Raw genomic sequence first — 109343 nt, 5'->3', positions numbered from 1 at the left:
TGAAGCGCTCGGCGTTCTTCAGCGTCTGGCGGCGCTGGAAGTCCATGGGGACCTTGTCCAGCTGGCCCGTGGTGACCTCGATGTAGAAGCCATGCACCTTGTTGTACTGCACGCGCAGATTGGCAATGCCGGTGCGGGCGCGCTCGCGGGCCTCGAGGTCCAGCAGGTAGGCATCGCAGTTCTGGCTGATGCCCCGGAGTTCGTCCAGCTCCTCGTCGAAGCCGGGGGCGATGACGCCACCGTCGCGGACCAGCACCGCCGGCTCCTCGGCGATGGCGCGGCACAGCAGTTCAGCGAGGTGGGGCGAAGCCAGGAGGCCTTCGCCCAGGGACTGCAGCAGCGCGCTGCCGGCAGCGGGCACCTGCGAGCGCAGCGCCGGCAGGTTCAGCAGCGTGGCGCGCAGGCCCGCCAGCTCGCGCGGGCGCACCTGGCGCAGGGCCACGCGGGCAGCAATGCGCTCCACGTCGGACACCTGGCGCAGGGCCTCGCGCAGGCCCTCGAAGCCCTGGGACAGGAAGGTGGCGATGGCCTCGTGCCGCGCCAGCGCCTCCGCACGCTCGCGCCTTGGATGCAGCAGCCACTGGCGCAGCGCGCGGCTGCCCATGCCGGTGCGGCAGCTGTCCAGCAGCGAGAGCAGAGTGGGGCTGGTTTCACCGCGAAGGGTCTGGGTCAGCTCCAGGTTGCGCTGGGTGGCCGGCGGCAGGTCCAGCAGCTCGGAGGCGCGCTGCACCTGCAGGCTCTTGACGTGAGCCAGGGCCCGGCCCTGGGTGTGCTCGGCATAGCTCAGCAGCGCGGCCGCGGCGGCTTGGGCGGCCGTCAGCTCCTGCGCGTTCAAGCCCTGCAGGCTGGCTACGCCGAGCTGCTCGCAGAGCTTGCGCAGGCCCAGGGCGGTGTCGAACTGCCAGCTGGGGCGGTTGGTGATGGGCAGGCGCGCGGCCAGCACGCCGGCGGGCTGGCGCTCGCGGTCCACCAGCACCTCGGCCGGCGAGAGGCGGGCCAGCCACGAGGGCAGCTCCTCCGCGCTGCACTCCGCCAGGCCCAACTGGCCCTGGGTGAGCGAGAGCCAGGCCAGGCCCAGCGTGGGCCTGGCGCGCGCACCGGTGCTGGCCACGGCGAGCAGGATGCTGTCCTGCTTGTCGGCCAGCAGTTCGGTGTCTGTGACGGTGCCGGGCGTCACCACGCGGACGACCTTGCGCTCCACCGGCCCCTTGGTCGCTCCCACCTCGCCGACCTGCTCGGCGATGGCGACCGCCTCGCCCAGCTTGATCAGCTTGGACAGGTAGGACTCCAGCGCATGCACCGGCACGCCTGCCATCACCACGGGCTCGCCGCCGCTCTGGCCGCGCACGGTCAGGGTGATGTCCAGCAGCGCGTTGGCCTTGCGGGCGTCGTCGTAGAAGACCTCGTAGAAGTCGCCCATGCGGTAGAAGACCAGGGTGTCCGGGAACTCGGCCTTGATGCGCAGGTACTGCTGCATCATTGGGGTATGGCGGGAAATGTCTGCTTCCGTAGTGCCTTGTTTTTCCTGGCTATTTTCGGTGTAGGTCATTGATTCTCTTGACATTTCTGGCCCGGATTGCCGCCCTTAGTTCGCTGCAAAAGTTGCCCGCACGGTGCCTGCACGCCATCGGCACTTGGTGGGATGGCGTAGCTTCTGGCGTAACATTCGCCCGGATTTCAACCAGGCGTAGGTTCTACCGGAGGGGAGGCGGATGGCGACCTTTGACGCGCGGGCGGCCAAGCAGTTGGCAGCCGGGCAACATCTTACGGTGAATGACGCTCCAGGCCTGCGCCTGGAGGCAACGGGCAGCACCCGGACCTGGGCATACCGGTACAAGAGTCCGATCAACGGCCTGATGAAGCAGCTAAAGCTGGGAGCATGGCCCGAGATGGGCCTGGCCCAGGCTTTCGCCGCCTGGGGCGATGCCAAAGCGGTGCGGGACGCTGGCCGCTGCCCGGCCTCGGAGAAGCGCCTGGCGCGCGCCACGGAGAAGGCCCCCGAAAAGGCAGAGCAGGTCCTGACGGTGAAGCGGCTCCTGTATGCCTACATCGACCGCAAGCTGGAGGGCAACATCACCCGGAAGCACCTGGTGGAGGCGCGCAGCGTTGCCGAGAACCAGCTGGGGGATCTTGCTGACGTGCCCGCGGCCGGCGTCACGCGGGCCCAGGCCTACGACCTCATCGACGCCAAGCGTAGCTTCCCGGTGGCCGCGGCAAACCTACGCCGGCTGCTGGGGGCGGCCTGGGAGTGGGGCCATGACTCGGGCCGGCTTTCCGAGGAAGTGCCCAACTGGTGGCGCCTCATCTTGCGCGGGCAACTGAAGTCAAAGGGCAAGGTCTACACGCAGGGACTGGATGGCGATCATGAACACCAGGGCCGGGCAGAGAAGGTGGTGCTGACCCTCGATCAGGTCGGGGTGCTGCTGCGCTTCCTGCCGAACATGTCGAGACTGGTCGAGGAGTTGCTGACGCTCTACCTGTGGACGGGCACCCGGGGCGTGGAGATCTGCATGATGGAGGCCAAGGAGCTGACCGAAGAACCTGACGGCCTCTGGTGGACCATCCCCGCGGCCAAGCAGAAGATGCGCCGGCATGAGCTCGCGATGGACCTGCGCGTACCCTTGCTCGGCCGGGCCGCTGAGATCATCCGGCGTCGCCGTGGCGCCGCCGGTGAGGGCGGATGGATCTGGCCAGCGGTAAACAAGTCGGCCAAGGTGCCACACGTGCAGCAGAAAGTGATCGGCGTGGCGGTCTGGCATCACCGGCCGAACAACACCAGCAGGCCGGAGCATCGCCGGGCGAGGTTTCCGCATGACTTCCCAGCCTTCGGGCCTCACGACTTGCGCCGGACGGTGCGGACGCACCTGTCGGCCATGGGGTGCCCCGAGAACGTTGCGGAGGCGGTCCTGGGGCACATCCAGTCTGGCGTGGCCGGCGTCTACGACAGGTACGGTTATGACAAGGAGCGGCGGCACTGGTTGGGCGAGATCGCCGCGAGGTGGGAGGCCTCAGCTGCCGCGGCCAGGCCCTAAGCCTCTGCCTTGGCCTTGCGCTTGCTGGCGCCAGTGTTTGGCGGCGGTGGCAGGTCCGATTCGGGCAGGGCCTCAGCTGCGCGCTCCAGGTCCTTTCGGAGCCAGCCAACCCGATTCGCGGAGAGCTTCCTAGGCCTGGGATACAGGCCCTGCCGGACGCCCTCCTCGAAGGTGGAGAGCGCCAGGCTCATCGCCTCAGCGGCCTGCTCCCGGTTGAGGATGATGTTGGCAAAGCTCATCGGCCTTTCTCCTTCTTTGGGCGGTAGTCATCGGGCGGCTGCATTTGCCCCACATGCAGTGATGTAGAGTGGGTCGCCATGCCCTCGCCGCAATCCTCCTCCATCGCATCCAGGGAGCGGGGGCGGGCCGTATCTTTGGAACTCGAGTCCTGGGCAATCATGGAGTCCCGATTCACTGCAAAGGACTCATCATGACCCACCCCGCCAAGATTGCCTTCGCCGCCGTCCAGCTGCGTCGCAAGCGCCTCGTCGACGTCTGCAGGGCCAACCCCATGCGCATGGACTTCGCCAGGCTCAGCAGGCAAGTCGCCGGCCTGCGCCGAAGGATTGATGTGCTCATGCATCTCGGTTCTCCAGCTTCTTGAACTCGACCACCCAGACCCAGGGGTTCGCGGCCCAGGACTCCGTGCCGTTGATCTGCTCCCAGAGCTTCCGAAACGCCCCGGCCGCGCTGTCTGCAGCGCAGCCGCCCAGACCGGGCACATGGAAGGTGCCGCCCTCACCTGGGTCGTAAACCACGCCCTCAGCCATCGCATCAGCCTCGCTGATGTCATGCAGCAGCTCCGCACGGACGCCCTGCACCTCCAGCGAGATCCTGCTGGCCCGTCTCAGCATGAACATGCCGGGACGCAACTTTCCCCAGGGCTCGCTCAGAGCCTCCCGTGTTGCCGTTCCGATGCGCTGGTAGCCGTCCGCCTCGTAGCGGACGTTGACTGCCCTTGGGAGGTCGCGCGGCGCCACCTGATCGTAGGCAGCAGGCACTCGCCACGCTTCGGTGACCCAGAGGCAATCGCCGCGGCGGCCGTAGGGCGTCCGCAGTTCGTCCACGTCGAAGCTGCTGCCGCGGTGCTTGCCCGCCGCCACTTCGATTTGGCCTGCGAAGTCCTTGCCCCAGGTCAGGCACTTCGGGAGGTTGATCCCGCGCCTGGTTTGAAGCTTGGTCCGGTTGAGGATGGCCAGGACCATGGCGCGGTTGCAGGGGAGGCGATTCCAGATGGGCTGAAGGTGCCCACCGATTGCGAGCGAGTCGCCGCCTGCCGAGCTGCTCACGTTGCTGTCGAATTGCATGGTTGAAGGCGGCCGGTCGCCCGGCCGCTGGGTTATCAGTTTGCGATGGGCTTGCTCAGCACGGTGATACGGCCGTGGGCCTCCTCGGGCCGTGGCAACGCGCTTGGTGTCCAGCGCTTTCCGCCGTCCTCGGTGCTCTCCCACTTGCCATGCTCGACGAGCGTCTTCCAGTAGAAGTCGGCCTCGCGATGGCAATGCAGGGACGGGGCCTGGGCGGTCAGCCAACGGCGGAGGATCTCGGCGCCGACGTGGGCGGTCATCAGGCCCGCGGTTTTGTCGCCCGTGGGGGCGGGGTTGGCCTGGCACAGGTGCCAGAGCTGCGCGAGGTGCTCGTCGGTGTAGTTCTGCAGGCGTTCCGTCTCGAACTTGATGGTGACGCTGTACTCGCTCATGCCGCCTCCAGCGTCGGGCGCGGCTCGGACCAGATCTCGACCTGGCCGCCCAGGGGCAGCAGGCGGTAGCGCAGCAGCGAGGGGTTGTCGGCCACGCGCTGGGCGCCGGTGACCATGTGCGGGTGGCCGTTGTAGCGCACGCGCTGGCCGATCTTGCTGTGCCAGACCATGTCCGGGAGCGGCGCCGCCGGCGCCGTGAAGGGCGACAGCAGGGCTCGCATCAGGCCCAGCACCGCGCGGCTGCGAGCACGCCGGCCCGGGCGTGGCAGGGGGCTGGCATTGGAAACGAACTGGCAGGCGGCCAGGGTGCGGGGCGTGGTCAGGTTCGATGCCTTCATGGGGGGCTCCTCAGTGGCTGGTGGTGGTCACGGCCTGGCCGTGGACGATGCAGTTGCGCGGCGTCTTGCCGGCGTTCACCTGGCGGATGAACTCGCGCACCTTGTGCTTGGCGCGGTCCAGTTCACGGCGGCTGCAGTGCTCAAGCTGGACGCGGAAGACGAAGCGCATGTCATTGATGCGCTGCAGCTGGTCGGCGTTGGCCGCCCAGACGCCGGTGGCTTGATGGCTGGCGATCAGCTCGGCGATGGCGGCATGGCCCTCGTCGACCATGTGGCGCAGGTTGCCGGCGATCTGCAGCTCGGTCAGCATCTCGCTGACGTTGGCCGCGTCCGCCAGGTGGCGCCACTGTTGGATGCTGAAGTCGCCCAATGTGAGCGCTGCGAGGGCTTTCTCGCTGGGGACCAGCTCGAGCTGGCGCTCGTGCTCCGACAGCTTGCCGGCGCCGTGGGCGGCCTGCGCGAGGGTGGGAATGCTGCTGAGGATCTGCAGGTGGTTCATGGTGCACTTTCAGTTGGCGGCCTCGGCCATCACCTGCTGCACCGCCTCGATGGGCAGGCACAGGCTGGCTGCGGCCAGGATGTGGATCTCGTCCGGCTCGAAGCCGTAGTTCGCCTTGGTGATGCGCTCGACCTCGCGGCGCACTGCTTCCTTGGTGACGATCGTCATTGCGTGCCCTTCCATTCGAGGCGGATGCGGGCCGGGCCAGGCGTGCCCGTCGCGTGGATCACGAAGGCGCGCTTGCCGTCGGGCGACGCGCCCAGGCCCAGCGCCCGGCACTCGTCCTGCATGACGGCCGTGGCGGCGCCCACGTCGGCGGCTTCGATGAGGCAGACCAGCAGTACGCCGGTCTTCGGCATGTAGTGGGCCTCGGTGCGGATGCCGGTGGCGTTCAGCGCCGACATCAGGCGCTCCGCGATGGCGATGGCGGGCTCGGCGTTGATCACGTCGCGCAGGCGGTTCAGGAAGGTTTCGGCCGTCGACTTCAGGGCATCTGCAAACAAGCTACTCATGGCGGTTCTCCCGTGGTTGATTGGTGGTGGTCGAAGCGAGCAGGGCAGGCGGGCCCTGGCCGTAGGGCCGCCGTGTCATGGGCGGGCCGCGCGGTGGCGCGGGTCTTGAAACACCCAGCACTTGAGGGTCTTGGGCTTCACCCCCTCATGCCGGCTGCGCTGTTCGTTGAAGCGCTCGTGGATGGCGCTGTTGACGGTCTTCACGTCGATGAAGCGGCGCTCGCGGCTGGTCTTCAGTACCCGCTTCAGGTCGGTCATCGACGGGATCTGCTGACGACGCTCGGCGGCCAGCTGCACGTAGTGGTTGAGGTTCACCGCGATCACGTCGGCGGTGCGGCTGTGGTTCAGCATGGCCTCGCCGGTGCCGTCTTCGTTGGTGCCGTCCAGGTAATCGAACGACTCCCAGAATTGCTCGACCAGCGGGTGCTCGCGGGCCAGTGCCTTCTCGCGGGCGAGGGCCAGCTGCACCAGCATGTCTTTCGCCTCGTCGACCTGTGCCGTGGTGACCGGCGCCGCGGCCTTGAGGGCGTCCACGCAGCACATCAGCTGGGCGTGGTTCTTCTGCACCCGCAGGTTCTGGACGCCTGCCGTCGCCAGGCGCTTCTCGTACTCGCGCTGCATCGCCTCGAGCTGCTGCAGCACCGGGGCCTTGGTGGTGGCCTTCACGAGGAAGCCGCTCATCTCGGCGGCCGTCGTGCGGGCCAGCGCAATGCCCGCTTCGCGGCCGGCATCGCTCTGGCGGCTCTTGTCGAAGTAGACGTGCACCAGGCGCTCCATGATGGCCGCCGAAGCGCTCACAGGCGCGTTCTGAGCGATCACCAGGGCCGCGCGGAACTGCGGCTCATAGGTGTCCAGGCCGCCGGACTTCACGCCGGTGGTGCGGAGGTTGCCGCCGTTGTAGAGGCTCTTCAGGCTGTCCCAGTGGAAGGCCTGTTTGGGCCGGCCCTGGGCGTTGTCGCCATCGTCGGAGCGGTCGGACTCGATCAGCACCACGGGCAGGTTCGACACCTGGGCCATGCTCCGCAGGAAGCCCACCATCGAGCCCTTCTGCGGATCGAAGCCTTCGTAGCCCTCGCGGCCCAGCAGCTTCCACAGCGTCTCGATCAACGTGGTCTTGCCAGAGCCGGGCTCGCCGACGATCTCGACGAAGGGCCAGCTCTCGAAGCGGTCGCGGATCTGCTCTGCGTACAGCGTTCCCAGCCAATAGGCCAGGACCACGATGCCCCGCGGCCCGTAGCAGGTGTAGAGCTTGTCGAGCCAGTCGGTGCGGTGCGCCTTCAGGTCCGGATTGATGGCCAGCTTGACCGACTTGCTCAGGCTCTTGATGGCCAGCTTGCCGATGTCGAAGTAGTCCTCGTCGTTCTGCTCGATCACCTTCTCGCCGGCGATCGCCACGTCGGTGAAGATGTAGGCCTTGTGCTCGGCGCTGTAGCCGATGAAGTCCACGGTCTTCACAGTCTTGATGCCGGTGGTCCACTGGCTCAGCAGGCGGTCCAGTTGGCCCGACGTGCCCTCCCAGATGGCGCCGGCGCCCAGGTGCAGCAGCCGCTTCTTGAACTCGGCCGGGGCGCACAGCTGGCCAGCGCTGAAGGTGCCCTTGACGCTGGGCCCGTCGTGGGGGAAGTCCACGCGGAAGTAGTACCAGGCCTCGTCGGTGACCTCGTTCTTCAGGTAGTACAGGGGCTCGGGCTGGCAGTTGCAGATGCTGCGGACGCAGTTGGCTTCCTTGAGGGCCATCTCGCGCAGCTCGTCGCGGCCCAGGTCCGGGTGCTTCTCCTCGATCGCCTTGATCGACTTGTCGAAGGCGTCCAGGTCCAGCTTGAACCAGTACAGCTTCTGCTCGAAGGTGAAGCTGAACTGGACCGCGCCGGTGCGCGAATAGATCAGGTTGGCCTTGACCTGGGCCGTCTGGGCGATCAGCAGGGCGCCGTGGTACAGGTACTCCTCGATGTTTTGCTCATCGAGCCTGTCGGCCTGCAGCAGGTCATTCCAGTCGCGCTTCTTGCCGCGGTAGGTGGGGATCTGCGCGGCCGTGGCCGTCCAGCCCTCTTCGCGGCAGCGCGTGACGTACTTGCGGGTGAAGCTGCGGCCGGCCTTGTCTCCGTCAAAGCCCCAGACCAGTTCGGGGCGACGGCCGCCGTTGAGCTCGATGGCCTTGGCCAGCGCCTCGAGCGCATCGCCCGGGTAGTTGTTGGTGCTCATGGCGGCCACGGCCGCCTCGCCCTTGTGCACCAGCGCGATGGCGTCGAAGATGCCCTCGACGATCCAGATGCGCCTGATATCCGGGTTCGCCAGGTTCACGCTGGGCGGGCACCACCACATGCCGCCATAGCTGCCGCGGAAATTGGCCTTTTGCTTGCCGAAGCGATAGGCCTTGTCGATGAAGCGCTCCCACCAGACGCCCTGGCCGAGCTGGAAGCGGACCGTGGCCGTGCCGATGTTCTTCTCGCGGTCGAAGAAGGACTCCTGCGTGTACCAGCCCTTCAGCGTGGCGATCTCGAAGCCGCGAGCGTCGCGCATGTAGGCATCGGCCGAGGCGTTGGGGTTCTCCGGTGCCGGCGGATAGCGATCGGACCAGGACTCGAACAGGTCGCTGTACAAGTCCTTGATGTGCTCCTCGTGGCCGCAGTGGTTGATGCGGTTGCAGCGCAGCACCCAGGGGTGCTCCTTGCTCGTGTACAGCTCCTTCTTGTGGCAGGACGGGCATTCGCCCTGCTGGAGCCAGTCCTTGTTCTCTTTGAACTTGAAGTCCCGGTCCAGGCGCTCCAGGATCTTCTCGCGCAGCTTGGGTTCCATCTTTCAGCTTTTCACAGGCAAAGCGGGGCCCGCACGCCCGCTTAACGGGCGTGTGGGTGTGGCGTGTGGTATGGGGGCGGTGCGCGCCTAGTTGGGCGCTGAGACAGCCTCTTGGCTAGGCTGCTGGGCCTTGCGCGGGCTCATTGGGATGTAGACCGCGGGGTTCGGCGTCTGGCTCGGCACGATCGTCCGGGTCACCTCGAGCACGGCCGAGAAGGTGTGGCCGCATTCGACGTTCTGGCATTGGAAGTACAGCTCTCGGCAGGTGGGCGTCATCTGGCGGCTGGTGCGGATGGTGGCGCTGGAATCGCAGTGAGCGCAGCGGATGGTGTTGCAGCGCATCAGGCCTTCACCTCCGGTCGGCAGAAGACCGCGAAGGTCAGCTGGTTCACGCGGGTCACCTTGGTGCAGATGGCTTCGCGGATCTCCTCGAGGCGGGCACGCTCGCGGGCATCGACCTCGCCGTCGGCAGTGACGTCGCGCCATTCGCGTGCCAGGCGGCCGACCTCTTCGACCAGGTCCATGTAGACCGCCTGGATCTCCTCGTCGCCCGGGATCTCGAATTCGGGCACCTCGATGAAGACGCCGCCCGACTCTGCTGCGATGGCCTCGGCGAACAGCTGGGTGCCGCTGTTGGCCTGCATCTGCAGAGCCAGGTGCACATCCACGGACTGGCCCTTGCGCTCATAGACACGGTTCTCGAGCGCGTCTTTGCTCAGGCCCAGGCTGGCGGCCATCGTGGTCCAGCCGCCCGCCATGGAGCGGCACATGGCCTGATAGGAATTCCGGATTCTGTCCACTGATCGATCCCGCTGTTCGGTGGTAGTCAAGATGAGGGCTTAGGCCGATGCTGTGGCTTGGCTTTCTGGCGCATCCCAGGTCTGAAGACCATGCAGGAAGACCAGGCGAGCCATGCTGCTCTTGGAGCGCGACTCGGAAGAGGCCAGGCGCTCAAGGGCGGCGTGCTCCTCGGCGCTCATCCGCAGCGGGACCGGGGGCTTGGTGCGGTCCCAGATGCCGTTGGGGGTCCGAGAGGGAATGTCAGAGCGGCTCATGGCTGGGTTAGATTCCACTGTGAAACACGACATGACACGGATGGTAAGCAAATGGTGTCCACATGGCAATAGAAAAGCGCAACATCTTGCTAGAAATCGGCCAGCGCCTGCTCGCCGAGCGGAAGCGGCTCGAGATGACGCAGGAGCGCATGGCGGTCCTGGCAGGGGTGTCGAAGCGCTCGCTGACTGGGTACGAGGCGGGGGAGCGCCCGATGGACGTCACGACGATTACCGGGCTGCAAGAGGCCGGCGTCGACGTGATGTACCTGCTCACGGGGGAAGTCGACGCTGGGAAGTTGAGCCCAGTGGAGATGGATCTGGTCGTGAACTTCCGCACGCTCGATGACCGAGGGCGCGCAGGGGTGCTCGGTATGATCCGCGGTTACAACTTGGCACAGCCGCCCTCTGACGAGGGACGGGTGCTTATCAAGGGCGATGTTGGCCAGACCATCACAGGCGGCCAGGTCGACCAGAGTCAGGCCTCTTTCAGCGTTGGAGGGGGCCGCCGCAGAAGATAGTGCTGCCCGACACCGCCCGGATGGAGGCGCGCCACCCGGCGCGCCTTTGTCATTGGGATTCAAGGTGCGATGAGAGAAGACAAAGCAGCGCCATCGATTGAGGCGACGAACGTTGGGCAACTGGTGGCGGGCGGGACGGTCCGTTCGATCGACCGCTCGATCAAGATCACGAACATCTGGTCGGAAAAGCCCACGCCGATGCTGACCGCCTTGCAGCGTAAGGCCGTGGCCGACAAGGTCGGTCAGACGTGCGAGGCAACGGGCCTGTCGAGGCTTGACGTCTACAAAGTGGTGCTGGCCGAGTGCGGCTTCGAGCGCATGGACGATGTGCCGCGGCAGCAGTTCGGCGAGGTGATGGGCTTGCTCGATGGCCTCACGCGGCAGGCTGCGGGCGAGGACGCGCCGGCCCCGGCGCCGAGTCGCTGGCCGCCCTTTGCAAATCGATGGACCGTGAGCCTGGTCTTCTCGGGGGCTGCCATAGTCACTTCGCTCGGCACCGCGTCGCGGCCGGTGGCCGCCGACCAGCCGGCCACATGCTCACTCGGAGGGCGGCAGTACTCGGTGGGGAGCGTCGTCGTCATGGCCGATCGCTTCGTGCGCGAATGCGTTGAGGTCACCGAGGAGGGGCATTGGCGAGAGGTCCCATCCACCCCTTGACGTTATTCGTCGACCGCCTCGGCGGGACGCTCGCTGCCCTCGTCGATACCGACCGGTTCGGCGTTGCCGTCCTTCGGCAACCGCAGCTCCATCTCGAGCTGGGAGGTGTAGCCGTTGTCGTCGAGCTGGTGCGTCACCTTGCTGATGAGCCATGAGGCACCATCGATGCCTGGCTTCCAGCCCGTGAGCGTGGCCGGCTGCTCGGTGGTCAGCTCGCCCTGGCCCTGGGCCAGGTTGATGTGGAAGGTCGCTGCGCTACGCTGGATGCGCGCCAGCTCGGATTTGGCGGCGCGCACGGCGTTGGCCTTGGTCGCGTACTGGTGGCGCAGCACCTTGGTGCTCTGCGAGTCCGGCTTCGCACCCTTGCCCAGTTCTCGGTAGCCGTTCTTCCCCAGCTCGACCAGCACCTCGCCCTTCTTCGCGCCTTTGGAGTCCTGCCAAGTGGCGACGACGGCCTTGTAGCTCCATCCATCGGCCACGCAGAAGCGGTGCCGGTCACCGTCCGCGCGTTCGATGTGGGCCACCGGCAGCGGGGAGCCTGAGGCACTGAGGCTCGCGCCCAGCGGCAGGAACAGCAGCGCGCCGTTCTTCACCGTGGCCAGCGCGTCGAACTGCCGCCCCAGCCGGGTGAGGAAGGACAGGTCCGATTCGCTGGTCTGGTCCATGTGCGGCACCGGCTTTTTGGCCAGGCTGGCCGCGACCAGGGGCTTCAGCTCGTTCTCCCGGGCGAGCTTCGTGATGATGGCGCCGACCGTCGTCCTGTGCCAGGAGCGCTCGTGCCGGATGGTCAGGCTCTTGCGTAGGTCCGCGCTGCGGGCGCGGATGCTCAGCAGATCGGGCGGGCCGCTGTGCTCGACCTCGTCCACGATGAAGCGGCCCTTGTCGACCAGGCCCTCGTCCTCCCAGCCGAGAAAGACCTGAATCTCGACGCCACGCCGCGGCAGCTCGAGGCCACCGTCCGTGTCATCGAGGACCAGGTCCAGCTGATCGACCTCGCCCATGCGGTTGTCGGTCAGCGTCAGCGATTGCAGGCGGCTGTCCAGCGTTGGGGTCAGGTCGCGGCCATTCAGCGTGATGCGGTAGCTGGGCCGGCGGTGAGCGGGTTGGGTCATGCGGCCTTCCCTGTGCGCCTGGCGGTGGCGCGGTCATCATCCACGCGCTTGAGCACGAGCTGGAACTCGATCCTGCGGGCCTCGCCCTGGCTCATGAACTGAGAGCGGGTGCGCGCCAGCCGCTCGATGATGAACTGCCCGAGGAGGTCCCCGGTACCGCCCTCGACCAGGGGTTCCGGGCTACCGCGGGCCGCCATGTCTTCGAGCGTCTTCAGCGCCGAGTCGCCCCCCGTCAGCTCAGGAACCAATACGCCAGACAGGGTGATCGTCTCCTCGTCCGGGCCGAGGAACTGGTGCGCCGGCCGCGACAGCACCCGAGCAGCGCCAGGGTGGCGCCAGGCCTGCTCGTGCTGCAACTGCTGGTAGGGCGCGGTGTTGAGCGCGAAAACGAACTGGCCGAAGGCCATGAGGGCGTCGTTCATCGCTCAGTCCCAGTCCCGCGTGCGCGACCGGCCGGCCACCTGGCGCTGGCGCTGCAGCTCTTCGAACTTCTGCATGACCAGGCGCGCCAGCGCGGCCTCGTCCATGCCTGGGGCCGAGTGGACGTGGATCTCGATGCGATTGGCGCCACCAGGTGCGCTCGGCGCCACGGCCGCGGCGCTGCCGAGCTGGCCCTGCATAGGCGCGGCAGCCGCTGGTGGCCGGGTATCGACCTGGGTGCGAACGTCCACCATGTCCGGCACCGCGGCCTGGGCGCTGATGGCCACGCCGGCGCCGGCCGCTGCCAGCCCCTTGGCGATGCCCTTCATCGCGTCCAGCGGGCCGTCTGCCTTGTCGTTGAGCCCGATCTGCAGGCCCTGCATCGTGAAGCCGCCCAGCTCGGCGAACACGCGCGATGGCGAGTGGATGCCCAGCTTCTCCTTGAACCAGCCGACGACGCTGTCGCCGATGCCGGCGACGGCCGCCTGCAGGCCCGAGAAGCGGCTCGTGATGCCCCCGATCAGCCCGTCGATGATTTGCCCGCCCATGGCCATGAAGCGCTGCGGCAGGCCCGCCACGAAGCCGACGATAGTGTCCCAGTGCTGGATGATCAGCCCCGGCAGGGTCCAGTTCAGGAACAGGTTGCTCAGCGCATCGCGACCGGCGGTCACCACGCCGGTGATCCAGGACCAGGCGGCGCTGACGCCGCGCGTGATGCCACCCCACAGCGTGGAGAAGAAGCCAGAGACCGGCCCCCAGTAGCTGTAGATCAGGTAGGCCGAGACTGCGATGCCGGTGATGATCAGCCCGATCGGGTTGAGCAGCAGGGCCCGGCCGACGGCTGAGCCGATCCAGCCGATGAACTTGATCGCGTTCCCCAGCATGCCCAGCACGGTGACGCCCTTGATGCCCAGCGCCGTCATGCCGAACTGCAGGGCGGCGAAGGGCCCCATGACCGTGGCCGCGGCCAGCGCCAGGCCGCCCAGGATGACCAGCAGCATGCCGAAGATGCCGACCGTCTTGAGCATCACGCCGGCCAGCACCGGGTGCTCCTTGGCGAAGCCCTGCAGCGCCTCGGCGCCGGCCCCCAGCCAGTTGACCAGGCCCTTCAGCTCCGGCGCGACCGCGGCGCCGAAGGCCGCCAGCGCGTTGGTGAACGTGCCGCTTGCCGCATCCCAGAGGTTCTTCAGCGTGCCGAGTTGCTCGTTCACGCGCTTCTGCAGGTCCGCCTGGGCCTGCATCTTCGCCTGGACCTCGCGGTAGCCGTCCAGCCCCTTCTCGATCATCGTGGTCAGCACCTGCAGGGTCTCGGCGTCGTCGCCAAAGCCTTCCTTCAGCGCCTTCAACCGCTTCTCCGTGTTGACGCTCTTCAGCTTCGCGAGCTGCGCGAAGAGCTGCTCGAGGCCGCCAAACTCGCCCTTGCCGTCGGAGTAGTTCAGCTTGATGCCGGTACCGGCCAGGGCCGCATTGGCCTTCTTGACCTTGTCCACGGCCATGGCCTGCTGGAACACCTTGCGATAGGCGTTGCCGGCTGCCTCGCCGGCCATCCCGGCCTGGTCGGCCATGACCAGCAGCGGAGCCAGTTCCTTGGCCGCCGCGGCGCCTTCCTTGCGCAGGATCGACAGGGCCGGCGAGAGCTTGGAAAAGCCCTGCAGCATGTTCCCCTGGTCGACGCCGAGGTAGAAGCTCTTCTGGATCGTGTCCATCAGGGCCGTCATGTCCTTGTCGGCGGTGCGCGTGGCGTCCTGCAGTTTGCTGGCGAACTCGGCGGCTTCGGTCGGAGCCATCTTGAGCTGGACGGCCAGCAGCGCCGCGGCTTCGCCCAAGCCGCCGAGGATGACCTTCGAGCTCATGCCCTGCCGGATCAGCATGGTCATCATGTTCTGGAAGTCCGCGGTGGTGCCAGGCAGGCGGTTGCCAAGCTGCACGGCCAGGTCGTTGATGAGCTCGAAGTCCTTGGAGACGCTGCCGTTGCTCTGCATCATGGCAATGCGCAGCTGGGTGGCGGCGTCTTCGGCTTGGGCGTAAGCCGCGACAGGCGCAGCTGCAGCAGCGGTGGTGACCGTGCCCGCGGCCGTCATGCCGGCGCCATAGCCCGCGAGCTTGTCACGGGTGCCCAGCATGCGATCGCGCGTCGAGCGTGCGGCCTGCATCTGGCGCGCCTGCTCCTTGGCGGCGGCCAAGGCCGAGGACTGTTGCGTGACGGCCCGCGTCGTCGCTTCGACCTCCTGCTTCAGCGTGCGCTGGTGGCTGGCCAGCTGCTTCGTGTCGATGCCGGCGCCGGCCAGGGACGAGCGCAGGGCCTGCTGCTTGGCCTGCAGCTCACCGTGCCGGGTCTTGAGGTCGCGCGCTGCCCTGGAGGCCTCGTCCAGCGTTCGCGCCATGGCCTTGGTCGGGTTCTCGGTGCGGGCCATCTCCTCCTTGAGCTGACGCACCCGCGCCTGCGCCTGCTTCAGCGTGTTGCCGGCAATCGCAGCGTCTCGCGAGATGGCGCGGAAGGCATCGATCTGGCCCTGCTGGGCGTTCAGCTCCTTGAGCCGCTGTCGGCTCTCCTTTAGGGCCTGGGAGAGTGCACGGGATTCATTGGAGACGCCGCGCATCGGGCGCGTGGCGTTGTCGATCGCCTTCAAGAGGACTTGCAGGCGCAGGTTCTGGCTCAGGCTCATGTGTCGCTGTCGTCGGATTCACAGCGGACCCGGGCGCGCTCGCGCCACTGGGCCAGCTCGGTCAGGGTCATGGCGTGCATGTCCTCGAGCCGCAGGTGCAGCACGCTGGCAATGTCCGCCATGGCGTCTTCCACGATGTTGGGAAGCTTCAGGCGCTGGGGGGCGTCTCGGAGTTCGGCCCAGCGGAGCTGTCCGTCGTCGTCTCGCCAATCTCCGTCTTCGCCCGGGCCAGATCGGCTTTCTTCAGCAAAAAACCGGCGACCTCCTGCCCCAGGGCGTTGAGGTCGGCCGGGTCCATCTGGCGCACGTCCTGCTGGGTGATCTGGGGCATCGCGATGCGCGGCAGCACGATCGTCAGCGCGCTCACGTCCATCTGCATCAGGTCGATCAGCGTGGTGCCGCGCAGCGTGCCAGCGTCGGGGCGGCGCAGCGTGACGGCAGTAATGACTTGATCGCCACGCTTGATCGGCGTCTCGAGGGGAATGGGCTTGGTGGTTTGCATGGTGAACTCGGTAGATGAGCGGCCGGCTCCGGCCGGCCGCGAGGGGATGGGAGCTGGGGCGCTTACTTCTGGATGGCCTTGCGGTGCTCAGCCAGGCGGTCGGTACCGTCGACCTTGAAGATGAAGTTCACCAGGTCGATCTCGATCATGTCCTTGCCGTTGATCGTCAGCTTGTAGTAGCTGAGGCGCGACTTCACCTTGAACTCGGTCTTGTCGCCGGCCTTGGCCTTGCCCGGGTCCATCTCGGCATGGCGGCCACGGACGGCGATCTCGACGGCGTCGACCTCGCCGGTGTCGTCGCGCTGGTAGCTGCCGGCGAAGCGCAGCAACACGCCGTCGATCTTGGTGATGCCGAACTCCTTGAAGATCTCGAAGACCAGGCCGCCGTAGGTGTGCTCGATCTCGAGGTTCTCCAGCTGGCCGGTGTCGATGCCGACGGCGCCAGGCATGCCGGCGCCGGCGTAGTCGTCGAGCTTGACGGCGACCTTCGGCAGTGCGATCTCCTCGCAGTCACCGAAGTAGCTCACGCCCTGGTGGAAAACGTTGAAGTGCTTGAGGCGGCGGGGAAGTCCCATGTCTCTCCTTTCGTGGGGGATGCCCCGCCGGCGAGCGCCGCGCGGGGTTCAGAGGTCGATCAGCCGTTCATGCGGCCGGCGAAGTCGGCGAGGTAGCGGTCGGTGATGCGCTGGCGGAAGTTCAGGTTCTCCAGCGGCGGCACGGGCGTGTAGTCGTAGTCGAGGAACAGCTTCCCTTCCTTCAGCGTGGCGGTGCTGTTCACTTCTTCGTTGAGCCAGGCGTCGCCGTCGATCAGGTAGCCCTCGGCCTTCAGGCTGCGCAGCTTTGCCCGCAGGCCCTCGAGGATGTCCTTGGCCAGGCCCGGGCTCAGCGGCTTGTCCACGGCCCACAGATGGGCCTCGGCGACGGTGTCCGCCAGCACCTGGGCGGTGCGGGTGTAGCTCTCGAAGGCGAACAGCGGATCCTCGGTGCAGGTGCGCGAGCCCCAGAAGCGGAAGCCGTCGCGGCGGATCAGCGTGGTGACCTCGTTGGCGTTGAGCAGACCGGCGTCGGTGGCCGGGTCCTGCAGGTTCCAGTGCACGTCATGGCTCAGGCCTTCCACGCCGTTGACCGTCATGTTCGACAGCGTCTTGTGCCAGCCGATCTCCTCGTCGATCTTGGCACGCAGGCCCAGGGCCCGGGCGATCGCGTAGGCGTCGCGGCTGGCGTTGGCCGTCGTGTCCCACGCCGTGAAGCCGGGCCAGATCACCATCAGCTCGCGCTGGCCGAAGTTGGCGCGGTAGGCGATGGCCTCTTCCTTGGTCTGCGAGGGGCCACCCGACACGTAGCCGAAGGCGCGCAGCTTCTGTGCAATGCCGGCCAGCTCCGTGGCGACCGACAGCTCGTCCAGGCCGGGGGCGCCCAGGATGCGCGGGCGCACGCCGAGCGCGGTCTCGGCATTCAGCAGCGCCTTCATGCCGGTGTACTTGCCGCCCGGCGTGGCCGAGCCGATCACGTTGGACTTCGTCTCAGCCTCGGTGGCGCCCTTCTTGGCACGCACGACGACGACGAGGGGCGAGGCCTGGTCGGCGATCGCGTCGAGCGAGCGGGCCAGCGTGCCGTTTTCGCCCGCCTTGCCCAGGGCCGTGGCCATGTCGGTCACCAGGACGGGCTTGTCCTCGGGGAAGAAGGCCGCGTCGGCGTCATCGGCGACGGCGACCATGCCGATGACGGCCGTGCTGATCGTGCGGATCGGCCGGACGCCGGTGTTGATCTCATGGACGCGTACGCCATGGTGGTAGTCAGTTGCCATTTGCTCTGGTGCTCCGGAGTGGATGAGGTGCCCGGTCGGATCGGGGCGGATGCAAGCGGCAGGATGCCGGTGGGGGGGCCATGGCGCACCGCTGCGCCGTTGTGGCCGCCAGGGCCACAACAAGGGCGTGCCGCCCGGGCTAGAAGAGCCCGCCCAGCAGGGCCGGCTCCCAGTTCGTGATCACCAGCTCGCCAGAAGCCGGCCGCTCGGACTGGTCCCGTGCGTTGCCGACCGAGTAGCGGATGTCGAGCCCTTCCATCCAGAAACCGTCGAAGCAGCGCCGGATATCCGGGTGGTCGTTGATGCTGACCATGACCTTGCCCTTGCAGCTGCGCATGAAGGCTGCCAGCTGCTCGTACTGCTCGAAGCCGAAGTCAACGCCATAGCCTTCGGTGTCCCAGTAGGGCGGGTCGGCATAGAAGAAGGTGTGGGCGCGGTCGTAGCGCTGCATGACATCGAGCCACGGCAGGTTCTCGACGTAGGTGCCGGCCAGGCGCAGATGGGCCGCGCTGAGCTGCTCCTCGATGCGGCACAGGTTGATCGCCGGGCCTGTCGTGGCCGTGCCGAAGGTCTGGCCAGCCACGCGGCCGCCAAAGGCATGCTGCTGCAGGTAGTAGAAGCGCGCGGCGCGCTGAATGTCGGTCAGCGTCTCCGGCCTGGCCATCTGCTGCCACTTGAACACCTCGCGGCTGCTGATGGCCCACTTGAACTGCCGCACGAACTCTTCGAGGTGGTGCTGGACCACGCGGTACAGGTTGACCAGGTCGCCGTTGATGTCGTTGAGCACTTCGGTGCGCGCAGGCATGGGCCGCAGGAAGTAGAGAGCCGCGCCGCCGCAGAAGACCTCGACGTAGCACTCGTGCTGGGGAAACAGGGGGATGAGACGGTCGGCCAGACGGCGCTTTCCGCCCAGCCAGGGAATGATGGGATTCGCGTTGAACATTGGGGGGGCTATGGCGCCACGCCGGCGCCGGTTCATAGGGAAACTGCTCAGCGCAACTCGCCAGGCAGCTGGCTGCGCTGCTGCTCGGATTGGTAGGCACCCTCGCAGTGGTTGCTGTCGCCGAGCAACGCAAACAGCCAGTCGATGGCGCAGCGCGCCACGCGCCACTGCCACTTCTCACGCTGGCGCCAGCTGCGTGCGCTGATGGTCTCGTCGGCCCAGCCGAAGAAGAGCAGGGCGTTGGCGAGCTGGTCCAGCGCGATGAGCACCTGCAGCAGCCAGAAGACGATGCGAGCCTTCATCACGCCTCCACTGCGAAGACCGTCACGCCGGCGAACTGCATTCGGATGCCGTTGGGCAGCGCGGAGTTCACATCGGCCTCGGTGGTCGACCAGACGCCCGACTCGCGCAGTGGCACGCGGATGGTGACGATGCCGTCGGCCATATCGGCCAGCACGACGCGCTCGCGGCCGTCGCGGGACCGGACCGGCATGCGGAAGCGGTCGGTGAGCGGCAGCACCTGGCCGTCCGGACCGCGCAGCTCTGCGATGAAAGTCAGCTCGGTGCCGGCCGGGCACGTCACCTCCGCCATGCCATGGACGACGGTGTGCACCTGGTGCTCGGCGTCGGCCGTGATCTGCGTGATGGCCAGCTCGGGGCGGAAGGTCTGGGCGGGCGCCACGTAGGCTGGCGGCGCCACATTGGTGAGGCGCCAGCCGGCGAGCGTGAGGACAGCGTACTGGCCCGCCGGGATCTTCGCGGGCGGCTGGCGGGCCGTCCAGCCCGAGGGCACGACGGAGTCATCAGGCTGCTGTCGAGTGCGGCCGGTCCAGTAGCCGCAGGCTCCCAGCTCGAAGAGATTGGTCATGGAGAAGGTCCTCAGCGCAGGCGAGCCATCAGGCCCGGGAGATAGGGGAGGTGGGCATAGGTGGCGTAGTCGTTGGCCGGGGCATAGGTGCGCACCCGCAGCTTGCTGGGCGGGCCAGCCACCAGGTCCACGGACTTGATCTGGCCCGTCGCCGGGTCATGCCAGTTGCAGGTCCCCGAGGGGTAGGGCAGGAACCTGGCGTTGTCCGGCGAGTCCGAGAGGCCGCCCACGAAGTTGTCGGCCGCTCGCGTGGTCCGTACCGCGAAGGAGCCGCTCACACCGACCACGTGCATGAAGTGCCGGTCATTGGACGGCGTCTTGTCGATGACCACGGCCTCGGACCAGGCGCGATCCGTCACCCCGTGCAGAGTCCCCACCTTGCCGCGTCCCGCATTCATGCCGCCAATCACGCTGGACACGCCCGTGTTGCAGTCGTAGCGCTGGCCCGTGGTCGCGTTGGCCAGCGTGTTGGTCAGCAAGCGCCAGCCCGTGTTGTCGTGGCCGGTATGGACCTGCAGGGGCACGCCAGCCCAGTTGGCCGGCATCTTCATGACTGCGGCGGCGCTGAAGACCCAGTAGTAGCTGCCGTCGCCGCCCTTGGTCAGGAACTGGCGCATGCCATAGATGGAGCCGATGGGGGTGAGCGCCAGCGAAGACGCACCGCCCCCGCTGAAGGCCGCCCCGTTGAAGTTGATCTTGCTGAGCCCCCAGGCGCCGCTGCCGAATATGGCGTAGTGGACCTCGCTCACACCGGCTCCGACCACGCGCCCACCGAGCACCCTGCAGCGCTGGGCCGAGGCACCATCGGAGGGGATAGCCAGCGAGCTGACCGTGTTGTTCGTCGGGTTCAGCGCGTACAGGACTGCGGAGGCAGGGGAGGCCTGGTTGTTCTGGATGCCGACGTAGTAGTAGCCCGACCCGCCTGCCACCATCTCGGCGTCGGCGGACACTGAGTCCAGGGTCAGGTAGCCGGATGCCACCCCGAGCAGTTCCTTGGGTGCACTCCAGGTCTGGCCGGAGTCGTTGGAGAAGGTCACTGCGACGGAATAGCGATTCGCTGCGGTGGTGCTCATCAGCACCAGCAGGACTCGTCCGGCACCGAACCATTCCAGCGACTCGGCGCGCCACTGATTGGCCGCGGAGGGCAGCGCCGGCAGGTCGATGGCCTGCCAGGTCGCACCAGCGTCCGCCGAACGCCACAGCCGATAGGACGTGATGTCCGTGACGCCCGTTGCGAAGCTGAGACCGGCTGCGATGAAGGTGCTGCCGAAGGCCAGGTACTTCATCTGTGAGACGCTCTGCACGCCCGCGCGCATGGTCAGGTCCGTGGTCGCCTCGATCGGCGCGCTGTTGAAGAAGCGGACGTCGCCCACGATCTTGGCTGCGTCCGGATAGACCTCGCGCGACACCAGCGAGCCATCGAGCTGGCACCAGCCGGGGGGCAGGATGGACGGATCGACCTGCAGCGCGGGCATCAGCGCGCCGGCCGGGGGCCGGGCCTCGCGGGCCGCGGCATGGGTAAGGGGATCGAAGCCACTCATGTCAGATCTCGGTTGCATTCATGCCGGTCACTCGGCCGCCGGCGTAGCTGTAGGTCTCGGTGCGGGTGACTCCCGCGAAGGTGCTCACGACGGTGGCCACGGTCCCGTCGCTGTTGTAGGTGAGCGTGGTCTGCCGAGGGAGGCCCGCCACGGTCTCGTCGACGCGCTGGGGGCGCCCCTGGGCGTCGTAGGTGATGCCGATGAGGGATGCCCGGGCCGTGCTGCGCGCCACGCCGGCCAGGCCGTTCGTCAGCGTGGTGTTGACGGCGCCCAGCTCGGCACGGCTCGCCTTGTCGGCCACCACGGCGGCCAGCTCGTCGCGGCCCGCCTTGGTGGCCAGCAGGGCCACGGCGTCGCTGGCGTTGGACTTGATCGCGTTGACCAGCTCCTGCCACTGGTCCAGGTCCACATCGTTGGATTGCAGCAGCGTGTCCAGCGCAGCGACCTTGCTGTCGATGGCGCTCAGCGCGTCGCGCAGGCGCAGAGCGTCGATGCCCAGGTCGTTGGACGGATGGGGCAGCGGCAGACTGAGGTGAGGCGTGATGTCGTCGAAGATCAGGTCAGCCATGGATCACCTCACAGCACGATCAGGCGCAGGTTGCGCACGCGCGGCCGAGCTGCCGTGTTGCCGCTCAGATGCAGGCGCAGGCGGACGGCCGCAGCGCTGATGTTGGCCAGCTCGTGCTGCATCTCCATCCAGCCGTCGCCGATGGGCGTCGCCTTCACGTTGACCGCGTTGGACCACGAGGCCGGCAGCGAGGCATCGGCGGCCGCGCTGGCCACGTCGGCGACGACGGCCGAGCCGCCGGGCAGCAGGGCGTCGAAGATGATGCGGACGCGCGAGTTGTTGCCCGCGTTGACCGCACGGCTGATGTAGTCGCCCACGTTGCTGACGGTGGCAGCGACCAGCTGCAGGCCCGGGTGCAGGACGGGCGTCACACGCTCGGCGCCGACCAGGCGGGCGGTGATGCCGACCTGGCCCGTGATGGGCGCGGCCAGGCGCAGGGGTTGGCCATCGGCCACGGTGACGTGCGAGCCATCCGGCAGGGCCAGGGTGTAGTCGACGCGTGCGGCGGCCGTGGGCGCCTCGATCAGCGACAGCAGCAGCAGGTCGGTGGCGCCTTCCACCTCGCACTGGCCCAGGTCGACCAGGCGCTGCAGGCTGGTGCACCGTGCCGCGTGCAGGCGGAAGGTCAGGTCCTTGTCCTGGTGCGGCGTCCAGGTGCTGGCGTTGGCCGAGCTGAGCAGCACGCCCACGTTGAAGCCCTGCTGCGTGTAGAAGGCCTGGGCCGTGGCGTCGAACTTACCCAGCTCGGCCAGGGCCAGGGCCGTGGTGGCGTCATCGCACAGCACCACCAGGGCGTACTCGGTGCCGGCTTCCAGCGAGACAGGGCGCGAGAACGTCACGCGGGTGGACGCTCCTGCCAGCTGAATGCCGGCGGGATCGAGCTGGGTTTCGCCCAGCACCGTGCGCGTGGGCACGCCCAGCTGCACCTCGCGGATCTGCACCAGCACCCGGCTGGTGCCCTTGGCGGTGAACCACAGGTCGACGGCCGCCAGCTGCATGAAGTCCGCCGGCGTGAAGGTCTGAGCGAGCGGGTCGATGGGACGGCTGGCCACCGTGGTGACGATCTGGCGCGTCTCGATGCGCAGCAGGCCGCTGCCCGTGAAGGTGGCCTCGCCGCGGGTACCGCCCTGGCCCTCGATGCTGAAGCGCTTGGCGCCGGCGCGGATGCCCGCCGGGATGGTGAACTGGCCCGCCACCAGGCCCTGGCCGTTCGCCACCAGCGGCGGCCCGCTCACGTCGATGCCGTCGAAGGTGAGCGCCGAGACGTTCTCGCCGGCGCCGAAGCCGCGGGCCTCGAAGTGCACCACGATCTGGCGCAGGTTCTCGACGGCACGCTGGCTGACGCTCACCAGCTGGTCGGTGCTGGTCGATGCGCCCGCGCTGACCAGCTGCGTGATGGGCGACAGCCAGTTCGTCTGCACGTTCGTCCACTGGTCCACAGCCGGCTTCAGCAGGACGCTGGCGGGCAGTAGGTCGAAGGCCCGGTAGGGGTTCACCGGCATGTTGCCGGTGCGCAGCGCCTGGCCCAGCGAGGCCTGCAGCGCCAGCGGCAGGGTGGCCGGGGCCGCAAGGGCAGCGGTTGGAGTCAGCACGTCGGCCGAGACGATGGGCAGGGTGAGCTCGCCGTCGACGATAGCGGCCGTCTGGGCCAGGCCCTGGTCACGCATGCTGTCGCCGGTGAAGGGGTCGACGAAGAGGCCCTTCTTCGTGCCTGCCTCGCGCAGGCCTGCGTCGGACTCCAGACGCTGCTGCGCCATCAGCTCGGTCAGCAGGTCGATGCGCGACGTGATGGCGGCCAGCTCATTCATCGGCACCACGCGCACGCCGTTGTTGGTGACGCTGCGCGCGCTGGTCCAGGTCTGTGCGACGCTGGCGATGGGCAGCAGGCCGGCCGGCACGGCAGGCGCGGTGGGCCGCCAGGCGGACGCGACGCCACGCAGCCAGATGATGCCGCCCTCGGCGTCCAGACACAGCCGGTCGACGCGCGGCAGCATCTGGTGATAGCTGACCAGGATCAGCGAGCCCGGCACGGCGCCGGTGACCGTGCATCCCGTTGCGTCCACGGCCGTGGGCTCCACGGTGGCGATGTACTCATACCGGACCGAGTAGGTGCTGCCGGGGGCCGGCTCCGCGCCGGCAGGGCTCCAGTCGACCTGCCCGGCCGTGAGCTTCCAATCGACGTCCTTCACGTAGATGGTGCCGCCTTGCTTGACTTCCTTGATGACCAGCACCGAGTTGTCCGGCAGTGGATCCAGGGCGCCGGCGAAGCCGCCGTGATTGATGTTGACCGTGCGCTCGGCCGTGATCTTCACGCTCTCGATGGAAGAGAGCGGGGACCGGTCCAGGTTGATGCGCTGCGCTGCGGCCGTCGTGCTGGCGTGCGGCTCACTGTCGATGAACTGCAGATCCGGCTGGGCGTCGTAGACCAGGCGGCGGCTGGTGGTCAGCTCCACGCCGTAGCCGGAGACGCGGGCTCGGCCCTCGGCCACGGTGTAGACCTGGCGGCCATCGGGCAGGTCTGCAGCCAGGGCGACCGAGAGGCCCTGCACCACATAGCTGCCGCCGGCGGAATCGCGGTCGTAGCGGGCCAGGGCCTGCGTCACGGCGTCGAGTTGCGGCGGGGGCTCCTTGGCCCGCACATGGCCATCCTCGACGGTGTAGACCGGGTAGAAGGCGCCAGCGCCGCCGGCGACGCCCCATTCCGGCAGGATCTGCAGGCGCGCGGCGCCGGGCTCCAAGTAGCCGCGGGTGCCCACCGCCGGACTGACGAGGCTGGGGTCCTGCAGCTCGGTGATGATGGACTCACGGAGGTACACGCCGACCGTGACCAGACCCACGACGGGGATCACGAAGTTCGCGGGCGGCACGCCGCGCACGGCTCCGGCCAGGTAGATGGCGCCGGCCTCGCACAAGGTGTCGCCGGTCTCGGCGTTGACTACGATGCGGGCATCGCGGACGACGTCGCCGTCCTTGAACAGAACGTCTGCGATGCCCTTCACGCGGTGCTGGATCGAGCGCTGGATCTCAATCAGCTCTGCGCTCTGCAGAACCTTGTCGGCGCGGAAGAGGTGGCGCTCATAGTTGAGCGACGGGTCGAATCGGTCGTAGATCTGGTTCGGCATGAGTGGCTCAGAAGGGCAGGACGTAGTCGAAGACCTGGCGCACGTCGCCGTTGCGCGTGAACTTGGGCAGGCGCTCCAGCGCATAGAGGTCACCGTGGTTGGCCACCTCGGCCGGCGTCAGGTAGCGCTGGCCAGCGGGTACGCCGGCTGCCGCCTGCGTGCCCACGAAGATGGCCAGCTCGCGGATGGCTTCGCCGGCGGCGTCGCTGAAGTTGAAGGTGAATCGGACATAGAGCCAGCGCGTGGGGCCAGCCACGGCGGTGTAGCGGGCACCAGAAGGCAGCTCGATCTCGCCGTTCTCGTCGGGCAACACATAGCCCAGCTGGGTGACGGCACGCCGGCCGATCTCGTCGACCAGCGCTGTGGCGTTGGTGGGCTCGGGCTGAGGCGCCGCGTCCCAGGCTGGCGATCCCCGGCCCCAGGCTAGGTGGATGGCCTGCGCGGCAACAGCGCGAGCCAGGACGATGCGACCAGAATCTTGAAGAACGGCCATGGGTCAGGTTTCCTCGGTGCGGTTGAGTTCGATGGTTTGGCGCCACGGCCCGGCCCAGGGGCCGAGCCAGGCGCGCGGGGGAAGGACGGGCACAGGGAGGCCCGTGGAGCGTGTCTCGACGGCCCCGGCCACGGGCTGCGGTGCATCCCATGCCGCAGAGCCGATCTGCGCGATGCCGTTTAGGCGTTCGGGAGCACCAGGCCGCGGTGCATCGCATGTGCCCGTGAAGAGCTCCTGCAGGCCGCCGTAGCTGTCGACCAGCACATGCGAGTCCAGACGCCAGGCGTCCAACAGCATGCGATCGTCGTAGCTCAGCAGCGCGGTGCGGCGCGCGGTCGCCGACTGGCCCAGAGCTTCGGTGCTGGGCGCCTCGACCAGGCCGCCGCGGTAATCGGCAAAGCTCGCCTTCACGTCGCCGACCCACACCCCCGAGTCGTCCTCGAGCAGCCCACCGTCGAGGGCCGGACCATGGTCCAGGCGGATCGGGCGCAGGTCGTAGGCGAAGAAGACCCGGTAGAAGTGCATGTGCGCCGGCAGGCTGGCTCGCACGGCCAAGGCCAGGCGCTTGATCTCCTCGGGCGTGGCGATGCGGCCCAGGTCGATGTGCAGATAGGCCTCGTCTTCCTCGATCTGCACATCGGCCTCGAAGCCAAGCCAGCCCAGCACGCGGCGCACGCTGGCCGCCGAGCCGCGCTCGAAGAGCCAGGGCAGCCCCGCCTCAATCAGGGCCTCGGTGGTGGGGAACAGATCCGAGAAGGGCGCCAAGGCCCATTCCGCGGCCAGCCAGGGGGCAAACTCGGGCGGGCGTTTGGCTTCCAAGTTGGCGCCGGCGCTGGCCAGGTCTTCCCAGTTCGGGGCGATCTGCACAGCCGCGCGCTCGAGCGGCGTAGCCTGGGGTGGCAGCAGGCGGTCGGCTGTCGTCATGCCAGGCCCTGGTCCAGCAGCTCACAAACGCCCAGCACCGGGTACTCGTGCTCCTGCAGCTCGGTGTTCTCCGGCGGCGCGTCGGCGCCCAAGTACTCGACGCGGGCAATGCCGGCGACATGGAGTCGTGCCGTGAGCCAGGAGCGCGGCATGCTGCGGCCCAGGGCCGCATAGCTGGCAAAGGCGGCTGCCAGCTTGGCCGCGACCTGAGCGACCAGGTCAGTCGGTGCGCCGGCCTCACGCCACATGCGTGCGCGCACGTCGATGACCTTGGGCTGCGCGATGCTGACGGTGACCGGCACGCCCAGCGGGCGCGCGTTCTCAGCGTTGAGCGCGGCCGTCACGGCGGCCTGGGTGGCGGCGGCCTGGCTCTGGTCCACCAGCCACAGGACGATGCCGACCGATCCCGGTACCGGCGACCTGGCGGCGGCGGCGCGCACGTTGAGCGAGGTCCGCATGGCCAGCTCGCGGTACTGCTCGGCCGTGCCATTGCCCGCCATCGCGGCGATGCGCAGCAGGATGCGGACGCGGTAGCGGTCATCGGGTTCGCCAGGCAGGCGGGCCAGGCCGATGAAGGCGCCCTTGTGGTCCAGGTCGCTGCCCTGGGCGAAGGCGACCAGGTTGCTCAGGGCGGCCTGGTTCACGCGCTCACGAAAGAGCAGCTCGCGGTAGGCGGCGACCTCGAGCAGCTTGTTCAGCGGCTCGCTCTCCAGCGCGAGCACGGCCTCGGCGGGCGGGTGCAGCCTGACGAGGTCGGCCCGCAGGTCTGCGAGCACCGCTTCAAAGGTGAGCGTCTGCACGACGGCAGGCGCCGGCAGCGAGGCGAGGTCGATCATGCGCGGGGGCTTTCGATGATGAGGCGGATGGACTCGCCGGCCATGACGCCGGTGGTGCGCACGGCGGTCAGCTCCAGAGTGAGCACGTGGGGAGCTGCTACGCCGGCGACGAGCTGAACCCGGCGAGGGCGGATGCGCGGTTCCCATCGCAGCAGGGCGCTGTAGGTGGCGCTGATCAGGCGCAGCCGCGTGGCGGCGTTGAGAGGTGCGTCGATCAGGTCAGGCAGCAGCGAGCCGTACTCGCGGCGCATGAGCCGAGAGCCCAGCGGTGTGAAGAGGATGTCGGTGACGGATTGGCGGATGTGGTCAAGCTCATCCATGCTCCGGCCGGTGGCGGCATTCATCATTTCGGGCCTCCCGAGTTGTCGAGACCCTTCGACACCTTCACGTGGACGTGCTCGTGCAGCACTACGCCGTGAGAGTGCATGCGGCCCTTCACCTCGACGTCGCCGGTGAAGGTGGTGCTCTCGCTGTTGAAGGTGACGCGCGGGCAGTTCACGACGACGCTGTCGGCTGCGTTGATCGTCACGCTCGGGCACGCGACCAGCACCTCGACGGCCGCCTGCAGGCGCGCGGACTGGATGCCTCGCACCTCGAGCTGGCCAGTCTGGTGGTTGTAGTGAATGACTGCCCCGTCGGGGAAGGCCTTGCAGTGCTCCGCCGGGTCGCGGCTGGGGGCTGGCACTCGGTCGGAGTAGAAGCCACGCAGCACCACGCCCAGGGCCGGATCCCCGCTGGGCGAGAGGACCAGGCATTGCTCGCCGACGGTCGGCGGCTCCCAGGTCACCGTCTCTCCGGCGCGCAGCTCCATCCAGGGCAGCCAGTCGGTCTTGAGCCCGCCGCTGGCTACCCTCACGCGCGCGACGTCGTGATCCACCTCGGCGATGGTGCCGGGGCGGATCAGGCTTTCGAGACGACGCGACAAGTCGGCGGGCAGGTCCATGGGGAGCGAGGATGCCCAGCAACGGCGCGGGGCGGTTGGCGTGGCCGTTGTGGCGCCTGGCGTCACAACAAGGCCGTGCAGGTCGAAAGGCGCGCTACCGAGCCAGGTGCTCGAGCACGAGGTCCTCGACGGTCCGCGCGTCATCGGCGCTGAAGCCCAGCAGCTGACGGGCGGGGTACTGCACCTCGATGCGGCGCAGCCGGTCGACCTTGTCGCGCAGACCCAGCTGGTGGACGCCGGCAATGCGCGCGACCATGCCGGTGAATGCGACGACGGCCTCGTCCGGCGTGGCTTCGGTCTTGAGGTAGCGCGCCGTGCGCAGCTTGCTGAACATGGTTCGGCGCACGCGGCCGACCTTGGCGCGCAGCTGCGGCTTGCGACGTTCAAACGGCGTGCCGTCCGGGTTGAGCTGGGCGGCAATGCGCTTCTGCTGGCTCGCTCGCAGCACCCTGGCCAGCTCGCGCGCCAGGGCCCGGCGCTGCGCCGCACCGAGCTGCTGGACCAGGGCGTCGAGCTGCGAAGCGATCTGCTCGAGCGGCTCCCTCACAGCACGTCCTCGGGCCGGTGGTCCCACTCGGCAACCTTCTCGCCGAGGACGTAGAGGGTCCAGTGCTCGACGAAGTCCAGAGGATCTGTCACGGGCTCGGGCAGGTGCTCGGCCTTGCGCGTCTTGCCATCCGGCGAGGTGCTCACCCGCACCCGCTCGGTCAGCTTGATCTTGATGCTGATGTCCGCGGTTTGGTTGTTGAGCAGATCGGCTTCGAAGGTGAAGCCGTCGCGCATGCGGTCGGGGTTCAGCAGCAGGTCAGGCTGGTGGCGGCGCAGCCAGGCCAGGATGGGCACGATCAGCGTGTCCGGGTGCCCGGCATAGTCGGTCACCAGCACATCGAGCGTGTAGGCGTACTCGAAGGACAAGGAGGTGCCGCCGGCGCAGTTGATCGCCCCTTCGTCGATGAAGACGCGCAAGCGATCAGGGTTCTGGCGCAGCGCTGGCGAGGCCGCGGTGAGGGCCTTGCGCAGGCTATCGGGCTTGTACATGCTCGGCGAGCTGTTGGCAGGTTACGCAGCGCTTGCAGCCGCGCACGGCGCGCTGGCGGGCCAGCGGGATGTCTTCGCCGCAGTCCACGCAGTGCGAGAGGCTCTGCGCGCCGGCGGCGGGCTGCATGGCGGAAAAGCGTGCCAGGGCTTCTTCGCGCTGCCGGGCTTCGAGGGCCTGGGCCCGGTCGTAGATATCGGTCATGAGGGCTTGATGCTCTTGGCGTCCTGATCGGCCCGGTCCTGGCAGCGCTTGATCATGTCGACCTGCGCCGCGCAGTCGTGCCAGGCCTGCTCCAGGCGTTCGGTTTCAGTCAGCAGTTCCACGTTGGTCGATGGCTGGCTCGGCGGCAGCCGGCACTGCACCACCCGGGGACAGCCAACGTCGATAGGCTTCGGCGCCGAAGAGTTCGGGGCGCTGGCGCAGCCGAGCAACAGGAAGAGGCAGGCTGGTATCAGCCCAAGCACGGGATTCCGGCGAGTCATTGAGGCGTCCTTCGATCAGGGAGAAGCGCGCGCCGAGCTTGGACTCGACGCGCTGCAGGTCCGCGCGCAGCTGGGCCTGGGCGCGGTCGTTCGTCGTGGCCTTGGCCACCACGTCGGTGAGCTGCGTGCGCAGCTGCTGGTTCTCTTCCTTGGCAGCCCGGGCCTCGCCCATGGCTGCCGTGACTTCGTTCTGGCTCGAGCTCAGCTTCAGGGCCTGCAGATCCAGCTCGTGGCGCTGACCTGCGTTGATGTGCAGGAGGCCGGCGAAGGCCAGGGCGGCGATGGTGACGAGGAAGGGGGTCAGTTTGCTCATGCTTGGGTCTTGGTGTCGGAGGGGTCGGCGGCCTTGAAGCGTTCGAAGGCGCGAGCCAGCATCAGGTCGTAGGCGTTGTCCCGGTAGGCGGGACCGTTGTAGATGCGGGCGAACTCAGCCCACTTGAGGGCCTTCAGCGCCTTGTGCAGCGCGCTGTCGGCCTTGATGAAGCGGACGAAGGCCTGCAGTTGCTGGCCTTCGCTCAGCGCCATGTCGGCTGCGAAGTCCTGGGCGCTCGCGTAGTCGAGCGCCGATGCGTGATAGCCCATGATCTGGAACAGGCCCCAGCTCGCAGAGCGCAGCGCGGCCTCGCGGTGGTACGAGACACTGGCCGCCAGCTCCATCCGGGTCCATTCGGCGGAGCCGCCCGAGTAGCCGCCGCGCTCTTGCGCGCACAGGGTCGGGTACTTGCTGGCGATGGCCTGGGCATCGACGCCGGCCTTCTCCAGCTCGCGGAAGAAGACATGGCGCTCGAAGAGGATGACCGGGCGGCCATCGGCGAGGTAGCCACTGCCGCGGCTCTCCACTTGGTTGACGGCGCGCACGGCGGCGATGGGCACGCCCAGCGCCTCGGCCGCGGCCTTCAGGTCTGCGTCCCCCAGCAGGCGGGCAGGCCGGCTGCCACGCGTCAGCGCTTCCATCGTCTTGGGGCCGGCGATGCCGTCGACCACCAGGCCGAAGCGGCGCTGTGCGTCCGAGACGGCCAGCTGGGTCGCTTCGTCGTAGACGGCGGTCGCAGGCACGCCGAGCAGGCGCTGCAGCCCCGTGACGGCCTGGCCGATGTCGTGGAGCTTCAGCATTGGGAGCTACCTCCGCGGCGCAGGAAGTCGGCGACGCGGCCGTCGCCCGAGGTGGAGCGGAACAGCTCCATCAGGTTGCCGCGCACCGCGAACACGGCCAGGCACAGCACAGCGTCCGGCAGCACCCGGTGCCAGCCGGGGCAGGGCGCTGCGCCGAACAGCGTCAGCACGGGCACGGCGCCCGCGGCGACGATCACGAAGTAGGCGAGCAGGGACACCAGCGGGCGGTGGGTGGCGCCGGCGCGGTTGAACATCAGCAGGCGCGCCGCGATCAGCCCGCACAGCAGCGCGTCCATGATGGCGAGGACGTCAATCAGGTTCACGGCGGCCTCCAATGCGCAGCAGACCGGTGAGCGCGCCGACGGTCAGCTTGTCGATGAGGCCCAGCAGCAGCTTCACCACGAGGGCCGCCGCCAGCAGAGCGCCCACGCCCGAGCTGACCTCGAGGCGGCTGGGCAAGATGCTGCTCACCAGGCCGGCGGCCAGCTCGGCGCCGAGCAGGCCACCGATGAAGGCCACCAGGAAGAAGGCCGCCTTGCGCAGCAGGCCCAGGTCTTGCGAGGCCAGCACGAAGACGACGGCGCCAGCGAAGGCGCCGAGCACGCGCGCGGCATCGACGCCGGGCAGGACGGAGAGCAGGGCCACGCCGGCAAGGGTTGCCGTCGCGGTGCTGCTCGATACGGGTTCAGCCATGGGTCAATTCCAGAGTTGGACGGTTGGTTTGATCGAAGAGGAAGGAAGGTCGGGGAGCTTCACGGGCGTGCCCTGGGGCAGGAAGGCGCCGAAGGCGACCAGCTCGGGGTTGGCCTTGACGATGGCCTCGACCACACCGGAGCTGCGCTCGTAGTAGCGCCAGGCGATCGAGTCGATCGAGTCCTGCTGCTGGGCATGAACGACACGCATCAGATGAGCTCGACCGTGGAGCGGGCCTGACCGAGGAAGTCCCGGATGGCCCAGCGGGCATCGCGTCGCAGATCGTCGATGGGCTGCTCCTCACGCTCGGCGGCGGACTGGCCCTTGCCCGTGGTGTCCAGACTGCGGTAGCGCTCGCGGGCATTGGCCTCGGTTTCGGCATAGACGGCACGGCGGTACAGCAGCACGCGCTCGGTGTCGCCGCCGACCAGGTCACCGGGCACGTCGGCCAGGCGCTCGATGCCCTGGGCCAGCTGCTGCTGCCGCCAGGCGGACAGCTCACGGTTCACCCACAGCACGGCCATCTGGGCGGCATGCACCAGGCGCGCAGGTGAGACGGTCGAGTCCAGCCGGGCCGCAGCCCGCAGATCTGCCATGTCGATGACCGGCCAGAAGGGCAGGCTCCCGAGCTGGCCCAGCTCGGGCGGCAGCGGGTCGGCGCCGCTGCCCACGGGGGTTTCAATGGCAATGAGCCCTGTCAAATTCGTTGCTCCGTAAGAGGTGGAGGGGGCATTGATGCGGGCCTTGCGGTCCTGTCTCCGCCCCCTGCCTCAGCTGCGGGGTACGCCCGGGGGGCGGTCACTCCTTGGAGGAAGTGGCCGCCGCGTGCTTGGCCTCTCGCTCGAGGCGCTCGATGTCCTTCTTGACGCCGACCTTGTCGTGCAGCTGCATGGCGCGGCGCAGGTAGTCGAGGGCCGTCTGGCGGTCCACGCCGGCCAGGCCCAGGCCCAGCTCCTTGCAGAGCTTGGCGCGGACCTCGTCGGGCATGTCGGCCTTGGCCGTCAGCAGCTCGACCTGGCGCAGCACGCTCACGTCGCTGGTGGCGCCGCCGTCGCGAGCGCGCTTGGCCGCGTCGCTGAACTCCTCGGCGATCAGCGTGGCCGTGGTGCGCTGGTACTGGTCGGGCAGGGGCAGCTCATGTTCGATCGCGTAGGCGGCGATCTCGAGCGCGCCCTTGGAGTCGCCCGCGTCGATCCGCCAGACCATGACCGTCATCAGCACGTCGTCAGGACGGCCGGTGTTGGCCGCGAGGACACCGTCCACGTAGGGCACGTAGTCGGCCAGCACCTCGCGCTTGACCTCGGCCTTGCGCTCTATGGACTGGACCTGCTTCAGGCGGCGCCGGTCCTCGGCGAGCTTGGCCAGCATCAGCTCTTGCGCCGTGGCCTCGGCGTGCGTCATCGGCACCTCGGCGGCGGCCGCCGTGGCGGCACGCTCCGAGGTCACCCTCAGGAAGTGGCGTCGTGCGGGCGTCATCGTCACACCAGTTCGATGTTTTCGATGAAGGCGCAGCAGCCCATGTCTTCCATCACGAAGTCGTCGTTCGAAGACTGGAAGGTCTCGATGCGGTCGCGGCGCGGGTTGTCGATCACGCTGCGGCGCTGGGTGCCGTTCTGGTAGTACACGCTCAGGTTGCTGAGCTTGGTCACCAGGATGGCCTTGGGCGGGAAGAAGGGCACCTGCACGGCCGGCAGGTTGCCGACGCGCTTCTGCGACGTGATCAGATCGTTCGCGGCGATCTGCTCGGTCGGCGCCTGGATGGTGTTGACCAGCGGGAAGTACTTGTCGGCCATCAGCTGGCGGCCGGTGAGGGCCACGAGCTGGGTGTCCTCGCGATACCACGGGTCGATCAGGTCATTCACCGCGTCATAGACCAGCGCGTCCAGCGTCTTGTAGTCGCCGGTGGCACCGATCTTGACCTTGTTGGAGCCGGGGGCGATTTCCTTCAGGTGACGCTCGGGGGCCTGCTCGCGGATCTTCTGCAGCCAGCCCTTGGCCACGTCCTGCAGCAGCGGGTTGGCCGCGCGGTTGCTGGTGGCGGCGCGGCTCGTGCCGTTGAAGCCGATCATCATGCGATCCAGGGCGATGCGCTGAATGATCAGGTCGCGCAGGCGTGCCTGGAAGTCCGGGAACTTGGCCCAGGCGTCCAGCTTCTGGTACTTGATGAACGTGTCGTAGTTGATCTGCTCGCAGCGATAGCCCTTCGAGTCGAGGCCGCTGATGTCGCGAGGCTGGCGTTCGCCGGCGTCGGTGTCCTGCGTGCCGGCGACCGGGCCGGTGACCATCAGGCCCAGCGTCTCGCCAGCCTGCTCGTCGACAGGGACGATGTTGATCGACTTCAGGAAGGCACTCGATTCCTGGATGCGGCTTTCGAGCTTCTGCTGCACGCTGGGCGTGACGGTGAACTTCGAGCCGACAGCAGCCTCAGAGACACCGTTCAGGGTGGCGAGCTGGCTGACGTAGGCGGCCAGCGCGATGCGGGTGGAGTTCTGCATTTAGGCGGGGTTCCTCTTGGTGTGGTGGTGCGTTGGGTTCAGCAGTCGGTCAGGCCCTGGCCATTGCCGCCGGCGGCCGGCGGGCGGGGCGGTTGGCCATTCGGGGCCTTGCTCAGCTGCTCGGTGAGCTTGGTCAGCTCGCTGCTGTCGGCCTTGCGATCCTTAGACAGCTGCTCGACGGCTTCGGTCAGCTTGGTGATCGCCGCCTTCGTGGCGTCCATGTGGTCACGCTGGGCGGTGGCCAAAGCCTCGATCGCAGCGTTCTGGTCGCCGGCGCGCTGCTCGTCGCCCTTGGCCTTGCCGGACAGCAGCTCGCGGACCTTGGACAGCAGGGAGGTGCCGTTGTCGGTGGGCTTGGCCTCGGGCTCTTCCAGCTCCAGCGAGAAGGCGAGGGCCTCGGTGATGACGTTGCCCTTGTCGGCCTTGCGAGCCTCGAAGGGATTGACCTGGGCCTTCGAGGCGAACTGCAGCATCTCGGTGCCCAGGCTCGCGGGGCTGTCGGTGACCGCGATGCCGACCAGGTAGGCCTCGCCGGACTCGGCGAAGTTCGGGTTGATCTCGATGCTGGTGTAGACCTTCTGACGCTTCTTGTTCAGCTCGATCAGGTCGGCGGTCGGGTCGATCTGCGCCAGCAGCTGCAGCTTGCCGCCGTCGTTCTCCTGGGTCTTCACAGCCAGCACGTCGCCGTAGGCCTTGAAGGGGCCGTCAGGGAGGATGCCGCGGTAGTGCTCCATGTTCACCCGCGCGCCGTAGGTCTTCGGGCTGTAGGTGCGGGCCATCTGCTCGATCCAGCCGCGAGAGATGGTGCGGCCGTCGGTGGTGCCGCCTTCGGTGGCGACGACGAAAAATTTGCTCTTTCCTGCCATGGGTGCCTTTGCGTCTCGGTGATGGGCTTTCGCGTGGTGGTACTGGGACTCGGCGGATAGTCGCGGCGCGCTGCGGTGCAGGGCAACCGCGTGCCGTTGTGGGCGCCGGCTCCACAACAGGCGCGTGCAGACGCGGGCGAGGGTTGGTCCGCACCATCGCGCCGATGAATTCGGTCCCCTCTCCCTCTGAACTCGACCCGCGACGCCGGGCCCGCGCCCTGTACTGGCAGGGCTGGCGCATCGCGCGCATTGCCGAAGAGCTGGATCTCAAGCCGGCCACGATCCACAGCTGGAAGCGCCGCGACCAATGGGACGAGTCCGACCCGACCGAGCGCATTGCCAGCACCATCGAGACGCGCCTGCAGCAGCTGCTGCTCAAGGAGAACAAGGAGGGGAAGGACTTCAAGGAGATCGACCTGCTGGGCCGCCAGGTCGAGCGCATGGCGCGCGTCGGCAAGTACCAGGAGACGGGCCGCGAGGTCGACCTGAACCCCAAGATCGCGAACCGCAACGCCGGGCCCAAGAAGCCGCCGGAGCGCAATGCGATCAGCGAGGAGCAGCAGCAGCGCCTGGTCGACGCCTTCATGGACGGCCTGTTCGGGTACCAGAAGCACTGGTACCGCGCCGGCCTGGTCGAGCGCATCCGCAACCTGCTCAAGTCGCGACAAATCGGGGCGACCTTCTACTTCGCCCGCGAGGCCCTGGTCGACGCCTTGCAGACCGGACGCAATCAGATCTTCCTGTCGGCGTCGAAGGCCCAGGCCCACCAGTTCAAGAGCTATATCCAGGACTTCGCCAAGAGCACGGCTGACGTGGAGCTGCGCGGCGAGAAGATCATCCTGCCCAACGCGGCCGAGCTGATCTTCCTGGGCACCAACAGCCGCACCGCTCAGAGCTACCACGGCAATCTGTACCTCGACGAGTACTTCTGGATTCCGAAGTACCAGGAGCTGCGCAAGGTGGCGTCGGGCATGGCCTCGCAGATGCGCTGGCGCCAGACCTACTTCAGCACGCCGTCAGCGCTGAGCCATGAGGCCTATCCCTTCTGGAGCGGTGAGCTGTTCAACCGTGGGCGGCCCAAGAAGGATCACATCCGCCTCGACATCAGCCATGCGGCCCTGCAGGCCGGCCGCCACTGCGAGGATGGCCAGTGGCGCCAGATCGTGACGATCGAGGACGCGCTGCGCGGCGGCTGCGACCTGTTCGACCTGGACCAGCTGCGCCTCGAATACTCGCCCGAGGAGCTGCAGCAGCTCTTCTACTGCCAGTTCATCGACGATGGCGCCTCGGTGTTCGGCTTCCACCTCATGCAGGCCTGCATGGTGGACAGCTGGGAGCTGTGGACCGACTTCAAGCCCTTCCTGATCCGCCCCTTCGGCTATCGCGAGGTGTGGGTCGGCTATGACCCCAGCAGCACCGGCGACAGTGCGGCCCTCGTGGTGCTGGCTCCGCCGCTGGTGCCCGGCGGCAAGTTCCGCATACTCGAGCGGCTGCAGTTCAAGGGCATGGATTTCGCCAAGCAGGCCGAGGAAATCAGGAAGGTCTGCGACCGCTACCGGGTGACCTACATCGAGCTGGACACCACAGGCCTGGGCGCCGGCGTCTACCAGCTGGTCAAGCAGTTCCGGCCCGATGCCGTCGGCGTGCAGTACTCGGTCGAGGCAAAGATGCGCCTCGTGCTGAAGGCGCTGGACGTGATCCGCAATGGGCGCCTGGAGTTCGACGCCGGCTGGACCGATGTGGCCGCCGCGTTCATGGCGATCAAAAAGACCACGACGGCCAGCGGCCGTCAGGTGACTTTCGCGGCGGGGCGCTCTGAAGAGCTGAGCCACGCCGACCTGGCCTGGGCGTGCATGCACGCGATGGCAAATGAGCCGCTGGAGGGCAGGACCGCGGCAAACACTGGTTTCATGGAGATCTACGGATGACCCGAAAGAATCGCGGCCCGCGCACGGCCGCTCCCGCCCCGCAGGGCCAGCTCGTGCAGCAGGTCCCGGGACCGAGCGTCGAGGCCTTCACCTTCGGTGACCCGGTGCCGGTCATGGACAAGCGCCAGATCCTGGACCTGCTCGAATGCCCCGTCCAGGGCAAGTGGTACGAGCCGCCCTTGAGCCTCGACGGCCTGGCTCGCTCGTATCACGCAGCCGTCCACCACGCGAGCGCGATGCAAGTTAAGCGCAATGTGTTGGTGAGCACCTTCAAGCCCCATCGCCTGCTCAGCCGCGCCGCCTTCGGCCGCTGGGTGCTGGACTTCTTGACCTTCGGCAATGCCTACCTGGAGCGGCGCGACAACCGCCTGCACACGGCCATGGAGCTGCAGCCGACGCTGGCCAAGTACACGCGGCGCGGCACCGACCTGGACCAGTACTACTTCGTGCCCGGCGACGGCCAGGAACACACCTTCGCGCGCCGCTCCGTGTTCCACCTGTTCGAGCCCGACCTGAACCAGGAGATCTACGGTGTGCCCGGCTACATGGCCGCACTCAACAGTGCCTGGCTGAACGAGAGCGCCACGCTGTTCCGGCGCAAGTACTACCAGAATGGCAGCCACGCCGGCTTCATCCTCTACATGACCGACCCGGCCCAGAGCGAGAATGATGTGACGGCGCTGCGCCAGGCGCTGAAGGACAGCAAGGGCCCGGGCAACTTCCGCAACCTGTTCATGTATGCGCCCAACGGCAAGAAGGACGGCCTGCAGGTCATCCCCATCAGCGAGGTGGCCGCGCGCGACGAGTTCTTCAACATCAAGAACGTGACGCGCGACGACGTGCTTGCCGCGCACCGCGTGCCGCCCCAGCTGATGGGCATCATCCCGAACAATACCGGCGGCTTTGGCGATGCGGCGAAGGCGGCGGCGGTGTTTAACGCGAACGAGATCAAGCCGCTGCAGCAGCGCCTGACGGAGCTGAACGACTGGCTCGGTGAGGAAGTGGTGACCTTTGAGCCGTATGTTGTGCAGAGCGATGGGGAAGGGAGCACAGACTAGATTAGCTCAATATCAGGCCCGCATTCTGTGGGCCTTTATTTGCGTCGTGACCTTTTTACCCGCCACACTGCTCTGGGCATGTTCTGAATTTGCACCAGTTTTTCCCGATCCAGGTTCCAGTTGCACAGGCCCCCAAAACCAGAACCCCTTCTTTCGCGGTAAACCCAAATTCAAGCAGTGCATAGCCAACGGCGCTGCATCCCAATGCGGCAACACCTTCAGATATTGTGTCGCACGCGTTGTTGCAAGACCCCATGCAAGCTGCGCGTCGTTCGGCCTCCCGGGCTGCCCAATCTAGAGAATTGTTGAGGAAGGGCCCAGCAGCGATCGCTGCAGCCGAATTGAAAGAAGATGTCCAACTTGCTTCCCAGAAGCCGCTATCGAAGTACTCGGCTGGAATGCCCTCGTCCCAACTTCCACCGCCGTATCCTGAATTGATGAGAGAGGCAGTTTTGTCAGTATTTGGTCCGGCAGTTCCAGTTGAACAGATTGACTTAACCATGCGATACAGGCGAACCCGGTCGGCTAAGTACTTTTCCACCTTTTCACGGGACGGGGGGCGGTTGTCAACTACTTCGTGGACGCCATTTCCCACGATGACTGATGGAACTTGATCTTTGTCGGTTGCATATTGAATGACGTACTCAAGGCCGTTGGGTGTGGAAATTGTCGCCGGACGTCCAAGATGGTCGTTCTTAATTGAATATTTATTCTTCAAATTGACGCTAGATTGAATGTCTCCGCAATTTTTCAGAATGTTGCTAATTGCTTTCGGTTCGAGGCCTAATGCGGGTTGAGGTTGTTCGGCCCTGGCTATGCCTTGTATGCAGGCAAATGAAAAAAGAACGGCAATGCAATTTTTGATAATATTTTTCATTTCTTTACGATGCAAAGGGTTGTTTTCTTGATGACTATTGCGGCCATTGCAATGATCATTGTGATGAGTAACGCAATCTCGATTGCAAAGCCTGGGCTAATGTGAAAAATGATGAACGAAAAAATCATGTATACCAAGAATACTTGGATAAAGTTCGGCTGAACCGCTACGAGTTTTTCCTTGCATTCTGGGCAGGTAATTACTTCTGATGGCGACGATTTCAGGGCGCTAAAAGCAGAGATTTTTCCGATATTGCAGGATGGGCATGTATACATGTTGGTTTGCCAGTGTGTGCGCAAAGTTCATTTTCTCTGCTGGGTAAATGCGGACACTCCCCATGCGGTGGGTGTTGTCCGTGAAACGAATTGCTATTTGATTTGATCTGCTTCTGTGGTAACAGCGTGCGGCGGTCCGCGCGTTGCTGGCAAGGCGCCTCGTTTGGGATCTTGCTTCCGTTGCGGGTTTGATCGAGCAGTACGTCGAAGCCGGCGTCAGCAAGCGCGTCGGTCTTCAGTGGTCTTGCCCTGCACGCCGGCGTATTGAATGTTGATTTCGTGCTGAGCAAGGGGGCAAAGGCACGGTCTGATGGTTCAGGGGGGCACCTCAGTCTGCATCCATCGAGTGACTGCCAGGCTCCCCCAAGAGAGCAGCAGGTCGATGTGGGTTGGCGCGCGGGCACGCAGAGGATCGGAAACCGGCCAGACCAGGGGGAGGCTCACATCTTTGCCGCCATTGAACGGACGGAAGACCGGCACCAGAGGCGGCAGCGTCTGAGTGCCTACTTCGTGAACGACCAGGAGACCGCGTTGTACGAATTTCCGACCGCGAAGGCAAAGAGCACGAAGCCGAGTACTGCACAGAGAATTGCTGCGTACCGGAAGCGATGACCCCAGCGACGACGCGGGGAGTTCTTGTCGCCTTGCTCGGCATAGCAATCCTGGCTGAAGTACCTGAACGCAAACCCTAGGGCGCCAAAAAGCACACCTCCGCCAAACTCAAGTAGAGGAAGGGCCAGATACCGTGCGAATGGGCCTCCCTCCGGCTTGCCTGCAAGGTTGCCCAGAACCCCGAGCAAGGCAATGACGGCGCCACCGTTTATTACGATCAATGACTGCAGTGCGGTCTTCCCGGCTTCCACTACAGCTTCGAGCATGGCAATACTGAAGCTGCTCTGAGCGGCGTAATGCGCCAAATAGCCGGCGTGTTCATGTGCGCGCCGCTCCTTCGACATTGCCGCGTCTCTCTCAAGTGCCGATAGATAAGAGCGAAGGGCGCTCACCTGCACTGATGCGGCGCCTTGACTCTCCACTTCGTCGAGCTGTGCTCTGAATGCATCGATTAGCTCTTGCGACTCCACTCGTTCCCCCGTCTCGTTATACCCATTGGCTTGGTCAGATGTGCCCTTCGGGGCCTATGAAGGCTGCAGCCGTTGAGCGGCTCAAACCCTCCGCTAGGAGGGCGGCAGCGCAAGGATGGTTGGCGGACCGGGAATCCTGCGGAGCTTAAACCGACGAGTCTTTCGGCTCACCACCCGGGCCGCCCTTGCATGGACGGAATACTGGCGCAAAAACCACAGCTCAGTCGGTGCGGCTTGGGCCGCCAATTTCATCGGGCCGCCAAACCCGGTCCCTGATGTGCAGGGCCGCCAGAAGTCTACCCTGACCGAATTCCGCAGCTAAATGGCCCGACGCATTCAACCCCCTCAGAAGTGAGCGGGACCGGGCAGGCTTCGGGCCTTGGCCGCGCGGACGATCGCGGCTTCCGGGGCCTCTGGGTGGCCTCGTAGGGGCCGGGGCGCCGGGCGGCACCCCTGCCGGACCTTGGCCGCGCCCCGGAGCGCGCGCGCGTGACCCCGCCACGCCTGCCCGCTTCATGTGCCTGGTTTCCTGCAGCTGCATGAGGCCCTGCCGAAGGGCCGCTGCCCCGTGGGGAAGGCCGGACAGCGGCCGTCGAGGACTGTTGCGGATTCATGCACCCAAGCGCATGCATGGCGATGCGAAGTCCAGGGTTTCGGCCCCGCAAAAGGTAATCACCGTCACCAGGCCCAAAGCCGGCGAAATTTGCCCTTACGAATCAACGATCTAGGAAGTTACCTTTGAAAGGTAACCTGGAGACACCTGAAAAGTAATCAGCGCCTAAGTGCTTGATTTGCAAGGCTTCTTCTGTATATTCAGGTTGCCTTTTATAGAGGTAATCTAGTTACTCTAAAGTTACCCCAAGGTGACCCCGATCCGGACCGGACTTTGCCCAGTGTTCATCGGGGTTCCCGGCAATTTGATGGGGTCGGCGTCAAAGATTACCTTTTTTTTCGACCCCCTCCGACCTGAGAAATGGGCCGCGCGTGCATGGCGGGCGCACGCGATCTTCACCTTGTTGTCGCCAGCTCGAGGTCATGGCCGCCGGGCTACTGCTTACGGCCTGGCTGGACAGAATTCTGGCCATGCAGATCAACATGTGCGACCTTGAGAACATCGCCGCTTTGCATGAGCTCTGCCTGGCGGCCCGCGATGGCCCCAGCTCGCCGCGCTAAAGGGCCGTTGCCCGGCCTTCAAACGGCCCTTCCGGGGCCCGCCGCAGCATGTGGCGTCTGGACTGGAACCGTACTCTTGCTGCCACTTGGAATCGGCCGCTCAGGTGCTGGCAGTACCGCACGACTCGTCGCAGGGATCTGGCAGCTGCACCTCGAACGCATAGCTGGCGCGCTGTCGAGTGAAGCCAATGGCCTCATAGAACTGGTGGGAATCCTCGCGGTGAACGCCGGAGCGCAATCGCACACGCCGCGCACCGGCGTCTTGGGCCCATTGCACTGCAGCATTGACTAGGGCCCGGCCGACGCCGCGTCCCTGCCATTGCTTCAGCACGGCCAGGGCATGAACTTCCGCGTAGCCGTCGCTGGCAATGAGGTAGATGCGCTGGGCCTGACACAGCCCGATGACTGCATCGGCAACGGCTGCGATCATGAGCATTTGGTCGGGCTGATCAGCTAGGCGAGTCATCCGCTGCCGGACTTCTGCAGCCGTTGACGCATACCCAAGATCTGGAAGGATTCTTGCGATGTCCTCAGCGTCCTGCTCTGTCGCTGGCCGAAGTACAAGAGGTTCGGCGAGATTCACTGCAGAAGCGCCTGCATCTCGTCCACCATCTTTTTGCCGATGGCAGTGAACTCGCATTGCGCTCGCAAAGTGTCCAGCGCTTCGCTCAAGGCAGACTCCAGCGTCCCGCCGATGTAGAAGGAGCCGTGACGTCGAGCGGCTTCTTGGGAGATTGCATTCTTCGTCCAAGTCTGCGTTGTGAACAGCATGAAGGCCAATGCTACAGCGCCGTGAAAGCTCTGGATGGCCGGCCGCTCAACCTTGCGAACGGAGGACAGCACCGGGGCGCTGGGTGAGCTCGCCAGAATCGGATCGACGCTTTGCCAGACAAAGAGCGTGTGGTGTCCAAGTTCGTGCGCCAGATCGATCGCCACGTCATAGGCGTTCCAATTGTCCGGGATACCGCGGAACAATATTCCGCGCATGTTGGCGTTGCTGTACCCGCGGTGCTTGTCCCCCAGCGGGAGCACAAATTCCACCAGCTCGGTGTAAAGCCTGGCCAGACTGGGATCGCTGCCAAGCAGCACGTCTACCCCCGCGTCCACGGCGTGAATCGCGGCCGGATTCACTAGGGCAGCCGGCAGCCAATCATCGCGTGCACCTGGCATGAGACCCTCGTGGTACTGCATGTGCTCAAGGCGCGTCTGCACGTAAGTATGGGCAGGCTGCAAATAGCTCGCGTCATTGATCAGACGGCCTCTGGCGACGCTCGGGTGCGGGGCAAAGAGGGATTCAGGAAAGGAGAACTTGATGTCAGTTCCTGCCGCAATCCAGGGCACGTAGACGCTTGCAGGCGAGCCCATCGCCTGGAACTGCTTGACCGCTGACGCCTTGAGCTGCTGGCTCAAGGTGAAGACATGGTCGGACACCGAAGGGCCGACGAGAATGCAAGGCATAGGCTGTCTCGGAGTTAGCAGGGATGGGCAGTTCGCGGCAAAGGCAGCGAACTGCCCATTGGGGGCTATCAGCCCACGGTGGCCGGAGCCTGCTGCGGGGGCAGCACGGCCTGAGCGGCGGTGGCGTACACGGTGTAGTCACGCGCAGTGGCGCTCTGGCCGCCGGACACCAGGGCCAGCAGTTGGGCTTCCAGCTCTTGCGGCTGAGACAGGGTCTTGATTTCAGTGTTCTTCATGATGAAGGTTCCTCTTCAGTTGATAGATCGTCCCGATTGATCCCCAGTACTTCAAAGCTTCAAGCGAAACAGGCGCGACGTTAGCATACGATCTTCGTCAACATGAGCGGTTTTTCTATTGCATCCCTAACTTTCACTAGACGCGGATCGCATAAGCAAATGACTGGAATGAATTTTGAGATCAACGCGGAATCGTTCTGAGTGCTCGAGGGCACCGCAGATACCCACGGCGATGGCGGAAGCTCAGCCAGGCGGTCACCTCGATGGCAAGGACGGCATGACCGACAGGAGCAACTCTCGTCTTTCCTTGGGGGCAATGCCGACAGCTTGGCAGCTACTCCACCTGGCCAGCTTCTGACTGCTCGCTGACCGGGCGGCACCACCACGTCTGCCGCATCCCTGGGTCTTGCAGATGGTCTGAGTCCTCTCGGCCCGACAGAAGGAACCCGCGGTCTTCCATCGCGGTCAGTTCGCAGCCATGGATGGCCGGGATCAGGTACGAGGCGCCCCGGCTTTGGCCGCATCGCAGAACGGCAGACCTCACCCATCGATCCTCAAATCGGTTCGACAGGCGCCAACGCTCAATCGTGAGCCAACCGACCGAGGGCTCGCCGAGCTGGTCGAGCTCCAACTTCATCCCATCTTTCCTGAGCCTGAGTACTGCCACCTTCATGCTGTATAAATATACAGTATTTGCGTGCCGTTGGTAGCGTAGGTTTTGGCGTAGGTTCCGGGGAAGATCTTAGATTTTCATGGGAGAACACGCCGCTGCATCATGGGCGTGTGGGCGGAGAAATCCTGGGCTGCGGGGTCTGCCTTGGCAGGGGCGGCGCTGGGTGCTTGGGCCATGTCGGCGTGCGGGAGGCTGAAATTGGGAAGCGAGCCCATCCGGGCTCGCGGGGCTGGCATCTTAGCGGCAGCGGATGGCCTGCAGGATAGAGGGGCCTGTCACGCCGCGCGGCCGGCCCCGGGGCTCTGATCGGTCACTCAAAACAACACTTGAATACTGTATGGACATACAGTATTCTTGGGCCATCACGAATCGAGGCAGGCACGCCAACCCGGCGCCCCCTGCCGCCTGGTCAAGCAATACAGCGGGAGCAGCAGATGGCAGCGGTCAAGCGCATGGGTGTGAAGATGGGCCACGCAGTGGGCCATGCAGTGGGGCAAACGGTAGGGCTGACGGTGGGCAAGGTGGTCAGCGGCCGCATGCAGGAGCCGGAATCCTGGATCGTGGGCATTGGCGGCCTGACGCTGCTGGGCCTGGCGCTGGGCGTGCTGGGCTGAAGCGCGCGCCTCTCAGGGCCGGGTGGCTGGCAGGGGAATGAAGTCGTCCTCGCCCGGCACCTTGGGAAAGCGGCCCTCAGCCCAGTCTTTGGCCGCCTGCTCGACACGCTCCTTGCGGCTGGAGACGAAGTTCCACCAGAGGTGCCGGTGCCCGTCCAGGCGCTTGCCGCCCAGCAGCACCAGTTCGGTGGGCTCTGGCTCCCAGGGCGGGGCGCTCAGCTCGAAGGCCACTCGGGCTGCCTGGCTTGATGGCCGGGCTTGACCCTGGCTTTCCTGAGTGGCGCCCGCATGGGAGCCGCTGGCCTGGCCGCCGTCTGTCAGCGTGGCATCGCCCTGAGGTCCCTCGGCCTGAAGGATTGCGCCCGCCGGGCTCCCCTGCGCCGAGCGCAGCACCGCCAAGTGGCGAGCGGGCAGCGGCTCTCCGTCCAGCAGCAACTCCTGGCTGGGCGCATAGATCGCCCATTCCTCCGGCAGTTCGGAGCTCCAGTCGCTGAGGGTCAGGCTGGCACCGGGGTCCAGGCTCAGGTGAAGGTACAGCGTGCCGGCCGAGGCGCGAACGGGCGAGCGAAGGCCGCCAAACTGCCCCACGAGCACCCGGATCCGAACACCCGGCCGCTCCAGCACGGGCAGGTCCGCTGCGGCCACATGCTGGAAGGCGGGGTCGCATTCCTCTTCGTCCCGGGGCAGGGCGCACCACAGTTGCAGGCCGTGCATGGCGTAGGCGGTCCCACGGCGCTGCTCCGGCGCCCGTTCGCTGTGCACGATGCCTTTGCCGGCCGTCATCCAGTTGATGTCGCCCGGGCGGATCTCCTGCCGCGCCCCGGTGCTGTCGTGGTGGAGCAGGGCCCCTTCGAAGAGGTAGCTCACGGTGCTCAGGCCGATGTGCGGGTGGGGGCGGACGTCGTGCGCCGGATCGCCATGGCTGGTGGTGGGGCCGAAGTGGTCCATGAAGATGAACGGCCCGACGCTGCGCTGGGCCACGGCCGGCAGCAGGCGGGACACCTTGAAGCCTCCGCCCAGGTCTTTTTCATGGCCGTGGATGATGCGTGCTGCAGGCATGTCAGTCTCTTTCATCGGCCAGGCGCGGCCTGGCAGGATTGTGTCTTGCCGGTGTCGGGGCGGCGCCTCATTGTCGGCCGGGCAACTGTCTTGCACATGTACTCGCCTTGTAACCCGCAGCAGGCGCACTTCTTGTAATATGGTTACCAACTTAATAAGGGTTGAGTTACATCAGCCCGAGGCACAGACGCATGAACAAGACGCTGCAAACGGTGACCGCACGCATTCGCGAGCGCAGTGCGCCGGCCCGTGAACGCTATCTGGCCGAGGTCGAGCGCCTCGCCCAACGCAAGAAGGGGCCCGAGCGCATGGGCTGCGCCAACGTGGCCCATGCCTTTGCCGCCATGCCTGCGAACGACAAGCTGCGCATCGTCGCCGAGCGTCCCACCCACCTCGCGGTGGTCACGGCCTACAACGACATGCTCTCGGCCCACCAGCCCTACGAGCACTACCCCGAGCTGATCCGAGACGAGGCCCGCCGCCACGGCGCCACCGTGCAGGTGGCAGGCGGCGTGCCGGCCATGTGCGACGGCGTCACCCAGGGCCTGCCAGGCATGGAGATGAGCCTCTTCTCGCGTGACACCATCGCCATGGGCACCGCCGTGGCCCTGAGCCACGACGTCTTCGACGCCGCCCTGCTGCTGGGCATCTGCGACAAGATCGTGCCGGGCCTGCTGATCGGCGCGCTGAGCTTCGGCCATCTGCCCTGCGTCTTCGTGCCGGCTGGCCCGATGAGCAGCGGCCTGTCCAACAGCGACAAGGCCAAGGTGCGCGAGCTCTTTGCCCAGGGCAAGGTCGGCCGTGAGGAGCTGCTGAAGGCCGAGTCCGCCGCCTACCACGGGGCCGGTACCTGCACCTTCTACGGCACGGCCAACAGCAACCAGATGCTGCTGGAGGCCATGGGCCTGCATGTGCCGGGCGCCGCCTTCGTCCACCCGCATGAGGACCTGCGCGAGCGCTTGAGCCGCGAGGCCGTGCGCCAGGCCCTGCGCATCGCGCCGGGCGCAAATTTCACGCCCATCGGCCGCCTGGTGGACGAGCGCTGCATCGTCAACGCCATGGTGGCCCTGCTGGCGACCGGCGGCTCCACCAACCACCTGATCCACTGGGTGGCCGTGGCCCGCGCGGCGGGCATCAGCATCGACTGGACGGACTTCTCGGAGCTGTCCGCCGTGGTGCCGCTGCTGGCCCGCGTCTACCCCAATGGCAGCGCTGACGTGAACCAGTTCCAGGCCGCCGGCGGCCCGGGCTTCGTGATCCGAGAGCTGCTGGGCGCCGGGCTGATGCACGGTGATGTACTGACCATCCACGGGCCGGGCCTCGAAGCCTATGGCCGCGTGCCCCAGGCCTCGGCGGCGGGCGTCGAATGGAAGGACCTGCCGGTGGGGTCGTGCGATGACAGCGTGGTGCGAACCGCCGCGGCGCCCTTCAGCCCGACGGGGGGGCTGAAGCTGCTGGACGGCAATCTGGGCCGCGCCGTGATCAAGGTCTCGGCCGTGCCCGAGGACCGCCATGTGATCGAGGCCCCGTGCCGCATCTTCAGCGACCAGGAGTCCATGCAGGCCGCCTTCAAGGCCGGCGAGCTGGACCGAGACGTCGTCGTGGTCGTGCGTTTCCAGGGCCCGCATGCCAACGGCATGCCCGAGCTGCACAAGCTCACGCCGCCGCTGGCCGTGCTGCAGGGCAAGGGCTTCAAGGTGGCCCTGGTGACCGATGGCCGCATGAGCGGGGCTTCGGGCAAGGTGCCGGCCGCCATCCATGTGAGCCCCGAGGCGCTGGCCGGCGGGCCGCTGGCACGCCTGCGTGATGGCGACGTGGTGCGCCTGGATGCCGTGACGGGTGAGCTGCAGGCCCGGGTGCCTGCCGATGAATGGGCCGTCCGCGAGCTGGCCACCATCGATCCCGCACAGGCGGCGGACAACGCCACCGGCCTGGGCCGCAATCTTTTCGGGGGCTTCCGCAGCAACGTCCGCAGCGCCGAGGAAGGCGCGGTCACCTGGCTCTGAGCGCCTGGCACGCAGCAGTGGAACAAAGCAGAGGAACTAGCATGAGCAATCAGACCCTGAGCCTGGCCAGCCACGGCCCCGTGATCCCCGTCATCGTGATCCAGAAGCTGGAGCATGCGGTGCCCCTGGCCGAGGCCCTGGTCGCCGGAGGCGTGCGGGTGCTGGAGGTGACGCTGCGCACGCCGGTGGCGCTGCAGGCCATGGAAGCCATGGCCCGTGCCGTGCCCGAGGCCATCGTGGGGGCAGGCACCCTGCGCACCGCCGCGGATGTGGCGGCGGCCAAGAACGCCGGCTGCCGCTTCGGCGTCAGCCCGGGTTTCAACTCCGAGATCGCCGTGGCGGCCCAGGGGCAAGACCTGGCCCTGCTGCCGGGCGTGTCCACCGCCAGCGAGGTCATGCAGGCCAATGCCGCGGGCTACACCTTCCTGAAGCTCTTCCCGGCGGTGGCCGTGGGCGGCGTCAACCTGCTCAAGGCCCTGGCCGGGCCCTTCCCGGACGTGGCCTTCTGCCCGACGGGCGGCATCACGCAGGAGTCCGCCCCACAGTTCCTGTCCCTGCCCAATGTGAAGGTCTGCGGCGGCTCCTGGCTCACGCCGCAGGACGCCATGGATGCCGGAGACTGGGGCCGCATCACCCAGCTGGCCCGCGCGACGCACGCCTTGCGCGCCTGAGGGCCGGCTCAGGGCGCCAGCGGGCGCCCGCTCCTCAGCCCTGCCGCTGCTCGAAGATCAGGCAGGTGGTGCTGGCATGGGCATAGAGCTTGCCGTCATGCCCCAGCAGGCGGGCCTCCGAGGTGGCCACCTGCCGGCCGCGGTGCGTCACCTCGCCGATGGCGCGGACCAGGGGCACCTTGTCCGTCAGGGCGCGCACCAGGTTGACCTTGAATTCCAGCGTCGTGTAGCCGCTGCCCGGCTCCAGCGTGGTGTGCACCGCGCAGCCCAGGGCGGAGTCCAGCAGGGTGGCGAACCAGCCGCCGTGCACGGTGCCCAGGGGGTTGTAATGACGGAACTGCGGCTTGCCCTGGAAGACAGCCTTGCCCTTGGCCACCTCGATCAGCAGGAAGTCCAGCGTCAGTGCGATGGGTGGGGGCGGCAGCTCGCCGTCGAGCATGGCCTGCATCTGGGCCAGGCCGTCCAGGCCGGCCAGCTGGTCCAGGCGCGCCAGCCCGGGATCGGGCTGCATGCGCTGACGGACCCGGGCTTCCTCGTCGCACCAGCGCTGGAGCTGGGCGTCGGCATGCGTGGCAGGGTCGGCTCGACTCATGGGATCTCCTGAAGGCTTCAATCCAGGGTGACGATGACAGGCGCGTGGTCGCTGGGCCGCTCGTTGCGCCGCGGCTGCTTGTCGATCTCGCAGGCCTTCACGTGCGGGCGCAAGGCTTCGCTGACCAGGATGTGGTCGATGCGCAGGCCCTGGTTCTTGCGGAAGGCCAGGTTGCGGTAGTCCCACCAGCTCCAGCTCTTGGGCGGCTGCTCGAAGAGCCGGAAGGCGTCGACCAGGCCCAGGCCCAGCAGCGCCTGGAAGTGCTCGCGTTCCTGCGGCGTGCAGTGGATCTGGCCCGCCCAGGCCACGGGGTCGTAGACGTCGCGGTCCTCGGGGGCGATGTTGAAGTCGCCCATCAGCACCAGGCGCTCGTGCGTCTTCAGCTCGGCCCGGACCCACTCGCGCAAGGCCTCCAGCCAGCCCATCTTGTAGACGAACTTTTCGCTGTCCGGCGCCTGGCCGTTGGGGAAATAGGCGCCGATGACTCGCACGCCGTCCACCGTGCCGGCGATCACGCGCGCCTGTTCGTCCGCAAAGCCGAGGATGTTCTTGACCACGTCCGTGGCCGGCTTGCGGCTCAGCAGGGCCACGCCGTTGTAGGTCTTCTGGCCGAACCACTGCACCTGGTAGCCCGCCGCGCCGATCTCCAGCGTGGGGAACTTGTCATCCGTGAGCTTGGTCTCCTGCAGCACCAGGGCATCGACCGGATTGGCCGCCAGCCAGTCCAGGAGCTGCGGCAGGCGCACGGCAAGGGAGTTGACGTTCCACGTGGCAAATTTCATGAGTACAGGACAAAAGACGGGGGGAGTGGCCATTGTCAGCCAGAACTGAGATTGCCTTGCCGCCTCGCGCTGCGTATGGTTGCACCACGGTGGACAGCGCCAGGGCTCCCGGGCCTGCAGGGCGCGCACCGATGGCTGCAATCAGCGGGATAACAAGCCAAGAGGCTGGCCCGCCAAAGGGGAGCGAATCATGCAGAGCCGTAGCTGCGGGCCCTAGTCGCCCGGCATCCACTTCCATCCTTTCCTCCGCACGGTGAGCCGCAGGCGCCCGCCGTGGTGGCGGCGCTTTCCTGCCCGGCAATCCGGGTGGCGCAATGTCTGCGCCTGCCCGACCATCCCATGGAGAGATCAATGCAACAAGCCAAGGCAAGTTCGGTTCGCGGCATCTTCGGCACGCTGTTCGCGGCGGTGTTCGGCATCTCGGTTCTGCTCCTGTGCTCGACGCTGGCGATGCGGCGCGCGGCAGAGAGCGTGGAGCGGGCCACCCAGGCACGCTATGACTCCTACCTCCTCGCCGACGAGCTGCGACAAAGCTCGGACGATCTCACCCGCCTCGCCCGCACCTATGTGATCAGTGCCGATCCCAAGTGGGAGAAGCAGTACTTCGAGGTGCTGGACGTCCGCAACGGCAAGCTCGCCAGGCCGGCGAACTACCAGGGCATCTACTGGGACTTCCGTGCGGCCGACGAAACGCCGAACAAGGGCAGTGGCGCCTCGGTGCCCCTGCAGGACCTGATGAAGAAGGCCGGCTTCACCGAGGCTGAGTTCGCCAAGCTGCGCGAGGCGCAGCAGAACTCCAACGACCTGGTGCGCACCGAGACCATCGCCATGAACCTGGTCAAGGGCCTCTACGAGGACGGCAAGGGTGGCTTCACGAAGCAGGGAGCGCCGGACCTCGAGCGTGCCCGGGCGATGATGCACGACCTGGACTACCACCGCTTCAAGGCCAAGATCATGCGGCCGGTGGACGAGTTCCTGCAGCTGCTGGACCAGCGCACCGCCTTGGCCGTGGCCCAGGCCAGCGAGCAGCGCAGCACCTGGGCCAATGCCTCGCTGGTGCTGGCCCTGCTGCTGGTGGCAACCGTGGCGGGCCTCCTGTGGTGGGGCTACCGGGCCATCCTGTCCCAGCTGGGTGCCGAGCCCGCACGGGTGAGGGACATCGTGGAGCGGGTGGCCTCCGGGGACCTCAGCAGTCCGGTCGGGCTGCAGGGCGCGTCCCCTCACAGCCTGCTGGCTGCAGTCTCCCGCATGCAGCTGGCCCTGCGTGACGTGGTCGGCGCGGTGCGCGCCAGCAGCGACAGCATCGTCACTGGCTCGGCCCAGATCGCGACGGGCAATGCCGACCTGTCCCAGCGGACGGAGCAGCAGTCCAGCAATCTGCAGCAGACGGCGGCGTCGATGGAGACGCTGTCCGACACCGTGCGCAGCAATGCCGACACCGCCCGCCAGGCCACGCAGCTGGCGGGCTCGGCCAGCGCGGTCGCCGAGCGCGGCGGCGAGGTGGTCAGCCGCGTGGTCTCGACCATGGAGGAGATCAACGGCGCCTCACGCAAGATCGTCGACATCATCGGCGTCATCGACGGCATTGCCTTCCAGACTAACATCCTGGCCCTGAATGCCGCCGTGGAAGCCGCGCGGGCTGGCGAGCAGGGCCGTGGTTTCGCTGTGGTGGCCAGCGAGGTTCGCAGCCTGGCCCAGCGCAGCGCCGAGGCGGCTCGCGAGATCAAGGGCCTGATCCACGACAGCGTGGGCAAGGTCGAGGCCGGCAGTCAGCTGGTGAACGAGGCGGGCAGCACCATGGCCGACATCGTCAGCCAGGTGCGCCGCGTGACGGATCTGATCAGCGAGATCAGCACCGCCAACAATGAGCAGACCACGGGCATCCAGCAAATCAGCAGCGCGGTGGGCCAGCTGGACCAGGTCACGCAGCAGAACGCCGCCCTGGTGGAGGAGAGTGCCGCCGCGGCGGAAAGCCTGAGCCAGCAGGCCCAGGCCCTGATCGAGGCGGTGCGGGCCTTCAGGCTGGAACCGACGGCCTGAGGCCGCCGCCGGGAAACGGGCCGCTCACTGCGGCCCGTGACCTGCAGGCTTCAGTAATGCAGCCAGGCCGCAATGCCGATCAGCACGCCCACGCCGCCCACGGCCAGCGTCGCGCCTTCCATCCAGCGGCGGCGGGTCAGCAAGGCGATGGCGGCCAGGGCGATGGAGACCTGCAGGGCCGTGGTGGCCTGCGCCCAGCGGTGGTGCTGGTGGAGCTGCTGCTCGCTCCGGTGGTCGAAGTCGGCGGACTCCTTCTCCAGGGCCTCGGCCTCCTTCTTGATCTCGTTCTTCTCGGTCTCGTAGCGCTCGATCTTGGCCTTGTACTTGGCCTTCTGCTCGTCGCTGGGCGCCAGGTCCATGGCAATCTCGGCCAGGTTCTGCTTGCTGCTCTTGGACTGGAAGTAGGCCCACTTGTTCGCCGCTTCCGTCTTCTTGATGGCCGCGTCGTTCTTGTAGAGGCCGGCATTGGCCTGGGTGGCACCGCCCATGTAGGCGAAGAGCGCACCCACCGTGGCCAGGATGGCCGTGATCACCGCCAGCTGGCCGGCCATGCCTTTGGGTTCGTGCTGGGCCGCATGCTCCAGTTCGTGGTCATGCGGGCCGTGGACGTGGAAACCGCCTCCGGACATTGTTCATTCCTCCCGAAATTGAAAAACCGCTCAGCCTACGCGTTCGTAGCGCACGAAGCTGTAAGAAAAGCCTTCTGGCTCGCCGGCGCGGTGCGTGTGCTCCTCGCGGCGGCTCATGCGGAACTGCGAGGCATCCCAGGCCGGGAAGAAGGCGTCGGCCGGGCGCTGCAGGTCGAACTCCGTCAGTTCCAGGGCTGCGGCCAGGGGCAGGGCCAGGGCGTAGATCTCGGCGCCGCCCATCACGAAGACCTGCTCCCCGGGGGCGCAGGCGGCCAGGGCCGCGGTGATGTCGGTGAAGACCTCGGCGCCGGGCAGCTGCAGGCCCGCCTGGCGGCTCAGCACCAGGTTGCGGCGGCCGGGCAGGGGGCGAAACTTCGCGGGGATGGAGTCCCAGGTCTTGCGCCCCATCAGCACCGTGTGGCCCAGGGTGAGCGCCTTGAAGTGGGCCATGTCCTCGGGCACGCGCACCAGCAGCTCGTTGCCCAGGCCGATGCCGCGGTCCCGGCACAGGCCGGCGATGAGGGTCAGGTCTTGCATGCTCGCCCCGGACCTCAGACCGCCACGGGCGCCTTGATGGCGGCGTGGTGCTGGTAGTCCCGCACCTCGAAGTCGTCGAGCTGGTAGCCGAACAGGCTGTCGGGCTTGCGACGGATGTGCAGGGTGGGGTAGGGGAAGGGCGCGCGGCCGAGCTGGGTCTGCACCTGCTCGAAATGGTTGCTGTAGATGTGGCAGTCGCCGCCAGTCCAGATGAAGTCGCCCAGGTCCAGGTCACACTGCTGGGCCACCATGTGGGTCAGCAGGGCGTAGCTGGCGATGTTGAAAGGGACGCCCAGGAAGATGTCCGCGCTGCGCTGGTAGAGCTGGCAGGAGAGCCTGCCGCGGCCGCCGGGCTCGGTGGCGGGGGCCACGTAGAACTGGAAGAAGGCGTGGCAGGGCATCAGGGCCATCTTTGAGAGATCGGCCACGTTCCAGGCGCTGACGATGAGGCGGCGCGAGTCCGGATTGCTGCGCAGCTGCTGCAGCACCTCGCTGATCTGGTCGATGTGGCCGCCGTCCGGTGTGGGCCAGGAGCGCCATTGCACGCCGTAGACCGGACCGAGGTCGCCGTCCTCGCGGGCCCACTCATCCCAGATGGTGCAGCCGCGCTCCTGCAGCCATTGCACATTGGAATCGCCGCGCAGGAACCACAGCAGTTCCAGGATGATGGACTTGAGGTGCACCTTCTTCGTGGTCACCAGCGGGAACCCCTCGTTGAGGTCGAAGCGCATCTGGTGGCCGAAGAGCGAGCGCGTGCCGGTGCCCGTGCGGTCGCCCTTGCTCACGCCCTGTTCAAAGACAAGGCGCATGAAATTTTCGTACTGGCTTCGAACGGGGCGGGTGGTCACGGCAGGGGTCCGGGCAGCGTCAGGGCAGCGGATGAGCAGCGGATGAGGCAGCGTAGTTTATGCGAGCCGCTGTTCGCCTGCCGGGGCCTGTGCCGCCGGTCCTCCCTGCGCAGGTTCGGGGTGCCAGTGGGCGGGCGGAACCACCTTGGCCGCGTCAGGATCGCCCAGGTAGTGCGGGGACATGATCTGCACGCCGAACTCATTGAAGACGTCCTGGATCTCCGCGTGAAGCAGGCTCAGCACCTGGGCCCGCGGGCCCGGCTCCGTGGGCTGGGCCTGCACCACCAGGCGGTACTCGACGTAGAAGTCCGACAGCGCGGTCTGGAACACGCGCGGCGCGGGATCCTGGAGGATGCCAGGCGTGCGGGCTGCCGCGAGCTTGAGCATGGCCTCGACCTGGCGCCAGGCGGTGTCATAGCCGATGGTCACGGTGGTGTCCAGCGCAAAGCCTGCACCGCCGCCGGTGCGGGAGTAGTTGCGCGTGACGCTGCCGGCGATCAGGGCGTTGGGCAGCGTGAGCTCGTCGCCCTGGCCGGTGCGGATGCGGGTGGCGAAGGTGCCCAGCTCGGTGACGGTGCCTTCATGCTCGCCGATGCGCACGTACTCGCCGATGCGCAGCGTGCGCGTGTACATGAGGATCAGTCCCGCGGCGGCCTGGCCCACCACGCTGGAGGCGCCCAGCGAAGCCATCAGGCCGATGAGCACGGACAGGCCCTTGAAGGCCTCGGTCTGCGCGCCGGGGAGGTAGGGGTAGGCCATGGCCACGGCGAAGGCCCAGATGCCCAGCCGCATCAGGCGGCGGGTGGGGCGGGCGGTGTCGGCGTCCAGCCAGCCCAGGTCGACGGCGCCGGATTCGGCTCTCTCGAAGAAGGGGTCCAGGGCGGTGCTCAGGAAATGCGCGAGCACAAAGATCAGCACGGCCACCAGCAGCTGGGGCAGGGCACTGGCCGCACCGATGAGCACGCCGCCCAGGGCGTCGCGCAGCGCGGCATGCAGCTGCTCGCCCCACACCCGTGTGTAGGGGAACTGGCGAAGGGCCCAGCCCAGCCACTCGTACACCAGCAGCAGCCACAGGCCGGCATGCAGCAGGCGCACGACCAGTCGCACGCCGTCGCCCAGGCGGTCCAGGCTCAGCAGCGTGACCCCGCTGACCTGCAGCTTGCGGGCCTGCGCGCCGGCCCCGCGCGCGAGCAGGCGCAGGCTGATCCGCGACATTCTGCGCAGGGCCCAGAGCAGCGGCAGCAGCAGGCCCAGCGAGCCCAGCACCCACAGCGCCGAGAGCCCCAGGCGCTGCCAGCTGTGGGCCTCCTGGTGCTCGGCGAGGGCCCGCTGCAGCTGGGCCTTGGCATCCTGGGCGCGCTGGTCCAGGTCTTGCTCCGTGGGGGTGGCCAGGCCCAGGTCGGCCGGCATGAGGGTGCCGATCAGCTGCCCGTTCACCAGCAGGGCCCGGCCGTCGGTGGCGGGGCGCAGCGTCACTTGATAGTCGGGCGCCCGCGTCTCCAGCACACCCTGCAGCTGGGCCTGCGCGCGCCGCTGCCGGTCGGCCGGGCTCAGGCCCAGCGAGCCGGCGCGGAACACGAGGATCTCTCGCCCCGCCAGTTGCAGCCGGGGCTCGGCGAGGGCGGGCCCTGACGCAGGGATACCTGCCGGGAGCGTTGCAGTCGCAGCCGAGGACGGCGCCGCCGCCGGCGTCTGCGCGAGACCGGCCAGGGGCAGCGCCATCAGCAGGGCCGCCAGCAGCAGGAGCAGGCCGTGAGCGAGGCGGTCGAGCAGCGTCGGGAAGGGGGGGAGGCGCGCGGGCAGGCAGGTCCGTGTCATGGGCGGTCCGGGTGAGCAGGGCGGGCCCAACTCTACCCGCCGGGAGCCGCCTCAGGTGCCGGTCTGGAACTGCAGCGCCGCCAGCCGCGCGTAGATGCCGCCGCGCTCCACCAGCTCGGCATGCGTGCCCTGCTCGACGATCTGCCCGTGGTCCAGCACCAGGATGCGGTCAGCCCGCTGCACGGTGGCCAGGCGGTGGGCGATGACCAGGGTGCTGCGCTGGCGCATGGCGGCCTCCAGCGCGGCCTGCACCACGCGCTCGCTTTCGGCGTCCAGGGCGCTGGTGGCCTCGTCCAGCAGCAGCAGGGGCGGGTTCTTCAGGATGGCCCGCGCAATGCTGATGCGCTGGCGCTGCCCGCCCGAGAGTCGGACGCCGCGCTCGCCCAGGAAAGTGTCGTAACCCTGGGGCAGGGCGCTGATGAAGTCGTGCGCGAAGGCCGCCCGGGCGGCGGCGATGACTTCCTCGTCCGTGGCGTCCGGCCGGCCGTAGCGGATGTTCTCCAGGGCATTGGTGGAGAAGATGACGCTGTCCTGGGGCACCAGGCCCACCCGCTGGCGCAGGGCCTGCAGGGGCAGTTGCGTGATGGGCACGCCATCGAGCTCGATCCGGCCCTGCTGCGCGTCGTAGAAGCGCTGCAGCAGCTGCAGCACGGTGCTCTTGCCCGCGCCGCTGGCGCCGACGAGGGCGACGGTCTCGCCGGGTGCGAGGCGCAGGCTCAGGCCCTGCAGGGCGGGCCTGTCCGGGCGAGAGGGGTAGTGGAAATGCACGTCCTCCAGCACCAGGGTGGCGCCGGCGCGGGCCGGCGGCAGGGCCAGTGCTCGGGGCGGGTCCTGAATGGGGGACTGGGCCGCCAGCAGCTCGCTGAGGCGCTCCATGGCGCCGGCCGCGCGCAGCACGTCGCCCCAGACCTCGGCCAGCACCGCCACGCTGGAGACCAGCAAGGTGACGTAGACCAGGGTCTGGCCCAGCAGGCCGGCGCTCATGCGGCCCTCGATGACGGCCTCCGTGCCGCGGTAGAGGCCGAAGAGCATGGCCCCGAAGGTGGCGGTGATCAGGAAGGCCACGAGGCCGGCGCGCACCTTCATGCGCTTGCGGGCGGTGTCGAAGGCGGCCTCGCTGGCCTGCTCGAAGCGCTGGCCTTCGCGGGCTTCCTGCGTATAGCTCTGCACCACGGTGACGGCATTGATCACCTCGGCGGCGATGGCGCTGGTGTCCGCCACGCGGTCCTGGCTGGCGCGGCTGAGCTTGCGCACCCGGCGCCCCAGCAGCACCGCGGGCAGCACGACGAGCGTCAGCAGGCCCAGCACCGGCAGCATCAGTCCGGGATTGCTCCAGACCAGCATCAGCAGGGCGCCGATGCCCATCACCACATTGCGCAGGCCCATGGAGAAGCTGGAGCCCACGACGGTCTGCACCACCGTCGTGTCCGTGGTGAGCCGGCTCAGCACCTCGCCGGTCTGGGTGGTCTCGAAGAAGGCGGGGCTCTGCTTCAGCACATGGCGGTAGACCGCGTTGCGCAGGTCCGCGGTGACCCGCTCGCCCAGCCAGGTCACGCTGTAGAAGCGTGCTGCGGAGAACACCGCCAGGGCAATGCCCACGCCGAACAAGGCCCCGAAATGGCCGCGCAAGGCCATCACGCGCTGGCTGGGGTCGCTGGACACCAGGCCCTGGTCGATCAGCTGCTTCAGGGCGACGGGAAAGAGCAGGGTGCTGACGGCTGCCAGGAGCAGGAAGAGCCCGGCGAGTACCACGCGCCCCCGGTAGGGCCGCAGGAAGGGCCAGAGGGCGGCCAGGGCCTGGGGCGGGCCCTTGGCCTGGTCGGCGCCAGGGGCGCTGCGCTGGGCGGGGGCGGGTGAGGCGATGGCTTGGGCGGTGTCCGGCATGGGATGGGCGTGCGGCAGGGGTGGCAGGCATCTGGGGACAGGTCCGCTCTTTGCAAGCAGATCTGTGCGCGATGCGGCAATTGGAACGGGAATTACGAAATCCCCGTCTTTCACAAGGATACTTGCCTGAGCAATAATTGCCTAGGCAATTGATATGAAGCAACCTACTCCACTCCCTCCGCCGGCCGCCTTCTACAGCGCCGACACCTACCGCAGCCAGGACAGCATCGGCTGGCTGATGCACCGCATCAAGCAGTCCATCGTCCACCTGGCCGACAAGCGCCTGTGCCAACACGGCCTCACCCACGCGCAGTGGGCGCCCATGCTGAAGCTGCGCTTGCATGGTCCGCACTCCACCGTGCAGCTCGGCAAGGAGCTGGACATGGACGCCGGCGCCCTGAGCCGTCTGCTGGACCGCCTGGAAGCGAAGGGCCTGGTGCAGCGCGAACGCTCCAGCACGGACCGCCGCGTGGTCCAGGTCTCGCTCAGCGAGGAAGGCCAGCGCGTGACGGCCGAGCTGCCGGCCGTGCTGTCCGAAGTCTTCAACGCCCACCTGGCCGGCTTTACCGAGGCCGAGTGGCGCACCCTGATCGAACTGCTGCAGCGCCTGATGGCCAATGGCGAAGCGCTGCGCGAGGCAAGCAAGGAATGAACCCGATGTACCCACACCCCCGCCTGGGCGCGCTGCGCCTGTCTGCACTGCCAGCGCTGATGCTGGTCCTGGGCCTGATGACGGCCTGTGCGCCCGTGCCGCCTCAGCCGGCCGTGCCCGAGCGTCTGAAGGGCGAGGCGCTGGGTCTGCAGGCCGGTGGCGCGGTGGCTGACGCCGCCTGGTGGCGCGCCTGGGGCGACGAGCGCCTCAACGCCCTCATGGACAAGGCCCTGCGCGATGCCCCCAGCCTGGCCCTGGCCCGTGCCCGCATCGCCAAGGCTGGCGCCGCGGTGGACAACGCCGCCGCGGCCGACAAGCCCATCATCGGCGTGGGTCTGGACGTCGAGCGCCAGCGCTTCAGCGAGCACGGCATGTACCCGCCGCCCCTGGCCGGTCACGTCTACAACACCGCGACCCTGCAGGCGGGCATCAGCTATGACTGGGACTTCTTCGGCCGCCACCAGGCCGCGCTGCAGGCCAGCCTCGGCCAGCAGCGCGCCCTGCAGGCCGAGGGCGAGGCCGCCCGGCTGAACATCGCCAGCGCCGTGCTGCGCGCCTGGCTGGGCCTGGCTCGCAGCGTGAGCCAGGAGCAGCTGCTGCAGCAGCAGATCGTGCTGCGCCAGCAGGCGCTGGAGCTGGTCCGCCAGCGCCGCGCCGCCGGCCTGGACACCGACATCGAACTGCGCGGCGCCGAGGCCCCCCTGGCCGAGCTGCAGCGCCAGCTCCTGGTCCTGCAGCAGCAGGCCCAGGGCTACCGCGTGCAGCTGGCGGCCCTCAGCGTGCAGCCGCTGGAAGCGCTGGCCGACTGGCAGCCGGCGGTGCCGGCCACAGTCGCCCCGGCCGCCGTACCCAGCCTGGACCTGCTGGCCTCGCGGCCTGACGTGCGCGCGGCCCTGGCGCGCGTCGAGGCCGCCGGCTACGAGATCACCGCGGCCCGTGGCCGCTTCTATCCGGACCTGACGCTCAATGCCTTCGCCGGCTTCAGCAGCATCGGCCTGGACAAGCTGCTGGAGAGCGGCAGCCACCAGCTGGGCTTCGGGCCCTCGCTGCGCCTGCCCCTGTTCGATACCGGCCGCCTGCGCGCCGGTTTCAAGTCCGCCGTGGCCGAGCAGGAGGCCGCGGTGGCTGCCTACAACGCTGCCGTGCTCGAAGGCGTGCGCGACGCCCGCGAGCAGTGGGAAGCGCTGCGCTCCCTGCAGGCCCAGCAGTCGCCCCAGGAGGCCCTGCTGCGCAGCAATGAGCAGCAGCTGCGCCTGGCTCAGGAGCGCCAGGCCGCCGGGCTGGGCAACCGCCTGCCGGTGATCCAGGCGCAGCAGACGCTGATCCAGCAGCAGCGCCAGTCCCTGGACCTGCGCGCCCAGCAGCTCGACAGCCGCGTGCAGCTGATGCGCGCCCTGGGCGGCGAAGCCCTCCGCACTGAGCCCCGCGCCTGATCACACGCCCGAGTATTCCAGCGGCGCCGCCGAGCGGGCCGCACCCCAACATCAAGAACAGCACACCATGAGTCAAGACAACAGCAGCAGCCCCGCCACCGCTCCGGCGAAGAACGGCAACCCCCAGCGCAAGAAGGGCCTGACCACCGTGGCCGTCGCCCTCATCCTGGGCTTTGGCGCCTACAGCGCCTACGAGTGGCTCGTCGGCCGCCATTTCGAGAAGACGGACAACGCCTACGTGCAGGCCAATGTCGTGCAGATCACGCCTCTGGTGAGCGGCACCGTGCGCGCCATCCATGTGGACGACACCGACGCCGTCAAGGCCGGCCAGAAGCTGGTGAGCCTGGACCCCGTCGATGCCCGCATGGCCCTGGACCAGGCCCAGGCCCAGCTGGGCCAGACGGTGCGCGAGGTCCGCACCCTCTTCGCCAACAACGCCACCTTGCAGGCCCAGGTCCGCAGCCGTGAGGCCGACCTGCTGCGCGCCCGCAGCGAGGCGGCCCGCCTGAAGGACGACGTCGGCCGCCGCGAGCCCCTGGTGGCCACCGGCGCCGTCGGCAAGGAGGAGCTGGAGCATGCCCGCGCCCAGCTCAAGACCGCGCAGGCTGCCGTCGCGGCCGCCGAAGCCGCGGCCGAGGCGGCCCGCGAGCAGCTGGCCTCCAGCCAGTCGCTGACCGATGGCACCAGCGTCGAGCAGCACCCCAATGTGCAGCGCGCCGCCGCCCGCGTGCGCGAGACCTTCCTGGCCGTGCAGCGCAACGAGCTCGTTGCTCCGGTCGACGGCTGGGTGGCTCGCCGCAGCGTGCAGCTGGGCCAGCGCGTGGCCGCCGGCACGCCCCTGATGAGCGTGGTGGGCCTGCAGCAGGCCTGGGTCGACGCCAACTTCAAGGAAGGCCAGCTGGCCCGCCTGCGCATCGGCCAGCCGGTGACCCTGGTGGCCGATGTGTACGGCGACAAGGCCGAGTTCCACGGCAAGGTCGTGGGCCTGGGCGCAGGCACCGGCGCGGCCTTTGCCGTGCTGCCGGCCCAGAACGCCACGGGCAACTGGATCAAGGTCGTGCAGCGTGTGCCGGTGCGCATCGCCCTGGACGCCAAGGAGCTGGCTGAGCATCCGCTGCGCGTGGGCCTGTCCATGAACGTGGCCGTCGACGTGAAGGACCAGTCGGGCAAGCCGCTGTCCGAGACCGTTGCCGCCGGCAGCGCCACCGCCACCAAGGTCTTCGAGGACCAGGACCGCGCGGCTGACGCCGAGGTCCAGCGCATCATCCAGTCCAACCTGGGCCGCGCGGCCAAGCCCGTGGCCAACGCGCCCAAGGCCGTGGCCAAGGCCCATCGCAACACCGACGCCCTGCACGGAAAGGCCTGAGCATGAGCGCCCCCGCTGCTGCCGTGGCGCCACCGCCGCCGCTCAAGGGCTCCGACCTGGTGATGGGCACCATTGCCCTGTCACTGGCGACCTTCATGAACGTGCTGGACTCGTCCATCGCCAACGTGTCACTGCCAGCCATCGCCGGTGACCTGGGCGTGAGCCCGGTGCAGGGCACCTGGGTGATCACGAGCTTCGGCGTGGCCAATGCCATCTCCGTGCCGCTGACCGGCTGGCTGACCCAGCGCTTCGGCGCAGTGCGCCTGTTCACCACCAGCGTGCTGCTCTTCGTGCTGGCCTCCTGGCTGTGCGGCTTCGCGCATTCGCTGGAGATGCTGGTGGCCTGCCGCGTGCTGCAGGGCCTGGTGGCGGGGCCGATGATCCCGCTGTCGCAGACCCTGCTGCTGTCCAGCTATCCGCCGGCCAAGGCCGGCACGGCCCTCGCGCTGTGGGGGGTGACGACGCTGGTCGCGCCCGTGGTCGGGCCCTTGCTGGGCGGCTGGATCACGGACAACGTCTCCTGGCCCTGGATCTTCTATATCAACGTTCCCGTGGGCCTGCTGGCCGCAGGCATGACCTGGAGCATCTACCGCTCGCGCGAAACGCAGATCAAGAAGCTGCCGATCGACGGCGTGGGCCTGGCCCTGCTGGTGCTGTGGGTGGGCGCGCTGCAGGTCATGCTGGACAAGGGCAAGGAGCTGGACTGGTTCGCCAGCCCCGAGATCTGCATCCTGGGCCTGACGGCGCTGATCGGCTTCGCCTTCTTCCTGGTGTGGGAGCTGACGGACGAGCACCCGGTGGTGGACCTGCGCCTCTTCGCGCGGCGCAACTTCCTCTTCGGTGCGGCCACGCTGTCCATCGCCTACGGCCTCTTCTTCGGCAATGTGGTGCTGCTGCCGCTGTGGCTGCAGCAGTGGATGGGCTACACGGCCACCGATGCCGGCATGGCGCTGGCCCCGGTGGGCCTGCTGGCCATCCTGCTGTCGCCGGTGGTGGGGCGCAATGTGGCCCGGGTGGACCCGCGCTGGATGGCCAGCTTCGCCTTCGTGATGTTCGCCATCGTGCTGAAGATGCGCGGCAACTTCACCACGCAGACGGACTTCGCCACCATCATGATTCCGACGATCCTGCAGGGCGCGGCGCTGGCCTTCTTCTTCATTCCGCTGACCACGCTGACGCTGTCGGGCATCACGCCGGACCGCATCGCGGCGGCGGCGGGGCTGTCGAACTTCGTGCGGATCACGGCGGGCGCCATGGGCACCTCGATCTCGACCACGCTGTGGGAGAACCGCGCCGCGCTGCACCACCACCACCTGGCCGAGCGCCTGGCGCAGGGCGATGCGGTGACCACCGAGACCCTGCGCCAGCTGCAGGCCGGCGGCATGAGCCAGGAGCAGTCCCTGGCCTGGCTCAACCGCATGGTGGACCAGCAGGCCTTCACCCGCGCGGCGGACGACATCTTCATCGCCTCGGCCGCCATCTTCCTGGTGCTGATCGCCTCCGTGTGGCTCACCAAGAGGCCGCCGCGCCTGGCGGCACCGGTGGACGCGGGCGGCGCGCACTGAAGCCGCCGGCATGAAAAAAAGGGCGAGGCCTCAGCGGTCCTCGCCCTTTTCCGTTTCCACAGCCCCGTCGTCGCCGGACTCCCTGGGCGGGCGCCCGCGCTTCGCGGCCGGCGCGGTATCCAGGCGGATGCCGCGCCGCTGCAGGGCCTCGCGCAGCAGGTACTCGATCTGCGCATTGCTGGAGCGCAGCTCCCGCGCAGCCAGGCGTTCGATCTCGTCCCACAGCTCTGGTGGGAGACGCAGCAGGAAGCTCTTCTTGCCCGGACTGCCCATGGCTGGCTCAGTTGTAGAGCGTGCCGGTGTTGACGATGGGCTGGGTGTCCTTGTCCGAGCACAGCACGACCAGCAGGTTGGACACCATGGCGGCCTTGCGCTCGTCGTCCAGCACCACGATCTCACGCTCGGACAGGCCCTTCAGCGCCGACTCCACCATGCTCACAGCGCCATGCACGATGCGCTGGCGGGCGCTGATGATGGCCTCGGCCTGCTGGCGGCGCAGCATCACCTGGGCGATCTCGGGGGCGTAGGCCAGGTGCGTGAGCTTGGCGTCCAGCACCTCCACGCCCGCCGCGGCGAAGCGCTCCTGGAGCTCGGCCTTCATGGCCGCGGCCACTTCGTCCTGACCGGCGCGCAGCGTGGTCTCTCCCGGCTGCAGGTCCTCGCCGTCGTCATAGGCGTAGAGATTGGCCGTGTGGCGCAGAGCGGCCTCGGCCTGGATCTGCACATAGGTCTCGTAGCTGTCGACGTCGAAGAGGGCCTGGGCCGTGTCGCTCACCCGCCAGACGACGGCGGCGCTGATCTCGATGGGATTGCCGCGCTTGTCATTGACCTTCAGTGTGGGCGAGATGAGGTTGCGCGAGCGCAGCGAGATCCGCTGCTTGCCGGCGAAGGGATTGGCCCAGCGCAGGCCGGCCTCGCGGTCGGTGCCGATGTAGCGGCCGAAGAGCGTCATCACCCGCCCTTCGTTGGGCTGCTGCATGTACAAGCCCGCACCGACCAGGCCGGACAGGACCATGCTCAGCACCGCCCCGATCAGGTGGTGCGCCCCAGCGGCCATGAAGGCGGCCAGCGCCCACAGCGCCAGCATGCCCAGCAGGGCCAGGTAGCCGTTGGCGGCGCGCGCCGGGCGCTCAGTGGTGCGGGCTTGCAGCGGGATCGAAGCGACGGTGCTCATGGAGGCCCTCCGGTGAATTAATGTGATATCACTTTAATTCCAGATTTACCGTCTTGGCAAGCCCTTCCTGAGCGTCCGCCCCCGCTTTCAGAGGTTGGCGGCGAACAGGCGCTTGAGGAAGAGCTGCTTGAAGCTGTGGGCCTGGTCCAGACCCAGGCGCTCCAGGTAGGCCTCGGGCACCTCGGGCAGGCCCTGCAGGCTGCGCAGGACGAGGCTGACCAGCTCGACGGGATGCGTGCTGGCGTGCTTGAGCTTCTTCAGGGCGCGGACGATCTTGAGTTCGTCCTCCGTGAGGTCGGTGCCGAAGGGGAAGTCCGGCAGCAGACCCTCGTTGCGCCAGGGGCGCAGCAGCTCGCGCAGGGTTTCGGGGCGGTTGCAGCGCCAGGTGTCGGGCAGCTGCCAGTCCGCGGCGAGCTTGCCGTGGGCCTGGGCCTCGCGCACCAGCTCGTCCTGGAAGCGCGAGTCGGCAATGCGGATCAGGGCCTGCACGACCTCGGTGTCCGTCCTGCCGCGCAGGTCGGCCACGCCGTACTCGGTGATGACGAGGTCCCGCAGATGGCGCGGAATGGTCACGTTGCCGTAGTTCCAGACGATGGAGCTGGTGAGGCCGTGGTGGTTGTCGTGCGTGGCGCGCAGCATCAGGACGGAGCGGGCGTCCGGCAGCGCGTGGCCCATGGCCACGAAGTTGTACTGGCCGCCCACGCCCGAGACCACCTGGCCCGATTCCAGTGCGTCCGAGCCCGCCGCACCCAGCAGCGTCATCTTCATGGTGGTGTTCATGAAGCGCGCATCGCGGCGCTGCAGGCGCTTGAGGCGTTCGCTGCCCAGGGCATCGCCGTAGAGCTCGTTGATGTAGCCGATGCGGGTCATGGCGATCTGCTCGCGCAGCGGCTCGTCCAGCTCGCGCAGGGTCTGGTAGAAATCCCGCGGCCCCAGGAAGAAGCCGCCGTGCAGCAGGGCCGCCTGACGCCATCTCGGGCCCAGCACCTCGCTCCAGGCCTGCAGGGACTGGCTGCTGGCGAGCTCGGCGGGCAGGGCCCGCGCTGCGTCAAGGGTCAACGTTTCGCTCAGCAGGCCCTGGGCCTGCCAGTGATGCAGCGCGGCAGCGTCCAGGGGCAGGCGCAGGGCGCCCATCGCCTGCAGGGCGAGCAGGGTGCCGATGCTGGGCGCCTCGCTGAGCGCGCCCTCCAGCGCCAGGGTCTGCAGGGCCTCGTCCTGGTAGACGCGGCGCTTCACGATGCCCGCGCGGATCAGCTGCAGCAGGCCGTTGACGAACATCTCCGAGCAGCCATAGAGCCCCTGCTCGAAGGGCGCCAGCTCGCGTGCGGCCGTGCCCTCCAGCGTCAGCCCGGCCAGCATCTGGCGGAAGGCCTCGGGCCGTGTCTGGCGCACGATCAGGGCCTGCGCGATGGCATCGCCCAGCGAGCCGATGCCGATCTGCAGCGTGCCCCCGTCCTTGACGAGGCTGGCGGCATGCAGGCCGATGGCGTAGTCGGCCCACCCGATGGCGGCATTGGGCGGGGCGAAGAGCTGGTGGGAGGTCTCGGGCGTCTCGACCACCAGGTCCACGAGGCCCGGTGGCACTACCGCGGGGCCGGTCATGAAGGGCAGCTGGCGGTTGATCATCAGCACCGTCAGCGGCTTGCGGCCCTGGGCGGCGAGGCGCTCGATCAGGTCCAGGCTGAGGTCGGGATTGCAGGAGAGGGACAGCTGGCGCCCGTTTGCGTCCTCACGGCAGGCCACCGCCTGCAGGATGAGGTTGACGCCGTGGCTCATCATGTCCCGCACCACGAAGCTGTAGTTGGTGCAGACGAAGCCCTGCTGCGCCAGCGGGTTGCCGAGGTAGTCACCAGTCTTCAGGAAGAACTCGTGGACCTCGATGTTCAGCGGCAGGGTCTGGGCGCGGTGGTCCTTCACATAGTCCAGGTCCGGGTAGTCGGCGAAGACGCGCTCGACCAGCGGCGCGAGGAACTGCTGCTCCAGTTCGCTCTTGCCCACGGGCTTCTCGAGGGACAGGGCGGTGAAGATCTTCAGCCGGCGCTCGGGCATGCGGCTCACGCGGCGGTACAGCGTGTTGACCAGGGGATTGGGCTTGCCCAGCCCCAGCGGGATGGCCATGACGAGGTCGCCGGGCACCCGAGCGAGGATGAGGTCGACCGCCCGCTCCAGGTCCTGGATGGGGTCGGCTGTGCCTGCGTGGGGCAGGGGTGGGGTGGACGTCATGGCGGAGCTCCTCTGTTTGTCTTGAGTGTCACCTCGGCCCGGGGTGTGCGGCTTGACATTTGGCAAGCCATGACGCCGGAGACCGCATCGCGCAAGGGGGAATTGCCGAGGCCCCTTGATCGTGGTGCTTCCCGTCTGGAGGGGCGCGGAGTGTGCTGCAATATCGGCTGCAGTCGTCCCCTGCCACTTCCCGCGCTCCGCCCGCCGATCCGTTCATGTCCACGCCGTCGCCAGACCTCGAACACGATGCCCCCGCCTGGTTGCCCTGGTTCGGGCATTTCGTGACCCGCCGCGGGCTGTGGGCGGGCCTCATCCTGCTGTGCGGCACGGTCTGGCTGATGGCCCTGGGCCTGTCCCAGCTGCTGATCACGCTGATGGGGCGCGGCGACCGCCTGGTGGCCACGCTGTGCGCCTCGGCCTGTGCCCTGCTGATCACGGGGGTGTTCGGCTACCTCTTCCTGCGCCTGGTGCAGTTCCAGGACCAGACCCGGCAACGGGTGAGCCACCATGCCACGCTGGATCCGCTCACCAGCGCCTTCAACCGCCGGCATTTCCTGCAGCTGGTCGACCGCGAATGGTCGCGCGCCAAGCGCTACAACATGGACTGCGCCATGCTGCTGATGGACGTGGACCACTTCAAGCGCGTCAATGACACCCACGGCCATCTCTGCGGCGACCGCCTGCTGCGCGAGATCGCCCGCGTCAGCGGCGAGACCCTGCGCCAGGCCGATGTCCTGGCCCGCTTCGGCGGCGAGGAGTTCGCCGTCTTCCTGCCCCATACGGATCCGCTGGGCGCGCTGGACGTGGCCGAGCGCATCCGCGAGCGCGTGGAGCAGCTGGACTTCAGCTGGGAAGAGCGCGACGTGCCGGTGAGCGTCAGCCTCGGCGTGGCCTCGCTGCAGTATGAGCACCTGACCCTGGATCACCTGATCCACGACGCCGACGAAGCGCTCTACAGCGCCAAGGCCGCGGGCCGCAACTGCGTGCGCGCCAAGCTGGGCCTGCAGCCCGGTCATTCCAGCTACGCCCACTGAGCCCGGCAGCGCAGGGCCGTCTCAGGCCCCCAGCAGGCGCTGCAGCTGCGCCATGAGGTGCAGCGGCGCCTGTGGAGACTGGCAGTCCAGCACGATGCGCCGGGGCATGGAGCGCAGCCAGGTGATCTGGCGCTTGGCCAGCTGGCGGGTGGCCGCGGCGCCACGCTCCTGAAGGTCGCCGAAGCGGTCGGCATCCAGCGCCTCCCAGGTCTGGCGGTAGCCCACGCAGCGCATGGAGGGCAGGCCCAGGTGCAGGTCGCCGCGCCCGCGCAGGGCCCGCACCTCGTCCACCAGGCCCTGGTCCAGCATCTGTGCAAAGCGCTGGCCCAGGCGCTTGTGCAGCCAGGCGCGGTCCTCGGTTTCCAGGGAGATCAGCGGCCAGTCCACGCCGGGGCTGCGTTCCTGCTGGGCATGGAGCTCGGACATCGTCTGCCCGCTGAGCTGCCAGACCTCCAGGGCGCGCTGGATGCGCTGGGCGTCGTTGGGCGCGAGCCGCGCCGCAGTGGGCGGGTCGATGCGGGCCAGCTCCTCATGCAGGGCCGGCCAGCCCTGCTCGGCGGCGCGGGCGTCGATCTCGCGGCGCACGGCCTCGTCGGCCTGGGGCAGGGGCGAGAGGCCGTCGAACAGGGCCTTGAAATAGAGCATGGTGCCGCCCACCAGCAGGGGCAGGCGGCCGCGCGCGAGGATCTCGGCGGCCAGCTGCTGCGCATTGCGGGCGAACTCGGCGGCGGAGTAGGCCTCCAGCGGGTCGATGATGTCGATCAGGTGGTGCGGCACCGCCGCCATCTCGGCGGCCGAGGGCTTGGCTGTGCCGATGTCCATGCCGCGGTAGACCAGCGCCGAGTCCACGCTGATGATCTCGATGGGCAGGTACTCCGCCACCTTCAGCGCACAGGCGGTCTTGCCAGTGCCGGTGGGGCCGGCCAGGCACACAGGCTTGAACTGCATGGCCGCCCGCGTCAGAACTTTTCCCAGGGCGCCAGGAAGCGCCACTGGCCGGCGGGCAGGTGGCCCAGCGGGATGCGGCCGATGCGCACGCGCTTGAGCGCCGTCACCTTGAGGCCCACCAGCTCGCACATGCGGCGGATCTGGCGCTTGCGGCCCTCGCGCAGCACGAAGCGCAGCTGGTCCTCGTTGGCCCAGCTGACCTTGGCGGGCTTGAGCTCGACGTCGTCCAGCATCAGGCCATGGTTGAGCAGGGCCAGGCCTTGCTCGTCCAGCTGGCCGGACTCGTTCTTCACGCCATTGATGCCGACGTACTCCACGCGCACCAGGTACTCCTTCTCGATCGAGGAGTCGTCGCCGATCAGCTGCTTGGCGATGCGGCCGTCCTGGGTCAGCACCAGCAGGCCGGTGGAGTCGATGTCCAGGCGGCCCGCAGGCGCCAGGAAGCGGCTGTGGCCCACGTGGTACTTGATGCCGGCGGGGTCGTCCTTCCAGTGGGTGTCGCTCTTGATCAGCACGGAGGCGGGCTCGTAGCCGTCCTCGGCCTGGCCGGACACATAGCCGATGGGCTTGTGCAGCAGGATGGTGACCCGCTGGGCCTGCTGCTGCCGGGCGGCGGGATCGACTTCGATGCGGGCGTCGGGGCCCACGCGCTCGCCCAGGGTGGCCAGGTGGCCGTCCACCTTGACCCAGCCGGCAGCGATCCATTCATCGGCCTCGCGGCGCGAGGCCAGGCCCAGCTCGCTCATGCGCTTGGAGAGGCGCTCGCCCTCGGCGCTGTTCAGGCGTTCGGGTGCGGGCTGAGGCACGCGAGGGGCTTGCTCGGGATGCGAGCGCAGGGCGGTCTGGCGGCGCTGGTCGGGGCGGGCGGCGGTGTCACGGCCGCGGTCCGGGCCCCGGTGCTCGGGACCGTGGCCTTGCGGCTCATGCCGGCGCGCGGGACGTTGCTGGCCCCAGGACGAATCCTGCTCGGCCGGACGACGCGGGCCGCGTTCATCACGGCCGCCATGGCCGCCATGGCCACGGGGTGGCTCATGAGCTGAGCCATGCGGCCGGCGATCGTCGTGACGACCCGGGCCGTAGCCGCCGCGCGCTTCGCCATGTGCCGGTCCGCGGGGGGCGCCACGGAAGTCGCTGCGGCCCTCGCCGCGGAAGCCTTCACGGGGGTCTCCACGGTGATCTCCACGGTGATCGCCCCGGCCCGGGCCGCGATCTCCGCCTTGGAAATCGGGGCGACCAGGGCCGCGGCCTTCGCCGCGGAACTCGCCACGGCCTTCAAAGCGACCTTCATTGCGGCCCTCATTGCGACCCTCGAAGCGATGGCCGCCCCGGTGGTCACCACGGCCCTCGAAACGGCGTTCGTCGTCGCCGCCGCGCGACCAGCCGCCGGGGCGGTCGCCACGGTCAGCACGGTCACGGCCGCCGGCCGGGCCTTCGCTGCGGAAGGGCTTGCCGCCGAACTTGCCACCGGGCTTGGCGCCGAAACCAGGCTTGCCACCGGGCTTGCCGGGGCGGTCCGGGCGGGCCGGGCCACGGCCGCCGTCATGGCGTTGATCCTGGGATTCCGACGCGCGGCGGCCCTCGTAGGCGGCCTGGCGCTCGGCGCGCTCGGTCTGAGCCTGGGCGAGGGTGGGGCGGGTGCGGGAGACGCCGGTGCCGCGCAGGGGCTGGCGGCGCTCGCCGGGCTTGCCCGTCTTGGTGCTGTCACCGGCGGGCTTCTTCTTCAGGGTCAGGGTGGCCATGAACGACTTTCTATGCAAGTGCGTATTGGACCATGGACACGGCACGGATCCGGGTTTTCCTTGGGCCCGGACCCTCAGCGACCCCGCAGGAACAGGGCATCCAGCTCGCGCAGGCTCAGCTGGCGCCAGGTGGGCCGGCCGTGGTTGCACTGGTCGGCGCGCTCGGTGCGTTCCATGTCGCGCAGCAGGGCGTTCATCTCGTCCAGGGTCAGCTGGCGGTTGGCGCGCACGGCGCCGTGGCAGGCCATGGTGGCCAGGATCTCGTGCTGGGCACGCTCGATGGCATGGCTGGCGTCGAACTGAGCCAGCTCGGCCAGCACGCCGCGGGCCAGCTCGACCACGTCGCCGCCCGACAGCAGCGCCGGGCGCGAGCGCAGGGCCAGCACCTGGGAGGACAGCGGGGAGAGGTCCAGTCCCAGCTTGTGCAGCGTCTCGGCCTGCGCCTCGGCCGTGGCGATCTCGGTGGGCGTGGCGGCAAAGGTGACGGGGATCAGCAGGGGCTGGGTCTCGATGCGGGCCTCGCCCAGCGCGGTCTTGAGCCGCTCGTAGACCACGCGCTCGTGGGCGGCATGCATGTCCACGATCACCAGGCCCTGGGCGTTCTCGGCCAGCACGTAGACGCCCTGGATCTGGGCGATGGCGCGGCCCAGCGGCCAGTCGCCCTCGGGCAGCGGGGCGGGAGCCGGCAGCGGCGTCGCGGCCGGTGCGGAGGACGCCGCGGGAATGGGCCGATCCGGTGCATACAAGGCCTGGACCTCGCCCAGACCGAGACTGGACTGGGTGTTGCTGCGCCAGCTGGGCGTGCCGCTGTAGAGGCGCGGGGCTTCCGGGCGAGCTTCGGCAGACGCCAGAGCCTTGAACCAGGCCGGCGCTTGCCCCGGTGCCGGGCGCTCGCCGGGCACGGCCGCGGCAAAGGCGGCGGCGGCCTGCGGGCTGGCGAGGGCCTCGGCGGGCGCCTCACCGGCCTGGGCGCGTGAGAGGGCCAGGGCGTCCTGCACGGCGTAGCGCACCTGCTGGTGGATCTCGCGGCCGTCGCGGAAACGCACCTCGATCTTGGTGGGGTGCACGTTCACGTCCACGCGGTCCGGGGCGATGTCGATGAAGAGCACGTAGCTGGGCTGGCGGCTGCCGTGCAGCTGGTCCTCGTAGGCCGAGCGGATGCCGTGGGCGATGAGCTTGTCCCGCACATAGCGGCCGTTGACGTAGACGTACTGCATGTCCGAGCGGCTGCGGGCCGCCTCGGGCAGGCCGGCGCGGCCGTAGATGCGCAGGGGGCCGGCCTCGGCATAGACCGCGCGGCTGCTGCCGAAGAAGTCCTCGCCCAGCACGTCCAGCAGGCGCTGTTCGGCCGAGCCGGCACGCCATTGCTCCACCAGCTTGCCCTCGTGCCACACGGCAAAGCCCACGTCGGGACGGGCCAGCGCATGGCGGCGCACGGACTCCAGGCAGTGGGCAAGCTCGGTGGCATCGGTCTTCAGGAACTTGCGCCGGGCCGGGGTGCTGAAGAAGAGCTCGCGCACCTCGACGCTGGTGCCGCGCGAGCGGGCCGCGATCTTCAGCTCGCCCGAGCGCGCCTCCAGCCGGTGCGCATGCGGCGCGCCCTCGCAGCGCGTGGCGATGGCCATCTCGGCCACCGAGCTGATGGCCGCCAGGGCCTCGCCACGGAAGCCCATGGTGGCCACCGACTCCAGCTCCTCCAGCGAGCGGATCTTGCTGGTGGCGTGGCGCTTGAGTGCCAGGGGCAGCTCCTCGGGCGGAATGCCCAGGCCGTCGTCCTCCACCACGATGGCGCGCACGCCGCCGGCCATCAGCTTGACGTTGACCTGTGTGGCGCCGGCGTCCAGCGCGTTGTCCACCAGCTCGCGCACCACGGAAGCAGGGCGCTCGACGACCTCGCCCGCGGCGATCTGGCTGATCAGCTCATCGGGCAGTTCGCGGATGGCGCGGCGCGGCGCATCGGGGGCGGGCAGGGGGGAGGACGGCATCTCTGACATGGCGGCGGATTCTACGGAGCCTGGCACGCGCGGCTGCGTGGCGCCGCCATAATCGCCCGCCATGGAAATCCTTGCCCAGCTCATTGACTTCATCCTGCACGTCGATCGCTACCTGAACGACTTCGTGCTGGCCTACGGAACCTGGATCTACGCCCTGCTGTTCCTGATCATCTTCGTCGAGACGGGACTGGTGGTGATGCCCTTCCTGCCGGGGGACTCGCTGCTCTTCATCGTCGGGGCCATGTGCGGTGCCGGTCTGCTGGACCTCAAGACCTCCATGGGGATCATGGTGGTGGCCGCGGTGGCGGGCAACCAGACCAACTACACCATCGGACGCTTCTTCGGCCCCCGGGTCTTCCAGTGGGAGAACTCGCGCTTCTTCAATCGCGCGGCCTTCGACAAGGCCCATGACTTCTATGAGCGCCACGGCGGCGTGGCCCTGGTGATCGGCCGCTTCATGCCCTTTGTGCGCACCTTCGCGCCCTTCGTCGCAGGTGTGGCGCAGATGAGTCGCCGCAAGTTCACGGCCTATGACGTGGGCGGCGCGCTGTTGTGGGTCGTGGGGGTGACTTGTGTCGGCTACTTCTTCGGCAACGTACCCTGGGTGAAGCAGAACCTGGAGAAGATCATCTGGGCGATGATCGTCATCCCTGGTCTGCTGGTCATCGCGGGCGGCATCCGCAGCAAGCTGCGCAGGCCGGCCTGAGCGAGGCCTTGAGATGGATCGAAACCCGGGCACCCCCCGGGTTTCGGCTTTGAGAGTCGGCCGCCCGCCATCCAAGAGGCGGCCTCGCATGCAAGGACGGAGACAGACAAGATGAAGACCTTTGCCCTCAAGCCCCTGAACTGGGCCCTGGCCATCGCGGCCGCGCTGCTGTCCGCGCAAGGCGCAGCACAGGCCGAGACCCTGCTGCTGCGCCAGCCCAGCGTGTCCGCCGAGCGCCTCGCCTTCGTCTACGGCGGCGACATCTGGACCGCCCGGCGCGACGGCAGCGAACCGCGCCAGCTGACCAGCCAGGCCTCGGCCGAATACGCGCCCAAGTTCTCGCCGGACGGCCGCTGGATCGCCTTCACGGCCAACTATGACGGCAACCCGGACGTCTACGTGATGCCCGCCGAAGGCGGCGAGCCGCGCCGCCTGACCTGGCACCCGGGCGCTGACGTCGTCAACGGCTGGAGCCCGGACGGCAAGCGCATCCTCTTCTCCTCGGCCCGCGAGATCGCCAACAGCCGCAGCAACCAGCTCTTCGAGGTGCCCGTGGAGGGCGGCCCGGAGCGCAAGCTGATGAAGGCGGTGGCCTTCGAGGGCGCCTGGAACGCCGACGGCGAACGCCTGGCCTACCGCCCCAACCGCAAGGCCCACGAGGGCGCGGCCGGCTGGCGCCAGAGCCGCGGCGGTGCCACGCCGCCGATCTGGGTCCTCAACGTCAAGACCCAGCAGCTGGAGAAGGTGCCCCATGTGCGGGCGACGGACCACACGCCGATGTGGCACGGCGACGAGCTGGTCTTCGTCTCGGACCGCAATGATGGTGCGGCCAATCTCTACAGCTGGAACGGCAGGACCCAGCAGCTGCGCCAGCTCACCCGCAGCAAGAGCTGGGACGTTCGCAGCGCCGGCCTGCACGGCAGCACCGTGGTCTACGAGATGGGCGGCAGCCTGCACCAGCTGGACCTGAAGACGGGGCAAGACCTGACCCTGCGCATCACCCTGCCGGTGGCTGGCGCCCAGACGCGCGAGCAGTGGAAGGATGTCAGCCGCCAGATGCAGGGCGCGCAGCTCTCGCCCACGGGCAAGCGCGTGCTGGTGACGGCCCGGGGCGAAGTCTTCAGCGTGCCGGTCAAGGACGGCGTGACGCAGAACCTCACCGGCACCTCCGGCGTGCGCGAGAAGGACGCCCTGTGGCGCCCCGACGGCAAGCAGATGGCCTGGCTGCGCGATGGCGGCTTCAAGCACGAGCTGGTGCTGGCCGAGCCCACGGCCGGCGGCAAGCGCGAGGTCCATGCCCTGCCGGCCGGCTACTTCACCCTGCTGGACTGGTCACCGGACGGCAAGCGCATCGCCCTTCAGGACAACCACCTGCAGCTCTACGTCTACGAGACCGAGGCCAAGGCGCTCAAGCCCGTCGCCAAGACCCCGCGCCGCAGCCAGTTCGAGGTGAGCTTCTCGCCTGACAGCCGCTGGCTGGCCTACACCATCGTCGGCGCCAACCAGCTCAGTCAGATCCACCTGCATGATTTCCAGACCGGCCAGGAGCACATGCTCAGCGACGGCCTGGCCCATGCCGTGTGGCCGGCCTTCTCCCCCAAGGGCGACCTGCTGTACTTCGCAGCCTCGGTGAATGCCGGCCCGCGCCAGGTCGGCCTGGACATGAGCGTGGAAGACCAGCCCCTTCGCCTGGGCCTCTACGCGGCCGTGCTGTCCAGCGAAGGCCGCTCGCCGCTGTGGCCGAAGACCGCCGAGGAGGAGGGCCCCAAGACCGAGGGCAAGACCGAGGGCAAGGGCGAGGGCAAGGGCGAGGCAAAACCTGACCCCAAGGCCGATGCAAAGCCGGATGCCAAGGCCGAGGACAAGGCCAGGCCGAGTGCCAAACCCACCCGCATCGACATCGCCGGCCTGCAGCAGCGTTTCGTGCCGCTGCCGGTGCCGGAGCGCTTCTATGCCGGCCTCATGGTGGCAGCCGATGGCAGCCTCTACTACCTGGACCGCCGCCAGCAGGGCGTCACCAACGAGGGACCGGACGCCGAGTCCAGCGGACATGCGGAGCTGTTCCGCTTCGACATGGAGGAGCGCAAGCCCAAGTCCATCAAGACCGGTCTGAGCGGTGCCAGCCTGAGCGCCGACGGCAAGAAGCTGCTGCTGGAGCTGCCCAAGGGCAAGCTCGAGGTGGCTGATACCGGCGACAAGCCCGATCCCAAGGCCCTGGACCAGAGCGGCCTGCGCGCCCGCATCCAGCCGCGCGAAGAGTGGCAGCAGATCTTCAACGAGGTCTGGTGGATGGAGAAGGAGTACTTCTACGCGCCCAATCTGCATGGCCTGGACTGGGACGCCGTCTACAAGCGCTACCAGCCCCTGCTGGCCCACGTGCAGCGCCGCGAGGATCTCAACGAGATCCTGTCCGACATGATTGGCGAGCTGCAGGTGGCCCACAACAACGTGGGCGGCGGCGACACCCAGTCCGACGCCCCCGTCAGCGTGGGCCTGCTGGGGGCGGATGTGGAGCCGCACGAGGGCCGCTGGCGCCTGAGCAAGGTCTATGCGGGCGATCGCTGGAATCCCTTCCTGAAGGCGCCCCTGGCCATGCCGGGGCTCAACGTCAAGACGGGTGACTACGTGCTGGCCGTCAATGGCCAGCCGGTGACGGCCGCCCAGAACTTCTTCCGCGCCTTCGAGAACACCGCCGGCAAGCAGACCACGCTGACCCTGGCCGACAACCCGCGCGGCGAGAAGAGCCGGCAGGTGGTGGTGGAGCCCGTGGGCCGTGACGCGGCGCTGCGGCAGTGGGACTGGATCGAGTCCAACCGCGCCTACGTGGCCAGCAAGACCGGCGGCAAGGTGGGCTATATCTACCTGCCGGACACGGGCCGCAACGGCTTCGAGTACTTCAACCGCCAGTTCTTTGCCCAGTCGGACAAGGAGGCGCTGATCATCGACGACCGGCGCAATGGCGGCGGCCATGCGGCCAACTACATCCTGGACGTGCTCAAGAGGCCCTACCTTTCCGGCTGGAAGGACCGCGACGCCATGGTCTTCAACACGCCGGGCAGCGCCGTCTACGGCCCCAAGGTCATGCTGATCGACCAGGACGCCGGCTCCGGCGGCGACTACCTCCCCTGGGCCTTCCGCCGCCTGGGCCTGGGCCCGCTGATCGGCACCCGCACCTGGGGCGGGCTGATCGGCATCTCTGCCAATCCGCCGCTGATCGACAACGGCTTCCTGACCGTGCCCTTCTTCCGCTTCTTCACGCCGGACGGCGAATGGCGCATCGAGAACGAAGGCACGGTGCCGGACATGGACGTCGACCTCGACCCCATCGGCGTCAACCGCGGCCAGGACAGCCAGCTGGACGCCGGCATCGCTGAGGTCATGAAGCGCCTGGCCAGCTACAAGCCGGTGGACCTCAAGAAGGCGCCGGCCCTGCCGACCGAGCTGGGCAAGTAAGGCGGAGCCGCTCTCCCAAGTCAAACCCTGATTCCGATCGGGTATGTTGAAAATATACTGACCGCCACGTGCCGCAGTTCTGCCCATGCAGGCTGCGGCACTTTCGCATCCGCACCGACACGATTGCACACGCCGCGGCGCTCCTGGCTGCCGCGAACGAACCTACGGGAAGCCCTCCATGCGCACAACTTCGAGCACTCTGTCCACGCCGCGCCGCCACCTGGTGCAGCTGATCGCCCTGTCCACCTTGTCCCTGGCCGCCGCGGGCGGCGCACGGGCCGCTGATCCCGCCTATCCGGCGACGCAGCAGCGCCCGGTGCAGGACCAGTTCCATGGCACGACCGTCAGCGAGGACTACCGCTGGCTGGAGGACTTCGAGAGTCCCGAGGTGAAGCGGTGGGTCGCCGCCCAGAACGCGCTGACCCGCGCCCGCCTGGATGCCATCCCGGGTCGCGAGGCCCTGGCTGCGCGGATCAAGGAGCTGGTCATGACCCGCCCGACCGGCTACGGCAGCCTGGGGCACTACGGCAAGCACTGGTTCGCGATGAAGTACGAGCCCGGCCGCCAGCAGCCGCGCATCGTGGTGATGGACAGCCCCGACAAGCCCGAGACTGTGCGCGTGGTGCTGGATCCCGTCCAGCTGGCCGCCGACGGCAGCCTGGCCATCGACTGGTTCAAGCCCTCGCCGGACGGCAAGCGCATCGCTGTCTCGCTGAGCGAGAAGGGCAGCGAGCGCGGCAGCCTGCACCTCTATGACGTAGCCAGCGGCAAGCCGGTCGATGTGGTGATCCCGCGCGTGCAGTTCCCCACCGGCGGCGGCTCGGTCAGCTGGCAGGCCGACGGCAAGGGCCTGCTCTACACCCGCTACCCGGCCCCCGGCGAGCGCGCCGAGTCCGATGCCATGTTCTTCCAGCAGGTCTGGAGCCACCGCCTGGGCGAGCCCCTGTCCAAGGACCGCCTGGTGCTGGGTGAGGGGCTGCCGCGCATTGCCGAGACCTTCCTGGCCAGCGGCCCCAAGGGCCTGCAGATTGCCCAGGTGCTCAATGGCGACGGCGGCGAGGAGGCCTTCTGGCTGCAGCCGCAAGGCGGGCGCTGGCAGCAGCTCTCCGGCTTCCAGGACGGTGTGAAGGGCCTGCAGGCCGCCGCGGATGGCTGGCTCTACCTGCTCTCCACCAAGGGCGCGCCCAAGGGTCAGGTCTTGCGCCTGAAGCTGGGCCAGCCGCTGTCCAAGGCCGAGGTGCTGGTGCCCGAGGCCGAAGGCACGCTGACCCAGTTCAAGCTGCTGGACGGCCAGCTCTACCTGAGCTACCTGCTGGGCGGCCCTTCCGAGCTGCGCCGCCTGGACCTCAAGACCCGCAAGAGCCAGGTCCTGCCCCTGCCGGCCATCGCCAGCGTGGATGCGCTGGTCAAGGGTGAGAAGAACGAGCTGCTGGCCTCGGTGCAGAGCTACACCCAGCCGCAGGCCTGGTACCGCGTGCACAAGGATGGGCATCTGGCTGTCACCGCGCTGGCCCAGAAGTCCAATGTGGACTTCAGTGACGTCGAAGTGCTGCGCGAGTTCGCCACCTCCAAGGATGGCACGCGCGTGCCGCTCAACATCCTGCGTCCCAAGGGTCTCAAGCTGGACGGCAGCCACCCCGTGCTGCTCTACGGCTACGGCGGCTACAGCGTCAGCCAGACGCCGGGCTTCAACGCCCTGCGCAAGGTCTGGCTGGAGCGCGGCGGCGTGATGGTGATCGCCAATCTGCGCGGCGGCGGCGAGTTCGGCGAGGCCTGGCACCTGGCGGGCAACCTGACCCGCAAGCAGAACGTCTTCGACGACTTCATCGGCGCGGCCGAGCACCTGATCGCCCGCGGCTACACCAAGCCCGAGCGCCTGGCCATCCAGGGCGGCAGCAATGGCGGCCTGCTGATGGGCGCGGCGCTCACCCAGCGTCCGGAGCTGTTCCGCGCCGTGCATGCCTCGGTGGGCATCTACGACATGCTGCGGGTGGAGCTGGACGCCAACGGCGCCTTCAACATCACCGAGTTCGGTACCGTCAAGGATGAGGCGCAGTTCCGCGCGTTGCTGGGCTATTCGCCCCTGCACAAGGTCAAGGACGGCACGCGCTACCCGGCCGTGCTCTTCACCACCGGCGACCACGACGGCCGCGTGAACCCCATGCAGTCCCGCAAGATGGTGGCCCGCCTGCAGGCGGCGCAGTCCGCTTCCATGGCCGAGCGTCCTGTCCTGCTGCGCACCAGCGCCAACGCCGGTCACGGCATGGGCTCCTCGACCAGCGAGGTGATCGCCGAGCGCACCGACAGCTACAGCTTCCTGATGGACCAGCTGGGCATGCCGCTGCAAAAGCCCTGAGGACCGGACGACCTGAGGGCCGGGTCCCGGCCTTCAGGTCAGGCTGCGGTTGCGCGCCAGCGGCGGGTTCTTCGCGAAGTAGCGCGAGATGCCCGTGGCGATGGCCTCCACCAGCTGCGCCTGGTAAGCCTCGCTGTTGAGCTTGGCCTCTTCCTCGGGGTTGGAGATGAAGGCCGTCTCCACGAGGATGCTGGGGATGTCCGGCGCCTTCAGCACCGCGAAGCCCGCCTGTTCCACGCGCGGCTTGTGCAGCTTGCCCACGCGGCTGATCTGACCCAGGACCTCGCCACCCAGTTTCAGGCTGTCCTTGATCTGGGCGGTGGTGCTGAGGTCCAGCAGGGTGCGCAGCACCGAGGCGTCACGGACCTTGGTGTTCACACCGCCGATCATGTCAGCCGCGTTTTCCTTGTTCGCCATCCAGCGCGCCGCCGCGCTGCTGGCCGCGCCGTCGCTCAGGGCGAACACGCTGGCGCCGCGGGCCTGGGGCGTGAAGAAGGCGTCGGCATGCAGGGAGACGAACAGGTCTGCCTGCACGCGCCGGGCCTTGCGCACGCGCTCGTGCAGGGGCACGAAGAAGTCGGCGTCGCGGGTCATCATGACGCGGATGTTGGGGTGCTTGTCCAGCCGGTCGCGCAGCTTCAGGCCGATGGCCAGCACCACGTCCTTCTCCTTGAGCCCGCTGGGGCCTACGGCGCCGGGGTCCTCGCCGCCATGGCCGGGGTCCAGTGCGATGACGATGAGCCGGTCCAGCTGCTGCTTGGTCATGGACGGCGGCGGCAGCGGGGCCGGGGCCGGGGTCTGGGCCACGACAGGCGGGGCGCTGGCCGCGGGCAGGCGCTCGGGCGCCGAGGCGGCCGGCAGGGGGCGCGTGGGGGCGGTGGATTCGGGCTTGTCCAGCTTGGCGATCAGCTCGCCCAGGGCGTCGTGCACCGACTGCGCGGCAGCCCGCTCGGCCGCTTCCTTCTCGCGGATCAGCACCAGCAGCGGGTCACGCTCCTGCACGGGATAGAGGTCCAGCACCAGGCGGTGCTTGTAGGCCGCCACCGGCTGCAGAGTGAAGACCTGGGGTGCCACGGCCTGCTTGAGGTCCAGCACGATGCGCACCACGCGCGGCTGGTTCTGGCCCACGCGCAGGCCCTCGATGAAGGGATCGTCCGGCCGCACCTTGCCCAGCAGCTCGCGCAGGCCCGGGCTGAGGTCCAGGTCGTCGACGTCGATCACCAGGCGGTCCGGCCCGGTGACCAGGCTGTGGCGAGCGACCAGCGGGCGGTCGGACTCGATCGTGATCCGGGTGTAGTCCTGCGCCGGCCAGATGCGTACCGCCACGATGGAGGCAAGACCTGGCCCCGCCAGCAGCTGCGTCGGCGCCTGCAGCAGCAGGGCCAGGCCGCCCATGCGGCGCAGGGCCGAGCGGCGGGAGGAGGGCTGGGCGGGCACGCTCATGCGGCGGCTCCGTCGGACAGGGCGGCCATCAGTGACTGGCCCAGCGGCGTGCGGGCTTCGAGGCGCAGCTGGCGGCTGTCATCGTCCGCGATCGTCAGGTGCAGGGCCAGATCGGGGACGGGCAGCATGCCGGCCGCCTTCTCAGGCCACTCCGACAGCTTCAGGCCGGGGCTGGTGAAGATCTCGCGAAAGCCCGCGTCCTCCCACTCGCGCGGGTCGCCGAAGCGGTAGAAATCGAAATGGCTGACCACGCCGCTGCCGCCGTGCTCCGCCAGCTCGTAGCTTTCCATCACGGCATAGCTGGGGCTCTTGATGCGGCCCTGAACGCCCAGGGCGCGCAGCAGGTGCCGCACCAGGGTGGTCTTGCCGGCGCCCAGGCTGCCGTGCAGTTCAATGGAGGCGTTCATGAGCCCGGGGGCCCGTGCCAGGTCTTGCGCGAAACGTTCGCAGGCGGCCTCGTCGGGCCAGCGCAGCTCGCGGGTTTCTAGAATGGCCAAATGCAGCAAACTCCCCAGAAGACTCTCGACCCCCAGACCGTCATGCAGCAACTGCAGGCCTGGGCGCATGAGCTGGGATTCTCACAGATTGGCGTGGCCGACATCGACCTCAGCAGCGCCGAGGCCGGCTTGCTGGCCTGGCTGCAGGCCGGATTCCACGGCAGCATGCACTATATGGCCAGCCATGGCCTCAAGCGTGCACGGCCCGCGGAGCTGGTGCCGGGCACCCTGCGCGTGCTGACGGCGCGGATGGATTACCTGCCCGGCAGCCTCGGCCCGGACTGGCGCCGGCTCGAGTGGCAGGGCCTGGGCGACCCGCTGCGCGCGCAGGTCTCGCTCTATGCGCGGGGCCGGGACTATCACAAGGTCCTGCGCCAGCGCCTGCAGCAGCTGGCCGACCGCCTGGGGCAGCTGCTGGGGCCTTTCGGGCACCGCGTCTTCACGGATTCGGCGCCGGTGCTGGAGGTGGAGCTGGCCTCGCGCTCGGGCCTGGGCTGGCGCGGCAAGCACACGCTGACGCTCGCGCGTGATGCGGGCTCCATGTTCTTCCTGGGCGAAATCTATGTGGACTTGCCGCTGCCTCTGAGCGCGGCCAACAGCGGGCACTGCGGCCAGTGCCAGGCCTGCCTGGAGGTCTGCCCCACCCAGGCCATCGTCGAGCCCTACCGGGTCGACGCGAGGCGCTGCATTTCCTACCTCACCATCGAGCACGATGGCGCGATTCCCGTCGAACTGCGCCCCCTGATGGGCAACCGCATCTACGGCTGCGACGACTGCCAGCTGGTCTGCCCCTGGAACAAGTTCGCGCGCCGCAGCCCGGTGCCGGACTTCGACACCCGCGAGCATTTAAGCGCACCGGGCCTGCTGCAGCTGTGGTCCTGGACGGAGGCCGAGTTCCTGCGCCGCACCGAGGGCTCGGCCATCCGCCGCATCGGCCACTGGCGCTGGCGGCGCAACCTGGCGGTGGCCATGGGCAATGCCCTGAGGCAAGACCTGGCCCCGACGGACCGGCGGGCGCTGCTGGCGGCGCTGGAGGCCGTCCTGCCCGGGGCGGACGAGGTGCTGGCTGAGCATCTGCGCTGGGCGTGTACCCCCAGCATCCCCAGTACCAGTGCGTCGCCGGCCTGATCGACGGGGCGCGGCCGCCTGGCCGCGTGCCTTGTGCCAGACGGGCTGTCAAGTCGGAAACCATCTGATGGTGCCGAGTGGAGGATGCATGAGAATCGGCGCCCAAACGCTCTGGATGGAGCGCGAATGAGCCAGCCATGCTTGGCCGAAGAGGGGTGCGGCCGACTCCCTGGGATTGATGAGATGACGTGACAAGTCATCCGGGAGTCGCGCACCGGCAGGTGACGAACGTCACCGCATCGGGAGGAACAGTTGATGATGAATGTGCAATCGCTGCTGCGCAGCGGCTTGGTGCTGCCCGTCTTGTCCGTGTTGGGCCTGTTGACGGCCGGGAATGGCCAGGCGGCCACCTACTTCGAGGAGCAGGGGCAGTTGCTCCGGTCTTCCCGGTCCGTGAAAACTCTGGGACCGGATCTCTTCGGCGACCGCATCAGTCACTACGACGGCGGCCTGGAGTTCGTCCAGACGGACGTGAACCTGGTGGGCTCCAGCAGCCTGCCGGTCACCGTGGGCCGCCGATTCGCTTCCGGCCCCCACTGGACCATGGTCAGTGGGCACTTCGGGCGCTGGGACCTGGAGATTCCGCGGGTCCAGGGCGTTTATGCCGCGACCAAGGGCTTCGTCGCAGGCACGGGCACGGCCCGCCGCTGTTCGGAGTTCTCTCCGCCACCGCCGGCCCAGGGCTTTGCGCAGGAAGGCATGTGGCTGGCCAAGGAGTACTGGCGTGGCATCCACATGTACATCCCTGGCGCCGGCAGCAAGGAGATTCTCAAGCGGTCGGCGGGCAGCCCGGCGGGCCCGGCAGACCAGCAGAACTATCCCCTGCTGACCAAGGACTACTGGCAGCTTCGGTGCATACCGCTGGCCAATGCGGCATCACCTGAATCCGAAGGTTTCCTGGCCATTGCGCCGGATGGCACGCAGTACCGCTTTGACTGGATGGCGGCGCGTCCCGTGGAGCGCCTGGAGCGCGGCACGGCCCTGCCCACCACCTTGTCGGCACGTGCCAGGGCGCTGGCGGTGTCGGGCGGCGGCGATGCACGGCGCAGGCCCAACCGCTCGATGGAGTACTTCGTCAATCGCAACGAGTACTGGATCATGCCGACCTCGGTCCAGGACCGTTTCGGCAATCGGGTCACCTATACCTACGACCCGGCCAGCCCGATGCGTGTCAATTCCATTGCTTCCAGCGATGGACGGACCCTCACCTTCACCTACGTCGCGGGAACCAACCGGATTGACACCGCCAGCGATGGGACGCGGACCTGGCGCTATATCTACGACAGCGTCTCGGGGGACCTCACGACCGTCGTGCAACCCGACGACAGCCGGTGGCGCTTCACGGTGGACGAGGCCTTGTTCGACCCGGCCCAGATGTACTTTGACGGCGCCTCTCCCTCCTGCTGGCCGGCCACGAACGAGTACTACAGCGGCACCATCCTCAGCCGGACCAATACCATCGTCCTGACGCATCCCAGCGGTGCGGTGGGGCGGTTCTCGGTGTCGCCGGTCGAACATGCTCGCGGCAATGTGTACAGCGTCTGCTGGACCGGCAATGGGGGGGTCACCTTCCCCAGTTCGCCGCCCTATTTCGCCAAGCACAGCATCCAGTCCAAGGAAATTTCGGGGCCCGGCATGGCGGCCATGAAATGGACCTATGCCTACAGCCCGTCCGCTGGGCAGGGGTCCGTGGAGGGATGCAGCGGCAGTTGCCCCACCACCAAATGGGTCCAGATCAACGAGCCGAGTGGACGCTATACCCGCATGACCTTCGGGATCCGGGTGGGGAGCAACGAAGGTCTGCTGCTCAAGACGGAGGACTATGACGCGCAGGGCAGCCTCAAGCGGTCCGTGGCCCAGTCCTACCGCGCCTTCGATGCAGGCCCCTATTCAAGCTCCGTCGGACAGAGCATCCAACCCATCGCAGAAAACTACACCAACGGGCGGCTGCAGCCTCTGGAACTGCGTGAGACGGTCCAGCAAGGGGTGACCTTCTCCTGGCGAGCCACCGGCTTTGACAGCCTGGGACGCGCCTTGCAGGTGACGAAGTCGGGTCCCGCAGGGAGTCGGACGGAGACGACCGTGCTCAAGGACCTGGGCAACCCCTGGGTGCTGGGCTTGACGGAGTCCCTGACCCTTAGCGGCCAGGGCGTCTCCGTTTTCAACGAGTACGACAGCCTGGGCCGCAAGATCGCGGACAAGACCTTTGGCATCCCGCAGTTCAGCTATGGCTACAACGCCGATGGCACCCTGGCCTGGAAGCAGGATGGCCGTGGCAACAGGACGCGCTACGACGACTACAAACTGGGCCTGCCGCGCCTGGTGAGCTATGCGGACGGCACCAGTGAGGCCGTCACAGTGGACGATCTCGGCCTGATCACCAGCCATCGCACCGCCGCGAACTACACCACGGGCTATGGCTACGATGCCATGGGCCGCCTCAACCTGGTCACGCCGCCTTCGGGTTTTGCTGCGACGAGCCTGGTGCTGGAGCCGGTGTCCAGCGCCGAGTTCGGCGTGGAGGCCGGCCATTGGCGCCAGACCGTCAGCAAGGGCAATGCCAGGACCGTCACGGTACTGGACGCTCTATGGCGCCCGGTGATGACCCGCACCTTCGACGCAGGCCAGGAAGCGGCCACACGCAAGGTGGTGGTCAAGGGCTACGACCTGGAAGGCCACCTGCGCTTTGAAAGCTACCCGGCGCGAGACTACGCCACGGTCGCCATTTCCAGTCCGGGCAAGCGCATGAGCTACGACGCGCTGAGTCGGCTGGCACTGACGGAGCAGGACAGTGAGCTGGGCGTGCTCCAGACCCGCCAGGACTACGAGACCGGCTTTGCCACCGTTATCACCAACCCTCGTGGCAAGGTCACCACGCAGCGCTTCTGGGCCCTGGACAATCCGGCGGAGGCCAGCCTTTCGCAGATCGATCTGCCGGAGGGCGTGCAAGTGATGATCAGCCGCAATCTCCTGGGCAAGCCCACGGCCATCACCCGCAGTGGCGGCGGCGTCAGTGTGACGCGCAGCTATGTGTATGACGCCGGCCAGCGCCTGTGCAAGACGGTCGAGCCCGAAGTGGGGGCGACCCTGCAGGACTACGACGCCGCCGGCAATCTGGCCTGGCGGGCCCCCGGCCAGTCGCTGACGTCCACCGGCAGTTGCGACACCGCGTCCGCGTCGCCGGCCGCAAAGATCAGCTTCACGTATGACGCCGTCAACCAACTCCAGGCCACGAGCTACGGTGACGGCAGCCCGGGCATCACGCGCACCTACTGGGCGGACGGCAAGCCCAAGTCCGTGACGTCCGGGGGCACGGTCTGGAACTACACCTACAACGCCTTGCGCCAGCTGGAAACCGAGGCGCTCGGCTTTGCCGGCAAGACCTACACCTTCAGCCGCAGCTACAACCTGGCTGGCGACCTGGCAGGCCTGGTGTATCCGGCGAGCAATGGCACACCGGGCCCTGCGCTGAATTTCAATCCCAATGCCTTGGGCGAACCCTCGGCGGTGAGCGGCTATGCAAGCCAGGTCAGCTTCCACCCCAATGGCGCGGTCGCGGGCTACACCCTGGCCAATGGCGTGGTGCACGCCGTGACACAGAACCTGCGTGGCCTGCCAAGCCAGAACACCGACAGCGGCGTGTTCGATGATGTGTATGCGTACGACGCCAACGGCAATGTGGTCGGCATCACCGACAAGCAGGAGTCCGTGTTCAGCCGCACCATGGGCTACGACGGCCTGGACCGCCTGACTGCAGCGAACGCGCCCGGTGTGTGGGGCACGGCCAGCTACACCTATGACGCGGTGGACAACCTGCGCACCGCCACGGTGGGCAGCCGCAGCGCCACGCTGGCCTACGCCGACGGCCGCAACCGCCTGAGCAGCATCACGGTCAATGGCAGCACCAGCACCTACAGCTACGACGCTTACGGCAACATCACCGGCAAGGGCGCGCAGTCCTTCACCTTTGACCTGGGCAACCGCCTGAGCGCCTCGTCGCTTGGGGGGGGCTATGTGTATGACGGCCTGGGCCGCCGTGTGCAGGTCGTGACCAAGGCGGGCGAAACCCGCCTGCAGGTCTACAGCCAGGAAGGGCAACTGCTGTGGTCCACGACGCCGGGCGGAGCCGTGCCGGCCAGCATCGTGGGGTACACGTGCCCGCCGGGGACCACATTGTCCGGTACCTCTTGCCTGGGCAGCACCTCCACGGCTGCGACGCCGACCTACAGCTGCGCCCCCGGCTACACGCTCAGCGGCACGAGCTGCTCCAAGAGCGTGGTGGAGACGAAGCCTGCCAACCAGACCCAGGTGTGCCCTGGCAGCATGACCCTGCAGTCCGGGCAGTGCGTCGGCACTGCCACGGAGTCCGCCTCGCTGCAGTACTCCTGCCCCGACAGCAGCTGGACCCTCAGCGGCAGCACCTGCAGCCGGACCACCACCACCACCCAGCCGGCCACGGAAACGCTGAGCTGCACGCGTGGCACCCTGGTGGGCGGCCAATGCCAGGTGCCGGATACCAAGGCGGGCGTGCCCGTCTATGCCTGCCCGGACAGCAGCTGGACCCTCAGCGGCAGCACCTGCAGCAAGACCGTGCCGGATGACTACGCCGCCAGCGTCTCCGGCTACACCTGCCCCAGCGGAGGCTCGCTCAGCGGCAGCAGCTGCGTGGTGAGCAGCGCGACGCCTGCCACGCCGTCCTACGATTGCGCGGGCGTGGGCAGCCTCTCGACCTACAACGGCGCGGCGGCCTGCCTCACGCCATCGGTCTATGCCAACACCAGCTCGGAGGCGCCTGCAGCCTGCAGTGACGAGTACGGCAGCTACGGCCTGAGCTACCTGGGCGCCAAGCAGACGGCGGCCAAGCTGTGGGCCTGTGCCTACCAGCCCAAGATCACGGGCTACCGCTGCACCTCGGGCACCTTGCAGGGGAACCAGTGTGTCAGCAGCTCGTCCTATGCCGCCACGCCCAGCTACAGCTGCCCGTCGGGCGGCACGCTGGACGGCAGCACCTGCCGCCGCACCAAGGTGGCAACGCAGGGGGCCACGGTCAGCAGCTACACCTGTCCGCCGGGCTATACCCAGTCGGGATCCAGCTGCAACGGCTACATCACCGAAGCACCGGTCAAGCGCTACAGCTGCCCCACGGCGGAGTGGACGCTGTCCGGCACGAGCTGTTCGAAGTCGGTGCCCGAGTCCCAGCCGGCGTCCTCCCGCTACGTCTGCCGCAGCGGCTGGACGCTCAGTGGGTCGACCTGCTCGACGTCCACCAGCCAGCAGCCGACCGTCCAGTACAGCTGCGACAGTGGCTGGACCCTGAGCGGCAGTTCCTGCTCGCGCACGAGCACCAGCACCGTGGCGGCCACTGTCAGCGGCTACACCTGCAGCCCGGGCTATACCTTGCAGGCAGACAACACCTGCAAGTCCAGCACCAGCTCACCGGCCACCCCCAAGTACGGCTGCCCCGATGGCAGCAGTTCGACGGCCGGCGCCAGCTGCCCCGGCAGCGTGCAAGGCACGGCCTACATCTACCTGGGCGGCAAGCTGATTGCCGAGACCGTGGTGGGTGGCGCCACCCAGTATGTCCACACGGACGCCCTGGGCAGCCCGGTGGCTCGCACGGGCCCCACGAAGGCACTGATCAGCCGCACGCGGTATGAGCCCTATGGCTACGTGGCCGCGGGTGCCAAGCCCAGCGCGGCCACCAGCCAGATTGGGTTTACGGGGCATGTGCAGGATGCGGAGACTGAGCTGGTTTACATGCAGCAGCGGTATTACGATCCGATTGCGGGGCGGTTCCTGAGTGTTGACCCCATCGTCACGGATGCGAACACTGGCAAGGGATTCGGGCTCTACACGTATGTGGACAACAATCCGTACGCAAAGATTGATCCGGACGGGCGAAATGCGATCGCAGCACCGGAAGCCTTCATCGGTGGAACTCTTGTCTGTGGACCTGCCTGTGGGATTGTTGCTGGTGGTGTTGTACTGATCGGCGGAACTTACCTGACCGCGAAGATTTTCAATTCGACTAGTAATTCGGGTGGTGACAAGGCTCAGTCGGGCAATGGCAATGACAACTCTGGAGGGGGTGAAAAGGGCAACAAGAGCGATCAACCCGCGCCCCCCGTTGATGGGGCGACCGGAGGTGAGCGATTCGGTGGTGGCCCGAGGATCTGGGATAAGCCCTCATCCAACCCCGTTGATCAAGCAAACGGCGACTTTGATAAGAAGTTCCCGGGAGGCGAAAACGTCAGCGACAAGGGAAATGGTGTTCGTGTCGGGACAAATCCGGACGGCAGCCGCGTCATCGTTCGGCCAGGAAGCTCGGCTGGCTCCGGTAATGTGCCCACTGTTGAGATTCAGAATCCTCGTGGTAAGCCAACTGACAAGATTCGATACCCTCAAAAGCCGGAGTCGGATAAATGACCATGCAACTTGTTGATGCTACGCCATTGAAGACGGGCAGCACTCTCGGCTCGTTGGTTGATATGGTCCACCTTAATTTTGAAATTGGGAGGCTCGTTGTAACGTTGAATTTCGAGGTTGGCAAGAAGACCACGACAGTGAAATTTGAGGATGTTGTCGGCTTCCGGGTGCTGGACGAGGGCGATTTGCTTGAATATTGGCCTGCATGCTCAAGCGATAATGGGTGGCTATTTCTTGTTAATGGAAATGGCTGGTTCGAGCAGGAAACAATTCGTTCGGGGTTCTTGCACGAGCGCGGTGGAGTTGTTACGGAGTATTTTGTTGCAACTCAAAATTGCTGTGTAAGTGTCTTGGCAGGCAGTCCTCCGACTGTGGATGAAGCCAGGTACGAAGGCCTAACGATGGCCAGATAAGGTATGTCAGTTTGACCGTCGCGGCCGTCGAAGCCAGATGGTGAGGCGGTTCAGGCCTTGACTTTCAATGCGGTCACCCGCTGATCCGCCTCCCTGGCCCTGGCGATGATCCGCCGCCGCACCTCTTTATCACAAAGCGCCCCGGTGATCAGCGCCTCCATATCCGCCAGGAACTCGGGGCTGGGCTGATGGACCTCGATGCGGGTGTTGGCCAGCACCTGCTCCAGGCGCATGCGGCGCTCGGCCACGGAGCGCTGGGGCGGGGTGGCGGGCGCGTCGCCTGCTGATGGGTGTTCCATACGATTTGGCTCCCAGTGGCCGAGCCGCCCCCCTGAGGGCTGCCCGGTGTTCGGTGGTGTTCGGTAACTGTTCGGTGTTCGTTCGGTAATCGTTCGGCTTTTGTTCGGTGCCCGTTCTGTGGTGTTCTGCATTCGTTCTGTGGTCGTTCTGCCTTTGTTCTGTGTTTGTTCTGCATCGCGGCCCCAAGGGGGCAGGCCGTAAAACGCCGCTCGTTCCCTCTGAAGCCACCGCCCTGAACGCCGGGGCGTGAGGCGCGGAGATCCCCCGCGACCCCCTGGCTGAACGGATCACACATCACGCAACCTTCGGTTGCTGCGCAAGTGCTTGCCAGCACTTGCAAAACACCGTCATACGCTGCGACCTTCAAGATATGACACTATGCGCCTGAATGCATCGAAACGCTCGATGCCCATTGGTGAAGGTGTGTCATATGCGTAGAAAGCAGGTGCTGAGCCTGAGCGTGCCGCCGGACGTGCGGGCGTGGGTGGAGCGGGAGGCCGGGGAGCGGCGCATGACGATGAGCGACTTTGTGGTGGAGCTGATCGCCAAGGGCATCCAGGCGGACACCATCGACCGCTCGGTGGCCCGGCTGGAGGCGGCCGTGGAGCGGGGCGGCATCTCGGCGGAGCTGCTGCGCCAGGCGCTGGCCACGCGCTTCATGGTGGAGAAGCTGGCCCGTGGGGAGGTACGCACCCCGGCGACGATTGGCTATGACGCGGACCAGTACGCGGCAGCCGAATTGACGCGACGGCAGGGCAAGCCGTAAAACGGGAGGACCTTGTGAAAGGAATCCCCATGCAGAACGCCCAAACCCCAGAGCAGGCCTTGCAGGGCCTTCACCGCAGCATGGATGCGCTGGCTTTGCAGATGCGCGGCCCGGTGGTGAAGCCGCTGCCATTGGTCTTGGTGCCGGCGGTGGGCGTGGCTGCGGCGGTGCTGGTGACGCTGTGGCTGCTGGGTGTGGCGCAAATCTTCTTGTCGTTGGTATAGAGAAAAAAATGCAGCGGCCCAACCCCTTCTAGCTGCTAAGGAGCCGGGGGTGTTGACGGTGCGGCGGGGAGCCGCGGTGGCGTTAAAACCGAGCGGGCTCAGCCGGGAGGCTGGGCGGCGCGGCGGGCCTGTTGGCGGCGCTTCGGAGTCGGGGCCGAGGACGCCTTGGCGGCGGCTTCGGCTGCTGCGGCTTGGCGAGCGGCTTCCCAGCGCTTGGCCTGGTACTTGAGGATGAGGCCTTCGAGCACGTCTTTGATGACGGCCTGATCGCCGGGCAGCAACTCGGGGCTCGGGGTCAAGTCTTAAAACTGAAGGCAAGACCTGACCCCTGATGCCGAGTGCTGCCGAATCACGTTTCGCGATTCGATCTTGTTGCCCGCTGATCCGCCTCCCTGGCCCTGCCGATGACCCGCTGTCGGAGTCCCTCATCCGACAACTCCTCAGAGATGAGCGCCTCCATATCCGCGAGGAACTCCGCAGGAGTTTGGGGTCATGTACTGACCCAGCAAAACCTGCCCAGGCCAAGCCGCCAATGCCCAAGCCTCAGCGTTGGCAGCCCTCAGCCTGCGACTACGCCGGCCACTGTGTCTGCACCAGCAGCCACAGCGGCAAACTCACCATCCCCAGCAGCGTCGACAGCGTGATCAGCCCCGCCACGAAAGGCCCGTTGCCTCCCATGCGCACCGCCAGCACATAGCTGCTGGAGGCCGTCGGCAGCGCCGCGAAGGCCATCAGCATGGAGGCTTGCGCAGCGGGCAGGGCCAGCATGTGGATCAGCCCCAGCGCCACCAGCGGCAGGGCCGCGTGTCGGATGAAGAGCAGGGCGCCGGCCAGCCCGGGCGCATCGCGCAGGGCGCCGAAGCGCAGGCCGGCGCCCACGGCCATCAGGCCCAGGGGCAGGGCGGCCACGCCGATCTTCTGCAGGCTCACGGCCGCCGGCTCGGGCAGGCGCAGGCCGCTGAGGTTGGCGGCGAGGCCCAGCACCGTCGACACGATCAGCGGGTTGCGGACCAGCTCCCGCAGATAGCCGTGCCCGCCATGGCGCGCCAGCGGCCAGACAGCGGCCACATTGGCCAGCGGCACGCACAGCGCGATCAGCAGGGCGATCCAGGCCACGCCTTGTGCGCCCTGCAGCCGCTCGGCCAGGGCCAGGGCCACGAAGGAGTTGAAGCGGAAGGCCACCTGGGCGCCCGAGGCATGGTTCTGCGCATGTATGCCCGGCCACAGGCGCAGGGCATAGGCCAGCAGCACGCCGCTGAGCAGCACCGCCACGCCCGCGCCGGCCAGGGCCAGGGTCTCGCCCGGCCGCAACTGGCTGCGGGAGATGGAGTTGAACAGCAGGACCGGGAACAGCAGGTAGTACACCAGCCGCTCCACGCTGCTCCAGACCGGGCGGTCCAGCGAGGTCCAGCGGCACAGCGCGAAGCCGGCGGTGATCAGCAGGAAGTCGGGGAGCAGGAGCAGCAGGTCGGGCATGCAGGCAGTGTGCCAGTGTGCCCATGACATGGGGCTTTCACGGCGGGTCCCTGGCCGTATCATTCGATCCCATGCGGCCAGCCCTTGCCCTGCAGCCCATGAGCCCCATCAACGACAGCACCGACGCCTACGCCCAGAGTCGCTTCCCCCTGCACGGCCAGGTGCGGATCCACGGCGACTGGCCCTTCCTGCTGAACCATGCGGAAGGCCCCTTCAACAAGGAGCTGGTCCTGGCCCTGGGGCAGTTGCTGGCCGTCCAGATTCCGCCGCTGCAGGCACAGGGCCCCTGGGTGCTGCTGGCCATCATCGGCTACAGCACGCTGGCCACAGACGAGGCCCTGCACACTTTTGCCGGGCTGCTGCAGCACCTGTCGGCCTCAGGGATGGCGCCGAGGGCCGTCGCCCATGTGACGGCGCCTGAGGTCGAAGGCGCCGGCCTGATGGATGAGGCCATGGCGCGATGCTTCGACGCCGCCGGCATCCCCTTCGCCAGCTTCCGCGACGAGGCCGTCGCCCGAGCCTGGCTTGAGTCCCAGCTCGCCTGTGACTGAACCGCCCGCGCCGAGGCCTGGAGGCCCCGAGCTGGCATAGACTGGCACCTCCCTTCAGCCAGTACACGAGAGGAGCCCCATGAGCCGTCGCACGATTCTCAAGCACATTCCCCTGGCCCTGGCGGCCCTGGCAACGCCCGGGATGGTCCTGGCCCAGGCCTATCCGAACAAGCCGGTCAAGCTGGTCGTGCCCTTCGCGCCGGGCGGCACCACGGACATCGTGGCCCGCGTGGTGGCCGAGAAGATCAACGGCCCGCTGGGCCAGACCATGATCGTGGAGAACAAGGCCGGCGGCGGCAAGGTGGGCGCCAACGAGACGGCCAAGTCCGCACCGGACGGCTACTCCCTGGGCATGGCCACGGTCTCGACCACCGCGGCCAATCCGGCCATCGACCCCAAGATCCCCTACAACCCGCTGACCGACTTCACGCCCATCATCAACGTGGCGGCCACGCCCAACATCATCGCGGTCCATCCCAGCTTCCCGGCCCGCGACTACAAAGGCTTCCTGGCCGAGCTCAAGAAGAACCCGGGCAAGCACAGCTACGCGACCTCGGGCACCGGCGGCATCGGCCACCTGCAGATGGAGCTGTACAAGTCCCTGGCCGGCGTCTTCGTGCTGCACATCCCCTACCGCGGCGCGGGCCCGGCCCTCAATGACACGGTGGCCGGCCAGGTGCCCATGATCTTCGACAACCTGCCTTCGGCGCTGCCCTTCATCAAGGACGGGCGCCTGATCCCCATCGTCGTGGCCGCGCCCCAGCGCCTGGCCCAGCTGCCCCAGGTGCCTACCTTCAAGGAGGTCGGCCTGGAGCCGGTGAACCGCATGGCCTACTACGGCATCTACGGGCCCAAGGGCCTGCCCAGGGAGGTGGTGGACAAGGTCAACACGGCCGTCAAGAAGACGCTGGAGATGCCCGATGTGCGCAAGCGCATCGAAGACACCGGTTCCCTGATCGTGGCCAACACGCCCGAGCAGTTCGCGGCCCAGATCAAGGCCGAGTACGAGGTCTACAAGAAGGTCGTGGAGACCCAGAAGCTGAAGCTGGACTGAGCCCCTTCCGTGCCGCGTGCTCGCAAGACAGCCGTCCTGGCTCCGCCTGGCGTGCCTTCCAGTGCGGCCCGCCGGAGCAGCGCACAGTCCGCCGAGCTCTTCCTGGAGACGCTGTGGCTGGAGGACGGCCTGTCCGCGGCCACCCGCCAGGCCTACGGCCGCGACCTGGCCCTTCTCGCGGACTGGCTGGATGCCGAACTGGGGCGCAGCCTGGACGAGGCCAGCCAGGCCGATCTCCAGGCCTACATCAGCGTCCGCCACGAGGGCAGCAAGCCCAGCAGCGCCAATCGGCGTCTGAGCTGCTTCAAGCGCTACTTCCGCTGGGCCCTTCGCGAAGGGCGGCTGAGGCAAGACCCGACCCTGCAGCTGCTGCCCTCACACCGCCTGCAGCGCAGCATCAAGACGCTCACGCAGGCGCAGGTCGAGTCCCTGCTGAACGCGCCGGACGTGGACCAGCCCCTGGGCCTGCGTGATCGCGCCATGCTGGAGCTGATGTATGCCAGCGGCCTGCGGGTCAGCGAACTGGTGGAGCTGAAGACGCTGCATGTGGGTCTCAAGGAAGCGGCCATGCGGGTGATGGGCAAGGGCAGCAAGGAACGCCTCCTGCCCTTTGGCGAAGTGGCGCGCGACTGGCTGCTGCGCTATCTGCACGAAGCGCGCCCCCAGCTGGCCGCCGGCGCGCAGCCCGAGGCGCTGTTCCTGAACCGCTACGGCGAGGCCCTGAGCCGGCAGATGTTCTGGCGCCTGGTCAAGAAGTACGCGCTGCAGGCCGGGATCCGGCAGAGCATCTCGCCGCACACCCTGCGCCATGCCTTTGCCACCCATTTGCTGAACCATGGTGCCGACCTGCGCGCGGTTCAGTTGCTGCTGGGGCATGCCGACCTGTCGACCACGCAGATCTACACCCACGTGGCGCGCGAGCGCCTCAAGGCCCTGCACGCCCAGCATCATCCGCGTGGCTGAAGGGCTCAGAAGCGCGGACAGGAGAGGGGGCAGGTCTTGCCTGCGGCATGCCGGCTGCCTGAACGCCGCTCAGCGCACCGGCAGGGGGGAGGGGGGCTTGATCTCTTCCAGGCAGATCATGGAGCGGACATCGGCCACGCCGGGCAGCTGCATGAGCTTGTCGGTCAGGAACTGAGAGAGTGACTTGAGGTCGGCTGCCACCACCTTGAGCAGGTAGTCGCAGTCTCCCGAGACGGTGTGGCATTCCAGGATCTCGGGGAAGGCCTTCAGCAGCGTCTCGATGTCCCGGACCCGCACAAAGGCCTGCGCCTCGATATTGAGGCTCACATAGGCGGTCACGCCCAGGCCCAGGGACTGTGGGTCCACCTCGGCCCGGTAGCCGCGCAGCACGCCGCGCTCCTCCAGCGCCCGGACCCGACGGAAGCACTGCGGTGCCGAGAGCTGCACCCGCGCGGCCAGGTCCACATTGGCGATGCGGCCTTCGCGCTGGAGGATTTCGACGATGCGGCTGTCCAGGGTGTCGAGTGGGGCGTGGGGCATGGCGGACGAGAGGGGCATGCAAGGGCGAAGGCGGCGGCTGGCCAGCATGATCGCAGGCCGCTTCGCGTGAGGATGGCACGCGTGCTAATGGTTAACCCGCGGTCCGCTGGCCGAACTCGCCGACAATAGCGCCCCATGGACCACAGCTTTCTCTCCGCCCTGATCCTGCTCCTGCTGGTGCTGGATCCCCTGGGCAGCCTCCCCATCTTCATCCCCATCATGCGTGCCGTGCCCAAGGAGCGTCGCGTCAAGGTGGCCGTGCGCGAGGTCAGCATCGCCTTTCTGGTGCTCTTCGCCTTCATGTTCCTGGGCGACGGCTTCCTTCGCGTCATGCATCTGTCCGAGCGCTCGCTGGAGGTGGCCGGCGGCGTGATCCTGCTGATCATCGCGATGCGCATGATCTTCGGCAGCTCTGGCGAATCGGCCTATGGCGTGGAGCCGGGTCGCGAACCCCTGATCTTCCCGCTGGCCGTGCCCCTGCTGGCCGGCCCGTCCGCGATGGCCACCGTGCTGCTGCTGGCCTCGCGCCAGCCGGACCGCATCATGGAATGGGTGGGCGCCCTGACCGCCGCCATGTTGATCTCCGGCCTGACCCTGGTCCTGGCGGACCGCATCCGCAAGCTGCTGGGCGACTCGGTGGTCTCGGCCATCGAGAAGCTGATGGGCCTGGTGCTGACGGCCATCGCCGTGGAAATGGTGCTGGCCGGCTTGAAGCGCTATTTCATCGGCGGGCTGTGAGGCCGGGCAGGTCAAGCGGCGGCGCCTGGGCGATCGGCAAGCTGCCGGGCCGTCAACGCGGCGCGGCCAGTGCTGCCGCATCCGTGTGCGGCAGACCCTCGCAGCCCAGCTGCTCGCAGGCATGCCAGGCGCAGTCGTCGAACCTGCAGGGCGAGTCCATGCGGTCCTTGATGAAGCGGCAGTTCACGAACCTGCATGTCACGAAGATGCAGGCAGCGAAGGCCGTGCCGCGGAACACGCAGTTGCGGAACTCCACCTCGATGAAGCGGGTGCCATTGAACAGGCCCCAGTACCAGGTGCAGTGGCTCAGGACGCAAGCGTCCAGCAGGCCCTCGAACGCCTGACCTTCCAGCTCCAGATCGGCAAAGGTGCAGTACCGGTAGACGTCGCCCTGCCAGCGTTTCGGCAGCGCCGCCTTGCCAGGGAAGTCCGTGCTTTCGTGAAGGGCGGCCATGGCGGCACTATACAAAGGCGGGCCGTGAAAAAGCCGGCTGACGTTGCCATCAGCCGGCTCCGCCTTGCCAGGGGCAAGACTACTTCTTGCCTTCCTGCTGCAGCGCCCTCAGCACCGCCTCGTTCGGATCCTCAGCCGCCCCGCTGGCCGACGAGGCCGGCGCACTTGCCGCCTCCGGTGCGAAGAGCTTGCTGGCGTCGTCCGAGCTGAGCTCGTCCTTGCCCTTGTCCTGATCCTTGCCGGTGTCCATGCCCTGCAGCAACTGGGTGGCCTGGTCCATGTCGACGGCTTTCTCCTTGTCGAGGAAGGCGGTCACGGTGACGGGGAAGAAGATCACGATGGCCACCAGGATCAGCTGCATGAACACCCAGGGAATGGAGCCCATGTAGATGTCGCTGGACTCCACCTTGCGGGGCAGGGAGCCCTGCTTGAAGAGGGTGTCCGAGATGCCGCGCAGGTAGAACAGCGCGAAGCCGAAGGGCGGGTGCATGAAGCTGGTCTGCATGTTCACGCACAGCATCACGCCGAACCAGACGAGGTCGATGCCCATCTTGTCCGCCACCGGACCCAGCATGGGCAGGATGATGAAGGCGATCTCGAAGAAGTCCAGGAAGAAGGCCAGGAAGAAGATGAAGATGTTGACCACCACCAGGAAGCCGATCTGGCCGCCCGGCAGGTTGGACAGCATGTGCTCAATCCACTGGCCACCTTCCACGCCCTGGAACACCAGGGAGAAGGTGCGCGAGCCGATCAGGATGAAGACCACCATGGCCGTGATGCGCATGGTGCCCATCATGGTGCCCTTGACCAGCGGCCAGTTCAGGCGGCCATGCATGGCGGCCAGCACGAAGGCGCCCACCGCGCCCATGGCGCCGGCTTCGGTCGGGGTGCAGACGGCGGAATCGATGCCCGGCAGGCCGCCCATCGACCCCAGCACGGCGAAGATCAGCACGGCCGAAGGGATGATGCCGCGCAGGCACTTCTTCCACAGGGCCCAGCCCTGCAGGGTGCGCGCCTCCTTGGGCACGCCAGGCACGTGGTGCGGCTTGATGCGCGAGAGGATGAAGGTGTAGAGCGCGAAGATCAGCACCTGCAGGATGGACGGACCCCAGGCGCCCTTGTACATGTCGCCCACGGACTTGCCGAGCTGGTCGGCCAGCACCACCAGCACCAGGGACGGCGGCACCAGCTGGGTGATGGTGCCCGAGGCGGCCAGCACGCCGGTGGCGTAGCGCATGTTGTAGCCGTAGCGCATCATCACCGGCAGCGAGATCATCGCCATCGCGATCACCTGGCCGGCCACGGTGCCGGTGATGGCGCCGAGGATGAAGCCCACGATGATCACCGAGTAGCCCAGGCCGCCGCGGATGGGGCCGAAGAGCTGGCCCATGGAGTCCAGCATGTCCTCGGCCAGGCCGCATTTCTCCAGCAGCGAGCCCATCAGCGTGAAGAAGGGGATGGCCAGCAGCAGGTCGTTGCTGAGGATGCCGAACACGTTCTGCGGCAGTGCCGCCATGAACTCGGGCGGGAACCAGCCCTGGCTGATGGCGAACAGGCCGCAGCCCAGGCCCAGGGCCGCCAGCGAGAAGGCCACGGGGAAGCCGATCAGCATGATGATGATCAGCCCCGCGAACATCAGGGGCGGGAATTGCTCCATGCTGATCATTGCAGGGGCCTCTCGTAGTGCGTGTCCATGTTGTAGCGGTGGCCCAGCCAGCCGATGCGCTTGATGATCTCGGCCACGCCCTGCAGCCAGACCATGGCGAAGCCCAGGGGCAGCATCAGCACGGCGGGCCAGCGGATCAGACCGCCGGCATTGCTGGAGACCTCACCGCTCACCAGCAGCTTGTGTACATAGGCCAGGAAGCCCAGGCTGGCGATGCTGTCGTCCGGCCGCATGCCCGTGGTCAGCTTGCCCATGAACAGTCCCCAGGACAGCCAGGCCATGTAGCCGATCACGGGCAGCAGGAAGACGGTGATGCCGAAGAGATCGACCATCACCTTGCCCTTGCCGGACAGGCGGCTGTAGACCAGGTCCACCCGCACATGCTCGTTGATGCGCAGCACCTGCGCCGCGCCCAGCATCACGCAGACGGCGAACAGGTACCACTGGATCTCGAGGAAGGAGTTCGAGCTGTAGTCGAGGGTGTAGCGGACGACGGCATTGGCCGCGCTGATGAGGCAGGACAGCAGCACGGCCCATTCGGCGAGCACGCCGAACCGGTCGTTGAGTCTGTCGATGGCCTCCGCAAAGGCAATCAAGGCATTCATGGGCAATTCCTGGAGCAAAGGGCAGGGCGGTGGGCCCTGCCAGCTTGCTCCGGACTGTATCGATTGCCCGCTGAACGCTGCCTGAATTCGACGCCGGATGAGGGTAAGCCCCGAGCAGGCGGGGGCGGCGTCCTCGTCGTGGGGCCGCCGGCCGTGTTCAGCCCTGGGTGGCTGCCACGTAGAGCTTGGTGCAGCGTGCGCCCGAGCGGCAGAAAGCCAGCACGGGGCCCGGCAGGGTGACCAGCAGCTCGCGGAAGGCGGCAATCTCCTCTGGCGACTGATAGCCGCCCGCCACCGGCAGATGTGCGTACTGCAGGCCCGCCTCGGCCGCAGCGGCGGCCACGCTGGCGCTGCTGGGCTGCTCGGGGCCGCCCTCGCCGTCGGGGCGGTTGTTGATCACGCTGCGAAAGCCCGCAGCGGCGGCCTCGGCCATGGCCGCAGGCTCCAGCTGAGGGGCGACGGCGAAGTCGGGCGTCAGGCGATTGAGCGGCAGGGGCATGGTGCGAGGCTCCGTGTGGTGCAGGCGGGTGATGCTAGCGGGATCAGGGCGCCAGGGCCTTCTTGACCGCGGCAGACACCAGTCCCATGTCGGCCTTGCCGGCCAGCTGGGTCTTGACGGCGCCCATCACCTTGCCCATGTCGCCCGGGCCCTTGGCGCCCAGCTCGGCCACGATGGCGGCCACGGCGGACTGGATTTCGGCTTCGCTGAGGCGGGCCGGCAGATAGGCTTCCAGGACCACGACTTCCGCGGCTTCCTTGTCAGCCAGGTCCTGGCGCGCGGCGGCGGTGTACTGGGCGATGGCGTCCTTGCGCTGCTTGATGAGCTTGTCCACGATGCCAACCAGCATGACGTCGTCCACCTCCACCCGCTCGTCGACCTCCTTCTGCTTGACGGCGGCCAGCAGCATGCGGATGGTGGAGAGCTTGTCGGCTTCCTTGGCGCGCATGGCGGCCTTCATGTCTTCGGTGATGCGTTCTTTGAGCGTCATGGGGATCAATCGGTAAAAAGAGGCGGACGGTCGGCCTGGTTCAGGACCTGAATCAAGCGCCGAAATGGAAAAAGCCCGCGACAGCGTCCTGCGCGGGCTTTGTTGAAGAGGCAAGCCTCTTCAGCAGCGTGGACGCCTGACGGCGCCAGAAAACGACAAGCTCAGCAAGAAGCTCAGTACAGCTTCTTGGGCAGCTGCATGCTGCGCACGCGCTTGTAATGACGCTTGACGGCGGCAGCCTTCTTGCGCTTGCGCTCGGCGGTGGGCTTTTCGTAGAACTCACGAGCACGCAGCTCGGTGAGCAGGCCCAGCTTTTCGATGGTGCGCTTGAAGCGACGCAGGGCCACGTCGAACGGCTCGTTTTCTTTGACGCGAATGGTGGTCATGAAGCAATGGTTCCTTCAATGTGCGCTCGGTGTTCGCCTGAACTGTTCAAACCAGGATTGGTCCGGCAGTTCTGAAGCGGAAGTATCCGGAGTCCGCTTCCGAATCGACGCGCTGGTTTGCTAGCAAAGACCGGGATTATAGCCACAGATTTGACACTTCGCCAAGATACCGCCGAGGCGGGGTTCAGGCAGTTGCCGCATCAGCGCTCAGCTGCTGCTGGCGGGCCAGGACGCCCTGGGCGCAGGCATGGGCGCTTGCCCAGGCCCACTGGAAGTTGTAGCCGCCCAGCCAGCCGGTGACGTCCACGACCTCGCCGATGAAGTACAGGCCCGGCTGGCGCCGGCTCTCCAGGGTCTGGGAGCTGAGCTCACGCGTGCTGACGCCACCCCGCATCACCTCAGCCTTCTTCCATCCCTCATCGCCGGCGGGCGTGAGTTGCCATTGCTTGAGGCTGCGGGCGAGGGCTTCGAGGTCCTTGTCCTTGCAATCGGCCATGGGGCGGCTTCCGTCCAGTCCCTGCTGGGCCAGCCAGGTCTGGGCCAGGCGGGCGGGCATCCATTCGCCCAGCACGTTGCCCAGCTGCTTGCGGCTGCCCGACTTGGCCTCGCGCAGGGCTGCCGCCAGGTCCAGGGTAGGCAGGAGGTCGATCTCGATGGCCTGGCCTGGCTGCCAGTAGCTGGAGATCTGCAGGATGGCGGGACCGCTGAGGCCGCGGTGGGTGAACAGCAGGTCCTCCAGAAAGCGGGTGCGCTGCTTGCCCTGGCCCGCGCTGACGACGACTTCCAGCGACAGGCCGGCCAGCTCGGCAAAGGGCGCCCAGCTTTGCTCGGAGAAGGTCAGGGGCACGAGCGCCGGGCGCGGTGTGACCAGCTCATGGCCGAACTGCCGGGCCAGGCGCAGGCCGAAGTCGCTGGCACCGATCTTGGGCACGGGCAGGCCGCCACAGGCCACCACGAGGGAGGGGGCGCGCACGGGGCCCTGGCTGGTCTCCAGCTCGAAGCCCTGGTCCAGGGCATGGACGGCCGCCACGGTGCAGGGCTGCCAGCGCTGCACGCCCACGGCGTCGCACTCATCTCTCAGCATCTGGATGATGCGCTCGCTGCCTTCGTCACAGAACAATTGGCCGCGGTGCTTCTCATGGAAGCCGATGCCATGTTTCTGCAGCAAGGCCATGAAATCCTGGGGCGTGTAACGTGCCAGGGCAGAGCGGCAGAAGTGCGGATTCTCGGAGAGGTAATTGCCGGGGCCGGCTTCGCGGTTGGTGAAGTTGCAGCGTCCGCCGCCGGAAATGCGGATCTTTTCCGCCAGCCGGGGCGAATGGTCGATCAGCAGGGCTCGCAATCCCAGCTGGCCGGCCTGGGCAGCACAGAAGAGGCCGGCAGCTCCGGCGCCGATGATGAGAAGGTCGAAGTCAGGGGGGGCAGACATGAAGGCTGAAGCGGCGCGGGAAAGGGCACTGAGCAGGGATCGAATCCGCAGGCAAGCCAAGGGGCAAGGCAGGGCGGAAATCAGGTATTTTCGCTGCATGGGCGCGATAACCTGCCAAAGGATGTGGCGCGCGCCATCCGCACAATGAACCTGGGGGCTTCCCGGACGAGAAGGATGACCCAAATAGGGGGCAGGCGTGACCGCCAAGCGCTCCGGATTTGGCTACCATGCGCGGAGCATTCAAAGGCCGCCAGCGAACATCCATGCAAAGGATGGACTGGTCGCCCGGTGCGCGTCTGCGAGGGCGCGCTCACGGGCCGGCGCGAGGGAGCATTGGAAAGAAGCAAGAAGGCTTTCAAGGCATGGACATTCAATCGGCGATCGCACAGGGCATGGCAGGCCGCCCGGGCAGCTTGCAGGACTGGCTGCAGTCGCAGGGCCTGTCCGACAGCGGTGCAGCCGGAGCCCTGTTGAGCCTGGCCGAGCCGCTGGGTGCCTTTCTGGCGGTCAAGTCCCTGGCCACCGGCCGCTATGTGTATGCCAGCGCGGGCCTGGACCGGCTCTTCGAGCGGACGGAATCCTCCCTGGTCGGCAGCAGCGACGTAGACCTCATGCGGGGCGATGAAGTCCAGGCCATGCGTCGCGTCGAGCAGGCCGTCATGGCACAGCGCAATGTGGTGGTCAGCGAACACCGCCTGGAGCTGGGGGGGCGCCGCCGCGATTTCATGGTCACCCGAGTGCCCCTGGGCGCCGATCACATCCTGTCGATGTGGTCCGAACGCACCGAGGAGAAGCACCGCGAGTCGCACCTGCAGCGGGCGCTGCAGCAGATCGAGCAGCAGCAGAAGTCCATGGAACTGCTGCGTCGCGAGTCCGAGAAGGGCAGCGGTCGGGACGACACCTCCGGCCTCTACCTCCGCGCCCAGTTCGACGACCAGCTGCTCCGCGAGATCGATCTCTCCACCCGAGAACACCGCGAATTCGCCCTCGTGCTGATCTCCCTGGATCCCTTGCCGGCCGAGGTCCAACACCTGCGGGCCGAAGCCCAGCTGCGCATGCTGGAAGGGCTGGGCCGCATGCTGCGTGCCAACACACGTGCCATGGACGCGGCCTGCCGCGTGGGCGAGCAGCTGTTTGCGGTGCTGCTGTCCGGCGTGGGCCTGGCCACCGCCCATGCGCGCATGGAGCAGCTGCGCAGGCAGTGCGTGACCCAGATCATCGTGGTGCAGGGCCTGGACCTGCATCTCTCGCTGTCCATGGGCGTGGCCAGCTTCCCGCACACCGCCTCGCGCCAGGAGGAACTGCTGGAAGCCGCTCAGTCGGCCATCCAGGAGGCGCAACGTCGCGGGGGCAACCAGGTCGTGCTGGCGCCCATTCCCTTCGGCAGCCAGCCCTGAGCAGACCGCCGGGAGCGAGCCCTCTGCGCCCCTGAGGGCACGATGGCTGGTGTAGGAGAGCGTCTGCTTGCCGGGGCCCGTGGCCGGTCTATTCGCCGGTCTAGTTGTGAAGCTTCAATAGGTTGTATCCGGTGTTCATCCGGATTGGGTTTGAGAGACTGGAAGTCGCCAAACACCCAATCCACTCCAGAGCCAACACCGGATGAACAGCCATAAGCATGCCCGACTTACGTACGCCCGCCGCATCGAGATGGTCAAACAGATGACCGCAGGCGTTCTCAGTGCCCCTGAAGCTGCCGCTGCCCAAGGCGTGACGGCGCCCACCGCCAGGAAGTGGCTGGGGCGCTATCTGGCCGGCGGTGAGGCAGCGCTGGGCGATGCCTCGTCGCGTCCGGCGCACTCGCCGCGCAGCATCGATCCGGCCAAGGCACTGCTCATCGTTGAACTGCGACGCAGGCGCATGCTGCAGTCCAACATCGCACGCAGCGTGGGCGTGTCGGCCTCGACAGTCAGCCGCGTGCTGGCACGAGCCGGGCTGTCCAAGCTCAGCGACCTGGAGCCCGCACAGCCTGTCGTGCGCTACGAGCGCGAGGCGCCAGGCGAGCTGCTGCACATGGATACCAAGAAGCTCGGCCGCATCGTGCGTCCGAGCCACCGTGTCACAGGCAATCGGCGCGACTCGGTGGATGGCGCGGGCTGGGAGACGCTGTTCGTCGCCATCGACGATCACGCCCGGCTGGCCTTCACGGCCATGCATCCGGACGAGAAGAAGGTGCAGGCGGTGCTGTTCCTGAGAACCGCCGTGGCCTACTACGCCAGGATGGGGGTCTGCGTGCAACGGCTGCTCACCGACAACGGCTCGGCCTTCCGCTCACGCGAGTTCCGCCAGGCCTGCCTGGAGCTCGGCATCAAGCACTCGTTCACCAAGCCTTACCGGCCCCAGACCAATGGCAAGGCCGAGCGCTTCATCCAGTCGGCTCTGCGCGAATGGGCCTATGGCTGGACGTATCAGAACTCGGCCCAGCGCACTGAGGCCTTGGCCCAGTGGCAGCATCACTACAACTGCCATCGTCCGCATAGCGGCATCGGCGGTCTGCCGCCCATCTCCAGGCTCAGTTCGTCAGGAAACAACCTCTTGACGCTTCACATCTAGTCCAGCAGGTCCATCACGGCCTCCCATTCCTCGGGGCTCACCGGCGTGATGGACAACCGGTTGCCGGCCTGCAGCACCCGCATGCTGGCCAGGCTGGCATGCTGGCGCATCTCCGTCAGGCCCAGCAGCCGGGTCTTGCGCACGAAGCCCACGTCGACATGCAGCCAGCGCGGCGCCTCCGGCTTGGACTTGGGGTCGAAATAGGGGCTGTCGGGGTCGAACTGGCTGGCGTCCGTGTAGGCCGGGCTGCTCACCTTGCCGATGCCGGCGATGCCGGGTTGCGGGCAGGAGGAGTGATAGAACAGCACGCCGTCTCCCAGCCGCATGGCATCGCGCATGAAGTTGCGGGCCTGGTAGTTGCGCACGCCGATCCAGGGCACGGTCTGGCCCGGCGCGGCGGCCAGGTCGTCGATGGAGCACTCGTCCGGCTCCGACTTCATCAGCCAGTAATTCATGGGCAGGGGCTCAGCGCAAGAGGCGCCTGGGGCCCGTGCCAGCCGAGGCGCGGGCCGGTCGCGGGCCGGGCAGATGCTACTGCGACCCCGGGCAGGGGCGCAGCAGGCGGGAAGAAGGTGTCCGCCGCGAGCCGTGAGCCGCATTCCTGAACCCAGGGGATTCAGGTGGGCGAGGTCAGCAAGGCTTCGGGTTCATCTGACGCGAGACGATCACACCAGCCAGGCGATGTTCCAAGCCCATGCTCAAAGAGCATCGGTTCAAGGAAATATAAGACTCACGCGAACGCAACGGACGAGCCCATTCTAGGGCCTCGCCGGCCTTGTTCAGAGCAGTTGCCCATCCTGGGCAAGGGCTTCGTCGAGACGTTTGATGAGCCCGTCGAGATCAGGTAGGGCGCCTTCCGGACTGGCCGGGGCCGACGACGCGCCGGCACGGGCCGAGGGCTGCTCGGCGAGCTGGTAGGCCAGGTTCAGCGCGGCGAGCACGGCGATGCGCTCGCGCGCCTTGATCCGGCCGGCGTCACGGATACCGCACATCTCGCGGTCGACCTGCGCCACCGCCTTGCTCAGCGCGGCCTCGCCGCCTTCCGGGCACCCCAGCAGATAGCTCTGGCCCATGATGGTCACTTCCATCTGCTTCATGGCGCGTTCTTCTCCGATTCCAGCGGCAGGCGATCCAGCAGGGCGTCGATGCGGGCCCTGGCGGCGTTGAGGCGGGAGCGCATGCCGTCGCGCTCCTGGGTCAGGGCGCGGACCTGCTCCTCGAGCAGGGCGTTGGTGCGGGTCAGCTCGTCGTGACGCAGGAGGAGCCTCTCCACCCGGTCGACTAGGTCGGTGATGCTTGGCATGGCTGGCTGTGACGAATCTCGCCTACTGGTGATGCGGCATTGTAGGGGCGGGCGGTGGTCAGGGCAGGCTGCGGCCCAGGTCGCAATCCACGCGCACGCTGCAGCGCTCACACATCGGGCGCCGCGCCTGGCAGACGTAGCGGCCGTGCAGGATCAGCCAGTGGTGGGCGTCGACCATGAACTCCGCCGGCACCCGTCTCAGCAGGCCCTGCTCGACCGCCAGCGGCGTCTTGCCCGGTGCCAGGCCGGTGCGGTTGCTGACGCGGAAGATATGCGTGTCCACCGCCATCGTCGGCTCGCCGAAGGCCACGTTGAGCACCACATTGGCCGTCTTGCGGCCCACGCCCGGCAGGGCCTCCAGGGCCTCCCGGCTGCGCGGCACCTGGCCGCCGTGCTGCTCTACGAGGATGCGGCAGGTGCTCAGGAGGTTCCGCGCCTTGTTGCGGTACAGGCCGATGGTCTTGATGGCATCGGCCAGGCCTTCCTCGCCCAGGGCCAGGATCTTGGCGGGCGTATTGGCCCGGGCGAACAGCTTGCGGGTGGCCTTGTTGACACCCACGTCGGTGGCCTGGGCCGACAGCAGCACGGCTGCCAGGCACTCGAAGACGCTGCTGTACTCCAGCTCGGTCTGGGGCGAAGGGTTGGCCGTGCGCAGGGTCTGGAAGAAGTGCAGGACTTGGGCGTCATTCATGGCGTGATTGTGGTTCAAACGGGGGCCCGAACCCGGCCGGCTCGGCGAGAATGCGCCACGCCTTCGCCACACGCCGCCCCGTGACGCCACGCCACTCCACCGCTGCATGAGTTCCGCCTCGATCAACGCTTCACAGACCCCCTCCGCCAGCCCGCTGCGAAGCGCCCCCAGCGCACGCCCCTGGCTCTACCTGCTTCTGGCAGCCGTGCTGCTGCGCCTGCTGAGCCTGCCCCTGATGGCCCTCACCGACCATACCGAGGCTCGCTATGCCGAGATCGCAAGGCTCATGGTGCAACTGGGCGACTGGGTCAGCCCGCATGTGACGCCCACCGAAGTCTTCTGGGCCAAGCCGCCGCTGTCCACCTGGAGCCAGGCCCTGCTGATGGAGCTCTTCGGCGTCAATGAGTGGTCGGGCCGGCTGGCGGCGCTGGGCTGGGCGCTGCTGGGCCTCTGGAGCCTGGACTGGATGCTGCGACCCAGTCTGGCGCCGGTGCAGCGGGCGGCCGCCCTGGCAGCGCTGATGCTGTGCCCCATGTATTTCATCTGCGCCGGCGCCGTGATGACGGATGCCACGCTGATGGCCACCGTGCTGCTGGTGCAGGCCGCCTGGTGGCGCTCGCTCACGGCACCAGACGCCGCCTCCGTCCGCCGTGCCGGCCGCGTGCTGGCCCTCGGCCTGGGCCTGGCCCTGCTGACCAAGGGCCCGGCCGCGGGTGTGCTGGCCCTGCTGCCGCCCGTGCTCCATGCACTGTGGCGTCGGCACTGGGGCGCGGTCAGCCGCATCGTCAGGGACCCTTTGGCCTGGCTGATCTGGCTGGGCCTGGCCGTGCCCTGGTATGTCTGGGCCGAGCAGCGGACGCCCGGCTTCCTGCAGTACTTCCTGCTGGGCGAGCACGTGATGCGATTCCTGCAGCCCGGCTGGAAGGGAGACCGCTACGGCTTCGCCCATGCCCAGCCCATCGGCATGATCTGGCTGTTCGTGCTGATCTCGGCCCTGCCCTGGGTGCTGCACGGCCTGGCCGCCTGGCTGGGCGGCCGTCGGGCGCGGACGACGCCCGCGCCCGAACGCCTCGGCCGCGAGTTGTGGGCCTACGCGCTGTGCATCACGGCGGCACCGCTGCTGCTGTTCAGCGCGGCCCGCAACATCATCCCCACCTATGCGGTCACGGCCTTGCCCGGCGTGGTGCTGCTGTGGCTCGCCCAGTTCGATGCCGCGAAGCTCGGCACGGCGCGCCACTGGGGCACGGGCGTCGTGGTCCTGCTCCTGACGGCCATGGGCTTTCTGTGGCTCGGCCCCAAGGAGTCGCTGCGCGCTTCGGACCGTGAGCTGATCCATGCCTACGAGAAGGCCTGCGGCGCGCAGGCCTGGACGGCCGCCTGCGGGCTCCAGTACGCCAGCAAGCCGGACCACTCGGCCTTCTTCTACAGTGCGGGCCGTCTCTACGCGCCGCCGCCGCGTGCGGTCGTGCGCTACCAGGTCCTGGACCGGGACACCCAGCGCCCGCATGGCGAAGCGCTGGCCTGCAACAAGCATCTGTGCCTTTATGTCGCTCCCTGAGAACTCCACCCAGCCTCATTCCCTCACGCAGCTGCCGGCCCGCGGCCGGCCGCGGCTGCTGTCGGTGGTGATGCCGGCTTTCAACGAGGCGCGCAATCTGTCGTGGCTGTTGCCCAAGCTGGTCGAAGAGCTGGCGCCCCATGCCGATGCGCTGGAGCTGATGGTCATCGATGACGGCAGTCGCGACGACACAGTGATGGTCGTGCAGGGCCTGATCCGCCAGGGCCTGCCGGTGCGTCTGCTGCGCCTGTCCCGGAATTTCGGCAAGGAGGCGGCGCTGACGGCCGGCCTGGATGCCGTCGAGGGCGAGGTGGTGATCAGCATGGATTCAGACGGCCAGCACCCCATCAGCTGTGCACTCCAGATGCTGGACCGCTGGCGCGAAGGCTATGACGTGGTCTATGGCGTGCAACGGGGACGGCGCGAGTCGCAGTCGCCCGCACGGCGCCTCTACACCCGCACCTTCTACTGGCTGATGCAGAAGGGCTCGCGCTTCGAGCTGCCCGCCGACGCCGGCGACTTCCGCCTGCTGGATCGTGCCGTCGTGCTGGCCCTGCGGCAGTTGCCCGAGCGGGCGCGCTACATGAAGGGCCTGTTTGCCTGGGTGGGCTTCCCCGCGACGGGCATCGAGTTCGTGCCCGACGCCCGCGCCCATGGCGAGACCAGCTTCAACTTCATGCGCCTGCTCCAGCTGGCGGTGACGGGCATCACGGCATTTTCCAAGGTGCCGCTGCGGGTGGTGTCCGCCCTGGGCATCATGGTGTCCCTGATCTCGGTGGTGTTCGGCTTCTGGATCGTGTTCGAGAAGGTCTTCCTCGGCAACGAGATCTCCGGCTTCGCCACGCTGGCAGCTTCCATCACCTTTCTGGCCGGCGTGCAGCTGCTGTGCCTGGGCATCATCGCGGAGTATCTGGGCCGGGTCTTCGACGAGGTCAAGCGCCGCCCGCTGTATGTGACGCAAGACCTGACCCCCTCGCTGAAGCGGGCGTCGGATGCCGGTACGGAGCCCCGCGCGTGAAGTCCCTGCTGTGGTTCGGCGCCGTGGGCGCCAGTGCGGCGGCCGTGCATTTCTGCGTGGTCTGGCTGCTGGTCGGGGCTTGGCAGTGGCCGGCGCTGGGGGCCAATGTGCTGGGCTTCCTGCTGGCCTTCGGCGTCAGCTTCGTTGGTCACCACCGCCTGACCTTTGCCGCACAGCAGGCCAGGGGGCGCGACGCGCTGCCGCGCTTCTTCGGCGTGGCGCTGCTGGGCTTTGCCTGCAATGAGCTGCTCTATGCCCTGCTGCTGCAGGCGGGCGTGGAGTACCGGCTGGCACTGTTCATCGTGCTGCTGGCCGTGGCGGCCATGACCTGGTGGCTGGGCCGGCATTGGGCCTTCAGGCAACGTGACGGAGCGTCGTCGTGAGCCTGCGCCGCATTCAGATCTGCGCGGATGACTATGGCTTTGACCGGGCCATCAGCCAGGGCATCCTGGACACCATCGACGCGGGCGTGGTCAGTGCCACCAGCTGCATGGTGCTTTCGCCGGCCTGGCCGCATTGGGCCCCGGCGCTGAAAGAGCGAGAGGGTCTGGCCGACCTGGGCCTGCACCTGGATCTCAACGAGTTCGCCCACTACGCGGCGCGCAGCCTCAATGGCTGGATCGTCGCCGCCTACCGAGGCGCCGTGCCCGTCTCCCTGGCGCGGCCGTGGATCGAGGCGCAGCTGGACGCCTTCGAGAAGCGCCTGGGCCGGGCGCCGGACTATGTCGACGGGCACCAGCACCTGCACCAGCTGCCCGGCATCCGGGACGCGCTGCTGCAGGTCCTGTGCGCGCGCTACGGTCATGCCTGCGCACTGCGCATCACGCGCTCTCGGCAGTGGCGGGGGGCCAAGGCGGCCATCATTGGTGCGCTGGGCGCCCGTGCGCTGGCAGCCGGCGCCCGGGCCGAAGGGTTGCGGGTCAACCGGGATTTCGCTGGCGTCTACGAATTCCAGCCCGCGGCCGATTTCGCGGCCCTGCTGAAGTGGTGGCTGGACTTCCTGCCGGACGGCGGCTTGATGATGTGCCATCCCGGCCGTGCGGGGGCGACGGAAACGCGGGCGGATGGCATCCGCGGCGCCCGGGTGAAGGAGCATGCTGTGCTCGCAGGCGGCCAGGGCAGGGCGCTGCTGCAGGCCCTGGGCATCCAGCCGGGGCGCTGCCGGGACTGGGACGTCGCCCGCGCGGATTGACGGCCTCAGCGTGCCGCGCGAGGCGTTCAGTCGCCGCGCTTGGCCCGGGCTCGCGCCAGTGCGGCCTCGATCACCGAGCGCTTGCGCTGCAGTTCCGCGTCGTCGGCCGGTTTGGTGAGCTCGGCCAGGTGGGCCAGCTTGTGCTGGGCCTTCTCCGCCAGGCGCTGAGCGTTCTCGTCCGCCTCACGCTGCTCGCGGAACTGCTTGAAGCGGTAGCGCTCGCGCGCCTCCCGGGCCTGCGTCTCACTCCAGGCCGCCCAGCCGCTGAGGCCGGGCGTCACCTCGACCAGCGAGATGCAGTCCACCGGGCAGGCCGGCACGCACAGCTCGCAACCCGTGCATTGCTCGGCCACGATGGTGTGCATCAGCTTGGGCGCGCCGGCGATGCAGTCGGCCGGGCAGGCCTTGATGCACAGGGTGCAGCCGATGCACCAGGCTTCGTCGATCACGGCCAGCTTGCGCGGCCCTTCCACACCATGCTCAGCACTCAGGGGCAGGGCGGGACGGCCGGTGATGCGGGCCAGGCGGGCGATGCCCTCGGCGCCGCCGGGCGGGCATTGGTTGATGCCGGCCTCGCCGGCGGCGATGGCCTCGGCATAGGCGCGGCAGTCCGGGTAGCCGCAGCGCGTGCATTGCGTCTGGGGCAGGGCTTGGTCGAGTTGCTCGATCAGTGCGGCGGTCGTGGCAGGTGCGGCGGTCAAGGTCGGAAGTGAGGCGGCGTCAGGTCGTGGCCTTGCTGCGCGAACGGGCGGCGGGGCGCTTGCTGCTCGTCGCGGCGGAGGCCGTCAGCGGGGCTGCATCGTACTTCGCAATGAAGCTGCGCACTTCCGGATAGACCATCTCACGCCAGCGGCGGCCCGAGAAGATGCCGTAGTGGCCGGCGCCGATGGCATCGTAGTGGTACTGGTGGCTGGCGGGAATGCCGCTGCACAGCTCGTGGGCCGCGCGGGTCTGGCCGGCGCCGGAGATGTCGTCCAGCTCGCCTTCCACGGTCAGCAGCGCGGTGCCGCTGATGTCCTGCGGGCGCACCAGATCATCGCCGACCTTCCAGGTGCCATTGACCAGTGCGAAATCCTGGAACACGGTCTTGATGGTGTCCAGGTAGTACTCGGCGGGCATGTCCAGCACGGCGTTGTACTCGTCGTAGAACTTGCGATGGGCCTCGGCGCTGTCGTCGTCGCCGCGCACCAGGTCCAGGAAGTAGTCGTAGTGCGAGCTCAGGTGGCGGTCCGGGTTCATGGCCACGAAGCCGGTGTGCTGCAGGAAGCCCGGATAGACCGCGCGGCCGGCGCCGGGGAAGTTGGGCGGCACGCGGTAGATGACGTTGTTCTCGAACCAGCTGTGGCTCTTGTTCATGGCCAGGTTGTTGACGGCGGTCGGGCTCTTGCGAGCGTCGATGGGGCCTCCCATCATGGTCATGGAACGGGGCGTGGGTTCCCCGCGCGAGGCCATCAGCGAGATGGCGGCCAGCACGGGCACGGTGGGCTGGCAGACCGAGATCACATGGGCCTGGTCGGCGCCCACGTGGCGGATGAATTCCTGCACGTAGTTCACGTAGTCG

At 67.7% G+C, this 109343-nt stretch carries 113 protein-coding genes and 1 other RNA gene (2 of these 114 cut by a window edge); 32 read left to right on the top strand and 82 right to left on the bottom strand.

The genetic code is table 11. The features are described from left to right. Window positions 1-1480 carry the 5' portion of a DNA mismatch repair protein MutS gene (gene mutS / locus ABDJ40_RS14860; RefSeq protein WP_347610997.1) on the bottom strand. 1082 nt of this gene lie to the left of the window's left edge, so 1480 of the gene's 2562 nt are visible here — the first part of the coding sequence; the start codon lies at window positions 1478-1480; the stop codon falls past the left edge of the window. A gap of 232 nt (window positions 1481-1712) precedes the next feature. Here mutS and ABDJ40_RS14855 point away from each other — a divergent pair, with 232 nt between their 5' ends. Continuing rightward, window positions 1713-3032: a tyrosine-type recombinase/integrase gene (locus tag ABDJ40_RS14855; RefSeq protein ID WP_347610995.1), complete on the top strand. Its 1320-nt coding sequence runs from the start codon at window positions 1713-1715 to the stop codon at window positions 3030-3032. On the opposite strand, the gene ABDJ40_RS14850 is transcribed toward ABDJ40_RS14855, so the two are convergent. The 12 genes from ABDJ40_RS14850 to ABDJ40_RS14795 form a co-directional block, all read right to left on the bottom strand. Next, on the bottom strand, window positions 3029-3271 hold the full coding sequence (locus ABDJ40_RS14850) for a helix-turn-helix transcriptional regulator (protein WP_347610993.1): 243 nt from the start codon (window positions 3269-3271) through the stop codon (window positions 3029-3031). The genes ABDJ40_RS14855 and ABDJ40_RS14850 overlap by 4 nt on opposite strands. Beyond that, on the bottom strand, window positions 3268-3615 hold the full coding sequence (locus ABDJ40_RS14845) for a hypothetical protein (protein WP_347610991.1): 348 nt from the start codon (window positions 3613-3615) through the stop codon (window positions 3268-3270). The genes ABDJ40_RS14850 and ABDJ40_RS14845 overlap by 4 nt, the downstream gene beginning before the upstream one ends. Continuing rightward, the gene (locus tag ABDJ40_RS14840) at window positions 3608-4339 is read right to left on the bottom strand and encodes a hypothetical protein (protein WP_347610989.1); all 732 of its coding nucleotides are present in this window, start codon (window positions 4337-4339) and stop codon (window positions 3608-3610) included. Before ABDJ40_RS14840 ends, ABDJ40_RS14845 begins: the two co-directional genes overlap by 8 nt. 35 nt (window positions 4340-4374) lie before the next feature. Beyond that, window positions 4375-4731, bottom strand: coding sequence for a hypothetical protein (locus tag ABDJ40_RS14835; protein ID WP_347610987.1), 357 nt, complete (start codon window positions 4729-4731; stop codon window positions 4375-4377). Beyond that, entirely contained in the window at window positions 4728-5069 is a 342-nt protein-coding gene (locus ABDJ40_RS14830) for a hypothetical protein (protein ID WP_347610985.1), read from the bottom strand. Before ABDJ40_RS14830 ends, ABDJ40_RS14835 begins: the two co-directional genes overlap by 4 nt. A 10-nt stretch (window positions 5070-5079) precedes the next feature. Beyond that, window positions 5080-5568, bottom strand: coding sequence for a hypothetical protein (locus tag ABDJ40_RS14825; protein WP_347610983.1), 489 nt, complete (start codon window positions 5566-5568; stop codon window positions 5080-5082). A 9-nt stretch (window positions 5569-5577) separates the two neighbouring features. Next, entirely contained in the window at window positions 5578-5736 is a 159-nt protein-coding gene (locus tag ABDJ40_RS14820) for a hypothetical protein (protein WP_347610981.1), read from the bottom strand. After that, window positions 5733-6080, bottom strand: coding sequence for a hypothetical protein (locus ABDJ40_RS14815; protein WP_347610979.1), 348 nt, complete (start codon window positions 6078-6080; stop codon window positions 5733-5735). Before ABDJ40_RS14815 ends, ABDJ40_RS14820 begins: the two co-directional genes overlap by 4 nt. A gap of 75 nt (window positions 6081-6155) precedes the next feature. Beyond that, window positions 6156-8876 carry a toprim domain-containing protein gene (locus ABDJ40_RS14810; RefSeq protein WP_347610977.1) on the bottom strand — a complete coding sequence of 907 codons (2721 nt, stop codon included), beginning with the start codon at window positions 8874-8876 and terminating at the stop codon, window positions 6156-6158. A gap of 87 nt (window positions 8877-8963) precedes the next feature. Next, entirely contained in the window at window positions 8964-9218 is a 255-nt protein-coding gene (locus ABDJ40_RS14805) for an Ogr/Delta-like zinc finger protein (protein WP_347610975.1), read from the bottom strand. Beyond that, window positions 9218-9676, bottom strand: coding sequence for a YmfL family putative regulatory protein (locus ABDJ40_RS14800; protein ID WP_347610973.1), 459 nt, complete (start codon window positions 9674-9676; stop codon window positions 9218-9220). The genes ABDJ40_RS14805 and ABDJ40_RS14800 overlap by 1 nt, the downstream gene beginning before the upstream one ends. A 39-nt stretch (window positions 9677-9715) precedes the next feature. Then, window positions 9716-9931: a hypothetical protein gene (locus ABDJ40_RS14795; RefSeq protein ID WP_347610971.1), complete on the bottom strand. Its 216-nt coding sequence runs from the start codon at window positions 9929-9931 to the stop codon at window positions 9716-9718. A gap of 62 nt (window positions 9932-9993) precedes the next feature. On the opposite strand from ABDJ40_RS14795, the gene ABDJ40_RS14790 reads away from it, so the two are divergent. Next, complete coding sequence (locus ABDJ40_RS14790) at window positions 9994-10449, top strand: helix-turn-helix domain-containing protein (protein ID WP_347610969.1); 456 nt, start codon at window positions 9994-9996, stop codon at window positions 10447-10449. A 69-nt stretch (window positions 10450-10518) separates the two neighbouring features. Then, window positions 10519-11106 carry a hypothetical protein gene (locus tag ABDJ40_RS14785; RefSeq protein WP_347610967.1) on the top strand — a complete coding sequence of 196 codons (588 nt, stop codon included), beginning with the start codon at window positions 10519-10521 and terminating at the stop codon, window positions 11104-11106. Between the two features lie 2 nt (window positions 11107-11108). On the opposite strand, the gene ABDJ40_RS14780 is transcribed toward ABDJ40_RS14785, so the two are convergent. The 30 genes from ABDJ40_RS14780 to ABDJ40_RS14635 form a co-directional block, all read right to left on the bottom strand. Beyond that, complete coding sequence (locus ABDJ40_RS14780; RefSeq protein WP_347610965.1) at window positions 11109-12218, bottom strand: phage late control D family protein; 1110 nt, start codon at window positions 12216-12218, stop codon at window positions 11109-11111. After that, window positions 12215-12640 carry a phage tail protein gene (locus ABDJ40_RS14775; protein ID WP_347610963.1) on the bottom strand — a complete coding sequence of 142 codons (426 nt, stop codon included), beginning with the start codon at window positions 12638-12640 and terminating at the stop codon, window positions 12215-12217. The genes ABDJ40_RS14780 and ABDJ40_RS14775 overlap by 4 nt, the downstream gene beginning before the upstream one ends. Before the next feature lie 3 nt (window positions 12641-12643). Next, a complete protein-coding gene (locus tag ABDJ40_RS14770) occupies window positions 12644-15304 on the bottom strand; it encodes a phage tail tape measure protein (RefSeq protein ID WP_347610961.1) in 2661 nt (886 codons plus the stop codon). Continuing rightward, window positions 15301-15426: a GpE family phage tail protein gene (locus ABDJ40_RS14765; RefSeq protein WP_347610959.1), complete on the bottom strand. Its 126-nt coding sequence runs from the start codon at window positions 15424-15426 to the stop codon at window positions 15301-15303. The genes ABDJ40_RS14770 and ABDJ40_RS14765 overlap by 4 nt, the downstream gene beginning before the upstream one ends. A gap of 26 nt (window positions 15427-15452) precedes the next feature. Beyond that, a complete protein-coding gene (locus ABDJ40_RS14760; RefSeq protein WP_347610956.1) occupies window positions 15453-15806 on the bottom strand; it encodes a phage tail assembly protein in 354 nt (117 codons plus the stop codon). Window positions 15807-15868: 62 nt separating this feature from the next. Next, window positions 15869-16381, bottom strand: a complete 513-nt coding sequence (locus ABDJ40_RS14755; RefSeq protein WP_347610954.1) for a phage major tail tube protein — start codon at window positions 16379-16381, stop codon at window positions 15869-15871. Between the two features lie 59 nt (window positions 16382-16440). Further along, window positions 16441-17613, bottom strand: a complete 1173-nt coding sequence (locus ABDJ40_RS14750) for a phage tail sheath protein (protein ID WP_347610951.1) — start codon at window positions 17611-17613, stop codon at window positions 16441-16443. 139 nt (window positions 17614-17752) lie between these two features. Continuing rightward, window positions 17753-18556 (bottom strand): DNA adenine methylase, encoded by an 804-nt coding sequence (locus tag ABDJ40_RS14745; protein ID WP_347610949.1) that lies wholly within the window; start codon window positions 18554-18556, stop codon window positions 17753-17755. A gap of 47 nt (window positions 18557-18603) precedes the next feature. Then, window positions 18604-18858, bottom strand: coding sequence for a hypothetical protein (locus tag ABDJ40_RS14740; RefSeq protein ID WP_347610946.1), 255 nt, complete (start codon window positions 18856-18858; stop codon window positions 18604-18606). Next, entirely contained in the window at window positions 18858-19424 is a 567-nt protein-coding gene (locus ABDJ40_RS14735) for a hypothetical protein (RefSeq protein ID WP_347610944.1), read from the bottom strand. The genes ABDJ40_RS14740 and ABDJ40_RS14735 overlap by 1 nt, the downstream gene beginning before the upstream one ends. Before the next feature lie 11 nt (window positions 19425-19435). Continuing rightward, window positions 19436-20965, bottom strand: coding sequence for a sialidase family protein (locus ABDJ40_RS14730; RefSeq protein WP_347610941.1), 1530 nt, complete (start codon window positions 20963-20965; stop codon window positions 19436-19438). A gap of 1 nt (window position 20966) precedes the next feature. Beyond that, window positions 20967-21533, bottom strand: a complete 567-nt coding sequence (locus ABDJ40_RS14725; RefSeq protein WP_347610939.1) for a hypothetical protein — start codon at window positions 21531-21533, stop codon at window positions 20967-20969. An 8-nt stretch (window positions 21534-21541) separates the two neighbouring features. Further along, window positions 21542-24655: a DUF4815 domain-containing protein gene (locus tag ABDJ40_RS14720; RefSeq protein ID WP_347610936.1), complete on the bottom strand. Its 3114-nt coding sequence runs from the start codon at window positions 24653-24655 to the stop codon at window positions 21542-21544. A 7-nt stretch (window positions 24656-24662) separates the two neighbouring features. Then, window positions 24663-25148, bottom strand: coding sequence for a hypothetical protein (locus ABDJ40_RS14715; protein ID WP_347610934.1), 486 nt, complete (start codon window positions 25146-25148; stop codon window positions 24663-24665). A gap of 3 nt (window positions 25149-25151) precedes the next feature. Next, complete coding sequence (locus tag ABDJ40_RS14710) at window positions 25152-26072, bottom strand: phage tail protein (RefSeq protein ID WP_347610932.1); 921 nt, start codon at window positions 26070-26072, stop codon at window positions 25152-25154. Beyond that, on the bottom strand, window positions 26069-26908 hold the full coding sequence (locus ABDJ40_RS14705) for a baseplate J/gp47 family protein (protein ID WP_347610930.1): 840 nt from the start codon (window positions 26906-26908) through the stop codon (window positions 26069-26071). Before ABDJ40_RS14705 ends, ABDJ40_RS14710 begins: the two co-directional genes overlap by 4 nt. Further along, window positions 26905-27228 carry a GPW/gp25 family protein gene (locus ABDJ40_RS14700; protein WP_347610928.1) on the bottom strand — a complete coding sequence of 108 codons (324 nt, stop codon included), beginning with the start codon at window positions 27226-27228 and terminating at the stop codon, window positions 26905-26907. Before ABDJ40_RS14700 ends, ABDJ40_RS14705 begins: the two co-directional genes overlap by 4 nt. 23 nt (window positions 27229-27251) lie before the next feature. Beyond that, complete coding sequence (locus ABDJ40_RS14695) at window positions 27252-27851, bottom strand: phage baseplate assembly protein V (protein ID WP_347610926.1); 600 nt, start codon at window positions 27849-27851, stop codon at window positions 27252-27254. Window positions 27852-27945: 94 nt separating this feature from the next. Then, window positions 27946-28398, bottom strand: coding sequence for a phage virion morphogenesis protein (locus tag ABDJ40_RS14690; protein ID WP_347610924.1), 453 nt, complete (start codon window positions 28396-28398; stop codon window positions 27946-27948). After that, window positions 28395-28889, bottom strand: coding sequence for a phage tail protein (locus ABDJ40_RS14685; protein ID WP_347610922.1), 495 nt, complete (start codon window positions 28887-28889; stop codon window positions 28395-28397). The genes ABDJ40_RS14690 and ABDJ40_RS14685 overlap by 4 nt, the downstream gene beginning before the upstream one ends. Continuing rightward, a complete protein-coding gene (locus ABDJ40_RS14680) occupies window positions 28873-29091 on the bottom strand; it encodes a TraR/DksA C4-type zinc finger protein (protein ID WP_347610920.1) in 219 nt (72 codons plus the stop codon). The genes ABDJ40_RS14685 and ABDJ40_RS14680 overlap by 17 nt, the downstream gene beginning before the upstream one ends. Beyond that, window positions 29088-29372: an Rz1-like lysis system protein LysC gene (lysC, locus tag ABDJ40_RS14675; RefSeq protein WP_347610918.1), complete on the bottom strand. Its 285-nt coding sequence runs from the start codon at window positions 29370-29372 to the stop codon at window positions 29088-29090. The genes ABDJ40_RS14680 and lysC overlap by 4 nt, the downstream gene beginning before the upstream one ends. Window positions 29373-29681: 309 nt before the next feature. Next, window positions 29682-30485, bottom strand: coding sequence for an N-acetylmuramidase domain-containing protein (locus ABDJ40_RS14670; RefSeq protein WP_347610916.1), 804 nt, complete (start codon window positions 30483-30485; stop codon window positions 29682-29684). Continuing rightward, the gene (locus ABDJ40_RS14665) at window positions 30479-30808 is read right to left on the bottom strand and encodes a phage holin family protein (RefSeq protein ID WP_347610914.1); all 330 of its coding nucleotides are present in this window, start codon (window positions 30806-30808) and stop codon (window positions 30479-30481) included. Before ABDJ40_RS14665 ends, ABDJ40_RS14670 begins: the two co-directional genes overlap by 7 nt. Then, window positions 30795-31178: a putative holin gene (locus tag ABDJ40_RS14660; protein ID WP_347610912.1), complete on the bottom strand. Its 384-nt coding sequence runs from the start codon at window positions 31176-31178 to the stop codon at window positions 30795-30797. The genes ABDJ40_RS14665 and ABDJ40_RS14660 overlap by 14 nt, the downstream gene beginning before the upstream one ends. Window positions 31179-31181: 3 nt before the next feature. Continuing rightward, window positions 31182-31388 (bottom strand): tail protein X, encoded by a 207-nt coding sequence (locus tag ABDJ40_RS14655; RefSeq protein ID WP_347610910.1) that lies wholly within the window; start codon window positions 31386-31388, stop codon window positions 31182-31184. Further along, a complete protein-coding gene (locus ABDJ40_RS14650; RefSeq protein ID WP_347610908.1) occupies window positions 31388-31879 on the bottom strand; it encodes a head completion/stabilization protein in 492 nt (163 codons plus the stop codon). The genes ABDJ40_RS14655 and ABDJ40_RS14650 overlap by 1 nt, the downstream gene beginning before the upstream one ends. Before the next feature lie 97 nt (window positions 31880-31976). Next, window positions 31977-32654 (bottom strand): phage terminase small subunit, encoded by a 678-nt coding sequence (locus tag ABDJ40_RS14645; RefSeq protein ID WP_347610905.1) that lies wholly within the window; start codon window positions 32652-32654, stop codon window positions 31977-31979. Window positions 32655-32656: 2 nt separating this feature from the next. Continuing rightward, window positions 32657-33673 (bottom strand): phage major capsid protein, P2 family, encoded by a 1017-nt coding sequence (locus tag ABDJ40_RS14640; RefSeq protein WP_347610903.1) that lies wholly within the window; start codon window positions 33671-33673, stop codon window positions 32657-32659. 38 nt (window positions 33674-33711) lie between these two features. After that, a complete protein-coding gene (locus ABDJ40_RS14635; RefSeq protein WP_347610901.1) occupies window positions 33712-34539 on the bottom strand; it encodes a GPO family capsid scaffolding protein in 828 nt (275 codons plus the stop codon). Window positions 34540-34703: 164 nt separating this feature from the next. Here ABDJ40_RS14635 and ABDJ40_RS14630 point away from each other — a divergent pair, with 164 nt between their 5' ends. After that, window positions 34704-36467 (top strand): terminase ATPase subunit family protein, encoded by a 1764-nt coding sequence (locus tag ABDJ40_RS14630; RefSeq protein ID WP_347610899.1) that lies wholly within the window; start codon window positions 34704-34706, stop codon window positions 36465-36467. Then, the gene (locus ABDJ40_RS14625) at window positions 36464-37525 is read left to right on the top strand and encodes a phage portal protein (RefSeq protein WP_347610897.1); all 1062 of its coding nucleotides are present in this window, start codon (window positions 36464-36466) and stop codon (window positions 37523-37525) included. The genes ABDJ40_RS14630 and ABDJ40_RS14625 overlap by 4 nt, the downstream gene beginning before the upstream one ends. Window positions 37526-37580: 55 nt before the next feature. Here ABDJ40_RS14625 and ABDJ40_RS14620 read toward each other — a convergent pair whose 3' ends face one another. From ABDJ40_RS14620 to ABDJ40_RS14600, 5 genes are all read right to left on the bottom strand, one after another. Beyond that, complete coding sequence (locus ABDJ40_RS14620) at window positions 37581-38402, bottom strand: hypothetical protein (RefSeq protein WP_347610895.1); 822 nt, start codon at window positions 38400-38402, stop codon at window positions 37581-37583. Window positions 38403-39180: 778 nt separating this feature from the next. Next, window positions 39181-39759, bottom strand: a complete 579-nt coding sequence (locus ABDJ40_RS14615) for a hypothetical protein (protein WP_347610893.1) — start codon at window positions 39757-39759, stop codon at window positions 39181-39183. A 1273-nt stretch (window positions 39760-41032) separates the two neighbouring features. After that, window positions 41033-41572, bottom strand: a complete 540-nt coding sequence (locus ABDJ40_RS14610; protein WP_347610891.1) for a GNAT family N-acetyltransferase — start codon at window positions 41570-41572, stop codon at window positions 41033-41035. Next, the gene (locus tag ABDJ40_RS14605) at window positions 41512-42390 is read right to left on the bottom strand and encodes an aKG-HExxH-type peptide beta-hydroxylase (protein WP_347610889.1); all 879 of its coding nucleotides are present in this window, start codon (window positions 42388-42390) and stop codon (window positions 41512-41514) included. The genes ABDJ40_RS14610 and ABDJ40_RS14605 overlap by 61 nt, the downstream gene beginning before the upstream one ends. 68 nt (window positions 42391-42458) lie before the next feature. Then, entirely contained in the window at window positions 42459-42626 is a 168-nt protein-coding gene (locus ABDJ40_RS14600; RefSeq protein ID WP_347610887.1) for a hypothetical protein, read from the bottom strand. A 1107-nt stretch (window positions 42627-43733) separates the two neighbouring features. Between ABDJ40_RS14600 and ABDJ40_RS14595 the strand changes: the two genes are divergently transcribed. Further along, complete coding sequence (locus ABDJ40_RS14595; RefSeq protein WP_269633092.1) at window positions 43734-43913, top strand: hypothetical protein; 180 nt, start codon at window positions 43734-43736, stop codon at window positions 43911-43913. 12 nt (window positions 43914-43925) lie between these two features. On the opposite strand, the gene ABDJ40_RS14590 is transcribed toward ABDJ40_RS14595, so the two are convergent. Continuing rightward, a complete protein-coding gene (locus ABDJ40_RS14590; protein ID WP_347610885.1) occupies window positions 43926-44972 on the bottom strand; it encodes a pirin family protein in 1047 nt (348 codons plus the stop codon). A 191-nt stretch (window positions 44973-45163) separates the two neighbouring features. Between ABDJ40_RS14590 and edd the strand changes: the two genes are divergently transcribed. Together edd and eda are read left to right on the top strand one after the other, a co-directional pair. Next, window positions 45164-46978 carry a phosphogluconate dehydratase gene (edd, locus tag ABDJ40_RS14585; protein WP_347610883.1) on the top strand — a complete coding sequence of 605 codons (1815 nt, stop codon included), beginning with the start codon at window positions 45164-45166 and terminating at the stop codon, window positions 46976-46978. 41 nt (window positions 46979-47019) lie between these two features. Then, on the top strand, window positions 47020-47649 hold the full coding sequence (eda, locus tag ABDJ40_RS14580) for a bifunctional 4-hydroxy-2-oxoglutarate aldolase/2-dehydro-3-deoxy-phosphogluconate aldolase (RefSeq protein WP_269633089.1): 630 nt from the start codon (window positions 47020-47022) through the stop codon (window positions 47647-47649). 34 nt (window positions 47650-47683) lie between these two features. On the opposite strand, the gene ABDJ40_RS14575 is transcribed toward eda, so the two are convergent. Together ABDJ40_RS14575 and xth are read right to left on the bottom strand one after the other, a co-directional pair. After that, window positions 47684-48241, bottom strand: a complete 558-nt coding sequence (locus ABDJ40_RS14575) for a PaaI family thioesterase (RefSeq protein ID WP_430765643.1) — start codon at window positions 48239-48241, stop codon at window positions 47684-47686. A 17-nt stretch (window positions 48242-48258) separates the two neighbouring features. After that, entirely contained in the window at window positions 48259-49023 is a 765-nt protein-coding gene (gene xth, locus ABDJ40_RS14570; protein WP_347610880.1) for an exodeoxyribonuclease III, read from the bottom strand. 351 nt (window positions 49024-49374) lie between these two features. On the opposite strand from xth, the gene ABDJ40_RS14565 reads away from it, so the two are divergent. Beyond that, window positions 49375-51063 carry a methyl-accepting chemotaxis protein gene (locus ABDJ40_RS14565; RefSeq protein WP_347610878.1) on the top strand — a complete coding sequence of 563 codons (1689 nt, stop codon included), beginning with the start codon at window positions 49375-49377 and terminating at the stop codon, window positions 51061-51063. Window positions 51064-51113: 50 nt separating this feature from the next. On the opposite strand, the gene ABDJ40_RS14560 is transcribed toward ABDJ40_RS14565, so the two are convergent. Genes ABDJ40_RS14560 through ABDJ40_RS14540 form a run of 5 tightly spaced genes read right to left on the bottom strand, consistent with a single transcriptional unit; the run spans window position 51114 to window position 56779 of the window. Next, on the bottom strand, window positions 51114-51692 hold the full coding sequence (locus tag ABDJ40_RS14560) for a DUF4337 domain-containing protein (protein WP_347610876.1): 579 nt from the start codon (window positions 51690-51692) through the stop codon (window positions 51114-51116). 30 nt (window positions 51693-51722) lie between these two features. After that, a complete protein-coding gene (locus ABDJ40_RS14555; RefSeq protein WP_347610874.1) occupies window positions 51723-52229 on the bottom strand; it encodes a dihydrofolate reductase in 507 nt (168 codons plus the stop codon). 14 nt (window positions 52230-52243) lie between these two features. Continuing rightward, entirely contained in the window at window positions 52244-53077 is an 834-nt protein-coding gene (locus ABDJ40_RS14550; protein ID WP_347610872.1) for a thymidylate synthase, read from the bottom strand. Window positions 53078-53134: 57 nt separating this feature from the next. Continuing rightward, window positions 53135-54895, bottom strand: coding sequence for a mechanosensitive ion channel family protein (locus ABDJ40_RS14545; RefSeq protein WP_347610870.1), 1761 nt, complete (start codon window positions 54893-54895; stop codon window positions 53135-53137). 51 nt (window positions 54896-54946) lie between these two features. Further along, window positions 54947-56779: an ABC transporter transmembrane domain-containing protein gene (locus ABDJ40_RS14540; RefSeq protein ID WP_347610868.1), complete on the bottom strand. Its 1833-nt coding sequence runs from the start codon at window positions 56777-56779 to the stop codon at window positions 54947-54949. Window positions 56780-56933: 154 nt separating this feature from the next. Here ABDJ40_RS14540 and ABDJ40_RS14535 point away from each other — a divergent pair, with 154 nt between their 5' ends. The 4 genes from ABDJ40_RS14535 (at window position 56934) to ABDJ40_RS14520 (ending at window position 61795) form a co-directional block, all read left to right on the top strand. After that, complete coding sequence (locus ABDJ40_RS14535) at window positions 56934-57431, top strand: MarR family winged helix-turn-helix transcriptional regulator (protein WP_347610866.1); 498 nt, start codon at window positions 56934-56936, stop codon at window positions 57429-57431. A gap of 5 nt (window positions 57432-57436) precedes the next feature. Beyond that, the gene (locus ABDJ40_RS14530) at window positions 57437-58864 is read left to right on the top strand and encodes an efflux transporter outer membrane subunit (RefSeq protein ID WP_347610864.1); all 1428 of its coding nucleotides are present in this window, start codon (window positions 57437-57439) and stop codon (window positions 58862-58864) included. 67 nt (window positions 58865-58931) lie between these two features. Beyond that, window positions 58932-60230 (top strand): HlyD family secretion protein, encoded by a 1299-nt coding sequence (locus ABDJ40_RS14525; protein WP_347610862.1) that lies wholly within the window; start codon window positions 58932-58934, stop codon window positions 60228-60230. 2 nt (window positions 60231-60232) lie between these two features. After that, window positions 60233-61795 (top strand): DHA2 family efflux MFS transporter permease subunit, encoded by a 1563-nt coding sequence (locus tag ABDJ40_RS14520; protein ID WP_347610860.1) that lies wholly within the window; start codon window positions 60233-60235, stop codon window positions 61793-61795. Window positions 61796-61825: 30 nt separating this feature from the next. Here ABDJ40_RS14520 and ABDJ40_RS14515 read toward each other — a convergent pair whose 3' ends face one another. The 3 genes from ABDJ40_RS14515 to ABDJ40_RS14505 all read right to left on the bottom strand — a co-directional run bounded on the left by ABDJ40_RS14515 (window position 61826) and on the right by ABDJ40_RS14505 (window position 65192). Beyond that, the gene (locus ABDJ40_RS14515) at window positions 61826-62068 is read right to left on the bottom strand and encodes a type II toxin-antitoxin system antitoxin (RefSeq protein ID WP_347610858.1); all 243 of its coding nucleotides are present in this window, start codon (window positions 62066-62068) and stop codon (window positions 61826-61828) included. Between the two features lie 7 nt (window positions 62069-62075). Beyond that, on the bottom strand, window positions 62076-62969 hold the full coding sequence (locus ABDJ40_RS14510) for an SPFH domain-containing protein (RefSeq protein WP_347610856.1): 894 nt from the start codon (window positions 62967-62969) through the stop codon (window positions 62076-62078). Window positions 62970-63056: 87 nt separating this feature from the next. Further along, the gene (locus ABDJ40_RS14505; protein ID WP_347610854.1) at window positions 63057-65192 is read right to left on the bottom strand and encodes an acetyl-CoA hydrolase/transferase C-terminal domain-containing protein; all 2136 of its coding nucleotides are present in this window, start codon (window positions 65190-65192) and stop codon (window positions 63057-63059) included. A 215-nt stretch (window positions 65193-65407) separates the two neighbouring features. Here ABDJ40_RS14505 and ABDJ40_RS14500 point away from each other — a divergent pair, with 215 nt between their 5' ends. Further along, window positions 65408-66226 carry a GGDEF domain-containing protein gene (locus tag ABDJ40_RS14500; RefSeq protein WP_347610852.1) on the top strand — a complete coding sequence of 273 codons (819 nt, stop codon included), beginning with the start codon at window positions 65408-65410 and terminating at the stop codon, window positions 66224-66226. A 21-nt stretch (window positions 66227-66247) separates the two neighbouring features. Here the strand turns inward: ABDJ40_RS14500 and miaA are convergent, their stop codons facing one another. The 3 genes from miaA to mutL all read right to left on the bottom strand — a co-directional run bounded on the left by miaA (window position 66248) and on the right by mutL (window position 70907). Next, window positions 66248-67174: a tRNA (adenosine(37)-N6)-dimethylallyltransferase MiaA gene (gene miaA / locus ABDJ40_RS14495; RefSeq protein ID WP_347610850.1), complete on the bottom strand. Its 927-nt coding sequence runs from the start codon at window positions 67172-67174 to the stop codon at window positions 66248-66250. An 11-nt stretch (window positions 67175-67185) separates the two neighbouring features. Then, window positions 67186-68913: a pseudouridine synthase gene (locus tag ABDJ40_RS14490; protein WP_347610848.1), complete on the bottom strand. Its 1728-nt coding sequence runs from the start codon at window positions 68911-68913 to the stop codon at window positions 67186-67188. Window positions 68914-68987: 74 nt separating this feature from the next. Continuing rightward, a complete protein-coding gene (gene mutL, locus ABDJ40_RS14485; protein WP_347610846.1) occupies window positions 68988-70907 on the bottom strand; it encodes a DNA mismatch repair endonuclease MutL in 1920 nt (639 codons plus the stop codon). Window positions 70908-70968: 61 nt separating this feature from the next. Between mutL and ABDJ40_RS14480 the strand changes: the two genes are divergently transcribed. The 3 genes from ABDJ40_RS14480 to ABDJ40_RS14470 all read left to right on the top strand — a co-directional run bounded on the left by ABDJ40_RS14480 (window position 70969) and on the right by ABDJ40_RS14470 (window position 77422). Next, a complete protein-coding gene (locus tag ABDJ40_RS14480; RefSeq protein WP_269633071.1) occupies window positions 70969-71613 on the top strand; it encodes a DedA family protein in 645 nt (214 codons plus the stop codon). A gap of 111 nt (window positions 71614-71724) precedes the next feature. Further along, window positions 71725-75066, top strand: coding sequence for a S41 family peptidase (locus ABDJ40_RS14475; RefSeq protein WP_347610843.1), 3342 nt, complete (start codon window positions 71725-71727; stop codon window positions 75064-75066). 178 nt (window positions 75067-75244) lie between these two features. Beyond that, window positions 75245-77422, top strand: a complete 2178-nt coding sequence (locus tag ABDJ40_RS14470) for a prolyl oligopeptidase family serine peptidase (protein ID WP_347610841.1) — start codon at window positions 75245-75247, stop codon at window positions 77420-77422. 33 nt (window positions 77423-77455) lie between these two features. Here ABDJ40_RS14470 and ABDJ40_RS14465 read toward each other — a convergent pair whose 3' ends face one another. Beyond that, the gene (locus ABDJ40_RS14465; RefSeq protein WP_347610839.1) at window positions 77456-78865 is read right to left on the bottom strand and encodes an N-acetylmuramoyl-L-alanine amidase; all 1410 of its coding nucleotides are present in this window, start codon (window positions 78863-78865) and stop codon (window positions 77456-77458) included. Further along, complete coding sequence (gene tsaE / locus ABDJ40_RS14460; RefSeq protein WP_347611085.1) at window positions 78862-79368, bottom strand: tRNA (adenosine(37)-N6)-threonylcarbamoyltransferase complex ATPase subunit type 1 TsaE; 507 nt, start codon at window positions 79366-79368, stop codon at window positions 78862-78864. The genes ABDJ40_RS14465 and tsaE overlap by 4 nt, the downstream gene beginning before the upstream one ends. Here tsaE and queG point away from each other — a divergent pair. The 3 genes from queG (at window position 79363) to ABDJ40_RS14445 (ending at window position 87329) form a co-directional block, all read left to right on the top strand. Continuing rightward, complete coding sequence (gene queG / locus ABDJ40_RS14455) at window positions 79363-80490, top strand: tRNA epoxyqueuosine(34) reductase QueG (RefSeq protein ID WP_347610837.1); 1128 nt, start codon at window positions 79363-79365, stop codon at window positions 80488-80490. The genes tsaE and queG overlap by 6 nt on opposite strands. Window positions 80491-80745: 255 nt before the next feature. After that, window positions 80746-86916 carry an RHS repeat-associated core domain-containing protein gene (locus ABDJ40_RS14450; RefSeq protein ID WP_347610835.1) on the top strand — a complete coding sequence of 2057 codons (6171 nt, stop codon included), beginning with the start codon at window positions 80746-80748 and terminating at the stop codon, window positions 86914-86916. Then, window positions 86913-87329, top strand: a complete 417-nt coding sequence (locus ABDJ40_RS14445; RefSeq protein ID WP_347610833.1) for a hypothetical protein — start codon at window positions 86913-86915, stop codon at window positions 87327-87329. The genes ABDJ40_RS14450 and ABDJ40_RS14445 overlap by 4 nt, the downstream gene beginning before the upstream one ends. 50 nt (window positions 87330-87379) lie before the next feature. Here the strand turns inward: ABDJ40_RS14445 and ABDJ40_RS14440 are convergent, their stop codons facing one another. Next, window positions 87380-87562, bottom strand: coding sequence for a hypothetical protein (locus ABDJ40_RS14440; protein ID WP_347610831.1), 183 nt, complete (start codon window positions 87560-87562; stop codon window positions 87380-87382). A 497-nt stretch (window positions 87563-88059) separates the two neighbouring features. Between ABDJ40_RS14440 and ABDJ40_RS14435 the strand changes: the two genes are divergently transcribed. Both ABDJ40_RS14435 and ABDJ40_RS14430 read left to right on the top strand, forming a co-directional pair. Continuing rightward, the gene (locus tag ABDJ40_RS14435) at window positions 88060-88395 is read left to right on the top strand and encodes a hypothetical protein (protein WP_347610829.1); all 336 of its coding nucleotides are present in this window, start codon (window positions 88060-88062) and stop codon (window positions 88393-88395) included. A 29-nt stretch (window positions 88396-88424) separates the two neighbouring features. Continuing rightward, complete coding sequence (locus ABDJ40_RS14430; protein ID WP_347610827.1) at window positions 88425-88619, top strand: hypothetical protein; 195 nt, start codon at window positions 88425-88427, stop codon at window positions 88617-88619. Window positions 88620-88717: 98 nt separating this feature from the next. Here the strand turns inward: ABDJ40_RS14430 and ABDJ40_RS14425 are convergent, their stop codons facing one another. After that, complete coding sequence (locus tag ABDJ40_RS14425; protein ID WP_347610825.1) at window positions 88718-88900, bottom strand: hypothetical protein; 183 nt, start codon at window positions 88898-88900, stop codon at window positions 88718-88720. 289 nt (window positions 88901-89189) lie between these two features. Then, on the bottom strand, window positions 89190-90095 hold the full coding sequence (locus ABDJ40_RS14420) for an AEC family transporter (RefSeq protein WP_347610823.1): 906 nt from the start codon (window positions 90093-90095) through the stop codon (window positions 89190-89192). A 71-nt stretch (window positions 90096-90166) separates the two neighbouring features. Here ABDJ40_RS14420 and ABDJ40_RS14415 point away from each other — a divergent pair, with 71 nt between their 5' ends. The 3 genes from ABDJ40_RS14415 (at window position 90167) to xerD (ending at window position 92663) form a co-directional block, all read left to right on the top strand. Then, window positions 90167-90646, top strand: a complete 480-nt coding sequence (locus ABDJ40_RS14415; protein WP_347610821.1) for a hypothetical protein — start codon at window positions 90167-90169, stop codon at window positions 90644-90646. 79 nt (window positions 90647-90725) lie between these two features. After that, complete coding sequence (locus ABDJ40_RS14410; RefSeq protein ID WP_347610819.1) at window positions 90726-91700, top strand: tripartite tricarboxylate transporter substrate binding protein BugE; 975 nt, start codon at window positions 90726-90728, stop codon at window positions 91698-91700. 51 nt (window positions 91701-91751) lie between these two features. Next, the gene (gene xerD / locus ABDJ40_RS14405; protein ID WP_347610817.1) at window positions 91752-92663 is read left to right on the top strand and encodes a site-specific tyrosine recombinase XerD; all 912 of its coding nucleotides are present in this window, start codon (window positions 91752-91754) and stop codon (window positions 92661-92663) included. A 69-nt stretch (window positions 92664-92732) separates the two neighbouring features. On the opposite strand, the gene ABDJ40_RS14400 is transcribed toward xerD, so the two are convergent. Continuing rightward, window positions 92733-93221, bottom strand: a complete 489-nt coding sequence (locus ABDJ40_RS14400; RefSeq protein ID WP_347610815.1) for an Lrp/AsnC family transcriptional regulator — start codon at window positions 93219-93221, stop codon at window positions 92733-92735. Between the two features lie 117 nt (window positions 93222-93338). Between ABDJ40_RS14400 and ABDJ40_RS14395 the strand changes: the two genes are divergently transcribed. Beyond that, on the top strand, window positions 93339-93941 hold the full coding sequence (locus ABDJ40_RS14395; RefSeq protein WP_269633061.1) for a MarC family protein: 603 nt from the start codon (window positions 93339-93341) through the stop codon (window positions 93939-93941). A 52-nt stretch (window positions 93942-93993) separates the two neighbouring features. On the opposite strand, the gene ABDJ40_RS14390 is transcribed toward ABDJ40_RS14395, so the two are convergent. From ABDJ40_RS14390 to ABDJ40_RS14360, 7 genes are all read right to left on the bottom strand, one after another. Beyond that, window positions 93994-94395 (bottom strand): pentapeptide repeat-containing protein, encoded by a 402-nt coding sequence (locus ABDJ40_RS14390; protein ID WP_347610812.1) that lies wholly within the window; start codon window positions 94393-94395, stop codon window positions 93994-93996. 79 nt (window positions 94396-94474) lie between these two features. Next, on the bottom strand, window positions 94475-96058 hold the full coding sequence (locus ABDJ40_RS14385; RefSeq protein ID WP_347611083.1) for a TRAP transporter large permease: 1584 nt from the start codon (window positions 96056-96058) through the stop codon (window positions 94475-94477). Next, window positions 96058-96666: a TRAP transporter small permease subunit gene (locus ABDJ40_RS14380; RefSeq protein ID WP_347610810.1), complete on the bottom strand. Its 609-nt coding sequence runs from the start codon at window positions 96664-96666 to the stop codon at window positions 96058-96060. The genes ABDJ40_RS14385 and ABDJ40_RS14380 overlap by 1 nt, the downstream gene beginning before the upstream one ends. Window positions 96667-96823: 157 nt before the next feature. Continuing rightward, on the bottom strand, window positions 96824-97165 hold the full coding sequence (locus tag ABDJ40_RS14375; protein ID WP_347610808.1) for a protein tyrosine phosphatase family protein: 342 nt from the start codon (window positions 97163-97165) through the stop codon (window positions 96824-96826). A 43-nt stretch (window positions 97166-97208) separates the two neighbouring features. After that, the gene (locus ABDJ40_RS14370) at window positions 97209-97655 is read right to left on the bottom strand and encodes a GatB/YqeY domain-containing protein (protein WP_347610806.1); all 447 of its coding nucleotides are present in this window, start codon (window positions 97653-97655) and stop codon (window positions 97209-97211) included. A gap of 173 nt (window positions 97656-97828) precedes the next feature. After that, a complete protein-coding gene (gene rpsU, locus ABDJ40_RS14365; RefSeq protein WP_012346814.1) occupies window positions 97829-98041 on the bottom strand; it encodes a 30S ribosomal protein S21 in 213 nt (70 codons plus the stop codon). Window positions 98042-98225: 184 nt separating this feature from the next. Beyond that, window positions 98226-99470: a BaiN/RdsA family NAD(P)/FAD-dependent oxidoreductase gene (locus tag ABDJ40_RS14360; RefSeq protein ID WP_347610802.1), complete on the bottom strand. Its 1245-nt coding sequence runs from the start codon at window positions 99468-99470 to the stop codon at window positions 98226-98228. Between the two features lie 362 nt (window positions 99471-99832). Between ABDJ40_RS14360 and ABDJ40_RS14355 the strand changes: the two genes are divergently transcribed. Together ABDJ40_RS14355 and ABDJ40_RS14350 are read left to right on the top strand one after the other, a co-directional pair. Then, entirely contained in the window at window positions 99833-100867 is a 1035-nt protein-coding gene (locus tag ABDJ40_RS14355; protein ID WP_347610800.1) for a GGDEF domain-containing protein, read from the top strand. Window positions 100868-101069: 202 nt separating this feature from the next. Then, the gene (locus tag ABDJ40_RS14350; RefSeq protein WP_347610798.1) at window positions 101070-102020 is read left to right on the top strand and encodes an IS481 family transposase; all 951 of its coding nucleotides are present in this window, start codon (window positions 101070-101072) and stop codon (window positions 102018-102020) included. Here ABDJ40_RS14350 and ABDJ40_RS14345 read toward each other — a convergent pair. The 5 genes from ABDJ40_RS14345 to nth all read right to left on the bottom strand — a co-directional run bounded on the left by ABDJ40_RS14345 (window position 102017) and on the right by nth (window position 104014). Then, entirely contained in the window at window positions 102017-102475 is a 459-nt protein-coding gene (locus ABDJ40_RS14345) for an EVE domain-containing protein (protein WP_347610796.1), read from the bottom strand. The two genes, ABDJ40_RS14350 and ABDJ40_RS14345, sit on opposite strands and share 4 nt — an antisense overlap. A 116-nt stretch (window positions 102476-102591) precedes the next feature. After that, window positions 102592-102771: non-coding RNA, 6S RNA (gene ssrS, locus ABDJ40_RS14340), on the bottom strand. Between the two features lie 28 nt (window positions 102772-102799). After that, on the bottom strand, window positions 102800-103117 hold the full coding sequence (locus ABDJ40_RS14335; RefSeq protein ID WP_269633051.1) for a cell division protein ZapA: 318 nt from the start codon (window positions 103115-103117) through the stop codon (window positions 102800-102802). Then, complete coding sequence (zapB, locus tag ABDJ40_RS14330) at window positions 103114-103323, bottom strand: cell division protein ZapB (RefSeq protein ID WP_183104576.1); 210 nt, start codon at window positions 103321-103323, stop codon at window positions 103114-103116. The genes ABDJ40_RS14335 and zapB overlap by 4 nt, the downstream gene beginning before the upstream one ends. Window positions 103324-103381: 58 nt before the next feature. Beyond that, window positions 103382-104014, bottom strand: a complete 633-nt coding sequence (gene nth, locus ABDJ40_RS14325; protein ID WP_347610793.1) for an endonuclease III — start codon at window positions 104012-104014, stop codon at window positions 103382-103384. Window positions 104015-104120: 106 nt separating this feature from the next. Here nth and ABDJ40_RS14320 point away from each other — a divergent pair, with 106 nt between their 5' ends. Genes ABDJ40_RS14320 through ABDJ40_RS14305 form a run of 4 tightly spaced genes read left to right on the top strand, consistent with a single transcriptional unit; the run spans window position 104121 to window position 107782 of the window. Next, on the top strand, window positions 104121-105572 hold the full coding sequence (locus tag ABDJ40_RS14320; RefSeq protein WP_347610791.1) for an ArnT family glycosyltransferase: 1452 nt from the start codon (window positions 104121-104123) through the stop codon (window positions 105570-105572). After that, on the top strand, window positions 105559-106590 hold the full coding sequence (locus ABDJ40_RS14315) for a glycosyltransferase family 2 protein (protein WP_347610789.1): 1032 nt from the start codon (window positions 105559-105561) through the stop codon (window positions 106588-106590). The genes ABDJ40_RS14320 and ABDJ40_RS14315 overlap by 14 nt, the downstream gene beginning before the upstream one ends. After that, complete coding sequence (locus ABDJ40_RS14310; RefSeq protein ID WP_269633047.1) at window positions 106587-106973, top strand: GtrA family protein; 387 nt, start codon at window positions 106587-106589, stop codon at window positions 106971-106973. Before ABDJ40_RS14315 ends, ABDJ40_RS14310 begins: the two co-directional genes overlap by 4 nt. After that, window positions 106970-107782 carry a ChbG/HpnK family deacetylase gene (locus tag ABDJ40_RS14305; protein ID WP_347610786.1) on the top strand — a complete coding sequence of 271 codons (813 nt, stop codon included), beginning with the start codon at window positions 106970-106972 and terminating at the stop codon, window positions 107780-107782. Before ABDJ40_RS14310 ends, ABDJ40_RS14305 begins: the two co-directional genes overlap by 4 nt. Before the next feature lie 26 nt (window positions 107783-107808). On the opposite strand, the gene rsxB is transcribed toward ABDJ40_RS14305, so the two are convergent. Together rsxB and ABDJ40_RS14295 are read right to left on the bottom strand one after the other, a co-directional pair. Beyond that, window positions 107809-108483, bottom strand: a complete 675-nt coding sequence (gene rsxB, locus ABDJ40_RS14300) for an electron transport complex subunit RsxB (protein WP_347610784.1) — start codon at window positions 108481-108483, stop codon at window positions 107809-107811. Between the two features lie 19 nt (window positions 108484-108502). Beyond that, a protein-coding gene (locus ABDJ40_RS14295) for a polyhydroxyalkanoate depolymerase (RefSeq protein WP_347610782.1) crosses the window boundary here: on the bottom strand, window positions 108503-109343 show its 3' portion. It continues 476 nt past the right edge of the window; the window shows 841 of its 1317 coding nt (coding positions 477-1317); its start codon lies off the right edge, out of view — the gene reads right to left on this strand; the stop codon is at window positions 108503-108505.

This window comes from Roseateles flavus, assembly GCF_039872765.1.
GTDB lineage: Bacteria > Pseudomonadota > Gammaproteobacteria > Burkholderiales > Burkholderiaceae_C > Roseateles_B > Roseateles_B flavus.
Note: the sequence above shows the minus strand (reverse complement) of the source record. Positions and strands in the feature narration are given on the sequence as shown.

Bases quoted from the DNA above. Each gene is read 5' to 3' on its own strand.
- ABDJ40_RS14815 (WP_347610979.1), bottom strand. From the start codon at position 6,080: ATGAGTAGCTTGTTTGCAGATGCCCTGAAGTCGACGGCCGAAACCTTC.
- miaA (WP_347610850.1), bottom strand. From the start codon at position 67,174: ATGCAGTTCAAGCCTGTGTGCCTGGCCGGCCCCACCGGCACTGGCAAG.
- ABDJ40_RS14790 (WP_347610969.1), top strand. From the start codon at position 9,994: ATGGCAATAGAAAAGCGCAACATCTTGCTAGAAATCGGCCAGCGCCTG.
- ABDJ40_RS14440 (WP_347610831.1), bottom strand. From the start codon at position 87,562: ATGCGCCTGGAGCAGGTGCTGGCCAACACCCGCATCGAGGTCCATCAG.
- ABDJ40_RS14780 (WP_347610965.1), bottom strand. From the start codon at position 12,218: ATGACCCAACCCGCTCACCGCCGGCCCAGCTACCGCATCACGCTGAAT.
- ABDJ40_RS14575 (WP_430765643.1), bottom strand. From the start codon at position 48,241: ATGAGTCGAGCCGACCCTGCCACGCATGCCGACGCCCAGCTCCAGCGC.
- ABDJ40_RS14355 (WP_347610800.1), top strand. From the start codon at position 99,833: ATGGACATTCAATCGGCGATCGCACAGGGCATGGCAGGCCGCCCGGGC.
- ABDJ40_RS14510 (WP_347610856.1), bottom strand. From the start codon at position 62,969: ATGAGCACCGTCGCTTCGATCCCGCTGCAAGCCCGCACCACTGAGCGC.
- ABDJ40_RS14725 (WP_347610939.1), bottom strand. From the start codon at position 21,533: ATGGCTGACCTGATCTTCGACGACATCACGCCTCACCTCAGTCTGCCG.
- ABDJ40_RS14645 (WP_347610905.1), bottom strand. From the start codon at position 32,654: ATGACGCCCGCACGACGCCACTTCCTGAGGGTGACCTCGGAGCGTGCC.
- eda (WP_269633089.1), top strand. From the start codon at position 47,020: ATGAGCAATCAGACCCTGAGCCTGGCCAGCCACGGCCCCGTGATCCCC.
- ABDJ40_RS14565 (WP_347610878.1), top strand. From the start codon at position 49,375: ATGCAACAAGCCAAGGCAAGTTCGGTTCGCGGCATCTTCGGCACGCTG.
- ABDJ40_RS14670 (WP_347610916.1), bottom strand. From the start codon at position 30,485: ATGCTGAAGCTCCACGACATCGGCCAGGCCGTCACGGGGCTGCAGCGC.
- ABDJ40_RS14660 (WP_347610912.1), bottom strand. From the start codon at position 31,178: ATGGCTGAACCCGTATCGAGCAGCACCGCGACGGCAACCCTTGCCGGC.
- ABDJ40_RS14785 (WP_347610967.1), top strand. From the start codon at position 10,519: ATGAGAGAAGACAAAGCAGCGCCATCGATTGAGGCGACGAACGTTGGG.
- ABDJ40_RS14335 (WP_269633051.1), bottom strand. From the start codon at position 103,117: ATGAAGCAGATGGAAGTGACCATCATGGGCCAGAGCTATCTGCTGGGG.
- mutL (WP_347610846.1), bottom strand. From the start codon at position 70,907: ATGTCAGAGATGCCGTCCTCCCCCCTGCCCGCCCCCGATGCGCCGCGC.
- ABDJ40_RS14820 (WP_347610981.1), bottom strand. From the start codon at position 5,736: ATGACGATCGTCACCAAGGAAGCAGTGCGCCGCGAGGTCGAGCGCATC.
- ABDJ40_RS14400 (WP_347610815.1), bottom strand. From the start codon at position 93,221: ATGCCCCTCTCGTCCGCCATGCCCCACGCCCCACTCGACACCCTGGAC.
- ABDJ40_RS14595 (WP_269633092.1), top strand. From the start codon at position 43,734: ATGGCAGCGGTCAAGCGCATGGGTGTGAAGATGGGCCACGCAGTGGGC.
- ABDJ40_RS14535 (WP_347610866.1), top strand. From the start codon at position 56,934: ATGAAGCAACCTACTCCACTCCCTCCGCCGGCCGCCTTCTACAGCGCC.
- ABDJ40_RS14795 (WP_347610971.1), bottom strand. From the start codon at position 9,931: ATGAGCCGCTCTGACATTCCCTCTCGGACCCCCAACGGCATCTGGGAC.
- ABDJ40_RS14830 (WP_347610985.1), bottom strand. From the start codon at position 5,069: ATGAAGGCATCGAACCTGACCACGCCCCGCACCCTGGCCGCCTGCCAG.
- ABDJ40_RS14715 (WP_347610934.1), bottom strand. From the start codon at position 25,148: ATGGCCGTTCTTCAAGATTCTGGTCGCATCGTCCTGGCTCGCGCTGTT.
- ABDJ40_RS14320 (WP_347610791.1), top strand. From the start codon at position 104,121: ATGAGTTCCGCCTCGATCAACGCTTCACAGACCCCCTCCGCCAGCCCG.
- nth (WP_347610793.1), bottom strand. From the start codon at position 104,014: ATGAATGACGCCCAAGTCCTGCACTTCTTCCAGACCCTGCGCACGGCC.
- ABDJ40_RS14470 (WP_347610841.1), top strand. From the start codon at position 75,245: ATGCGCACAACTTCGAGCACTCTGTCCACGCCGCGCCGCCACCTGGTG.
- ABDJ40_RS14480 (WP_269633071.1), top strand. From the start codon at position 70,969: ATGGAAATCCTTGCCCAGCTCATTGACTTCATCCTGCACGTCGATCGC.
- ABDJ40_RS14770 (WP_347610961.1), bottom strand. From the start codon at position 15,304: ATGAGCCTGAGCCAGAACCTGCGCCTGCAAGTCCTCTTGAAGGCGATC.
- ABDJ40_RS14380 (WP_347610810.1), bottom strand. From the start codon at position 96,666: ATGAATGCCTTGATTGCCTTTGCGGAGGCCATCGACAGACTCAACGAC.
- ABDJ40_RS14315 (WP_347610789.1), top strand. From the start codon at position 105,559: ATGTCGCTCCCTGAGAACTCCACCCAGCCTCATTCCCTCACGCAGCTG.
- ABDJ40_RS14635 (WP_347610901.1), bottom strand. From the start codon at position 34,539: ATGGCAGGAAAGAGCAAATTTTTCGTCGTCGCCACCGAAGGCGGCACC.
- ABDJ40_RS14360 (WP_347610802.1), bottom strand. From the start codon at position 99,470: ATGTCTGCCCCCCCTGACTTCGACCTTCTCATCATCGGCGCCGGAGCT.
- ABDJ40_RS14350 (WP_347610798.1), top strand. From the start codon at position 101,070: ATGAACAGCCATAAGCATGCCCGACTTACGTACGCCCGCCGCATCGAG.
- ABDJ40_RS14500 (WP_347610852.1), top strand. From the start codon at position 65,408: ATGTCCACGCCGTCGCCAGACCTCGAACACGATGCCCCCGCCTGGTTG.
- ABDJ40_RS14555 (WP_347610874.1), bottom strand. From the start codon at position 52,229: ATGCAAGACCTGACCCTCATCGCCGGCCTGTGCCGGGACCGCGGCATC.
- ABDJ40_RS14465 (WP_347610839.1), bottom strand. From the start codon at position 78,865: ATGAGCGTGCCCGCCCAGCCCTCCTCCCGCCGCTCGGCCCTGCGCCGC.
- ABDJ40_RS14345 (WP_347610796.1), bottom strand. From the start codon at position 102,475: ATGAATTACTGGCTGATGAAGTCGGAGCCGGACGAGTGCTCCATCGAC.
- ABDJ40_RS14610 (WP_347610891.1), bottom strand. From the start codon at position 41,572: ATGCGAGTTCACTGCCATCGGCAAAAAGATGGTGGACGAGATGCAGGC.
- ABDJ40_RS14430 (WP_347610827.1), top strand. From the start codon at position 88,425: ATGCAGAACGCCCAAACCCCAGAGCAGGCCTTGCAGGGCCTTCACCGC.
- ABDJ40_RS14450 (WP_347610835.1), top strand. From the start codon at position 80,746: ATGATGAATGTGCAATCGCTGCTGCGCAGCGGCTTGGTGCTGCCCGTC.
- ABDJ40_RS14560 (WP_347610876.1), bottom strand. From the start codon at position 51,692: ATGTCCGGAGGCGGTTTCCACGTCCACGGCCCGCATGACCACGAACTG.
- ABDJ40_RS14855 (WP_347610995.1), top strand. From the start codon at position 1,713: ATGGCGACCTTTGACGCGCGGGCGGCCAAGCAGTTGGCAGCCGGGCAA.
- ABDJ40_RS14745 (WP_347610949.1), bottom strand. From the start codon at position 18,556: ATGTTCAACGCGAATCCCATCATTCCCTGGCTGGGCGGAAAGCGCCGT.
- ABDJ40_RS14475 (WP_347610843.1), top strand. From the start codon at position 71,725: ATGAAGACCTTTGCCCTCAAGCCCCTGAACTGGGCCCTGGCCATCGCG.
- ABDJ40_RS14390 (WP_347610812.1), bottom strand. From the start codon at position 94,395: ATGGCCGCCCTTCACGAAAGCACGGACTTCCCTGGCAAGGCGGCGCTG.
- ABDJ40_RS14655 (WP_347610910.1), bottom strand. From the start codon at position 31,388: ATGCGTGTCGTTCATGCCCAGCAGCAGGACTCGATCGACTCGATCGCC.
- ABDJ40_RS14370 (WP_347610806.1), bottom strand. From the start codon at position 97,655: ATGACGCTCAAAGAACGCATCACCGAAGACATGAAGGCCGCCATGCGC.
- ABDJ40_RS14700 (WP_347610928.1), bottom strand. From the start codon at position 27,228: ATGGATGAGCTTGACCACATCCGCCAATCCGTCACCGACATCCTCTTC.
- ABDJ40_RS14435 (WP_347610829.1), top strand. From the start codon at position 88,060: ATGCGTAGAAAGCAGGTGCTGAGCCTGAGCGTGCCGCCGGACGTGCGG.
- ABDJ40_RS14630 (WP_347610899.1), top strand. From the start codon at position 34,704: ATGAATTCGGTCCCCTCTCCCTCTGAACTCGACCCGCGACGCCGGGCC.
- ABDJ40_RS14620 (WP_347610895.1), bottom strand. From the start codon at position 38,402: ATGAAAAATATTATCAAAAATTGCATTGCCGTTCTTTTTTCATTTGCC.
- ABDJ40_RS14530 (WP_347610864.1), top strand. From the start codon at position 57,437: ATGTACCCACACCCCCGCCTGGGCGCGCTGCGCCTGTCTGCACTGCCA.
- ABDJ40_RS14775 (WP_347610963.1), bottom strand. From the start codon at position 12,640: ATGAACGACGCCCTCATGGCCTTCGGCCAGTTCGTTTTCGCGCTCAAC.
- ABDJ40_RS14515 (WP_347610858.1), bottom strand. From the start codon at position 62,068: ATGGGCAGTCCGGGCAAGAAGAGCTTCCTGCTGCGTCTCCCACCAGAG.
- ABDJ40_RS14410 (WP_347610819.1), top strand. From the start codon at position 90,726: ATGAGCCGTCGCACGATTCTCAAGCACATTCCCCTGGCCCTGGCGGCC.
- ABDJ40_RS14840 (WP_347610989.1), bottom strand. From the start codon at position 4,339: ATGCAATTCGACAGCAACGTGAGCAGCTCGGCAGGCGGCGACTCGCTC.
- ABDJ40_RS14395 (WP_269633061.1), top strand. From the start codon at position 93,339: ATGGACCACAGCTTTCTCTCCGCCCTGATCCTGCTCCTGCTGGTGCTG.
- ABDJ40_RS14710 (WP_347610932.1), bottom strand. From the start codon at position 26,072: ATGACGACAGCCGACCGCCTGCTGCCACCCCAGGCTACGCCGCTCGAG.
- ABDJ40_RS14835 (WP_347610987.1), bottom strand. From the start codon at position 4,731: ATGAGCGAGTACAGCGTCACCATCAAGTTCGAGACGGAACGCCTGCAG.
- zapB (WP_183104576.1), bottom strand. From the start codon at position 103,323: ATGCCAAGCATCACCGACCTAGTCGACCGGGTGGAGAGGCTCCTCCTG.
- ABDJ40_RS14640 (WP_347610903.1), bottom strand. From the start codon at position 33,673: ATGCAGAACTCCACCCGCATCGCGCTGGCCGCCTACGTCAGCCAGCTC.
- ABDJ40_RS14845 (WP_347610991.1), bottom strand. From the start codon at position 3,615: ATGCATGAGCACATCAATCCTTCGGCGCAGGCCGGCGACTTGCCTGCT.
- ABDJ40_RS14740 (WP_347610946.1), bottom strand. From the start codon at position 18,858: ATGAAGGCTCGCATCGTCTTCTGGCTGCTGCAGGTGCTCATCGCGCTG.
- ABDJ40_RS14850 (WP_347610993.1), bottom strand. From the start codon at position 3,271: ATGAGCTTTGCCAACATCATCCTCAACCGGGAGCAGGCCGCTGAGGCG.
- queG (WP_347610837.1), top strand. From the start codon at position 79,363: ATGCAGCAAACTCCCCAGAAGACTCTCGACCCCCAGACCGTCATGCAG.
- lysC (WP_347610918.1), bottom strand. From the start codon at position 29,372: ATGACTCGCCGGAATCCCGTGCTTGGGCTGATACCAGCCTGCCTCTTC.
- ABDJ40_RS14750 (WP_347610951.1), bottom strand. From the start codon at position 17,613: ATGGCAACTGACTACCACCATGGCGTACGCGTCCATGAGATCAACACC.
- ABDJ40_RS14490 (WP_347610848.1), bottom strand. From the start codon at position 68,913: ATGGCCACCCTGACCCTGAAGAAGAAGCCCGCCGGTGACAGCACCAAG.
- ABDJ40_RS14375 (WP_347610808.1), bottom strand. From the start codon at position 97,165: ATGCCCCTGCCGCTCAATCGCCTGACGCCCGACTTCGCCGTCGCCCCT.
- ABDJ40_RS14720 (WP_347610936.1), bottom strand. From the start codon at position 24,655: ATGCCGAACCAGATCTACGACCGATTCGACCCGTCGCTCAACTATGAG.
- ABDJ40_RS14445 (WP_347610833.1), top strand. From the start codon at position 86,913: ATGACCATGCAACTTGTTGATGCTACGCCATTGAAGACGGGCAGCACT.
- ABDJ40_RS14605 (WP_347610889.1), bottom strand. From the start codon at position 42,390: ATGCCTTGCATTCTCGTCGGCCCTTCGGTGTCCGACCATGTCTTCACC.
- ABDJ40_RS14415 (WP_347610821.1), top strand. From the start codon at position 90,167: ATGCGGCCAGCCCTTGCCCTGCAGCCCATGAGCCCCATCAACGACAGC.
- xth (WP_347610880.1), bottom strand. From the start codon at position 49,023: ATGAAATTTGCCACGTGGAACGTCAACTCCCTTGCCGTGCGCCTGCCG.
- ABDJ40_RS14520 (WP_347610860.1), top strand. From the start codon at position 60,233: ATGAGCGCCCCCGCTGCTGCCGTGGCGCCACCGCCGCCGCTCAAGGGC.
- ABDJ40_RS14755 (WP_347610954.1), bottom strand. From the start codon at position 16,381: ATGGGACTTCCCCGCCGCCTCAAGCACTTCAACGTTTTCCACCAGGGC.
- ABDJ40_RS14765 (WP_347610959.1), bottom strand. From the start codon at position 15,426: ATGGCGGACATTGCCAGCGTGCTGCACCTGCGGCTCGAGGACATGCAC.
- ABDJ40_RS14590 (WP_347610885.1), bottom strand. From the start codon at position 44,972: ATGCCTGCAGCACGCATCATCCACGGCCATGAAAAAGACCTGGGCGGA.
- ABDJ40_RS14420 (WP_347610823.1), bottom strand. From the start codon at position 90,095: ATGCCCGACCTGCTGCTCCTGCTCCCCGACTTCCTGCTGATCACCGCC.
- ABDJ40_RS14760 (WP_347610956.1), bottom strand. From the start codon at position 15,806: ATGCAAACCACCAAGCCCATTCCCCTCGAGACGCCGATCAAGCGTGGC.
- ABDJ40_RS14825 (WP_347610983.1), bottom strand. From the start codon at position 5,568: ATGAACCACCTGCAGATCCTCAGCAGCATTCCCACCCTCGCGCAGGCC.
- ABDJ40_RS14735 (WP_347610944.1), bottom strand. From the start codon at position 19,424: ATGACCAATCTCTTCGAGCTGGGAGCCTGCGGCTACTGGACCGGCCGC.
- ABDJ40_RS14525 (WP_347610862.1), top strand. From the start codon at position 58,932: ATGAGTCAAGACAACAGCAGCAGCCCCGCCACCGCTCCGGCGAAGAAC.
- ABDJ40_RS14600 (WP_347610887.1), bottom strand. From the start codon at position 42,626: ATGAAGAACACTGAAATCAAGACCCTGTCTCAGCCGCAAGAGCTGGAA.
- rpsU (WP_012346814.1), bottom strand. From the start codon at position 98,041: ATGACCACCATTCGCGTCAAAGAAAACGAGCCGTTCGACGTGGCCCTG.
- ABDJ40_RS14540 (WP_347610868.1), bottom strand. From the start codon at position 56,779: ATGCCGGACACCGCCCAAGCCATCGCCTCACCCGCCCCCGCCCAGCGC.
- ABDJ40_RS14680 (WP_347610920.1), bottom strand. From the start codon at position 29,091: ATGACCGATATCTACGACCGGGCCCAGGCCCTCGAAGCCCGGCAGCGC.
- ABDJ40_RS14545 (WP_347610870.1), bottom strand. From the start codon at position 54,895: ATGACACGGACCTGCCTGCCCGCGCGCCTCCCCCCCTTCCCGACGCTG.
- ABDJ40_RS14730 (WP_347610941.1), bottom strand. From the start codon at position 20,965: ATGAGTGGCTTCGATCCCCTTACCCATGCCGCGGCCCGCGAGGCCCGG.
- ABDJ40_RS14625 (WP_347610897.1), top strand. From the start codon at position 36,464: ATGACCCGAAAGAATCGCGGCCCGCGCACGGCCGCTCCCGCCCCGCAG.
- ABDJ40_RS14505 (WP_347610854.1), bottom strand. From the start codon at position 65,192: ATGACGTCCACCCCACCCCTGCCCCACGCAGGCACAGCCGACCCCATC.
- ABDJ40_RS14810 (WP_347610977.1), bottom strand. From the start codon at position 8,876: ATGGAACCCAAGCTGCGCGAGAAGATCCTGGAGCGCCTGGACCGGGAC.
- ABDJ40_RS14705 (WP_347610930.1), bottom strand. From the start codon at position 26,908: ATGATCGACCTCGCCTCGCTGCCGGCGCCTGCCGTCGTGCAGACGCTC.
- ABDJ40_RS14685 (WP_347610922.1), bottom strand. From the start codon at position 28,889: ATGTACAAGCCCGATAGCCTGCGCAAGGCCCTCACCGCGGCCTCGCCA.
- ABDJ40_RS14695 (WP_347610926.1), bottom strand. From the start codon at position 27,851: ATGGACCTGCCCGCCGACTTGTCGCGTCGTCTCGAAAGCCTGATCCGC.
- ABDJ40_RS14805 (WP_347610975.1), bottom strand. From the start codon at position 9,218: ATGCGCTGCAACACCATCCGCTGCGCTCACTGCGATTCCAGCGCCACC.
- edd (WP_347610883.1), top strand. From the start codon at position 45,164: ATGAACAAGACGCTGCAAACGGTGACCGCACGCATTCGCGAGCGCAGT.